The sequence below is a fragment of the Bacteroides sp. DH3716P genome (assembly GCF_025914115.1).
Classification (GTDB): Bacteria; Bacteroidota; Bacteroidia; order Bacteroidales; family Bacteroidaceae; genus Bacteroides; species Bacteroides ovatus.
Genome location: NZ_CP083673.1, coordinates 5019295 through 5134637 on the forward strand (window position 1 = coordinate 5019295; position 115343 = coordinate 5134637).

Below are 115343 nucleotides of genomic sequence, written 5' to 3' on the forward strand. Positions count from 1 at the left end.
TTTTCTTTAAGCGCAATCTCGCTTTTTCACTATGTCAATTCTGCAAGGCTTTCTTCTCTTGGAAAGCGGGTGCAAAAGTACGCCCTTTTAGTATACAATCCAAATATATTAAACTCTTTTTTCTAAGTTTTTTTGAAAGAATCTGCTAAAGTGCTGAAGGATAATGATGTTGTAGAACATGTTTTTTTATCATAAGTGGATTGGGGGCGGAAACGGTACACATGGGATACATTATTATATCACACGCGGGCGCGTAAGCGCACGTAAGAGAGAAAAAGATGCAGAAAAAAGAAATAACAAAATTACAGTCGAATTACAGATGAGAAAAAGACAACAGGAAGAAAGAGACAAGAANAAAAGAAATAACAAAATTACAGTCGAATTACAGATGAGAAAAAGACAACAGGAAGAAAGAGACAAGAAGACAATATAGAAGGAAAGCAAAAAAATGAACCAAATGTAAAAAGAATACTAGGGACATACCACAAAGGGAAATTACAAAAGGAGATTATTAAAGGGGATTATTAAAGAGGATGGATTAATTGGAATGGTTAATTGGGCATGACTAATAGAGTAATAAACAGGATATATAGAAAAATATTATAAAAGCAAGAGAATTTATTGTCAACCGTTAGAATACTTGTTCTAAGCAGTCTAACGGTTGACTATTCCATATAGATATGCCGGATAAATACTGAGTGGATACCGATCAGATTCTATATACAAAATCAGAATATCATTCTTTTTTAGGATTCTCGATCCGCAGGCTGACAAGTTCAACCCACTTCTTTATGCCCAAATCAAAGCCGCCTTTTTCTAATAGATGAAGGGCGCCCGCATAATGAAGGGCAGTTTCCTCCCTACTACAGTTGATCTTACAAGACAACTCACCCAGATAATACTCCAGGCGAGCCATTTGGATATAGTCCAATAAAGTATAATCACCTTCAGTTGACAAATCAATCAATTCTCTTATCAAAGCATAGGCCAGTTCACATTCCGTATAGGTTAAATCCGAGAGAGGTTTGTGCATGACAGGATGCTGAACCAGCTGGACAACAATGCGATTAAAGTCTCCGTACATAGGTTGCGTTATTTACCGCATCAGTTCCCGATGGTGCGAGGGTTTATAAAAAAGAAAGAGCGTGGAAACTATCTGCTCATGCCAATCATAGGTATCCGCTAAGACCCCCAGTGAACACAAGTGATAGTCCCACGCCCAATTGTGTATATAACAAAGTATATATGCAAAGGTGCGCGAGACCTGTCACTCATTGTCATTCACTGGTAAAAAATTAGCGGATTTTTATGATTGAATGCAACAAATAACCGTTCTCAATAAAAATATTAAAAAGTTACCTTCATCGCTCGAAAGTAAACTACGACAAAAGTAGCAATTTATATTTAGCAAACAAACAATTTTGACAAAGAAATAGGTATGAGACATAAAATTATTATAGCTATATATTGGCAACTTTCAAATCCCCACTAATTTGTCCTTACGACTTAAAGCAATGTATTGATGAATTAAACTCAGGCGGACGTTTGCCCTGATTGTATCAAAATAAAAACGCTCAGGGCAGGTTCCTGCAAACGATTTTCAATTTTCATTTCTCATATTCTCATAGTAAATACAATAACTATATATAAATCAAATGCATAACACTATGAGAAATACTATTCAAAACGGCATTTCTCATAGTATTACCAGCGTTTTATCCATAAAACAACGTATTTCTCATAGCTTTTCATCACTTTCAAAAACATTTCTCATAGATTTTCCAAGCGATTCCAAATACTTTTTTACTTGTTTTGCAGAGTATTCAAGTTATTCTTCGACAAAACCGTAATAGTTAGCATGGACTGCAACGAAACCGCAGTAAAAAAAGAGTCTACTACAAGGCAAAGGAAGCATCAGACTATTATGAAGTCAAGCCAAGCTAGAGATGTAATCAGGTAATACTTAAATAATAGATTATAAAATGGACATGCGGAGTATAAAGAGTAGACATTAGCATATTTATGTATAAGCAGCCATATCGTTCCACTAGAGTGGAAAGGTCTGTGCACTAGAGTAGACAGTACCGTTCACTAGAGTGCAATGATCTGCCCACTCCAGTGAAACGATACAAATACTTATAGCAAAACACAACAATGATTAGGATAAAATATAAAGGGATAAGGAGAACTTAATACAGGAAAGCAGTAAAGTAAGGCAAGGTAATTGCTTTATAAAAAGTTACTTATATAAAAAAGGAAGAATAACAATCAGTCCGGAAAAAGACTGGGAGGAACAGAATGACGACCACAAAAAACAAGAAATAGAGAAAATGCATAAAAGGAATATGAGAATAAGAAAAAAGTCTATGAGAAATACACTATTTTCAGCATAAAAAGCTGGTAATATTATGAGAAATGCCGTTTTGAAAAGTATTTCTCATAATATATCTATTTGATTATCTTTCGTTTATCGGAAAACAATGAGAATATGAGAAATGCAAGTGAAAATAGGCGACAGGAGAAAGTGTGCGTAAGTAAACTGAATTCAGCATTTTTTTAAGAAAGAGCAAAAAGGAAAAGAGCAAAAAGAAAGAGATAAATCCAGGAATCCGATTGGATCCATATACCGTATACCTAACGAGCAAAATTCCTCTTCAGTTGTTATTCATACATAAACATATTCTATACAATAAAAATAATATCATGGAGAAAAATATTTTTCAGTTAGATAATGAGCAGCTCAAAGAAATTGCTCGCTCATTTAAAGCGAAAGTAGAAGAAGGTTTGAATACTGAAAATGCAGAGATACAATGCATTCCCACTTTCATCACTCCGAAAGCAAGTGGCATCAATGGCAAATCATTAGTACTCGACTTGGGAGGAACGAATTACCGGGTAGCAATCGTTGACTTCAGCAAAATGCCTCCCACCATTCATCCTAACAATGGTTGGAAAAAAGATATGTCGATTATGAAAACTCCTGGTTATACCCGAGAGGAGTTGTTCAAAGAAATGGCAGATATGATAACCGGAATAAAACGGGAAAAAGAGATGCCAATTGGATATTGTTTTTCTTATCCGACAGAGTCCGTCCCAGGTGGAGATGCTAAACTGCTGCGTTGGACCAAAGGAGTTGATATAAAAGAGATGATCGGAGAAGTTGTTGGAAAACCTTTGCTCGACTATCTGAATGAAAGAAATAAAATCAAGTTTACGAACATAAAAGTGCTCAATGACACTGTTGCCAGTTTATTTGCCGGACTTACCGACAGTAGTTACGATGCGTATATAGGTCTGATTGTAGGAACAGGCACCAATATGGCAACTTTTATTCCGGCTGACAAAATTAAAAAATTAAATCCGTCACATAAAGTAGATGGATTGATTCCCGTCAATCTGGAATCCGGCAATTTTCATCCACCGTTCCTCACTGCAGTGGATAATACAGTAGATGGAATCTCTGGGAATCCGGGAAAACAACGTTTCGAAAAAGCTGTATCCGGTATGTACCTGGGAGATATTCTAAAAGCCACTTTCCCATTGGAGGAGTTCGAAGAAAAGTTTGATGCACAAAAGCTCACCTCTATTATGAACTATCCCGATATTTATAAGGAGGTGTATGTAGAAGTAGCACAGTGGATATATAGTAGATCAGCACAGTTAGTTGCAGCTTCACTGACAGGGCTTATCATGTTGTTGAAGTCATACAACAAGAATATACGAAAAATTTGCCTGGTTGCAGAAGGCAGCCTTTTTTGGAGCAAGAACAGAAAAGACAAGAACTACAACATGATTGTCATGGAAAAATTACGGGAGCTTTTCAGTTTGTTTGGTTTGGAAGATGTAGAGGTTGATATCAAAAGCATGAATAATGCCAATTTGATAGGGACAGGTATTGCGGCTTTATCCTGACACCTCCCTGCCTATCATCGTCATTACAGGGTGATCCTCCCAATCGACTTGCTTATAAGAATCTGACAGGAATGTGCCAGAACTCTCTTTTTAATGTAATAGCCCTCGCTACAGATAGTTGTAACGAGGGTTATTCTTCGTTTATAAAGATTTGCACGCACCCTTATCTAACCTATTGCAGATATATCAAATCTATTTCAAGATTTAATAGACAATGTAGTGTGTAAAGTGGTTGTTTACTTAATCTTCAAAGCAAAACCACCTCCGGGTGCCAAATGAATCTTCAACTTACTGTCATTTTTTATCCGGATGGATTCACATTTATAATCACGCCCGATCCGGTGAGCATTTGCTCCGTCTTTAAACAATGTAGCGTCATACGTCTTACCACCCAGGAAAGAGCAATCCACTTCGATGTCACGTGCCGTCCAATCGGTGATTCCACCTACATACCAGACATTTCCACTCCGGCGTGCTGTTACGATATACTCTCCCATCTTACCATCAAGCACGATACTTTCATCCCACACTGTCGGAACATCAGCAATAAATCCTGTTGATTCCGGTTCGCGCATATAGTTGCTCGGCGTATCACACAACATATTGAAAGGAGATTCAAATACAACATACAGAGCAAGTTGGCGGCAACGAGTTCCCTGACTCATCGGTTCTGAATTGCAAGGATAATAGTTACCTTTCGAAGCATTGCGCATCGCTCCTTGAGTGTAGTCCATCGGACCGGATACTTGACGAGTGAAAGGAATCATCACGTCATACTTCACCTGATCCACCGAAGCTGGGCTCCATTTCATCTGTTCCAGACCATTGACACCTTCAAAGTTCAATACATTCGGGTAAGTACGATTCAAACCGGCCGGTTTGTGCGTTCCGTGCAAGTCGAGGATCAGTTTGTATTTAGCACACATTTCGGCAGCCCGATAATTGAACGCAGTCATAAGCTGATCGTCACGATCCATAAAATCGACCTTAAAACCTTTTACTCCCATGTCGGCATAATGACGGCAAACGTTCTCCATATCACGCTCGAAAGCATAATAACCGGCCCAAAGAATGATGCCTACATTTTTGGAGGCTGCATAATCTACCAATTCTTTCAGATTAATCTCTTTCACCACTTGCATCAAATCCGCTTGCAGATTTACCGCCCAGCCTTCGTCAAGTATCACATATTCAATACCGTTTGCAGAAGCAAAATCAATGTAGGCTTTATAAGTCGGATTATTTACTCCGGTCACAAAATCAACGCCATCCAAATTCCAGGCATTCCACCAGTCCCATGCTACTTTGCCGGGTTTGATCCATGAAAGATCTGTCAGACGGGAAGGGGCAGCCAATAAATAGCTCAAGTTGCTTGCTGCCAAATCCTTATCGGAAGTGGTAACAATGCTCATGCGCCACGGGAAATTCCGGGGTTTATCTACTTTGGCAATGTAAGCTTCATGCTCTTTCACCAACATTTGAAGTTGATTGTGTCCGCCCTGCATCATCTTCTTGGGGTATGGAGCGAAACGTCCCGTCAACCGATTTTCTCCTTCAGCAGCAGACAAATAGAGGCCGGGATAATTCTCCAAATCGGATTCTGTGATACAAACCTTAACGCCTTCTCCGGCATCCACGACTAATGGCAAAAACATCAAACGTTTTTTATTCAACTTCGATAATGGATCGGTAGTATAAGTATTTTCGAAGGAATTGAAATATTGAGAGTCATAATCACCGTCTTTTCCTGTTTTTACATAAGGTACAGAAGCTACCATATCGGATGGGAAATGATAATCTACTGTTTCATCTACCACGTTGAAAGGTTTCTTCGCACGGCTGACAAAGCGGTAAGCAATACCATCATTGTACGCACGAAACTCGACATTCCAGTCTTTTTTAAACCGAAGAGTCAGTTCATTATAGTGGTCTCTCAATTCACTGGCACGATAGAAAGGAGAAGGAATCATCTGATCTACTTTTTTCCCGGAAGTGCCGGACAACTTTGCTTTCTCTCCCCAGACTTCTCCGTTATCCAATGTCATCGAAATCGGAGAAGGAGCAAGAATCTGCCGTCCGTTACAGCGGATGTCATAAGTCAGCTTATCACCTACGGTAATCGTCGTTTGAAGCTTTCCATCCGGAGAGTTCAAAGTAAATTGTTTTTGCGCTTGTACCGTAAGCGTACATGCGACAATACATAAGAATAATAAAATCTTCAGTTTTTTCATGGTTTTAATTATAGTAGTTATCAAATTATAGAAGAACGATACAAAAATAAAATAATATAGTATAGCAACCTATATGAAAACTAAAAAACAGAGATAAAAAAGAATACGTAATTCTATTTTTTTCCTGTCAGGGATTGAATACAATCGACTTCTTCCTGCTGATAAGGTACTCCGGTAGGACGATAGATATCATGAAACCATAATTCCGGTTCTTCACCCGACGGAATGACGTCATCCCAAGCAAAAATAGTATTTGTCTTTCCTGCAACAAATCCCCAATTGATGGCGCCTACCTTTTCTTTTTTCATCAAAGGAAGAACATTACAAAAGCGGCTGTCATTGCGACGGGCCATATATTCGGTACAAATCAACGGACGGTTAAGCATCTTTAAAAATTTGATACATTCGCCATGCCGTTCCTCATTATCGTAATTATGATAAGAGACAGACTACCTAATATCCATATTAATATCTTCAAGAACATCACAATCCAAAAGAATTATAAAAAACTTCTCTCGTTGATTTACGAGATATAGAATAAAAAGTTATTTTTGCACCGTTTTTTAATTTTATCTTAAACTAGTATTATGTACAAGATTTTTCACGGCTTCCATCTAGTGGAAGCTTATCAGGACTTAAAGAAAGCCAAACGGTTGGCAAAAAATCAGACAGTGGCCAGATGTATAAAGCTAACCGTAGCTATTACCCTGTCCCTTATTTTATGGCTCCTCCCTATTGACACATTTGGTATAGAAGGGTTAACAGTTATAGAACAAAGACTTATTTCTATCTTTATTTTTGCCACACTGATGTGGGTATTCGAGGCTGTCCCTGCATGGACCACTTCCGTATTGATTGTCGTTTTATTGTTACTCACCGTTTCCGACAGCAGCTTATGGTTCCTTACTCAAGGAATCTCGACAGAAGAATTGGGACAGACAGTCAAATATAAGTCCATTATGCATTGCTTTGCCGATCCAATCATTATGTTATTTATTGGTGGGTTCATACTTGCCATCGCAGCAACCAAAAGCGGATTGGACGTATTGTTGGCACGCGTCATGCTAAGACCTTTCGGAACCCAATCACGCTATGTACTATTAGGATTCATTCTTGTTACAGCTGCATTTTCAATGTTCCTTAGCAACACGGCTACAGCTGCCATGATGCTCACTTTCCTAACTCCTGTATTAAAAGTACTTCCGGCAGACGGTAAAGGAAAAATAGGTCTGGCTATGGCTATTCCTGTAGCTGCTAATGTGGGTGGCATGGGAACTCCTATCGGCACACCGCCCAACGCAATTGCCTTAAAATACCTGAATGATCCGGAGGGACTGAACCTGAATATCGGTTTCGGAGAATGGATGAGTTTTATGTTACCCTATACTATTATTGTATTGTTTATCGCTTGGTTCATACTTTTACGATTGTTTCCCTTTAAACAAAAAAATATTGAATTACAAATTGAAGGTGAAGCCAAAAAAGACTGGCGTTCCATTGTGGTTTATATCACTTTTGCTATCACAGTCATACTTTGGATGTTTGACAAGGTGACGGGAGTAAACTCTAATGTAGTAGCTATGATTCCGGTAGCCGTTTTCTGTATAACGGGAGTCATCACCAAACGCGATCTGGAAGAAATCAGTTGGAGCGTACTCTGGATGGTAGCCGGCGGCTTCGCCCTGGGCGTTGCTTTACAAGAAACCGGACTAGCGAAACATATGATTGAAGCTATCCCATTCAACACATGGCCTCCTGTATTAATGATTGTCGGCTCCGGACTTATTTGTTATGCTATGGCTAATTTCATCTCACATACAGCTACTGCCGCATTGCTCGTCCCCATCCTAGCCATTGCAGGAAGCAGCATGCGTGAGAACCTATCTTCCCTAGGTGGGGTAGAGACTTTATTGATTGGAGTGGCAATCGGTTCATCATTAGCAATGATATTGCCTATCAGTACTCCTCCCAACGCATTGGCACATGCCACAGGCATGATTCAGCAAAAGGATATGGAAAAAGTCGGAATAATCATGGGAATCATCGGACTGATATTGGGATATACCATGTTGATTATACTTGGTTCCAACAAATTATTATAAAAAATTCTCTTCCCATACAAATAAGCCCTGTGAGAAGCAATCATTCTTACAGGGCTTTTTTGCTAATCAGTCTTACTTGAAAACCTGGAAAGAATCTCTTTTGATATTGCTATCCGTTGTTTCAGATAGTGGCAGACTTCTTCCCACCGATAATATGGGAAAAAGGATGTGACCACCGGAATGGTTACTTCTTGCTCATTCAAAAGTATTTTGACCCAGACTTGACAGTTCTTATCACGATAAAACACCCATTGCACATTAGCTGCCATCGGAGCAATTTCATAATCTTTCCAATAAATGGATACGGAATCAGGTGATGCTATCTGTATATCCGTTTTTCCTATACCCATCAATGCTACAAAAGGAATGACAGTTTCTGCATGCGCAAAACGAAGATCCACCCGATTGTCCGATTGCCCGTTAATTGCCTGCTCTGTCGTTTGAATAAACTCTGAAAGTAACGGCCATGCAATTGCAACCGGCAACATATTTCCAACTGGTGCTGCACTTTTAGTCAGATATTGCCGCAAGTTTTGTGTTTGCCAATAACCATACCATTCTTTATCATTGAGAATACCTTTCATATTAAAAGATAAGCCTGTATCAGGAAGTATAGCTGCTATTGAGAACAAAGCCATGACAAACTCCCGTTTTTCCTGTTCTGTTTCTTGTCCTGAGGTGAGAAAAATCCTTTTCATGACAGGTGTAAAAACTATCTTATCTTGCACAAATGATTCATACAAAGAAATCCAGTCACCTTTCTCTTTATAATAAACATAAGGCTTGTTCAAATCAAAAAAACGAAGAAGTGGGTTATATTGCTTTCCTGCACTTTTCTTTATTACCAATGAGGAATCCTGTTTTTCCATACCAGAAAGAAAAGCATCCATACTACTAATACAACGAGGAATATAGGAAGCTATCGCTTCAATTCGCGCCGAATCTACAAATATTTCAGGATAACGCAATAGCATACGCTCTGCTATTCCCTTTTGTTCCTGCTCTCCTACTGCCGACAATTCTCCCCATCGTCCTTCGAAAGCTTCGGACAGCCGTAATACCGTAGCAAGCAGTTCCTGACCTTTTACAGTCAATCTGTTTTCCTGCTCCGCCAATATAAGCACATTTCTAACCTTCTCTAATGCTTTTCCCGAAGTCGGGAACCGTGCTCCGTGCCTTCCTAAATGATTGATATAAAAAGGAACCATACCATCATGGTTCAAAACAGGCAGATTCTTTATCAAAGGATACGGCATAGCCGTTCCTGCATATTTCTGAATTGCACTTTGCCCGAATAAAAAAGTTATAGGGAAAAGCAGACCAGCTAAAAATATCAATATTGCTCTCATCCGGCAGAATATATATTTGTTTGTCAAACATAACAACCGGACATAGAACAATGTTTATATACGCCACCTACTATTTCTCATTTTTTAAATTGATTGCCGGATAAGATCCTGTCTTTTCCGACTCTCCATACTTGCTCGGACTTACACCATAATATTTTTTAAATACCTCACGGAAATATTTCGCATCCGAGAACCCGACCCTATCGGTAATTTCCGCTATTGTATATTCGCCCTGCTTTAGCAATTGTGCAGCATGTTGCAAACGTATCATCCGGATATAATCAGCCGGAGCATAACCTGTCAAGACCTTTAATTTATTAAAGAAACTCGTACGGCTCATGTGATGGCGACTGCTAAGCATTTCTACATTAAAATCCGGATCCCCCATGTTCTTCTCTATACATTCCTTGACCGAAGCAATAAATTTCCAGTCCAGAGTATTAGTACAATTAACCGGAAAACTCTGTTCTTCCTCTTCGATACTATTATAGACCTGACGGAGCAAAGCACGATTCGCCAGTAAATTCTTAATCGTTGCCTTGAGTATTCCTACACTGAAAGGCTTGGTGATATAAGCATCCGCTCCGATTTCCAACCCTTCGAGCATATTCTTCTCATCTCCCAGTGCTGTCAACAAAACGACCGGAATATGAGACATCTCAATATCCCCTTTTATCGCTGAACAAAGTTCATCTCCGCTCATTTCAGGCATCATTATATCGGATATAACAAGATCCGGATTAAATTCCCTGATTATGATAAGTGCATCCTTTCCATTCGGACAAGCCTGAATATTATAGCTCGTTTTAAGTATATCCACCAGATAATTACGTAAATCATCATTATCCTCCACTATCAGAATACGTTGTAAGGAACTGTTTATCTGGGTTATCTCCATAACCGACAAGTTTGAAATGCTAGCCGGTATGATAGTCTCCGGACGTTCATCCGGCAGCTTGGGAGAAATAAATTTAGCTTTATGAAGATGGCTATTTCCTTTCGGGAAAGTAACTCGTACACAAGTGCCTTGTTGTTCATTGCTCTGAATCTGAATCTTGCCTTTATGTAATTTGACTAGTTTGTATACCAACATCAGCCCTATTCCGCTACCTGTCACTTTTAGATTGACAACATTGCTACCTCTAAAACAGTTCCTGAACAATTTCTTCTGTTCGCACGAAGGAATACCAATTCCCGTATCTTTCACCTCAATGCTCCACGTGTTTCCTTCCTCACAAGCGGAAATGCAGACACTACCTTCTTCAGGTGTATACTTCAATGCATTCGACAAGATATTTTTCAGAATAGATCCCATCTTGTCACTATCAAACCACACATTCAGATAGTCAAAATTGCTTTCATAAACAAACCTGACATGTTTCATTTCAGCATATTTGCGAAAAGCAGCACAAACATCATTCATAAAAGTATTCAGCTCATACTCGGAAACATAAAGAGTGGATGAATAGACATCTATCCGTTCGAAATTTATCAAGTTCGTTGTCAGCTGAAGCAATGTATTTACATTCTTAAGAGCCATATTCATATGGGGTAACGCCTGTTCGGTCACCATACGATTTTCTATGACTTCCTCCAGCGGAGCTTTTATCAACGTAAGCGGCGTACGTATGTCATGAGCCGTATTAATGAAGAACCGTGTCTTCTCATCCGACACTTTCTTCTGCTTTTGCAACATGATGATACGAAAGATGATAATCATAACCAATACCAACAGAATTGCATATCCCACCATAGCCCACAAACTGGCCCATACCGGAGGTGTTATAACAATCTGAATGTTCCTTGTCTCATAAGTCTTATACTTCTCTTCATTGGATACGGCACGAATTTGTAACGTATAACTGCCAGGAGGCAGATTTCTGACAAGAATCCGGTTATCCTGACTCGGACGGCTCCACTCTTTATGATAACCGTCAATCTTCCATGAATAAAGAATGTTGGAAGGATAATCATAATTAATGGAAGCTACATCAAGGGAAAAAGTATTTTGTCCGTAGGCTAGTTCCAGCCGGTCAGTTTCGTCAATGTCCTTTTTCAAAGGAGATCCGTCATCACCCGGGTAAACGGGATGATAAGCTATCATAAAATCGCGCAGCAACAAACGTGAATAATGCGGTTCCGGTATCTGTATGTCTGTCGGAAATTTAACAGCACCATCATTACCACCGAAAACAAGCATGCTTTTATTGCAGGTCGTGGCAGAACCTGCATTAAAACTGACACTCATCAATCCTTGTTCACGTGTCCAGTTACGAAAAGAATGTTTCTGGGGAGAATAGATTGTAATACCGGTCTCCGTACCCATCAGAAGACTCTCGTCCTGACGCGGAAGAATTGTATAAATATTGTCGGAAATCAACGCACAGTTATCAGTACGATATTGATGGATAAACTTTTTCTTATTAATGTCATAAACAAGGAGTCCGGCTCCACGGGTACCGATATACAAGATACCGTCTTCTCTCTGGTATAATGCACATATATAGGGAGATTCAACAGGCAGATCAATATACCGGTAAATTCCGGATTCTTTATCAAGCAGGTAGAGTCCCATTCGCGTACCAATCCACATCAGCCGGTCATCCTTCTCCTGAATGGTAGTAATAGAACTTACTCCCGGATATAAACGCACATTTTTAGTCTCAAGATTGATACGCTTCAGATGATAATATCCACCGGACCAGATATCACCTCCCGAATCTTTTTTAATGTCATAAATATATTGATCGGGACGTACTCCTGCAATGGCAGCAGGAGAAAGATAAGTTACCTTAAACCCTTTCTTCTTCTCTATCTTGTAAATACCCGATGTATAACCACCAGCCCACATTACACCGGGAGAGACTTCACACAGCGCTAAAAAAATGTGATTCTCATCATTCGGTACCGGATCAAAGGAACTAAAGAAGGAACGCCATTCTTTTGTATCAGTCTGATAGAAACTGATACCGTTACTGGTTGCAAACCAGAGGTCACCGTCACTATCCTCCACCACATCATGAACCTGATCGTTCACCAGTGACCGGGTATTACCAAGAGAATGTCTTATCAGGTCATAACTTCCATAACGGTTGTTACGGATTGTAATGCCGGTGGGATAATTTGCGAGCCAGATGCGATCTTCTTCATCCACATAGACATCATTAATATTATTTCCATTCATCCCGTTATAACTGCCATAATCAGCTGTTATATAGGGTTCACTCATGTATGTATTCACATCCAGCTTATATACACCTCTTCCCCCAGTAGCCACTAGAAGTTCATGAGCGTTTAAAGCAGCAATCTGGTTAATCTCTACATGATTGGGGAATTGACAAGAGATGATTTTTCCTGTTCCCCCCATGTCATATATAAGTATTCCCTCTTTATAGTTTCCCACAAATAACTGCTTTGAAACAGCATGGTAATAAAGTTCATGCACTGGAGCGATGCTTTCCAACGCTTCATCAGGAATCACCTTTAACTTCCCTTCTTCTATTCCGGCACGAAATAAACCACTTCCCGTACCTATAAAAAAATGGTTACCATCTGTCTGTTCAATGGTAGTTATTTCACCGTCGACCGGCACCGACATATGTAACACTGTTCCGGTATGGGTATCATACCAGGTAATGCTATCTTTACAGCACAACCATATACGGTCATTCTTGTCCAAATAACCATAATCCAGAAATGCTTGCGACTTATTTCTGATCAGTTCCGGATGCACATAAGCCAGTTCAAACTTGTCATGCTGCGAATCATACCTAAAAATACGACCTTTCTGACCAATTACCCATAATACATTTCCGTTGTCCATATAAAGCCAATTCAAGGCAATCCGTGAATCCAACGTCATGTTATCGTCTGAAAAGTTGTAATGCTTGATATGTTTGCCATCATAACGGTCTATCCCTTCTTGAGTCAGAAACCACATATATCCCCGTCGGTCTTTTTGGATATGGTATATTTTCTGATTATTCAACCCATCTTCCAGTCCTATGTACTTATAAATCTGTCCCCTGCTTACAGTACCATTAATGAGAAGAAGTACAAACAAAAAGAATCTTCTCATTTTTACAAAACTACTCATGTCTTTCACTAATATTCAAAAAAATACTCTGCAAAAATATGAAAAAATTAATTAAAACGAAAGTCGAAAATGTATTTATATTTTAACCATCAATTATTATTAATACTCATACTCCCAGTTTTAAATTTGTTGAATATTGTAAAGAAGAGCTAGAATTTCAGTTACCCCTTAATCTGTAAAATTTCATAAATGCATAAATAAAAAGCTATTCTAATATTATTAAAATAGCTTTTTATTCATATATCATCTATTAAACAATGCGGTAGTTACACTCTCTTTTCCTAGGTAAAAAGCCTTTGCTTTTATCAGTGGAGCATTACATGCTACCGGAGTTTGCCATTCTATGGAACTTTCCGTAGGCTCACTACCATCGGTTGTGTAGCGGATTATCGCATTGGGAATGGCAGTATTAGCCAATAGTAATCCATCCCTTATCATAATACCGGGAGGAGACACCCGGAAATTTATTCCCCGCTTTGCTAAACGTGGCAATTCATAATCTACAATACCGGCATTATATTTCCGTTTGGCATCCATATATACTTTGCCGTCCGGAGATAATGCCCACGATGGTTGAACATTCCAAGCACGTTCTGTCAATCCGAAGACTTTTGGGAAAAGATAATATTCTACCTGTTCAAAACTACGGATTGTTTCCGACCATATTTGTCCGGACAGACCTTTAATATTTTGAGAACCTTCCTTTGTCAAGGGCTGTTTTCCGTTTGAAGCAGCTTTCACATCAACAGGTTCACCTTTCAAATTCCGTCGTAAAGACTTATAAATATCAAAAGGCAACATATCAAACGTCACATATTCATCCACATAACCGCCCCAACGCAATCCCGGTTCCTCCACATGATAGCAATAGGTCATATCCAAATAGAAGTTACCCACATTACAGAGTATAATCGGGTAGCCCGCATTAGCTAGCTTATACGGCACTTCATCCCCACCCTGTTCCGGAATGGTGTTCCAGCAATAATTTAATACCTTACTGTTTCTGAAATGTTCGTTAACGGTATTATCCGGATTCATAACAATGTCCTGCCATCCGACTGCCTGTATGTTACGTTTGTCCAGCATTTCCAATATTTGTTCCAGAAAATAATCCTTCAGTTCCCGTATCTTAGTCAGTCCGTTCTCTTGCATAAAAGTGCGGCAGATAGAAGAACCTTCCCAAATACCTTCTGGTACTTCATCTCCACCCACATGGAAAGCAGTCAGTTCTACTCCTGCATCCTGATACATCTGCACGATTTCGTCAATCACTTTTTCAAGAAAATGATAAGTGGAAGGCATGGCAACATTAATCACATTGTCTGTGAAATTTTGTGCCGACAGATATTGGGAAGTATCTGCAAAGTCAGTCAAAAGATATTCTTCCGCTTTCGGTTGGTCTGTAGCTATGTATTTCTGATAACGGGCATTCATGGCTTTAATCGCTGCCCGGGAATGTCCGGGAATGTCTATTTCGGGAATAACTCTGATATGCCTTTCTTTCGCATATTTCAAAATATCCATGAAGTCACTGCGAGAATAATATCCATTAGCCAATGAAGCAGTATCTGTCTCATTCCATCCCCAGGCATACGCAGGATAAAGACATGTCTGTTCATCTGTGGTATGTCCTCTACGAGAAGCTATTTCTGTCAATTCCTCCAATCCGGGTATTTCCACACGCCAGGCCTCATCGTCACTCAAATGTAAATGCAGTACATTCATCTTATAGAATGATAATATATCGATCAGTTTCAGCAGCTCCGCTTTCTTTGTAAAGTTGCGGGCTACGTCCAACATAATTCCCCGATGCCCCATGTCCGGATAATCGGTTATATGAAGATTAGGTATCGGAGAAGAAGTTAGTTCCATGTTATCTAATAAGGCAAGCAATGTTTGACAAGCATTAAATATGCCATGTGTATCACTAGCTTTCAAAGTCAACCGGTTATTCTTTATCACGATTTCGTAATATTCATCGGGATATTGACAGGTAATAGGAACCTCCATTTTCTTCAATTCAATGATTGTTTCTTCATCCTTATCGGAAACGCTGCATCTTAATAATGAAGTCAATTGACTTTTCAATAAAAGAGCTTCCTCTTTAAACGCATCATCAAACTTCAGACAGACTTTTTGAGAGAAAGAAGAAACACCGCCCGTCTTTTCCACTTTTTTAGGAGCAGGAAAAAGAGAAAGCATATCACAATCTACCGGTTTGCTAAAATCATCATTCTGCTTATAGAAATAATTTCCATCTGCATAGGGAAAGCTGTTCCTCGAGCTAACCCATTGGGTATCGGGCTTAAAAAGCTCGATCTCGATGGGGACATTTTGCGGTTGTAACGGTTTTCCTTTTTCATCGGTAGTTACCATATAAGCCCCTTCAGGAACCGAGGACACATTAATCACATTTCCTTCACTCAATATGGTAAAAGTGATTGTTTCACCCGGTGGCAATGCCTGGTAGTGTTCAGTGGGGTACATTTTATAGTAAGTCGAACCCAAACATTCAATTTCCAGCGGTGCATTAATAGGTTGCTGATAATAAATAGGTGTCTGATTAAAATAGATCACCCAATTATTAGTCAAGGATTTATTCCCATTATTCGTCAGACAGAATGTATTCTTAAAATATCTGGCTTCCACACTATCTTTTTCCAGTTTCCATGTTAAGGATAGCTGTGAGGAAGGGGGCTGTTTACCAGCCCCACAACCAAACAGGCATATCCCCAACATCATTATCCATATATTCCTCATAGTTATCATAAGGGAATTATTTAGTTAATGAACGAATACATTCCACTTCTTCTGTCGAATAAGGGGTTCCATCACTACGGAATATATCGTGGAACCACAATGGAGGTTCAACAACATCAGGCAATGGAGTGTCCCATGCAAAGATCGTATTTGTTTTTCCAGCTACAAGTCCCCAGTTGATTGCACCGATATTTTCTCTCTTCAGCATTGGCATAATATCCTGGAAAGTACTATTTTGAGTACGTGCCATATATTCTGTACAAATCATCGGGCGACCGTATTGCTTCAATGTATCAATGAGTTGCTGATGCGAATTCACGCCTTCATACGTGTGGTATGTTATCACATCCGAATTTTCCAATTGGAACTTATTCAGATTAGTCAGGCTCATATCCCAAACTCCGGCCGACAGAGGTTGTGACGGATTCACCGTTCGTCCCCACGTAAATATCTTCTGCAATAACGGCAAACTTCTTTCACCGTATCTATATCCTCCCGAACCTCCGGGTTCATTATATAAGTCCCATAATACGATTCTCTTATCATCCTTAAAGGTAATCAGGATATCTTTCACATAGCTTTCCAATACCGGAAGTATCACTGCCGTATCGCCTTTATAATACAGATCACCCGGGTCACGTGCCCATCCCGAATTGTGTACTCCCGGCTGTGGTTCCGGCTGTTTGCCAGCCTGATATACAGGATTCCAACAATCATCCAGGAAGACGAAGATGGTAGAGATATGATGCTTGTCGGCAATAGTAAGGTATTCATTGATACGTTTCTTAAAGCCTTCCTTATCTGTTTCCCAAACCAGGTGATGCAAATATACGCGCATACAGTTCATGCCTATTTCTTCCGCCCAACCCAGTTCACGATCAATAGTCACCGGATCAAAAGTATCTGCCTGCCACATCTCCATTTGGTTGATTGCCGTGCTTGGAATAAAATCGCATCCACGAAGCCATCCCCATTGTTTATACCACTCATTAGCCTGCTCTTTCGTCCAGACCTCACGAACAGAGACAGTTTTCTGGTTGCAGGCAATCAACATAACACCAATAAAAAAGGAAAGTAATATCTTTTTCATATAATCGTTTTACTTTATCAAATTAAAAATCTTTTTATTTTCTCCACGTAAATATTACCATATCACCCGGTTCGACTGCTATCGTAGAGCCGTCCGGAGTAGTCGTTGAACCATTTTTCAACACTCTACTAACAGAACTATCCACATCGATAGACAGGTTCATCACATTACGAAAATCTCTATTTACTACCACAAGATATTGATTACCACCTTTCTCCAGAACAGAGACAACAGCACCTGTATCACTCGTAGTCAATGATTTTATAGGAGTCGGCAGACTTCCCAAAGCCTTCGTGCCTTCAGGTATTTCACTTCCGGTGTGAGATACTGAAATAACCTGTGCTCCCAAGAATATACCCGCAAGTTGCTGTACTTCCTGATTAACAGTCTTGACCAAATCATACACTTCAGTCGGATCATCATGTTGAAGTCCGCGATAGGTAAAATACTGGATTGCCTGCGCACCATAAGCCAAATCACTGAAAACTTGTAATCTCAACTCAGGCAATGTCGGTATCTTATAAAAATGAGTTTCATCAAGTTTATGGGAAAGTGCAAGTGCAAATGCCCAGAACGGCTTATTATTCTCTTTAGCAGCAGCCGATATTTCTTCCAGATTCCGATACCAGTCCGGACGGACAATGCTGGGAGCACCATTTATAGATACAATAGGATAATTGTCAAACGAAATAAACGGAACAGGGACTTGTTCTATAAACGACTTTACATTTTCAGAATAAAGTTCTTTCCCCCATGCCCAATTGGGGTACAAATTGATATAACAAGGATGATGGCTGTCGATGGTTTTAATTTTCTTCACCAATTCACCCAAACCCGGCAAATCATTCACTTCCGGTTCATCCTTCAAATGATAGGCATACAAAGCCGGATGATTCATCATCGCTTTTACAACCTCTTCGGCAGTAGCAACAGACAAGAGATCCTTACAAGAAGTTATCATTTTCACTCCGGTCTTCTGTGCGGCGTCAAGCACCTTCAATGTTGTTTCCAAATCATCGTACCATCCCAGATAAATATTAATGCCGGATGCTTTCATCACCGGAAATTTCTCCAGCGACTTGTCTGCTTCCACTCCGGTCCATGCTATAATCGGGAATTCTCCATCAGTTGTAGGGATATAAGAATTACCCTGAATGATCTCAATTTCTTGTGTCTTTACTCCATTAGGTACCACGCGGAATACAGCCGTACGTCCGGTTCCTGTATTTGCATTTGCAGTAATTGTCACAGTTCCGTTTCCACTTCCTTTGGCCGGTGAGACGGTAACCCAAGACTGATCCGTCTCGTTTACAAATTTCCATTCCGTATTAGATTTTATCGAATAGACCTCCGTAAAACCGTCATTACCGATCTGTAACTTCTCCAAATTCCCGGAAATAGAAAAAGAGGCTTTCTCCGGATCCATCGAACAAGACATTAATAACATTGGCAACATCGAGAAAAAGAACGTAACCAGAAATTTCTTACTATATGTTTTCATTGATATATACATAATTCTATTGAATATTAAATTAAAGACTATTAATCATGCCCCCCTCTTAATTGTAAGGAGTCAATCGTATCACTTCACTGGCTTTATCAATATGTATTGTATAAAGTCCGGCTTTAAAATCAGGACCGGGAATCAAATCACCGGGAGCGTTTCTCGTTATCAGGTTAGCAGGCTCAACCGTATATAGATTCTTCGTGTCCTCCTCTTGCGCCCAACCATATCCCCGATAGAACTTAAATCCCATAGTTTGGTCAATGTAAACGACTGCTTCAAAGGCACTTGCACCGACCTTTTTAAAGAAGAACCATTGGTGAGGATATGCGAAGTCCCAAGCAAGCGTAGCCACATAAGGTTCGCGTGGAAATCCGACTCCAGTACCGAGAATATACATCACCTCCGGATAAAAAACATCCCGCGGACGTTCCATATACATGAAACCATTTGATGTATTATATTTCAAGTTATAAAGTACCGACGGACCATCGAATTTTGCTTTGCTCCCTGAAACATCTTTAAAGAATTCCGGCCGGAGCATATTGGTGACATCACTACCAAAACCTATAAAATTAATCTTGGCACTTTCTACCAACTGAACATCCAACTGGACATATCCTCCTCCCACATCAAAGAAGCGGGACTTATCAATATCAATGCTGTATGTCAAAGTCTTATCAGCCAGAAAGCTCAACATATCAAAAGTGATATTCTCCAATGTATAACTCCCTACCTTAGGAGTCGGAATCGAAGTAGCTGCATCATCAGTCACAATCGCGATCTTATTGTCTGAATATCCCCATACCAAACCGGAATAATCAGGTTTATTATTTATTATCTTTTCGGCAACTTTAAAATGGTCGCCAATCCCTGCCAAATCCGCCGCACTCGTCCGGAAACTATAATCCGTTTCATTCTGACTCTCCTTGTCCATTTCATACACATTTCCCAAATCATCAACAAGGTATAATTGGGAAGGTGTTTCCGGACGGGTCACCGCCACACTTGCGGCCTCATCCAAAGTCAGAGTCGATTCATTGCCACCTAAATCGTTTACAGCTTTTATAGTCACCACAGGACGTCCATTCTGGAAACCGGCAACAAAAGGTAAAGTAGCTTCCTCTTCAATAACCGCAGAACGTCCGCTCAATCCTTTAGACAAATTCAAGATTTCGGCTCCATCCATTGTCACTAATAATTGGAATGAAACCAAATCATTATATTCATCACTTACTTGTGCAGTGAACTTCACTTTATCACCAGCCGCCACAACCGTTTCACCATTCACTCCCCGCAATACGGCATTTTCTATTTTAGGTTTTGAAGGTGTAGGCCATTCCGGCCATTCACTTGGCTTACTAACATCATCTTTTGCACACGAAAGGAGCAATAACGACGACATGAATAATACGTATATCTTTTTCATTTTTCTTAAGATCTCTAGTTTAACAATAATGAATGATGACATTAATTGCGAGCTGCCGCAAGATCCGCTTTCCATCCCTCACGTTCAAATGTCTGTACCAACACTTTTCCATAAGATTCCGAAGCTTGTTGAACCGCATAATTAGGAATAGGCACATATTGATGTGTAGGAGCCACTCCTTTGATCTTCGCTGTACGCTGCGCATACTGATTAAAACGGATGAGATCTATTTTACGCATCCCTTCATACAACATTTCATGTCCTCTTTCCGTAAGTAAAGCATCCAGGAAAGCGTCAACATTCGCTGTTGCCGATGACGGAAGATCTCCCAGTCCGGCACGCTTACGCACCTCATTGACCGCAGCAATAGCGTCAGCGGACGGAGCCGCATTGTTTTTACGTACTTCGGCTTCCGCATACATGAGTAATACATCTGCCCAACGAGCTAACGGTATATCAGTCCCCTGAAAAGCCGTAGCTGTTTCCACCGGGAATTTATTAATGATAAAACCGTCCCATGTAGTAGTATTCCGGTCAATCCAGGTTCCTGCAGTCGTATAATATTTGGTCAGAATCACTTCACGACGTTTGTCCGAAGGATCATACGTATCCCAAAATTTCGGAGACACGTTGAAAGTTTGTCCCCATCCCTGCCCTTGCAGATAGAAAGGAGTCGGATTTCCCTGATCGTCCACTCTGGCTGCATTATCGGGAGTAGCAAGCATCATCAGCGGGTTAAAGTTGCCGGACTTATTCGTACCATCCGCCGTTTCATCACAACTGACAGCCATAATCACTTCCGAATTAAAGTTATTGGCATTTTTGAATTGCTCGATATAAGGATTGTCCCCTTTCTTGAAAAGACTATACCGTCCCTTCAACTCGTTATACATATCAATCGCTTTCTGATAATAACCGGACATATAATAGCCTTCATTCAGGCAATGCCGCATGATGCATACACGTGCATAGTCTTTATTGTAACGTCCCTGTTCCGGCTGCGTATCTGCAATATACTGATAAGCATAATCAAAATCAGCCATAATCCACTCCGTCATTTGCTGCAATGTCGGACGCACCAGATTTTCCAGTTTTGAAGGATTAATCAGATCGTTCGGATCGACAATCAAAGGAACAGGACCATATACATGCAATAAATAATACATCATCAATCCACGACAAAGACGGGCTTCAGCAATAAATTCCCTTTTACGCTCTTCGGAAACCACTTCGGTAGAAGCTTTCTCCAGTGTTCCAATCACATTGGTGAAGTAGGAAATCTCACTTACTTTCGGAAAGTGGTTCGGCCTTTCATCACTTAACGTACCGCTTGTATAATAAACACACTGACTAAAATCGGCTTTAGAAAGGAAATAATATCCGCCTCCCCAACCATTATTCCACACAGCCACCTCATCTGTCGGATAATCAAAGAACTTCAGTACACCTCCGGCAGGGATATACCAACCGTGCTGATTGCCACTTGTTCCGGCACCGATCCAATAGGTCCATGTTGTCGTAAAAGGCATATAGCAGGTCATCATAAATGATTCGTATTCGGCTTCAGTCACCGGATAATTAGAAACATTCAACGTGCCATACATCTTGGGATCAAAATTATCCTCACAACTGCACATGATAAATGCAATCATGACAAACACCTTAAATAATTTATTCTTATTCATATTTTCAATCTTTTCTTTCGTTACAGGTTTTCTTAGAAACATATTTTTGCTCCGAAGGAGTATGTTCTCGTCATCGGATACTCCGCTTTGGAGCCGTCGCCACCTGTCTTTATTTCAGGATCGACACCTACAAACTTGGTAAAAGTAAACGGGTTCTGACAGTCGATAAAAACTCTGATAGAACTCACATAATCACCCACTCTTCCCAGCTTCTTTCCTGAAAGGTTGTATCCTAAAGTGATATTCCTGACACGTACGAACGAAGCATTCTGATAATCTTCCTCAAAGCCTACGTTACCAGGTAAAGCGACAGCCTTTGTTGAAGCAATACCACGACGGTTTCCATTCTGATTGGTTTGGGAATTCCAGATAGTATATACATATTTGTTCGAATTCTTGGGACTCGTGTAGTACACATCTCCGACAAGTGCCCAACGATATGCATAGTTATAGCGTGTACGTCCGAATTGTCCATACATAAATACATCCAGATCAAAATCTTTGTATACAAATGTATTTCCAAAGCCTATGTGAATTTTTGGAAGTGTATTCCGCATCTTCACATCATCAATCGTTATTTTGTTATCCCCATTTGCATCCTTAATAATCGGATAACCGGGCTGTTGCGCATCTGCCGGCAAAGATTTCTGCGATTCGGGCATATTGCTTTTATCTATGTTGATAACGCCTTCCGTTTCATAGTAATAATAAGCATTCACCGGTTCGTTCTTGCGGATTCGATATTCTTCATAATAATAGTTGGGCATCCGTTCTTTCCAAACGGCATTATGATGTGATAAGGTCAATTGTGAGGTCCACTTAAACACACGGGGGATTTCAAAGTTTAGTGAGTTAATAGTCGCATCCCATCCGTAACGTACATAATGTCCATAATTCATCGGGACGGAAGATGTCATACTAAGCGGAGAGGCAGAATCATATCCCAGCAAGTTGGTTACATCATTGCGGAACATATCAAAACTTCCCCAGATTCTATCTTTCAGGACTGAAAAGTCTATACCTATATTTTTCATGGTAGTCTTTTCCCAGGTAACATTCGGGTAATCAGGACCGCTAAGCAAATAAGGCACATAAGTCACTGAATTGTTAGAGAACTTGATATATTGGGCTGCCAGACTGAAAGTGCCATAAAGCGAACTACCCAGATTATCATTACCTGTCTGTCCATAACTACTACGAATCTTCAACTGGTCAATCCATGATATATGCTTCATAAACGGCTCGTTAGATAATTTCCAAGCCAATGATACTGAAGGGAAATAGGCATATTTCTTTCCCGGGAAAAACTTATCCGTTCCATCGCGACGAATAGTAGCGGCAACCACATATCTGTCGAGTACATCCACACTTGCCCTGGCAAATTGAGAACGACGTTCGTCGGCTGCCCTGAAAGAAGTCGGGTAGAAAGCGCCTTCCGCAGCTTCCACTTTATCAGCAGCAATGTGATCGTTAATCTGTTCGTAGTCAAGTTCAAGACCATTTGAATCGTTCGTATACCTTCCCATACCGACTACGGCATCGACACGTAACAAATCTCCAAACTGCTTTTTGAAAGTCAACGTGCCTTCCATAGTTTGGTTTCTACGTTCAACATATCCCAAATGCCCTCTTGATTTATACATGTCCATAAAATATATATCAGAAGGAATATACAGATTACGATTAGCATTCTCCTTATTAATACCATACATCAAACGGAAGGACAACATATCCTTGATTATATCCACATCGGCAGCAAAGTTTAGATAATAACCGCTTGTTTTAGTCCGGTCACTAACTTTTATCATTTCAGCCGGGTTAGGGTAATTTGAATATAAAGTAGGCTTTCCGTCCTCACCTCTGATTGGTAAATAAGAAGGATAAGTCAATGCTGATTGTATGGCATCGTACCCATTTCCACCACCTCCGCCACCGGAAGTTGAATTTGTATATTCATTTTCGTTTACATTAACAATTGCTGTCAACTTAAGAAATGGAAGCAATTGTGAAGAAATGTTTGTCCGAAGAGCATAACGTTCCATAGCGGAGTTTTCTACCGTACCTTCCTGTTTGTAATAATTTCCGGACAGATAATATTTCAGCAGTTTAGAACCACCCGTAATTGTGATATTATGATTATTGATGCTACCATCCTTTAATACACAATCCAGCCAGTCTGTTGTTTGAGCGGCAGCTATCTGTTGAGGTGAGAATTGAGGTACCCATTTATTATCAAAAGGTTTATCACCATAAGGATACATACCGTTCGTAAATAAATAGTTTTCTTTATTGAAAATGTTGGCAACATTCATATATTCTTCCCCACTCAAAGGTTCCAGATACGGATAGTTTTTCACGATAGAATAATTTCCTTCATAAGTGATTTGGGGACGAGTTTCAGTACCTTTCTTTGTAGTGATTAAAACGACACCATTGGCTGCACCAATTCCATAAATGGAGGCAGATGCATCCTTTAACACTTCGATAGATTCAATATCGGCAGGATTAAGTCCGGCCAATCCCGAACGATTGATAGAGTTGGGCATAACCTGGTTTCCGTTTCCAACCTCTAAAGAAGTGGAAGGCATCATTACGCCATCCACTATAAAGATAGGAGTACCTGCCCCACGAATTGAAAGGTCAACTGCTCCACCCGGTTGCGGGCTTGTCAACGTAGCTTCCAGTCCGGCAGCCCGCCCAAGCAACATCTGTGACATATTACTTGTTGCGGCTCGCGATATTTTTTCCGTTTTTACCGTTGCAATGGAAGTTGTCAGATTCTTACGGGTGGTCGTCCCATACCCTACCACAACAACTTCATCCAACTGTTTCGAATCTTCTTTCATCGTCACATTCAACGTCATCGGTCGGGTAATTTTCTGCGTATATGTAGTGTAACCTATTGAAGTAAATTTCAGTGTCGAGCCTTCCGGAACTTGCAACTGGTAATTGCCATCTATACCGGTAATGGTTCCTTGAGTAGCCCCTTCTATCATCACAGTCACTCCCGGAAGAACCTCTCCGGATTCGTCCACTACCTTTCCGGTCACTTTGATCGGCTGTTTGTTATCCTGTGGTTGAGATGAAACTTTGTTTAATACAATCTGACGTTTTTCAATCGTATAAGATACTCCTTCGCCTTTAAAAAGTTTATCCAGCACCAGAGTCATCCGTTCATTTTTCACAGTAATGCTTACTATACGGCTTACATCAACAATGTCTTTGTTGTATAAGAAACGATATTCTGTCTGATTTTCGATACTAGTCAAGACCTCCTCTACAGTCACATTCTTCAGTCGCAATGTAATTTGGGCGGATTGTGCCAAGATAGGTATACTGATAGCTTGCAAAGCTATACAAAACAACCATATAGCACAGATTCTCCCCATTTTTACATTCGCAGGTACATTAATTCTCTTTTTCATTTTTCTAATTGAAATAAGTTTCATACCTTTACATGTTTGGTTATTGGTTCTACAAATAAGTTGATTAACGAATAACTGAATCTTTGGAAAGGAAGGTGAGTCAGACCTTCCTTTTTTTATCAGTTGTCGGAAGCTGAATTCACTGATTATGTCTTTCTCATGGCTTGTATTATTTAAAGGTTAATAAATGTGTTTTTCTCTCGTTTCTATCAATAAGACGTTTCTAAAAATAAAAGCCACATTGGATATCGCATTATTTTTTCATCTGCATTATTTTTTCTTCAAACTATCGTTTATCCCAAATAATCTTTCTATTTTTACCCCCGACAATAGAACCTTTACTACAATACTATGCCGAATATCCAACAACAGACTTCCGACGACCGTTTTCTGGTAATAGCACTAAAACAGGATGATAAACAGGCTTTTACCCGACTATTCCATGCTTATTATAAAGATTTGGTATTGTTTGGCGGTACTTACATTCCGGAGAAATCTACCTGTGAAGATATTGTGCAAAATATCTTTCTCAAACTATGGAATGACCGGAAATCATTGGTAATTGAGAACTCACTAAAATCATATTTACTGAAAGCGGTCAGGAATTACTGTCTGGACGAATTACGCCATCGCAGGATTATAGATGAACACATTGCTTACGAACTTAAATCGGATTCTATAGATATAGATACGACAGAAAACTACATACTGTATTCTGATTTATGCCGGCAACTTAAAAATGCATTGGAACAATTACCTCCTCAAGAAAGAGAAGTGTTCGAGATGAGCCGATTAGAAAACATTAAATATCAGGAAATAGCCAATCGCCTGAATATCTCTGTCAGAACGGTAGAAGTACGTATCAGCAAAGCATTGAAGCAGCTCCGCATCTTATTAAAAGATTTTTATTTACTACTTTTTTTATTTCTTTTCCACTAATGAATGTGGGATTTTCTTTCTGAAACGTCTATTATATATAAGGTAAAATGCATATGATAAATAAAGATTCAGACATAGAAATTATAATCTCCAGATATCTCTCGAAAGAGGCTACACCAGAAGAAATAAAGGTACTGGATGATTGGATATCGGCTACTCCCGAAAACTATAGGAGCTTTCTATCACAAAAGAATGTGTGGGAAGTCAGTCACCCGGCTTTTAATCCGGAAGAGATAGATGTGGACAATGCGCACAGAAAAGTAATGGAGAAGATTCTCCATCAAAACCAGCCGGTTTCCGTTCGTCCTAAGTTGTCCTTCCTGCACTATTGGCAGCAAGTGGCAGCTATCTTGCTTCTTCCTTTACTGATATTATCTGCTTATCTTTATTTTAAACCCGCTTCTCAAATTGCAGAGACTTATCAGGAGTTATTCACTCCTTATGGCACTTGGTCGGTAGTTAATCTGCCTGACGGTTCTAAGGTTTGGCTAAATGCCGGAAGTTCTTTAAAGTATCCGACTCAATTCAATGATAAGCAAAGAGTTGTTTCGATGCAGGGTGAAGCCTATTTTGAAGTAGAATCCGATAAAAAGCATCCCTTCATCGTAAAAACCAAACAACTGACTGTAGAAGCTACCGGCACAGCATTCAATGTGAACGCATACGCTCCGGATCATGTAGCAGCAGTGACGTTAGTAAAAGGAAAGGTCGCAGTCACTCTTGACCAGAAAAAGACGATTTCCCTTTCACCGGGAGAGAAAATTGACTATAATCTGGCCACTTCTTTATATAACGTCAATAAAACCAATACTTATAAATGGTGCTCATGGAAAGATGGAATACTCATTTTTAGAGATGACCCGCTGGAATATGTATTCAAGCGTTTGGGACAGACTTATAACGTGGAATTTATTCTGAAAGACGCTGAATTAGGAAAGTATTCCTATAAAGCGACTTTTGAAGGTGAATCTTTAAATGAGATTTTGCGCTTGCTTGAAATGAGTGCACCTATTCGCTGTAAAGAGGTTAGTAATCGCAACACCAATAATGAGAAGTTTGAAAAGCAGCGTATAGAGGTGAGTAGGACTATGCAATAAAGGTAGTTTCAGTCTGTGTAAAACGCCGTTTCCGTATGTTCTGACAAGGGATAATTCTCAATACTATGAGAAAAAATACTCATAGGAATGAGAAAAAATTCTCACTGCGATGAGAAAAAATACTCATCGCAGTGAGAATGCTTGAGAATTTATTACTTCATCTTATACACCAGTGTACCACCTTTTACAATATCTTCATGCGAGATCGTTTTCTTTGTATATGGTTCGCCATTCAATGTAATACTATCTACATATTTATGTTCTTTCGACAAATTCTCCGCAATAATTGTGAAAGTCTTGCCATCGGCCAAATGCAAGGTCATCTTCGGCAACTGTGGAGCACCGAATACATATTCCGCACTTACCGGATCTACCGGATAGAATCCCATCGCACTAAGCATATACCAGGCAGACATCTGTCCGCAATCATCATTTCCGCAAAGTCCGTCGGGTTTGTTTTTGTATTGAGTATCAAATATTTCACGAACCAATTCCTGTGTACGTTCCGGACGACCAGCCAGTGCATACAAATAAGTCACATGATGGCTTGGCTCATTTCCATGAGCATATTGCCCGATTAATCCAGTAACATCTGCCAAACTTTCACCTTCTAGCTTAACCGTAAACAATGAGTCTAATTTATTCAAGAAAGGTTTTTCTCCCCCAAACAACTGGATTAATCCTGGAACATCATGTTGTACATGCCAAGTATATTGCCATGCATTTCCTTCCGTATAATCTCCACCGACACTTTCAGAATGTGCCAACGCACTTGGGTTAAACGGAGCTTTCCAAGTTCCGTCAGCTTTGCGCGGACGCATGAACTTCGTCTCCGAATCGAAAAGATTCTTATAATAGTCAGCACGTTTCGCGAAGTAAGCGGCATCTTCCTCTTTACCCATACGACGTGCCATATCGGCAGCAGCATAATCATCATATACAGATTCTAAAGTGGAAGATACAGATTCTGCTTTTATCAGATCTGTCGGGAAATAACCATATTTCGTATAAACCTCCCAATCAGACTTCAACGGATGAGATACAGTCTGCGTCTTCTTTATTATATTGAAAGCACGTTCAGCGTCAAAGCCACGGAATCCTTTGCGATAAGCCTCGGCAATGACTGATACGCCGTGATTACCAATCATACAGAAATTCTCTTTTCCCCACAATCCCCAAATAGGCAGGAAGCCTTGCACTTCACCCTGTTCGATGAGAGAATTCACAAAACCGTCCACACGTTCGGGAATCACTAATGTATAAAACGGATGAGCGGTACGGTAAGTATCCCACAAAGAGAACGTAGAATAGAAAGCACCAGTTCCGGCTTTTACAATAGAGTCGGCGGCATTACGATACATACCGTCTACGTCCGAAATTTGATTAGGCTGAATCAATGCGTGGTAGAAACAAGTATAGAAATTTGTCTTTTCATCATCGGTACCCTCTATTTCAATACGGCTCAAATAGTTATTCCATTCATTGTGGGCGGTAGCTCTTACTCCTTCAAAATCCCAGGCAGGAATTTCTGCTTCCAAATTCTTTTTAGCCCCGTCTATGCTGGTGGTGGAAAGAGCCACTTTCATCATCAGCTCGTCTCCCGGCTGCATGTCAAAAGAGGCAATGATGCGTTTTCCTTTTTCGGTTTCGCCCATCGGAAGATAAAGTGAATCGACTACCGGACGGTTGAATTTCATCACAAAGAAATAATCTTGATTGACCCATACCGTGTTATTGACATGTCCTGTCAGTGTTTGAGCATCTTCCCAGTTCACTTCACAACTATTGACTTGTGAATGATATTGTTCTTCTCTCCATGCAGGACCATGTTGCAAGTCAATCAATATAGAGGCAGAATCAGCCTTGTGATAAGTATAGCGGTGAAGGGCAGCATGGATAGAGGCAGTCAGTTCCGCTTTTACCTGTGGATCAGAGAGCTCTGCGGTGTAATATCCCGGAGTAGCCGCTTCTTTATCTTTAGGGAAATGACTGCGATAGGCATCCCACGCACGTACACGTGTACCGGTGACCGGCATCACCAAAATATCACCTAAATCCATACATCCCGTTCCATTCAGATGTGTTTGAGTAAATCCCCAAATCAGGGAATCCTCATAAACATATTCAGAACAGTAGCGCCAACCAACTGCTCCCGTCACAGGACTGGTCTGGATCATACCGAAAGGATAACACGCGCCTGGAAATGTATGACCATTATCAGCAGCACCGATAAAGGTATTAACGTATTGAGTATAATCTTTTGTATCCGTCTTTTCAGCCGGAGTACAAGAAGAATAAAAAAACAAGCCTGCTGCCAGAGTTGCAGCCATAAAAGGGGTTTTTCTTCTCATGGTAAATATAATAATGTTAAGTTAATGTCGCATTATATATGCTGATATTTATCTAATTTTTCACGATAGTAGCTTTCTACATCTTTCCAGTGGTAATAAGGAGCTACGTCTGTTTTCACCGGTAGTTTAGCTTCCTTTTCATTAAGTAATACTTTTACCAATACATCGTTACTTCCTTTTTTATGGAAAAAGACGAATTGCACGTTACTAGCCATCGGGAAAATATCATACGCTCTCCATTGTTCGGATAACTTTTCTACGTCAGGGTAAGATTCTCCATAATGATTCAGTTCCAATAAAGCGACTAACGGTAACAGACAAGACTCATGACCAAATCTTAAAGTGGCCTGGTTCTTACCTTCTTTCAAAGCAGCATCTGCCCTATCTAAAATATTACGCAACAAGTCGGCTTCCCGATAGGGCATCAAACCATCCGTTACAGGAGAACAAGCGTGTGTCAGATACCAATATAAGTTGTTACAACTCCATAAATCATAACACTCTTCATCCGTGAAAAGAGAATATAGCTGCATATCTGTATCATGACTCTGCATATTACAAGCCAAATCAAAAAGACGTCTCATCAGGCGCGCTTCATCAACGTTTGCTTTTACATACGCTTCGTCTGTAAACAATGTTTTCATCAACCGTTGCGGACGTACATGGGTAGCTTCAAAATCTTTCTGAACCTTCTTCACTTTATCGGAACTAGCTATTTTACTCAAATCCTTAGCAGGAGGATTCATGTAATACATATCATGGTAACTTGCATCATTCTTGATACATAGATTAGGATTCATCGCCTGCAATTGGAGGCATTCGGATGTCATGGATAATATACACCGGATGACAACTGTGGAACGGACATCCACTTCTGTTCCATCCGCAAATATCTGTGGGAAATTAGTATACATACGCTTTGCAATTCCTCTGTGTTGGCGTGCTCCCACCGAAGTCAGTTCACCAAGACGACCTTCCGCCATATCAGCCATGCGCAAAACAATATCCAGTGTGTTTTTACCTGTTGCAGTAAGTTTGTTTAAAGAGTCGGCTTTTAATAAAGTTTGCTTGGGGAAACGATAATCATTCGGATCAATCAAATACCGTGAACCATGACGCATATATGTGCTGATATAAAAAGGTTCGTACCCCTTAGGAGCAGCTGTCTGCTTGGCAGTAGGCGTGGGATATGCATAATAATTATTAGCGGATAAATACCGGTTTGCACGGATCTCTTCACGAGCAGTTTGTGCTTGTACCGTCCATACAAACAAAAGCAATAAAAGGATAGATGTGAGTTTTTTCATGATAGTATTATTCAATGTATTAATAGTTGTGCCACAAAATTAGAGATTTCTTCTCATTTAAAAGGATTTGATACAGACAAATATACTTAAATCTTAAATGAAGGAAGTTCCTATTTATATGGATTCGCTGTGATAAAACAAAAATTCGTACGACTTATTGAATAAATATCAACTCAATTATTTATCTTTGTTAGCTTAATAACAAGCTGGCGCAAAAAACAATAAGTATAATGAAAGATTTCTTGAAATTTACACTTGCCACGGTGACAGGTATCATTTTGTCAAGTATTGTATTATTTATAATCAGCATGGTAACGTTGTTTGGCATCATGTCTGCTTCGGACACGGAAACAATCGTAAAAAAGAATTCTGTAATGATGCTCGACTTAAACGGAACGTTGGTTGAACGTACGCAAGAAGATCCGCTGGATATTTTATCACAGTTGTTGGGTGACGGTTCTAACACGTACGGACTGGACGATATTCTTTCTTCCATCCAGAAGGCTAAAGAAAACGAAAATATTAAAGGGATTTATCTACAGGCAAACTCATTAGGCACCTCCTATGCTTCTTTGCAGGAAATCCGCAACGCACTGCTCGACTTCAAAGAAAGTGGAAAATTCGTTATTGCTTATGCAGACTCCTATACGCAGGGACTTTATTATCTTTCCAGCGCAGCCGATAAGGTGTTGCTCAATCCCAAAGGAATGATTGAATGGCGGGGTATCGCCTCTGCTCCCCTGTTCTACAAAGATCTGCTGCAAAAAATAGGAGTTGAGATGCAGGTGTTCAAGGTGGGAACTTACAAATCTGCCGTAGAGCCGTTTATTGCTACGGAAATGAGTCCTGCCAACCGCGAACAGGTTACCACATTTATCACTTCTATCTGGGGACAGGTTACGGAAGGGGTATCTACTTCACGTAATATTTCTGTAGACTCACTGAATGTTTATGCAGATCGCATGCTCATGTTCTATCCGGCAGAAGAGAGTGTAAAATGTGGATTGGCTGATACTCTGATTTATCGCAATGATGTGCGTAATTATCTTAAGAAATTGGTAGAGATCAATGAAGATGATAATCTTCCTATATTAGGATTGGGCGACATGATGAACGTAAGGAAAAATGTGCCGAAAGATAAAAGCGGTAATATCGTAGCTGTTTATTATGCATCCGGTGAAATTACAGACTATCCGAGCTCTGCAACTTCCGAAGATGGGATTGTCGGTTCGAAAGTAATTCGTGACCTGCGCAAATTGAAAGATAATGATGATGTGAAAGCTGTTGTACTCCGTGTCAATTCTCCAGGTGGAAGTGCTTTCGCCTCGGAACAAATCTGGCATGCTGTGAAAGAGCTGAAAACAAAGAAACCGGTCATTGTCTCTATGGGTGATTATGCTGCGTCAGGAGGTTACTATATCTCTTGCGTTGCCGATACGATTGTTGCAGAGCCTACTACCCTGACCGGTTCTATCGGAATCTTCGGTATGATTCCTAATGTGAAAGGATTGACTGATAAAATCGGTTTAAGTTATGATGTCGTAAAAACGAATAAATACGCTGATTTCGGAAATATCATGCGTCCGTTTAACGAGGATGAGAAATCATTGCTTCAAATGATGATAACTGAAGGATATGATACCTTTGTAACTCGTTGTGCCGAAGGACGTCACATGACGAAGGAAGCTATCGAGAAGATTGCTGAAGGCCGTGTATGGACTGGGGAAACTGCTAAAGAACTGGGATTAGTAGACGAATTAGGTGGTATTGACAAGGCACTGGACATTGCTGTTGCAAAAGCCGGTATCGAAGGCTATACCGTTGTGTCTTATCCTGAGAAACAAGATTTCCTGTCTTCCCTGCTTGATACGAAACCGACGAATTATGTAGAATCACAATTACTGAAAAGTAAATTAGGCGAGTACTACCAGCAATTCGGCTTACTGAAAAATCTGCAAGAACAATCTATGATTCAGGCACGTATTCCGTTCGAACTGAATATAAAATAAACCGTAATACATGGACGAACACTTTATCAAGATACATAAGTGGCTCTACCCTGCCTCCTGGCTCTACGGAGCAGTGGTAATGATGAGAAATAAACTCTTTGACTGGGAAGTTCTTCAATCAAAGAGTTTTGATATACCTATTATCAGCGTGGGTAATCTCGCTGTAGGAGGGACAGGAAAAACTCCACACACTGAATATCTGATAAAGTTTCTTTGTAATCAATATAAGGTAGCTGTATTAAGCCGGGGATATAAACGGCACACGAAAGGTTATGTATTGGCAACTCCGGAAAGTACGGCAAGAAGCATTGGCGACGAACCTTACCAGATGCATCAAAAATTCCCGTCTGTCACAGTAGCTGTCGATGAAAAGCGTTGTCATGGCATAGAAAAGTTGCTTGCACTGCAAAAGCCTTCAATAGATGTTATCCTATTGGACGATGCTTTCCAGCACCGATACGTCAAACCGGGATTGAGTATTCTGTTAACGGATTATCACCGATTATTCTGTGATGACACTTTGCTCCCCGCAGGACGGCTTCGTGAACCAATTAGCGGCAAGAATCGGGCGCAAATCGTTATTGTCACCAAATGCCCGCAAGACATCAAGCCTATTGATTATAACATTATCACGAAACGGCTGAGCCTTTATCCATATCAACAGTTATTCTTCTCATCGTTCCGGTATGGTAACCTGCAACCAGTGTTCCCTACCATGTCTCCGGACACAAATGCAATTTCGACAAACCATGAGGTTGCTTTGTCCTCACTGACAAACACTGATATATTATTGATGACGGGAATTGCCTCACCTGCCCCTATTCTCGAAAGACTGGAAGGTTGTACCAAACAAATAGATTTACTATCGTTTGACGATCACCACAATTTCACTCATCGGGATATACAGCTTATCAAAGAACGGTTTCATAAACTGAAAGGAGAACACCGGTTGATTATTACCACCGAGAAAGATGCAACACGCCTGATTAACCATCCGGCTTTGGACAAGGAATTGAAACCATTTATCTACGCCTTGCCTATTGAAATTGAAATATTACAAAATCAACAAGATAAATTTAACCAACATATTATTGACTATGTTAGAGAAAATACAAGAAACCGCAGCTTATCTGAAAGGTAAGATGCATACCAGTCCGGAAACTGCCATTATACTAGGCACCGGACTTGGCAGTTTGGCAAACGAAATCACCGAGAAGTATGAAATAAAGTATTCAGATATCCCCAACTTCCCGGTATCTACCGTCGAAGGTCATAGCGGTAAGCTGATTTTCGGCAAACTAGGCAATAAGGATATCATGGCTATGCAGGGACGCTTCCACTATTACGAGGGTTATTCGATGAAAGAAGTAACTTTCCCTGTACGTGTCATGCGTGAATTAGGTATCAAAACCTTGTTCGTATCCAATGCCAGTGGCGGTACAAATGCAGATTTCGAAATCGGTGACCTGATGATTATCACTGACCATATCAACTATTTCCCCGAACATCCGCTTCGCGGAAAAAATATCCCTTACGGACCTCGCTTCCCGGACATGAGCGAAGCATACTGCAAGGAATTGATTAGTAAGGCTGACGAGATTGCCAAAGAAAAAGGAATTAAAGTACAACACGGAGTGTATATTGGTACGCAAGGTCCTACTTTCGAAACTCCTGCCGAATATAAATTATTCCATATCCTTGGTGCTGATGCAGTTGGTATGTCTACCGTTCCGGAAGTTATCGTAGCCAACCATTGTGGTATCAAAGTTTTTGGTATTTCCGTCATTACCGACTTAGGAGTAGAAGGAAAAATCGTAGAAGTAACACACGAAGAAGTTCAGAAAGCCGCTGACGCTGCTCAACCGAAAATGACCACGATCATGCGTGAACTTATCAACCGTGCCTAAACAATCATCCCGATTTATGAGAACTGAAATAGCATCTCTTGGTGAGTTTGGTCTGATTGACCGCCTCACCGAGGGAATCAAACTGGAAAACGAATCCAGCAAATATGGAGTGGGCGACGATGCCGCCGTTCTCTCCTACCCTTCAGAAAAGCAAGTACTGGTAACAACCGACCTGCTTATGGAAGGTGTGCATTTTGACCTGACTTATGTTCCCTTGAAGCATTTGGGATATAAATCAGCAGTAGTTAATTTCTCCGATATTTATGCCATGAACGGTACTCCCCGGCAGATTACGGTATCTCTTGGTCTTTCCAAGCGTTTCAGCGTGGAAGATATGGACGAACTTTATTCCGGTATCCGTCTGGCTTGCCAGCAATACAATGTCGACATTGTGGGAGGCGATACCACTTCTTCTCTGACAGGTCTTGCTATCAGCATTACTTGTATCGGCGATGCCGATAAGGATAAAGTAGTTTACCGTAATGGAGCCAAAGACACTGACCTGATCTGCGTCAGCGGCGACTTGGGAGCAGCCTATATGGGTTTACAACTTTTGGAACGTGAAAAAGTCGTATTGCAAGGTGATAAAGATGTCCAACCGGATTTCTCCGGCAAAGAGTATTTATTAGAACGCCAATTGAAACCGGAAGCGCGCAAAGATATCATTGAGAAATTGGCAGCCGCCAATATAATCCCTACTTCTATGATGGACATTTCTGACGGCCTGTCATCAGAACTGATGCATATCTGCAAACAAAGCAATACTGGTTGCCGCGTTTACGAGGAGCATATCCCAATCGATTATCAGACAGCTGTTATGGCCGAAGAGTTTAACATGAATCTTACGACTTGTGCCTTGAATGGTGGAGAAGATTATGAACTACTCTTTACTGTTTCCATCGCCGATCATGAGAAAATTTCACAAATGGAAGGAGTTCGTCTCATCGGACATATTACCAAACCTGAACTTGGCTGTGCATTGATTACCCGTGATGGACAAGAATTCGAACTAAAAGCACAGGGATGGAATCCATTAAAAGAAGATAAATAATAGATTTCATCACATACCTGAAATATTTTTCATCTTATACAACACTGATAATTAGCCGACTAACTTTTTATCAGTGTTTTTTATTTCCATAAGACTTGCAGAATCCAAAAGTTTCACTACCTTTGCAACCGCAAAAGAGATATTACCGGACCGAACAAGCACGAGGTGCCATAGCTCAGTTGGTAGAGCAAAGGACTGAAAATCCTTGTGTCCCCGGTTCGATTCCTGGTGGCACCACTAACGATTCGGTAATAAAAAATCCCTTGAACTTTTGAAGTTCAAGGGATTTTTTTATTCCTCGTATTGCAATTTGCAACCGCCTATACTTTAGAACTATGCAGTTTTTTATAAATCTCCACACGAGCATCTATTTCTGCTTGAGTCAAATGCGCAGGAAGTTCAATGGTAGTCCGCGGAGTTATTGCTACCAATACCATATCTCCCAAACCCTTTTTATACTCTTTAATAACATTTTCAGTAAACTGACTGGATGAAATAACATCACGCATTATATTACCTTTTTTCATATCTCTAATTATTTTGTTTTTTATTTTACACACAAGCAGAATATACACTTCCCTATACAGGTTTAGATTGAGCTAAATCTTCCGATGTAGATTTGTTTTCCAAAGAGATATTGATCGCATTCATGCCTTTCACTCCACGCTCAAGGTCAAATGTTACGATATTATTTTCTGCAATATTGCCAATGACATTGTTTACATGAAAAAAGTATTTCTCAACACCTGAAAGGTCTTTAATAAAGCCAAATCCTCTTGACTCATTAAAAAACTCAACCCGTCCTCTCAAGATCGTCGGCTCCTCTTCTTCCTTTTTAGGAGTTGCTATAATTATTTCATCCGGATTAATTTCTTCCTTCTTTATATCCTCTGTCGGAGGAGTCGAAGTTATCATTCCGTTCTCATCTACATAGGCAATCATATCCTCAAAGCTATTTGAGCTGCCCGATAATTTCTTGCTTTCTTTCTTTTTCAGTTTTTCTTCTCGTTTAGCGAGTCTTTTCTTTTCATTTTCACGTTTACCAACTGTCATGGATTTTGCCATAGAATTTATATTTAGTTTTATATTAATTTTAAAGAGATTGTTATTTGTTGATTTCAAATAGTATAACTGGCTTTATTCAGCTTCTTACCCGTCAGTTTCTGAATATCATTAACGAGTTTACGCTCTTCCTGCGAGCAGAATGTCAGTGCTGTCCCTGTATTCCCGGCTCTTCCGGTACGTCCGATACGATGCACATACGTTTCCGGCACATCAGGAAGATCATAGTTGATAACTAAAGGAAGTTCGTTAATATCGATACCTCTGGCTGCAATATCAGTAGCCACCATCACACGTGTTTTGCCCGACTTGAAATTGCCCAAAGCCAACTGCCGCGCCGCCTGACTTTTATTTCCATGAATCGCCTGGCTACCAATTCCCGCCTTGCCCAGTATCTTTACGATCTTATCAGCATTATGCTTCGTACGTGAAAATACCAACACCGACTGATCTTCTGATTTTTGCAAAATCGAAACCAATAAAAGACTCTTTTCCTTTTTCTCTACGAAATAAACCATCTGTTCAATAGCATCCACAGTCGATGATTTCGGAGTTATGCTGATTCGTACAGGATTCTTCAACAAAGAATTCGTTAAAGAAATAATTGTATCAGGCATTGTAGCGGAGAAGAATAAAGTCTGTTTTTCTTTCGGAAGTTTCGGTAATATCCGCTTGATATCATGAATAAATCCCATATCAAGCATGCGGTCTGCTTCATCAAGTACAAAATATTGTATCTTATCCAGATGGATATGCCCCTGATTCATCAAGTCAAGCAAACGTCCCGGTGTAGCAACCAGGATATCAATTCCTTTGTGTAACATGTCAACTTGAGGACGTTGATTTACTCCGCCAAAAATAACCCCATGCCGCACTTGGGTATATTTGGCATAATCATTAATGCATTCACTTATTTGCAAGGCAAGCTCACGGGTGGGCGTCAAAATCAACGCTTTAATCCCCCGGCACTTGGCTGCCTCTTTATTCATTTGCAAATGTTGTATAATGGGAATAGCAAACGAAGCAGTTTTACCTGTTCCCGTTTGCGCACAGCCTAATATATCTCTTTTTGCTAATGCAGCCGGAATTGCCTCTCCCTGAATGGGAGTGGGCACTGCATATCCTTTTTCTTCAATAGCTTTTAAAATCGGTTCGGTTATATTTAATTCTTTAAATGTCATAATTGTTATTTTTGCTGTATCAAAACAGCTATTAATTTATATTGTAAAGGGACTGACAAACTCCATCATGGGAATGAAAATCCCGTAGGTTAAGCCAGTTTATGGGTTGCCAAGAAAAACTCGCGCTCCAGTGTACTCATTACTTCTTTTACACTACTGATTTTTTCAGCGAGAAAAGCATTGCTACCGGCAAAAGCATAGCCTTTTTTCATATTTCCTTTGGCTGCATTATATAAAGCCTTAATAATGCAATAAGGGCTTTTTGTATAATCACATGTTTTGATACAATGGAATGAGCAACTCTTAGGCCTCTCCAGTCCACTATTCACATTGTGAATAAATTCCCCGTCAATAGCTCGTCCTGGCATTCCCACAGGACTTTCAATAATAAGAACATCTTCGGACTTGGAGTGAATATATACTTCCTTGAACGTCTCGGAAGCGTCACATTCCTGGGTGGTAACAAATATACTTCCCATTTGTACCCCTGAAGCTCCCAGCTCCATAAAATGTGCAATATCTTCACCCGTCGAAATGCCGCCAGCGGCAATCACCGGAATCTGTTTCTGTTCTTTATAACTGGATGCAATCATTACCACTTCCGGAATCAAAGCTTCCAAAGCATAATGCTGATCCTGTAATTGTTCTTTTTTAAATCCTAAATGTCCACCGGCTTTAGGCCCCTCCACCACGATTGCATCGGGCAGATAATTATAGTTCTTCTGCCATTTATCGCAGATGATTTTGGCTGCTCGTGAAGAAGATACAATAGGCACTAGCTTGGTTGTACTCTCTGGAGTCAGATATGAAGGCAGGTCGAGTGGAAGCCCGGCACCGGAAAATACCACATCAATCTTTTCCTCGATTGCGGTGCGCACCATATCCGCATAATTCGATAAAGCAACCATGACGTTTACGCCAATAATACCTTTTGTTTTCGCACGTGCTTTCCGGATTTCCTCTTTCAGCCCGTTAATACATTTTTCAGGATAAGTACCTTTCCCTTTGGGGTATAACAAACCTAAACCTGCGCATGATATAACGCCTACTCCTCCTTCGTTTGCTACTGCCGAAGCCAAACCCGAGAGCGAGATACCTACTCCCATTCCACCTTGTATTACAGGTGTTTTTATCTCAATATTTCCTATAAAGAATGATTTCATATGTTTTATTTTGCTTTAGAGCAATTGAACAAGATAAACAGTGTGAGCACACTTTATTCAAGCGCTCAAGATTGGCCCTGTCATTGACTATTTGCCTTGTTGGGTGTAATTTATTAAACCTTTACTCCTGACTTCTTCAAGAGTATTGTGTATTACAAAAAAGTCTAATAAATCTATTTTCAGAATGGAAAGTGCAGGAGTAGATATTCCTGATATTGCACAGAAAAAGAGCCAGAATTAGCAGAACTTAAATGTAATATGATTTTTTGTCTTCCCCTGTGTCAATCAGAAGACTCCTCCGTTGAATCATGAAACGGAAATAACTTATTAAATAAAAGCAGAAGATAATATCTTCTGCTTTTATTTGGATATTAATATCTTCTAGAGTTATTATAACCACCACGGCCACCACCGTTAGACGGTCTTTCAGTACGAGGACGTGCCACGCTTACTGAAATAACTTTCTGGTCGTATTCAACTCCATTCAGTTCGTCAATTGCTTTTTGTCCTTCTGTATCATTCGGCATTTCTACGAAAGCAAATCCTCTGGATCTACCAGTTTCTCTGTCAAAAATTACTTTAGCTGAAGAAACTTCTCCAAACTCTGCAAATAAATTTGTTAAGTCAGCATCATTAGTGCCATAGCTTAAACCTGAAATGTAAATGTTCATTTAAAATTTTATTAAAATAAATACTAATTTGGAGTGAGGAGGATAATTAAAGACAAGGACTGCTTGCTAATAAAATATTATAAAGAAGAACTATACGATAATGATTCGTAACTCAAACTCTTGGTACAAAGGTAACACAATAAATCAGAATAATACATTTATACCCGTTCTTTTTCGGAAGAAAGACGATAATTATCATTTATTAGCACACAATTCATCCTAAATCGGCGAGATACACAATTTTGCCTATCATTCTTGATATTCTCTTGTAATATATCTACTTTTGCCATTACATAAATTATCAAGTCCCACTTTATGGATGTCAGAATAGAACCAAGTTGGAAACAACAATTACAAGAAGAATTTGACAAACCATACTTCGAAAAGTTGGTTACATTCGTCAAAGATGAATACAAACGGGCACACGTCCTCCCTCTCGGACATCAGATTTTTCATATATTCAATTCCTGTCCCTTCGAAAAGGTAAAAGTAGTTATCCTTGGACAAGACCCCTATCCCAATCCCGGACAATATTATGGAGTCTGTTTTTCTGTGCCTGATGGAGTAGCTATCCCAGGTTCACTAAGCAACATCTTCAAAGAAATACACCAAGATTTGGGAAAGCCAATTCCAACTTCTGGTAATTTGGATCGTTGGGTAGCTCAAGGTGTATTCCCGCTAAACTCTGTTCTTACTGTACGTGCGCACGAAACCGGTTCTCATCGAAATATGGGTTGGGAAATCTTCACAGACGCAGTTATCAGGAAACTAAGTGAAAAACGGGAGAATTTGATATTTATGCTTTGGGGAAGTTATGCGAAAGAGAAACGATCTTTGATAGATACCAACAAACATCTGGTACTAACCACTGTTCATCCCTCTCCCCGCTCTGCCGAATATGGTTTCTTCGGTTGTAAACACTTCAGTAAAGCCAATGCTTTCTTGCATAGCAAGGGAATAGAAGAAATTGATTGGTAAATAAACGATTTCTCAAAACAGATTATCAGTACCCAAAAACATTCGCTATGAATAAATCAAACAATATCACTCGGGAAGAAATGTGGGCAAAGCAATGCTTGTCTGCTACCGATATTGATTACGCTGTGTGGGAACGGGATAAATCCATACTTCACCAACTTTCAAAAATCTGTCACAACTGCACATTTGTTGTCGATGTTTACAAATGCAATTACACGTATGCATCCTCGAATTTCGTTGATTTACTGGGGTATGACAGTCACAAGATAGAAACTTTGGAAAAGCAGGGAGATTATTTAGAATCACGTATTCATCCGGACGACCGTGCGCAACTGGCAGCATTACAGGTCACGTTAAGCCAGTTCATTTACAGTCTGCCTCTCGAACAGCGAAACGACTATTCCAACATTTACAGTTTCCGTATACTCAATGCCAGGCAGCAATATATACGTGTCACTAGCCGACATCAAGTTTTGGAACAAGACCGTAACGGCAAAGCATGGCTCGTAATAGGCAATATGGATATTTCACCCGACCAAAAACATTCCGAAACAGTAGACTGCACTGTCCTAAATCTGAAGAACGGGGAATTCTTCTCTCCTTCCTCTTTGCTAATGCCTTCTTCGCTCAACCTCACTAATCGGGAAATAGAGATATTACGGCTTATTCAAAAAGGGTTGTTAAGTAAAGAGATTGCAGACAAGCTATGTATCAGTATTCACACTGTCAATATTCACCGGCAGAATCTGTTACGCAAATTAGGTGTGCAAAATTCCATCGAAGCCATTCGCTTGGGACAGGAAACCGGACTACTAAGTTAATTAACCCATACGCACTCTTCCCGAAGCTACCAGTCTGTCTAAGGCATCCATTCCACCACACCCACCGCCGGATGCAATCTTCTCCATTCCTCAAATTCCGGATAACTACGTACACCATCCTGAATCACAGCTTGATAATACTCCACTCCCATAATCTTTTCCGTATCAGGCGTTTCGTATTTTAATTTCAGGATAGCCAGTCTCATTTCATCTGTCAATACCGCAGAAATGCGTTCGGCCGCCCTTTCAAAATAGCCATCATAACGAGAGCCTTCTTGGATATGAATCATATCCATTTGCCAGAGTTCTCCTTCCATATCCTGATACCATGCATGCCACTCTATACACGCTTCTGCTGTATGTAATAAATTCGTATATTCAATCTTCTTTACGGACGTATTTTCCGCCAATTCAGCCATCGCCCGAAAGCTGGCAGACAAATCCCAAGGAGAAGTATAAATATGAAAATCAATATCCCGATGTTTCACCAATAATCCTGTACGCAACGAACCTACCAGATTCACTTTGGCACCAATCCCCTCCCATATCCGAACAATACGGGTATCCTCTATAATCTCCCAAGCTTTCTGCTGGTTACGTTTTGCCAATTCAAGAATATTCATCTTTATCCTTATTAAGTAAGTATGCAAAAATACGAAAAAGGATACATATATAGCTATAAATAACTATTTAATCCCTTGATGGGTTGAGCTAACTTTGTCCGCAAATTCAATTCTTCACCATACAACTAAAAAGAGATTATGATATTCAATCAAACAGAGAAACAGGAAAAAGAGTATTTACAGCAAGTCATAACCACTATCCATGATACGATCAACACCACCAGTACTTCCGTCAAAGAGTATATAGACACCCTGCAGGAGTACAAAGATTATCTATGGTCGAACAAAGATATCGATCCGCACGAAATCCGTTCCATGCGCGAAAGCATATTAAATCATTTTGCATTAGGTGAAAATGTAATTGACAAACGTAGGCGACTAAGCAAAATACTGGATATCCCCTATTTCGGACGAATCGACTTTCAGGAAAAGAAAGACAAAAGCCAAGTTAGTCCGATCTATATAGGAATACATACTTTCTATGACCTCAATCAAAAAAAGAATCTGATTTACGATTGGCGAGCTCCTATTTCAAGCATGTTCTACGATCATGAATTAGGCGAGGCGTTCTACTCCTCCCCGGCAGGCAAAATTAACGGGACGATCTCACTCAAACGCCAATATCGTATTCGCAAAGGAAAAATGGAGTACATGATTGAAAGTTCCGTAACTGTTCATGACGATATTCTGCAAAAAGAACTATGTTCCAATGCCGACAATAAAATGAAAAATATCGTCACGACAATTCAGAGGGAACAGAATCAGATCATCCGTAATGAAAACGCTTCTGTACTTATTATACAAGGTGTTGCCGGTTCAGGAAAAACCTCTATCGCCCTCCATCGTATTGCCTACCTGCTTTATGCACAGAAAGGACAGATTTCTTCCAAAGACATATTAATCATCTCCCCCAATAAAGTATTTGCCGATTACATTTCTAATGTACTTCCGGAACTTGGCGAAGAGACCGTTCCCGAAACCAGCATGGGGCAAATTCTGTCGGACGTAATTGACAACAAATATAAACACCAGAATTTCTTCGAACAGGTGACGGAACTATTAGAAAACCCGACACCCGACTTTATCGAACGGATACAATACAAAGCCTCCTTCGAGTTTATATCACTACTTGACAAATTCATCCTTTACATGGAAAACAACTATTTCAAAGCAACAGACATAAAACTCACCAAATACATCACCATTCCTGCCGAATTTATTAACGAACAATTCAAACGATTCCACCGCTATCCCATACGTCAACGATTTGAGACTATGACAGATTACATCCTGGAAATGATGCAACTACAATATAATCTCACAGTTAGCACTCCGGAGAAAAACCAACTAAAGAAAGAGATAAAAAAGATGTTCGCGGGAAATAACGCTCTCCAAATCTATAAAGACTTTTTTGAGTGGATCGGAAAACCGGAGATGTTCAAGACACGCTAAGTCCGCATACTAGAGTATGCGGACTTAGCCCCTTTGGCTTATCTGCATATCGCATTAAATGGGAATAACGCCCAATCTTACGTCAAACACCTTCTGATAGACGAAATGCAAGACTATTCTCCCATACAATACAAAGTGATTCAAAAACTTTATCCGTGTCGAAAAACAATTCTTGGAGACACTTCCCAATCCGTCAATCCTTATGGTTCTTCCACTGCCGATATGATTCAGAAAGCATTTGCAACAGGAGAAATAATGAAACTTTGCAAAAGCTATCGTTCTACTTTTGAGATCACCAGTTTTGCACAAAAAATTCAACCGAACAATGAATTAGAACCGATTATGAGACATGGGGAACACCCCAAGATTCTTCCATTCAAAAATACAGAAGAAGAGATCCAAGGTATTGCGGATTTAGTAAACTCCTTCAGGAACTCCCATTATACCTCATTAGGGATTATCTGCAAAACAGAATCCCAAGCAAAAGAACTTGTTCAAAAGTTCCAGATATATGCAAACGACATCTCACTTTTGTCCAATCAAAGTTCTGCTTATGTAAAAGGGATTATCATCACTTCCGCCCATATGGCGAAAGGACTGGAATTTGACGAAGTAATCATTCCGCAAACAGATGATAAGAACTATCATTCCAATATTGATAAAAGTATGCTTTATGTGGCAACCACAAGGGCTATGCACAAGTTAACTTTGCCTTATTCTGTTTCTTCACCCAGTTGTCGGTTCCTGTAATAGAATATAACATCGAAAATTAAAAGAACTACCCGCAAAACAAGAGCCGCTTGAACAATCTCAAACGGCTCCGTAACTCCTTTAACAACATGGTTATCGAGCTAATACAACCACCGGTCTATATTCCTTTTTTCTGCACTGAACTCCACTCCAACTTTAACCAACTCACGCCCGTCTACCTGATAAGGTATCAGATAGCCTTTTTCATCAATCTGCTGCAAAGCCTGTTCGGCAGTACCATTCAGTTTAAATTCAAATACATAAATATACTTCGGAGTTTTCACCACTGCATCCGCCCGTCCGCGGGCACTACGAACCTCTGCTCCGGTAAATTGCCCCATCAGTTTGAAAACTAAATAAAATACAACCTGATAGTGTCGTTCGGTCTTTTCATTCAGTTCATAAGGGAAATCTGCGAAGAAAGCCTGTAAGCGGGTAAGAAAAGCATCAACATCACCACTCTCCAATTCACGTACAAATTTACCAAGATAAAAACCCCGTTCATCATCTACCACTGATGTGTAATAAGGAACCAAAAAATCCATAAATCCATATCGTACTTCATCATTGGGAAATTTCAGCAGGTAGTTTCCAAAACGCTTGTCATACCCCTTTATAGTCAAATAGCCACTCTGATAAATCAACGGAATCGGATTATTAGCATCTACCCTATATTCCATAAACGAAGAAGCATTGGCTTCTACCCCATCAATCAACGTACGCAAATCATACTCACTCTTTTTAAGCAGTTCGACTAAAAAAGTAGGAGTACCGGTTTGGAACCAATAATTACTAAACTTATACCCGTCAAAAACGTTAAGCACACTGAATGGATTGAATACTCCTTCCGCAAACTCACAAAAATGATAACCGTCATATAAAGCCGTCATCTTGTTCAATGTTTCTTCATAAGTCAGTTCATTCGTTTCTGCCAATCGATTCAGTTCAGGAATAAAAGTATCCTCCAATTCTTGTCGCGTAATACCACAAATCGTGGCATACTGCGGCTTCATACTGATATCATTCAGTTGATTCAAATCACTGAACACACTGACTTGCGCAAACTTAGTCACACCGGTAAGGAAAACAAAACGAAGATAACGGTCAGAACTTTTCAGTACACCATAGAAGGCCTTCAATGTCTTACGATAGTCATCAAGCAAAGCGTCATCACCCAATGCCTGCAACAAAGGTTTATCATATTCATCCACCAAGACTACGACTCCACGACCAGACTGTTCACAGGCTCGGCGAATTACACCCGCAAAACGTCCGGAGAGAGTTTCCTCATCCTCTCCTTTGCCATATTTCAGTTCCCATTGCGTCAACTGCCTGCTAAGAATTTCGACTAAAGCCTGGGGAGAATCATATTTTTCCGCGTTTAAATCCAAATGAAATAGCGGATATGTCTTCCATTCCTTTTCCATATCAGCTATGGCCAACCCTTCAAATAATTCTTTCTTACCTTCGAAATAAGCTTCAAAAGTAGAAAGAAGAAGACTCTTGCCAAAACGACGAGGACGACTTAAAAAATAAGGAGTCTCCGTTGAAGCAATTCTCCATACAAGAGCAGTCTTATCCACATAAAGATAATCTCCTTCACGAAGTTTCTCAAAAGTCTGTATTCCAATAGGAAGTTTACGTAATATCCCGTCCATGATTTTTCCTCTATTTTGATTATTCAAAGATACGCATTTCCATGGGAATACACATACAAACTCCACAAAAAAGTACACAGTTTCACAGACAGCACTACCATGACTCCATTTTTCATCAAAACTAACTTTGTACCAGACAAACAACATCTCACTTCCTCTTCACTTTGCAAATCCAACACACGATAACTAAAACCAGCAAAATAATTCCATACCAATACCAACCTCCGGTTGTCCTATTAGTAGTTTTCTCAACTCCCGTTTTATGAATCTCTGTCTTAGCACTCATATCCGACAAGCTCACAGACTGTGAATTCACTTCTTGAAGAAGTTGTTTCTCATTAACGTTTTTCCTATCCACCACAGTCTTCACCACCATCCCAACCTTCAATCCAAGCGTATCCACAGGAAACACAAACAACACCTGCTCGATATGCTCCCCCACCACCTCCGAATCCTTTTCTGAAGCAACCTTATTTTTAACAAGACTTTTCCCGGAGCTACTATTTAAACTTAAATCAACCCTAACTTCACTCTCCCTGTTTATCACCTCTTTCTTACTCCTACATCCCGACAGCAATACAGGCACAACCAAAGCCACCAACAACACAAACAGTAACTCCCTCCCACTCCTCAAAAACTCCTTCACATCAAAACAGGGACAAGCCTTCACATATTCATAAGGTTCAATCACTCCGTCACCATTCAAGTCCGGTGAAGTATCCCGATGTCCCAACACTTGGAGAATATTATATTCCCGCTGTAAATCCATAATAATCTGATAAAGCACCCGTTTTTGAGCATTCGTTCGGGTATCTGCCGGACGCCCGTTCTCATCCAATCCGCCGATATAACATATCCCGATACTCTGCTCATTCCAACCTTTACAATGAGCACCGGCCAAAGCGACATCCCGCCCCTTTTCCAATTTCCCATCCAAACGGATCACATAGTGATACCCGATACCGTTGACCCCACGTTCCCGGTGCCAACGGTCAATATCTGTGGCAGTAAAATCCTGTCCGGCTTTCGTAGCCGAACAATGCACTATGATAGAATCTATATTTCTCATGATAATTCATTATTAGTTCAAATGTACCTGTTAATAATCCGAAGGCGGCATACGCTTCACACACCCTCTAATCTCACACTTCTTCACTTCCGACTCCTTCTGTATCAACTCCACTTCATGACATTTATGTATCCAGTTTATCTTTTCTTCCTGCTCCTTGCGAAGTTCAATATAAAGCCCGTCTATCTTCTCGTCACGTTGAGTCAGCCGTTCTTCCAGCCAGTCCACCTTTTTACGGCGATTTTCTTCTTCCATACTGTTCACGGACGCTTCCTCTTTCCGTGCATCCGTCTTGCGGCAAGTGATATACCTCACTAACCATTTCACAGCTTCCAAACCACCCATAGCGGTAATAAAAGCAAGGATTGTAGTTATTTGCATATTTATATTTTTACGTAGTTATAAAGAAAGAATGAGGCCGAAGCCCCATTCCATACAAACCAGACAGTTCTCAACGGCTCATGAATCAAGCAGCCGGATCCGGTGCTTCACTATTACCACCCGAACCACCATCCGGATCCGGAGTTTCACCCCCATCATCCGAACCGTCACCAACACTACCCAAATCATTAATATGATCCAAATCCTTGAACTTCAATCCATCCGAACGGGTAGTCGTCCCGGTAAACAGACGAATGTCCGAGTTAGCACGAAAACAGATACGAAGCCCTGAAATATTAGCGATCGTAAAATCTTCCGCCTTCTCCGTCCCTTTGCTTTGGGCAGAAAGGTAAAAATATCCCAGACCGGCGATATTCACCGAACGGCCACCCAGCAATGTCTTTCTCAATAACGTACGGAAATCCTTCAATACACTAATCGTTTCACCCTCGCTGACACCGGAAGCAGACGCAATCTCCTTTGCAAACTCATCCAACGTTGCACTCGTATCATACTGATAAGAAATCACCGGATACACTTTCTTTCCTGCTTCTTTATTTGTAGGGTCACACAGGCGAGACACCCTTCTAAATCTAATAGCCATACTACTTTTCTTTTTTTAATGAATACTGTTTTAATTATCACTTCGCTAACGTTAACGATGCAAAGATGCAGCATCTTCCACGGAGATGAAACGACACCTAATAGCCTCATCAGAAAAGTACTAAAAAGCATTTCAGACATACGCAACCGACATAAAGGAACTAAATAAACGACAAAAAGCAAGGAAAAAGCGACAAAACCGATAGCCGGGGGAGAATAATAAACAAACAAATATATTCAAACTAATAAATACCATACTAAAAAGCATGGAAAGTTTTAGGCGCTCAAGGCTGTCAATAGCCAGATACCGTATATTGAAAGAGAGCAAACTGCAATTATGCCGGTATATCGAAAGCAATGAAAACCAAGAATTGCCGAGATTGTTGCGAGATGATTCGGGCAAGATTGTCTGATATATGTTAATATTTCATGGTAAATAAGCATTTCCCTGTACAAATGCACTACAATCACGAATAAATGTAGTATATTTGTACTAAAATAAAGAGTATAGGCATGGAAAGCAAGAGATATAATAACAGTTTTACTTCCTCTAGTATTGTAAAGGAAGAAGGTCGGACAGCCTATTATAAGCTGCTGGACAGTGTGCGTGACGGAGACGCGGTACGCATCAAACGGGGCGTATATGCCACAGCCGAGCAGTTGGCGGACACGATGATAGATGTGGAAGCCATCATTCCAGGCGGTGTGCTGTGCCTTTTCTCCGCATGGAATGTGCATGGGCTCACCACCTCATTGCCTCAGGCATACCATGTGGCGGTAAAAAGAGGTCGCAAAATCACGCTTCCAACATTTCCCAAGATAGAGCTCCATCATATCACAGACACGATGTTTGACATAGGTGTCGAGGAACTGGTTGCAAGCGGTTACCACATACATATATATAATAAAGAGCGATGCGTGTGCGATGCAGTGAAGTACCGCAACAAGATAGGCATGGATGTTTGTTCCGAAGTGGTGAATAACTACATTTCCCAGCCAGACAGAAATCTATCCCTGCTGATGGATTATGCCGACAAACTAAGAGTAAAACGAATCCTCGAACAGTATATTGCAATAAAACTATGAGTGAAATCAAAAATCCTGGAAAGTCCATCCGGGCAAAGCTGCTCAATGTAGCCAAGCAGAAGGATGTGTTCTACCAGACCATTCTGACCAGATATTTTCAGGAACGCCTATTGTACCGTGTCTCACAAACTCATTACCGTGAGAACTTCTACCTGAAAGGTGGAGCACTGATGTATGCATACGAACGCTTTGCTGCACGTCCGACATTGGATATTGATTTTCTTGGCACGCATATCAGCAATGATGGCGAACGCATCGCCGAGGCGTTCCGTGAAATATGCGCTGTAGAGTGTGAGGAAGACGGAGTAAGGTTTGCTGCCGACAAGATTGCAGCACAGAACATCACCGAGTTCAAAGACTACCACGGTATCCGTCTAAGTATTCCGGCGACAATGGACACCATTGCCCAAGTGCTGACAATGGACATTGGTTTTGGAGATGTGGTAACACCACATCCTGTATCATTAGATTACCCATTGTTATTGGAAGAACTGCCAGAAGCAAACATTCTTGCCTATTCCACTGAAACCGTAATTGCGGAGAAGATGCACGCCATCATAGACTTAGCTGACCAAAGCAGCCGGATGAAAGACTATTATGACATCTACCACCTGCTCACATCATTCAAATATGACAATACCATATTACAGGATGCTATCAACCGCACTTTCGAGAATCGTCATACTCTTTATAATGCAGATACGATGTTCTTCAGGAAAGACTTTCCCAACCATCCGCAGATGCAGTTACGATGGTCAGCATTTCTAAAAAAGGCAACTATCAAAAATAGCCTTTCATTCTCCGAGGTGGCACATTGGCTGCAAGAGGCTTTAATGCCATATTGGGAAGCCTATGGACGTATGTAATACTTCCGACCATTAATACATTATACAAAAAGAGTGCACCTTCTTCCCCACCGGGAAAAAGATGCACCACACAAACAAAACAAACAATAGAGCGACCTTCACAGGCAGCGTAGAACCCATGATTCCATTTTTCCTATGCTACTATTATAAAAAGAAAAATGGCAGGGGCACGGATTCTCTTGGGGAAATGAGGCGCTTCACAGCGACATAAAGGATATAGGCCATTAAACTCATTTATTATACTATATGGGAAAAACCTACATCTTTTTCTATTCTCACAAAAACATGAAATGAAACAATTAATTTCCTTTTATTATTTTCCAGACTGGCACTGCTACCACCGCACCGACAATCGGAGCCACAATAAACAGCCAGAGCTGGCTGATAGCCTCCATACCTGCAAACAATGCCGGGCCAATGCTACGGGCAGGATTAACCGATGTCCCCGTAACGGGAATACATACAATATGCACCAGGACCAGAGTCAATCCGATAGCCAGCCCGGCAAAATGAGGACTGCTATTATCCCGGTCGGTAGTGCCCAGTACAGTCAATACAAAGATGAACGTAAACACCGCTTCGGCCACAAATGCAGCCAGCAAATACGGCTCTTCAAAACCGTTGGCTCCCGTACCTTCTATCCCCATTGTGCCGGTAATCAACCACAGCAATGCAGAGCCAAGTATTCCGCCCGTCACTTGCGCTACGATATACACACCGGCTTCCATAACCGACAGTCCGCCATTCAGCCAAACACCGATAGTGATGGCCGGATTGATATGACAGCCCGAAACAGGGTCGATTGTGTACGCCATTGCCACCACCGACAAACCGAACGCGAAAGCAATCGTCAACACAGCGGCTACCGATGTCGCACCGCCATTCAATACAGCAGCACCGCATCCCATTAAGACAAGCACCATAGTGCCCACCATTTCAGCTATAAATTTCGTTTTCATAATCTACTTTTTCTACTCGTATAAGATATACTATTCTCTCTAATCATCCTCCCATTCCGAAGGCGGCAACGACTTCTTCCCATACCATTTCATCCAAGCACGAGATTTCCGCTTTCTCAAATAAAGCGCATCGCTACAATGCTCCAACGCTTCCCAGTCAAATGAAGAATGGTGTCCGAACCACCTCTCCAGCCAGTAAAGCAGATGATAACTCATGAACGCAAGCAACATCCACCACCACGAAAGCCAGACGGATAGCACCAATGCAGGCAATAATGCCAAGAAGAAACATTCCGTATACTGCCGCGCATGAATCTGAAGTTCCATCTCCTCCCACCCTTCCAAATATTTGAACCGGGTGAAACAACATCCGAAAATCATAAAATAATGCCTTTTCTTCCTGTTCAGGAAAGTTTTCGCCAACAGACTATTATATATTATCATATCCTCCTCTTCATTCAAAAAAACAACATTGCAAAGGGCCGTCCAACTACCGGCCGACAAGCCCACCTTGTAACGACAAAGCACTTTCAGTCCCGACGTAGAAGAAAACGAGACAGTCCCGCAATGTTGCCTGAAATACCTTGAAATGAAATAAAACTATTATTCGACGATTACGACGCGGTTCAATTCAGGTTCACTGAAACGGTTGTTCGTATCGCCCTCCGCTTTCTTCACGAGACGTTCAGGGGAAATTTTATACTTTTCGACTAATAAATTGTACACATATTCCATACGTTGTTCACTCAAACGCTGGTTCAGTTCCTTGCTGCCCGTAGCGCTGTCTGCCGAACCAATCAGCGTGAAAGTCTTGTTCTTATCCGCCTTGATGGCGTTGTTCACATAAAACTCAAGATTGGTAAGTTCCTTCTTGTCCAGGGTAGCTTTGCCGATATTGAAGAACAGGGCTACCGGCGAAGCAGTCACTTTCGATTCATTCACCACTTCCGGTTTCCGACTTCTGGCAGCTTCCAGTTCGGCGGCAAGGCGCTGTGCTTCGGTGCTCAAATCATGATTTTTGGCGCGAAGCGCGTTGATACGTTCATTATAAGATGAATAATCTGCAGGAGCCACTTTCTCGACACGATTGAAACGGGTCTTGCCCAACTTCACGCTTAGACCCAGTGTCACCGAACTCATACCTTCACCTTTGCTGCCACTTACAGTTCCGTCAAAACACTCTTTCACTAGCATTTGCCGTCCTTCCAGAGTCAGGTCCAGACGCTTGCCCAGGCGGAACGTATTCAAGATACCGATGTTGGCGGCAATTTCATTGTCATGCGTACTGTTTCCCCACGAACGTGCCCAACCGAAACCTACAAACGGAATCACATTCCACACACGTTTCTCATTGAATCCGAGGAAACCGTTCGACCAGTTCCACATAAAGTCCGCATGGAGATTGGAAACATTGAACTCTTCCTTGTAATAACCACGATGCGCCCCTTTGGCATACATCCCGCTTGCGTCCGTCAGCCCCTTGGCTTTCAGACCCGAATATTGCAGACGCACTCCGTAAGAAGGAGTTATCCACTTGCCCAACGAAACATCTAATGCAGGAGCAATACGGTTGCCCACCGATGTCTTGTTATCAAATTCACCTTCATAGATATTGATACCACCGCCTACACCGATATACCAGTTACTCCAGAAACCATTCGTTTCATACGGGCCACGGAGAATATTTCTGTCCGTGTCACGATTTTCCTTTTGCTGTGCCATAACACAGACTGATGATAATACCAATGCAACTGTAATAATTTTCTTTTTCATGTTTCAATTTTTATGTTCAACATTTAGTTTAACCTGTTTCTTTACTCTAATTTCATTTTACTTCCGGGACGGAATTTCACTTGTCGCTTTGCCGGAATCAGCATTGAGCCGCCTGTGGCAGGATTATGCCCGTTGCGTGCTTTCCGTCCCTGAATGACAAAACTTCCGAAACCGACTAAGGTAACACCCTCTCCTTTATGCATTGTTTCCGCAATGGCTTCCATTATTGCATCTACTGCATTCGTAGCTTCGTTAAAGCTCAACTTACGTTTAAGGGCTACTTCTTTGATTAGTTCTGATTTGTTCATAAGTTTATATTAAGAATGATTTTATATGTTTATTCATCACGGACACAGCGGATAGAACCAGCCGTAGCACGATCATCCCAACCATCACCACCTCCGAATCCATAGTCCGCTACTATAGGATTTTTTATAAATAGCGATAATGTCAATACTGAATTATTACCATTCCTCCTACCTTTAGTACCAGTTCCACTTGTATGTCCTGTATAGAAGAATGGCTTTAACCCTTTGAATTCAATTCTTCCATAACGATGTGAACCGGATATAAAATAGACTGAATGATCTCCATTTTTTCCATAATGAAAATAAGCTCCATATTCTGTAGCTAAAAGAGGATAAAAATCTTCTTTTTGAATATAAGCGTTAGTCTGATTATTGTATTCTCCCACATATTCTATAACAGGATTCTTCAAAAACGCCCCATAAACATCTTGCGGGGGAACTTTATATCCAGCAGGGCACGGATCATAAATTGTTTTCATGATTTTTCCTATGTTTACCATATGATGTACGGAATATGGATTTCCCCATAAATACTGATTCCCTGCAGGTTCTGGCTCATTATAATAAAGCCAGTCATTATCACTATTCTCAACATTTTCATTCATCATAATAAACTCTTCCGGATGCTTTATCGCATATTCTATTGTACCTACATTTTCTGTTTTATTTACTTCCTTAAAATTCAAATCAGATCCTCGTATATCATAGATAGGAGCATTTTCAATACTTCCAAGGGAAGCAGGCCCAATAAAAGGATCTTTACGTCCCCATTGATAACCTAAGCCACATGTAGTCAATATATCTGGTATCGTTGTTGTTGCTCCTAAATCCCGATCCATTATTTTATAGTTTTTTCCACTATAAGTTTCTCCATTAGTAGGTAACCCCAGTTCAATAATATCAGGTTTCTCCGTACACCAGACATGCCAACTCCAAAGCACATTTGCATCTTCCGCGTTCGGATCTGATTTATCATAAACTGCAATGACCCCATTTCCTGCACCGTTACTCAAAAATTCAACCCGATTAGTAGTAGCATTAAATGCAACTTGTGAAATCAGATTTTTCACATCTTGCCAAATCAACTTTGCAGAAAGAGGAGTTATTCTAACATTTTTAGAATTTGAAATATCGTTCCCTAAAGCATCCTTAAAATGATACACTTCTGCATCATCACCTATAATCTGCCCCTTATCTAAACGTCCTTGTTCATCATAAATATAACCGAATGTATATATTCTTGTTTCTCCTACTATACCATCCGTCCCGTTTCCTATCACCGTAGCATCAAACGAATAAAGACCATAAGTCACCGGAGTAATAAAGCAATTTGCCGGACCGTCTTCATCCACAGCAATCGCTTCAGAATGAGGTATGATACTAAAAGGGATATACTTCACAATATTACCTATGGTTATCTCCAAATATCCTTCCTTTAGTGAAGAATCTCCTGGTACATTGCAATAAATCCAATATACATTACTACCTTGTGGAAGATTCGCCTCATTTATCGGAAGTCCATCTTCTCCCTTTACCTGCATCAAGTTCTTATTATCTACGCTATAAAACAGACACACATCAGATGAAGAGACCAAAGTTTCCTTGTCAGAATTTAAAATACGAACTTTACGGGTAGTGACATTATTTAAATCAACATTCCCTGTCTCATCAGCCTGCAATTCAAATTTTACCATTGTTACCGGGTCTGTGATGCCATTCTCTATCAACTTAAGGTCTTCCCTATCCGTTTTTACCAAGTACTGGCCGTTAGAAGCATATCCCCGCGACCAATTATCCGAAACCGTCACCGTATACTCGATATTACTTCCCGGATTTTGAATGGCTTCCAGTTCCGTATCATATCCCTTATTCTTTAGCTCGGCAATAGTAAAGCGATAAGAATGATTACGTATTATATCCAGATACTGCCCGGTTTCCTTATCCAGGAAATCCAAACGATAATACTCTTTATTCGAACCGTCCGGATTCCGGACTACAAGAAGCAACATTGCACGATCTTTGGAGAATGTTTTCTTATCAACCTTATTTCCTAAAGCGTAAATGGAGTGTCCATATTCCAAAGGATAGTAACTTGTCACCAATCCTTTCGTTACATCCAAAGGAGTTGTAGCGGAAAGTAAATCATGCTTTTCTGAACTGCCGCTTTCGTTGATACTGCCCTGATAGATTCCTCCCTTATACTCGCTATCTAACGTAAAATCCGAATAATTCAGATTTCTCCATTCCCAATAGACTTGTTTACCGGAAAACAAATCCGTCTCGGCATCTACTGTAACCTTTGCCAAACAACGGGTCAATAGGCAAACATTAGAGCTAGCCTTTTCATTCCATTCTATCCAACCGTACATCGGAATAGTCCGCCCTTCACTTTGCAGACCGGAAAAGCCCTTCATCATTCCTTGACTAGTATAATTCCTCAACTGCTCTTCACTAGCCGTTTTATTTATAAGAAAATCACCTGCTCCTGATGCAGAAGAACGATTAGTCAGGTTACAAACTACATAAATTCGTTCTTTGTCAGCGGGAATGTATTCTTTCAATGTCACAGTCGGCGATGCGGTTCCATTTCCAAACAAAAAGGACAAATCAGCTTTACCCTCCTGATAATATACAGGGGATGAGGCGTGAGAATCATTGTATACGAACACCTGTATGCCACTAATCTTACATTCCGATTCATTCGCCACACTGCGTACCTGTACCAATTCCGCATCCGGGATAGATAAGCTGATGACATTTTTTTGAGAGGAATTAATCATTTCCATTTCAGTGTCATCGTTACAACCACCTAACAACATATTAAAAGCGAAGAAAACCAACAGACATATCCCGAACAAGTATTGTTGTATTGTTATTTTCATTTCATTCATACTTTTTAGATTTCTAATGAATTATTCCTTTACACAGCGTATCGAAGCAGGCGTTGAAGTAACCACCGGATTATATATATTATATTCAAAGTCCATAGCAGTATATGGATGAAAGTTAAACATGAGCCCACTATGTTCTTTGTCAGCAGGATGAGGTGAAGAACACCAGTAAACTCCCCGTTTTCCTAACTTTATACCATCACCATTAGGTCTATAAGTCTCCGGCAAATAAATTAGCTTCGTTTCATCAATCCCTGCATTATCATAATAAAAGGTTGATCCATTCGCAAAATAACTTTTTATGAAATACATATCCCCAAGTGACGCTCCGGCCGGGGGGAATATGGCGATCTCACCTTTACTCAAGATTTTAAAAACGTCATGCGGTGCAACTTTATAACCATACGGACAAGGGTCATACAACGATTTTAATGTTTCTTTAGGGAAAACATCCTGTTCTCCGTCCGGATTTCCCCACAGATATTTCAGTTCTGTTGTTTTCGTACACCAAGATTCACTCCCCAATCCTCTCCTTGGACTATACAAGGAACTCGGAGTACTTATAGCTTGACCGGCAGTCACTCGTTCATCGGAATATTTATATACGACCTGACCACTTCTTACGTCATATAAAATAGTACGTATGCCATCATAAGTCAATGAACCCGAAAACGGGTCTTTACGCCCCCATTGATAATGCAATCCTTGAACAGTGCCTAAATACGCTTTAGTAGCAGTCGCACCAAGATTACGATCCATCACTTTATAGTTATTGCCCGTATATATCGAAGTGACGAATTCCAGTATCTTTGGGGTAGCCGTACACCAAAGGTGCCAACTCCACAACACTTTCGCATCCTCCGCATTAGGATTAGTCTTATCATAAACAGCTATCACTGCATTTCCCCGGCTTCGTCCCATTTTCACCTGAACCCTGCCATTGACTAAAGCAACTTGTTCCACCAGTTCATCCGTGTCCTGCCAAAGCAATTTGGCCGATAAAGGATGAATATTGGCACCACCGGCTTTTGTCAAGATATTGCCACTTGCGTCTTCAAACTTCCCTTCGTCAATAATACCGTCCACTCCGTTTCCCATTATGGTAGCAGTGAAAGAATAAGAACCTGCACCTCTATCTGCTATATAACTATTGGCAGTCCCTTCCGTGTCTAACGGAGTAAAAGTATCCAATGAACTGACAGGAATATATTCCACATGCACATTGTCGGAAGAAATTTCTATAAAACCACCTTCATAATTGGCGGGAACACTACCGGTGGTACAATAGAAATTCATTACTTGTGCGGCAGTGAGGTCATAAATGCCACTGTTATCCGCCAGTTTATCCGTTTCCGTTATTCCATTGCAATATAACTGTAAATCTGTTGTTGATATTAAATCTGTCTTATTAGGCTTCAAAGCTCTGATTTGTAAGCGTCCCGGAGCATGACAGTCCACTTTCAGCAGTTTCACCGGGTCGACAATATCTTTAATCAAAGTTATTTTTGTCCTGTCTATATCAAAGTCAACGCCTCCTACAATATCACCTGTAACGCCTACATCTTCCCAATCGAGCATATTCGTGAATATTTTCACTTTATCAAGACTTAGCACCCTCACGTCCACTGTATAAATATGATTCCTCAATATTCGATAACTATCATTTGTTTTAATGGGAATAACGCGTTCAATCGTGCGATTTTCTCCAGTTTCATTATTCCACAAAGGAATCCTGACTTTCAAAGCTGTAACATTCGTATTTTCATCATAGTCTGATTCATTCTCTAACCAGTTCTCATAAATATAGCGGTCATAAGACGTCTCCGCTACTTTATCAACATTTACCCCGTCATCTATCGGTAACTCAACGGATGATAATAAATGAGAATTTTCCCATCGAAACCACCAATCAACATTTTTTAAAGTACAATCTATATATCTGTGATATACGTCATTCCACCAATCATTTGCAGCAGGATTACGGTGAGTCTCAAAAGGTGCAAATGGACGAATACACAAAGGCATATGAAGTATTTGAGTCTCTACCTGATTTATATTAATATTCCATGACCCTAGAACGGAGCGTTTTGTAGTACGAACCACGGTTCGTAACTTAGCGACTCCACGAAGTAAATGTACATCAGCCTCAAACTCACGACCACCGCCCCACCTATCTCTTATTGTCCCTATCCCGGACATATATAACGGAGTTGTCAATTCCTCCTCTGAAGTGACATCAATCGGATATTCTTGATTTGCCCACACATAAATATTATCTCCATCTCTAAATGTACCAACAGGCACTTCAATACTTGCCCTATATATACTATCCTCATAAACATAGGAATCAAGATATATTGTTCCATTCTGCGTAGAATAGAAATTTCTGTAATGGTCGCCATCATAACAACCTATTTTTACAAACAAGTCTTTTATCTCATTTTCTTTTTCTAAAGCAATGCTGCGTGTATTAGAACCCACAACTTTAGAAAAAGACACTATGACTTTAAAAGTAAGCCTCTCCATTCCTTCCGGTATGCATGAGGTGTCTCCCTTCTCATACACTGAAGTACATGAGAATATAAAACAGCTTACAAAGCATAATATTAGATATACAATGTACTTTTTCATACTATATATTATTTCTGCTATTCTTAGTTTATTCTTTAACACAACGTATAGAACGTCCGTCTGCCCGCCAAAACGGTTGCCATTCTTGTCCCAAGCCATAACCATATCCCCCTAAAGGATAAACTGAATTTACTGAAGCTACAGATGCCCAATGCGACAATCCAGATATAAGACGACCATCTTGAGGCAGACGTTTGTCTGATCTTGGATAATAGCCTGCTTCTGGATGAATAATACCTTGTGTACTCTCAGTTGAACCAGCTTGTAATCCCTTCCAAGGTTGATTGTCTGGGGGAACACGCCAACCTATCGGACATGGATCAAATATTGTTTTATTATTTGGCAACCATAATGAATAATTCATTAATGACACCGAATTTGTATACCAGTCTCCCCAACTTCGCTCATTAGTTATATAAGTTAGAGGTTCACGAACCGACTCTACTAAGTTTTCCACTTCAGCTACTTTAAAACGGACATTGGTTACACTATTTTCCGTATAAAGTGTTTTTTCCTTTTGAGTCCAATTTTCAGCACTAGGAAAAGGATCTTTACGTCCCCATTCATACAGTAAACCTTTTACTCCACCGTCAATTGTATATTCATTAGTCATAGCTCCCAGATTTCTATCCATCCAAACCAAATTATTAAAAAACTTCTGTCCTTCTGTTACATTTGGTTCATAATCTGTACACCAAATATGCCAACTCCAATAAATCTCGCCGTTTACTTTCATCGCAACAACCGCATTTCCCTCTTTTGCCGTCCTTACCTGCAAGTAAGCCCTCTCGCGCTCCAAAGCATTGACCACCGTGATTCCTCCGTCCGCAATAACTCCTTGTTCATCTTGCCATACGAGTTCTGCCATTACGTCTCCATCCGGAATTGGAATATTGCCAAACTCTACTTGTTGAGCCCATATCTTATATACGTTTTCAGTAGGAATATCCACCCTTCCGCCCGGAGCTACCATATAACAATTCGTCATCTTAACTTCTCCCTTCACCTCTTCTGCCTGTGGCGGAAGATATTCCCATGGACACACTGTCAGATTTAGTTTAAACTTAGCTGTTTTTTGAGTAAAACGGCAAAAAAGTTTATATACATGGTTACGTTCTATTTTTTCTAGAATTTCTCCATAGAGATAACCGGTATAAGGATCATATCCGCCCAACTCGACCCAAGCACAACCATCATATCCCGTTTCATATCTATAATGGAAATCTAAGGATAATTTATCATATATACACTCCATTTCCGGAACATAAAAAGAATATAATAATTCTCCTTTATCATCAGAATATACTTCTTCTCTGATTTCTTTTCTGTCCATAAAATAGATATTATCGTAACGGTTATCCGGCACTCGGACAGGCGATATAAATCCAATATCTGATATACGATCCACTCCTAACTCTTCAATATAAAGCCTGTTTTCCCAGTAGTTTTCATCCTGTCCTATTTCCCTCCTCATATAAACATCTACCCTCGCAACAGCTCGGTCTACTTGCAGATTGATTGTTTGTGTCGTCCCTTCCAATGCGTCCACTCCTGTCAGTTCTCCATACATCGGCAAACAATAATCATTATAGTAGCCCATTATATTAGGATTCCAATAATCCATTATATCACGTCTCCTGTATTGTATTTCAGCCAAATCACCCGGATGATCCACTGCTTCCAATAAAGCACGGGAATCCATATCCGTTGGCTCATTTACAATGGCATAAAACGTTTTACCAGTAGCAGCCTTTACTAGAAATATCGGAGTAACGTATACACCATCATTTATATTCAAATCCGACCAATAATACATCTTATCTAAAGTAGAGCCATCAAAAACGTAAAGACGTAACCGGTTGATACGCGTTTCATTTTCGTTCAATACTTCAGGATCATATGTAGCACGTGTACTGATACTCATATTCATTCGCACCTTTCCCGGTTCATCCGACAGAACTGCACGTTGTTCCTCATTCACACATGAGAAACAAAGCAGCACAAGCCACATCATCCATTTATATTTTGTATATCTCATATCATTTGCCGTTATAGTTTACGTTTACTAAAGGTCTTCACCTTTCAACCAGATAGTCCAGCCGTTAATCACAATCTTCGTGGAAAGGAAATTCAATAATTCCGGGTTATAGAAAAAGACAATCGCATACTCGCTCTGACGGTCGAGGTACTCCTGCGCCGGAATATTGTGCCCTTCCATTTTTGTAAGCAGCAGGTAAGGTATTAGGTCAACCTTCATCAGTTCCTTACTGTCCGACATGCGTGTAAGCGTCAGATATACTTTTTTATGTTCGAGCAGGCGCATGGTATTCATTTCCGCCACAATGCCCACATCTTCCACTTTTTCCAAATGATAGGGCTGATAACTAATCACGTCGTCATCCAGCAAGTCATTATTCCAGTCATAATATCCGTTGTCCGCATGGATTTCGAACAGGCAATCACTCATATCCAGTTCTTCTCCCGGACCGGACTTTTGCAAGATAAAGCGGAATTTATTGGTATCCTTTATCAGAGAGACCATTTCCGTCTGTTCCTGTCTGCCGGTAAAGTCGACAGTCTTCACCTCGCCATACCAAAGCGGGTTCAGAGCTTTATTGTGCACCAATGACTCTTTCCGTTTCATTCTTACCATCAAGTCTTCCAATGTTGATTTCCCGGCAACCAGTTCCGGCATTTCAAAGTCATCGCTCACTCCCGCCCAAGCGGCTATCCGGTATTCACCGACCGGAAGCGGCAACGGCATACGGTAGCTACCGCTGCCCAAAGTTTCTCCCTGCTCGCTCTTCTTCATGATAAACGTACCTTCCTTGTCAAATACAAACACGTCGACACGATTCACTTGAGCCGCAAAAGCGTCGGAAAACTCCATGTTATAGTCATACCGGAAACGAACATACAACTGACATTCCGGTAGTGTCTCATCAATGGATGTGCAGGAAAAGAGTACAAGCAATAACAACAGGCAACTTCCATAATTCATCCGTCAGACAGCACCTTTTGTATTCATTATCTTTCTCATAATCTATGGGTCTATTTATTTTTCTAGTTTCATATATAGTGTGGAAAAGCGACTTTTGCCTTTCTCGGAATAATCTGCTTTAGTTGACAAGTCGCGAAACTTGCCTGTATGGTAAGACCTGTTTTTATCAGTTTTTTATATCAAGGTCTTGATTCACGGAAATAAGCCTCCGCCGGCTGAACAAAAACGAAAAGAGGAAAAAAAGAAGGCGTCACAAGACAAGCTGCGCCGTATCATAACGCCTTCTTATTATTTTAATTGTTATTTTAGCCCAATATAGTTATCACTACAAATCCACTCCCTGACTCCAGGTAGTCCATGGATTTATCGTAATACTTACAGAGAGATATGCTTCAGCGTCATCATCATTCTCACCTGGTTTTTCAGGGTCAGTAGGATCTGTGGTATCAGGAATCCAAGGAGTACCCGGTTGTTTCACGCTGTTGATAGTCAATGTGTACCAGTTGTTACGTACAACACCGTATTTGCCAAGTGCCATTGTGGCGGTGATTGCATCGTCATGACGGATGAGGATGTTATAATAGCATACACCTTTCTGGAAGTATTCTACACCTACGGTTTCACCGGCTGTTGCATCAGGCTTGGAGTATTCACCACCGTTCGCAATAGCGTCCAGTTCGGCGAGAGTAATAGCGGCAAAATCAGCACCGACAGTTTTGCCTTGTGCAGTAGCGGCAGCAGACATACGTGCATAGAACTGGTCACAAAGAGTGATTATCTGTGTTTGCAATGCATCCGGTGAAGTAACTGCTTTTGCAGCATTATATACTGCCTGCAAATCAGCCAGTGTCTTATAAGTGACACCCAAAAGGCGGAACCAGCTATCGCCTGCTGTAAATGAATTAGGAGTGTAAACCGCACTTGCTACGGCAGCTGTAGTCTGTGCCTGGGTTTGTGCGTCGGCAGCCATTGTGTTCTCAAGACAGTATTTGCTATCCGTCATAGCTGAAAAATCAGCAGGCAAAGTTCCGTCGTCAGCAACTTTCAGATAGTTGAACTGTGACACATTGAATCCTGCCAGTTCGTAGTTCGGGTCAATTCTATAATCCGCACCTGCAGAACCTCCGGCGGGCATTACGATTTCAGCATACGGGAACATGCTCTTGTTGGTAACATTCAATGCCCAGTTGCCGAATGTACAAGTCACTCCTGCAGGAACCTTGACGCCGTCCGGATTTGTTCCTAAAGAAACCTTGGCTACGACACGGTCTACATGAATAAGTGAACGGTCAGCTTCGGCAGCGGCAATCGCGGCAGTAGCGTCAGCAATAGACGTTCCATCAACCACCTTCACATTAGCTGTCACCAGTGCTCCGTTAGCCGGATTTGCATTGTCGCCGGCATTAATCATCATAAAGTTGTCCTTTGTTGCTCCAATCACTTCGTCAAGTGTCTGCTCTACCGCACCGTTAATGACAGACCAGGAAGCGGAAGCCACACAGGCAGCTTTGAACTTGTCGCTCGGATTGACTACTGCCAGTACTTTGGCGGTAGTAGAAGGAACTTTGAATGCATTTCCGGTCCCTGCTGCAGGATTACCGCCTACATTCAAAATATACTCGGTCGAAGCCAATGTCTTTGTCTCCAAACAAACGTCTGATGCATCAAACAATGCAAGGAGTACTTCGTTTACATTCTGTTCGTCCGCTGTTCCGTGATTTTCTCCAGGAGCGCGTGTTTCCGTACTTTTAGGCATATCTACAACTACGGACATATAAGCCTCCCTGCCGTCTATCGGCAACAGGTCTTGTCCGCCGGTTGCCATCTCTTCATCATTACTACATGCTGCCATCGCCAGTCCGACAAACAGCGTTAAAAAAGATTTGTCCAATTTCATTGTTTTAAAATTTAATGAATACTAAAATGTTAATTACTAAGTATAAGTTTCAGATTATATTATTCAGCTTTTATACCTTCCAAACGTTTCAGGTACACCCGCATCGCGTCGTAATCTCCCATTTCCCAAGCCACGATAGCGGCGTTATTGTTAGCTATCCTGTCACTCGGAAAACGGTCGGCAATCATCCGGATAATCCTGTTGTATTCGTCCGAACCTTTGCCGTAGCTGACTGCGACCTGATACATTTCGTTATGGTTCATCTTATCGGGACGTGTTCTGATGATTTCCCGTCCCTGCTCTACAGAGAACGGAACCACTGTATAGCTGACTGTATATTCCACTAAGCGCAGCTTCGGATATACCTCTTGCAATAAGGCATTATATATTTTTCCGCCATCGATAGCTTTTATCTTCGCATCGCGCGCATCCGGTTCGGGAGTCTGCCCGATAATATCGAGTACTTTCTGCATATAGGAAGGACGGTATTCGCACAACCATGCAGCTAGTCCCTCCCAGTTTTCCGGCACCAAACGGCATTCTATCATACTGTCGTCCAGCTTATAGGCATGTTTCAGGTTTTGTACCAACGCTTTCGCACGTTGTTCGGAAAGGCGGGCATTGCCGTCATAATTGCCTTCCGGCGATGAGTAGCCCACTATCTTAATCCGGGCAATACGATAGTTATCATCTTCACGGATAGAATCAATGGACGAATGGATTTTAGCCAGTTCGGTAGGATTATTCATATAATCGGCAAGCAATGCCGACTGGTTCACTTTAAAATTAAGATATGCACTGCGGGTGAAAGAACGACGTTTCTCCTCTGCCTGTGCCACCATTATTTCCAGATTCGGGCGTTCCACTACCTCTTTGAATAAAGGAAGCTCCGCAACGGGAGCATTACCCAGTGCTTCTCCGCAACCTGCGCATCCCTGTAATTCACGGAATATCTCGACACGTGCTCCGGACATCCACTCCTGTGCCGGAACTGTTTCGTTATATTCTAACAACATATCCCGTTTCCTGTTAAAACGAATCATTTCCTGTCCCTCTCCCGCAGCCGGTTCTTTGCCATACAGACTTTCTTTCCGCTTGTTCATGCGATAACGGTTTCTGCCTGCAATGCAAACTGAAGGCAGGGCGAGTGTATCGCTTTCCGACCGGCTGATTATCAAAGGAGTGATTATCATCTGTCGGCGTGAAGGGAGCCGCAGCGTGCTGCAATCCATATTAAATGAGACTTCCACTTTGTCATCGCTTATTTTCCGGGCAACGGCTTGTCCGATATTTATCTCTTGGGCATGGGCGGAAACTGCGCCTAGCAGTCCCAAGGTCACGTATATACAGATTCTTTTCATCATTAGCCTATTTTATAATGTATATGATACTCACTGCAGCTTTTGTTGGGCCGAAGTAGTTTTTCTTCTCACTTTTCTGAATGGTTCCACATGTGGCACAAGGATATTTGGAATGATCCAACCGCGCATAGCCGACTCCAAGCACAGCCTCCATACTCCAGCGGTTGCCGAGCAGCCACTGGTAGCCGTAGGATATTCCGCCGCCCCACAAATGTCCCTGATAGCGGTGGCGCTCCATGTTATCACTCAAAAATGACATTCCGCCCACATTGTATTTGGCGTAATGTCCGTGCAGAGCCAGAAAATGGCCGTTGAATTTCTCACAAAGCCAGTAGCGAAGTTCCGGCTGCACGCCCCAGTGGCGCAGGCGCGTTTCATCATCAAACTTCCAGGGGTTATAATTTCCGGATAAGTCGAGAGACCATTTCTTGCCCAGGCCTATTTCCAGCCCCAGGTTCATTGTAGTAGTAGCGTCATAAAGCAAATTGGTCTTTACCGCAACCTTTTGGGCATAAGAGTTGGCCGTATTGCAAAGGAGTACTCCCAAGACACCGATTAAACATAGATATTTCTTCATGTCATCTTATTATTTATTGTTGCTTTTCTTGCATCTCTATTCTGTAATAGAGATAAAACAAAAGAATACAAACAATAAAAACCTAATTACCAATGATTTATATCACATAAAGCACCCATATAACGTTTCAGTATCATGATAAAATGAATCATAGCAAACAAAACAGAAAATAATATTCTGATATATAATTCATTAAAAATACAGATACTGAAACAATTGTGAAACAAACAGATAGGTAACAGACCAAACAATCAAAACAGTTATTGCCATGGAAACAAAACTTATGAAAAGCGAATTGCTGTACATCGAAGAACACCTGTCATGCCAAAACTACATGACAACGATTGAAACCGGATTCAAGTATTTGGAGTTCGATAAGAACACAGAATTTGAGGAAGACACTACAAGTAAGAATTATCTTCTATTCTTCCTGAAAGGTGATTTCACCATAACTTGCAACCAGTTCCACAACAGATCGTTTCATGCCGGAGAGATGATACTCATCCCCCGTTCTTCCCGGCTGAAGGGAATTGGAGAAAACGGTTCAAGCCTGCTCTCCATGTTTTTCGATATGCCCGAAGGAAACTGTGACAAGCTCATATTGCAATCTTTATCAGAGCTATGCAACAACATTGAATATGACTTCTCACCGATTAGAATACACTACCCACTGACACCATTCCTCGAAGTGTTAACCCACTGTATCAAGAACGGGATGAGTTGTGCACACCTGCACACCCTGATGCAACGGGAATTCTTCTTTCTCCTGCGCGGATTTTATGAGAAGCGGGAGATTGCAACCCTGCTTCACCCTATCATCGGAAAAGAAATAGACTTCAAGGATTTTGTCATGCGTAACCATACCAAAGTGGATAATATAGAACAGCTCATCTCACTATCGAACCTGGGAAGAAGCCGCTTCTTTTCCAAATTCAACGAGGTGTTCGGAATGACTGCCAAACAATGGATGCTGAAACAAAAGAACCAAAGGATACTCGAAAAAATGACCGAACCGGGAGTATGTATAAAAGACGCCGTTGAAGAATTGGGATTTGATTCGCAAAGTAACTTCAACCGTCACTGCAAACTATATTTCGGATGCACCGCCAAACAGTTAATGGAACGCTGCCAAACCGAAAACAGCCCTATTTATGAGGATAACCACGCAACGTGTACAAAATGAATAAAAAAATGTACTTTATGACAATTTATATTATAAAAAAATAAGCTTACTTTGCAGCGTGAAATAGTTCAAAACAACAAAGAGATTTTAATATAATCTCTATTACAGAATAGATTACAATATCGCAAAGATAAATAAAAATATTATATCTTCTAATTTTCAACGGATTATATTACAAATTTTCATTTCACTTGGATAAATTTGTAACCATGCTGTTCACCTGATTAAGCATGAATACATCGAAATCTTTCAAATAGACGCGTGTCATTTCTTCCGAAGTGTGCCCTAGTCCGGCACTAATCACAGAAATTGGTGCTCCATAGTCACGGGCAAGGGTAGCCCAGGTATGGCGGCCGATATAAGTAATATTTAGAAATGCAATAAAAAACAGAATGGTGCGAATTAAACGTAAATCGTTTATAATTAAGCATTTTACAAGAATTGCATGATAGTCAGACCTGCAAAATAAAACAAAATATTGCAGCGTTTCAGTTACCAGACTGTTAGCCGCCTGTTTCGGAAACAACGGCAGGTAACCGGATTTTTACCGGTAGAGGCAGAACGGATTTTTATTCACTGTTTATCAATGTTTTGCATACCAAAGAACGCTTTTGAAAGGAGTATTTTTACAACCTAAAAAAGAGCGTATGAAAGTGGAAAAATTCAAGGTATTGCTCTACCTGAAAAAGAGCGAGCCGGGCAAGACCGGCAAGGCCCCGATCATGGGACGGATCACCCTCAACCGCACGATGGCGCAGTTCAGCTGCAAGCTCTCCTGCACCCCCGGGCTGTGGAACGCGCGNGCCCCGATCATGGGACGGATCACCCTCAACCGCACGATGGCGCAGTTCAGCTGCAAGCTCTCCTGCACCCCCGGGCTGTGGAACGCGCGTGAGAGCCGGCTGAACGGCAAGAGCCGGGAAGCGGTGGAGACCAATGAAAAAATAGAAAGACTGCTGCTTGCCATACACTCGGCCTTCAATTCCCTCATGGAAAGAAAAAGGGATTTCGATGCCGCTGCGGTCAGGGACATGTTCCAGGGCAATGCGGGCATGCAGATGACCCTGCTCAAACTTCTCGACCGGCATAACGGGGAAATGAAGGCCCGTGTTGGTGTGGACCGTGCGCCCACCACACTCTCGACCTACCTCTTCACCTACCGCACGCTTTCCGAATTCATCAAGGCGAAATTCAAGGTTCCGGACCTTGNCCGTGCGCCCACCACACTCTCGACCTACCTCTTCACCTACCGCACGCTTTCCGAATTCATCAAGGCGAAATTCAAGGTTCCGGACCTTGCCTTCGGGCAGCTCAACGAGCAGTTCATCCGCGACTACCAGGATTTCATCCTTCTGGAAAAGGGATATGCCGTGGACACGCTTCGCGGCTACCTGGCCATCCTGAAAAAGATCTGCCGCATCGCCTACAAGGAGGGCCACTCGGAGAAATACCATTTCTGCCACTTCAAGCTGCCCAAGCAGAAGGAAAGTACGCCGAGGGCATTGAGCCGTGAGAATTTCGAGAAACTGCGTGATCTGGAGATACCGGAAAAACGCAGGTCACATATTATCACCAAAGACCTCTTCCTCTTCGCCTGTTACACCGGCACCGCCTACGCGGATGCGGTAAGCATCACCCGGGAGAACCTTTTCACTGACGACGGGGGCAGCCTCTGGCTGAAGTACCGTAGAAAGAAAACCGACTACCTCGGACGTGTCAAGCTGCTTCCGGAAGCCGTCGCGCTGATTGAGAAATACCGGGACGATACCCGCGAGACTCTTTTCCCACCACAGGACTACCATACCCTCAGAGGAAATATGAAAGCCCTGCGTCTGATGGCGGGACTCAGCCAGGACCTTGTCTACCACATGGGGAGGCACTCTTTCGCCTCGCTGGTCACGCTCGAGGAGGGAGTACCGATCGAGACCATCAGCAAAATGCTGGGACATAGCAATGTCCGGACCACACAAATTTACGCCCGTGTCAGCCCGAAGCGGCTGTTCGAGGACATGGACAGGTTCATCGAGGCAACCCGTGATTTGAAACTCATTCTTTAACCCTAAAAAATATCATTACCATGCGCAGTACATTCAAGCTCTTATTCTACATCAACCGTAACAAAGTGAAATCGGACGGCACGACCGCCGTCCTCTGCCGGATCAGCATTGACGGCAAGAAGTCAGCCGTTGCCACCGGCATCTATTGCAGGCCGGAGGACTGGGACAGCAAGAAGTGTGAGATCAGAACAGTCAGGGAAAACAACCGCCTCGCCGCCTTCCGCAGCCGGTTGGAAGAGGCGTACGGGAACCTGCTGAGGAACCAGGGAGTGGTCACGGCCGAACTGCTCAAGGCCACCGTGTCAGGTGCCAATTCCGTGCCGGAATACCTCCTGCAGGCCGGAGAGGTGGAACGCGAACGTTTGAGAATCCGCTCGGCAGAAATCAACTCCACCTCGACCTACCGCCAGTCGAAGACCACGCAGCTCAATCTCAGACAGTTCATCGAATCCCGCGGAATGAAGGACATCGCCTTTTCGGACATCACCGAGGAGTTCGCCGAATCGTTCAAGGTCTTTCTTAAGAAGGAGCTGGGCTACAGGAACAGCCACGTGAACCACTGTCTGTGCTGGCTCAACCGGCTCATCTACATCGCCGTGGACCGGGAGATATTGAGAGCCAACCCGATAGAGGATGTGGCATATGAAAAGAAAGAACCGTTAAAGCTAAGGCACATCAGCCGGGGTGAGTTGAAGCGGATGATGGAAACCCCGCTGCCCGACCCGATGATGGAGCTTGCACGCAGGACGTTCATCTTCTCCTCGCTGACCGGTCTGGCCTATGCGGACACGAGAGCACTCCATCCCCGGCACATCGGAAAGACCTCGGAAGGAAGAAAATATATCCGCGTCTGCCGGGCCAAGACGGACGTGGAGGCGTTCATCCCGCTGCATCCCATAGCCGAACAGATACTGGAACTTTACAACACCACGGATGACGACAGACCGGTATTCCCGCTGCCGGTCCGCGACGTCCTCTGGTACGAGGTACATGGAATGGGCGTGGCATTGGGCATGAAGGAGAACCTGTCCTACCACATGGCCCGCCATTCGTTCGGAACCCTGATGCTGTCCTCCGGCATCCCGATAGAGAGCATCGCCAAGATGATGGGCCATACGAACATCAACAGTACGCAGGTCTATGCACAGGTTACCGACCGGAAGATATCCGGTGACATGGACCAGCTGATGAAAAGAAGACAGAAAGGGGATACGGTCCTTCTGACGGAAATGTCCGAATAATGAAATGCCGGCCGGAACCATTAAACATTGGTTCCGGCCGGCATTCTTAAATATTGAACGCCCCCGATTATATCAGGGCCTCATGATAATTATCCTCCAGGAGTTTCTCAATGTCGGATACCTTATACAAAATTTTTCCGCCCAGCCGGATATAAGAAATACGCCCCTGGTCCCTATAATCCTGCAGGCATCTGCGGCTGATTCTTAGCAGGTCCGACAACTCCTTGTCAGAGAGAAAACGCTCGCCGTTAAACAGGGGGCGGTTATCCTCCGCAAGCCTTTCCAGCTTCGTCTGGATGTTATCCAGCAGGCCAAAGAACCGGCGGACACTGCCCGTCTCTTTGCTAATAATCCCTTCCATGCTACTTCCGATTAATTATTCATTCTTTCTTTTTTCTCTCACCGCCTTTTCCTTGCGTTTCATGGCGACATAGGCCATCAGCTTTTCTACGTCCTCCGGCCTGTAATAGATTTTCCGCTGGATTTGGGTGAATGCCAGCCGTCCGGTATCCCGGAGAGTCTGCAGGGTACGTGGAGAGATGTCAAGACGCAGGCAGACATCCTGGTTGTCCATTCACTCTTCCGGTTTCTTTTCCCTGTTCTTTTCATACAAGCGGTCCGCCTGTGCGGACAGGCTCTCAGTCCGAGCCAGCATCTCCTCAAAGATTCCGGCTTCAATGTAATATACTTCCATTTTTCTTGTTTTTATTTAAAATTGCTTCCTGTCAGGAACTCAAATTATTGAAATACAGTTCAAAATACTTTCCAAAGGCACTTCCGGCTGGGTGTCGTGGTTTCCGACTCCCCCTCCGGAGCCGTTTTAAGGAGGATTTCCCGTCATATTACGGCTGGAACAGTTTGTAATCCCGTCCTGTGATCTTCCTTATCACGTCGGCGTTTTCCTTAATATGTTCAACCGGTATGCGGCTTATAACACCGGAAACAGTGAAATCCTTACGTCTGACCGCCCAGACAATGTCTGAGATACATTCGTACACCTGTGCGTCAATATGCAGGGGCTTGCGCCGGTTGGATGAAAAGTTGTTCAGGAGGGCTTCAATATATTTTTTACCTCTTCCTCCGTTATCGTCTTTTTACTCTCCGGCCGGGATGAAGATTCCTTGTGGGGTACCACCTCTTCCAGATCCCCGGAAATGCAGCTCAAATATGAGCCTTTGGCGGCAACTATATCCAGTATCTCCTTCTCGTTGATATGATACGGATTTGGTTTTTTCCTTTCAATGCTGTCCATAACTATGATTTATACATTAATTCCATGTGACAATTGGGCGTTTTGTAAGGCGGACGTTCCCGATGACGGATTATCGTCCTACGCCGCAAAGAAAAAAAGAATAAACGTGGGAAAGGGTACCTTGTCAGCTATAGTCATATATAGACATGAATAGTCAATACCGGCAAAAGACATGACAAACGGCTGTCCGGCGGGAGGTCTGGATTCTCCCCGACGTTGCCGGGATTGTGATATATCAGGTCATGGAGATATTGGCAGACTGCATTATCGGGATAATGACATACCAAGTTACGGATATTGTGATAGATTATGTCGTTGGAGTGTGGAAGTTGCCATAGGGAGGCTCTTTCAGCAAACGGAAGTACGGAAGGTACAGATATTATTGCAGCCATCATCAACAAAGACCGGAACATCACATTGGGAGAACGGTGCTTATCTGCGATATGATTATCATTTCCTCCAGTCATTTTGTATTGAAAGACCGGGAAAAAGTGGTGACGGGTTTGTAACTCTTTATATTTGTAGCTTTGCTATCGACCAGGGCAATGAATAGTACCCGACAATCCAGTTCTTTATCATATCCAATAAATGAAGAAATAGGGCGGCATATCAACGAATACCCACACCGGGGAGTGACGATTATCAATACAACCGGCTTTTATACAGGACGAGAAGTAAAGATGATGTTTATATTAGCCGGGAAGAGGGAAGCGCCGGTCAGCTTCCGGCTGATAAAAAATATAGACACGGAGGCTTTTGTTTCACAAAGTGCCGTTATAGGAGTTTATGGAGAAGGATTCGATCATATCAAAGTAGAATAAGAAAGAAATAAAAAATGATAATGATCATCATGAAAAGCGGCATCTGCCGTGCTTTTGTTCCCGACACAGGATGCGGTGTGACGCAATGGTTCGCATTCGGCGGTGAAATGGCCGCAAGCATGTCATGCTACTATGGACAGACCGCATCAACGATAGAGATAGAAGCGGAAACGGACTGTGAGATGTTTATCGTGGACAAACCGACTTTGGAAAACCTATGTTCCACACAAATAATCCTAAGAAACAATTTGTAAAATTCGAAACAGAAAAGTATGAAGACAATCATTGCAGAGAAATTATCATAACTTGTGATAATTTTTCGGCCAAAATACTACCCGCAGGGCTGGAGATTTTTTCCGAAAACAGGAGGCTTGACCTTGCTTTCCCGTCCAATCCCGGAGTTACCTTTGCGCCCAGAACGAAAATGACTGCCTGATGCGGCCCACTGAAAGGCGCGAAAATGGAGGTAAACGGAAGTGGAGGCAGATTAGACAGGAAAACTTCAAAGGAGAAATCCGTGAAAAGAAGAAACCTAAAAGGAAAAGGAACATTGCCGGAAACATGAAACCGGCAAACCACCTGCAAGGAAGTATGGTTTATCTGTCTGTCCAAACTCGTTTGGTCGGGCGGATAAATCATTCTTCCCAGTTTGCCTGCCGTGGGGACGGCTTGTGCCATTCATGGGCAAGCGGTCATATACAGCTTTCCGCTTACGGCTCAAAGGAACCGCAAAAAGAAAAATCCATAGAAAACCCGTAAAAGCACCTCTATGGCATAAGCATAAAAGAAATGGGTCTTGCATCATCAGTCTAAACCATTGGTTAGGCGTGATGCAAAGCCCTTTTCTCCGCTTATGCGGCAGTCGGTACACGTTCGTACAAACCTGTTTGGGCGATGGTGTGCCGACGGATAAAACCGCTTTTACGGAATGTTTTTATGTTTATATTAGAAATATTTCTTATTATAAAAACGCGCTAATCATTTTGTCATTCGGGTTGTTTTTATTAAATTTGCAGATTATAGCAATAGTTATGCAAATGAAGCGGATAAATCGACTGAAAATAGTGCTTGCGGAACAAGGTAAAACAGGGAAATGGTTGGCGCATGCATTAGGTAAAAATGAATCGACAGTCTCTCGTTGGTGTACAAACGAAGTTCAACCTTCGGTAGAAACACTACTGACGATTGCCGAAACGTTAAAGATTGATATTAAAGAATTACTTTGTTCTACGCAAATGTGTAATCAAGATGATGGCATCCAAATATAAAGCAATCGATTTTTTCTGCGGAGGTGGTGGAATGACTTGCGGTTTAAGACAGGCAGGGATTAACGTTATAGCAGGTGTGGACTTTGATCAAGATGCCAAAGAAACGTATGAATACAATAATTCCGGAAGTGTTTTCATTCAAACTAATATAAAGAATTTACGGAGCAATTATTTTGAGCGAAAATTTGGGATACGGAAAAATGATGACTTTTTGATTTTGGTAGGATGCAGTCCCTGCCAATTTTACAGTATAATTAATACGGATAAGAATAAAGCCTTAAAATCTAAGGATTTATTAAAAAACTTTGCTCGGTTCATCGAATATTATAGACCGGGATATGTATTAGTGGAAAATGTTCCGGGCATAATCACAAATAAAGATAGCATCTTACCTTATTTTCTACGAAAATTGGAAGATCTCGGATATAAAAATCCTGTTTATAAGGTTGTAGATATGAGCTATTACGGCGTACCTCAAAGTCGTCGAAGATTTTCTCTTATCGCAACACGATTGGAAAATGTCAATATACATTTACCTAAGGCGGACGATAAAGAGACCGTATTAGCCGATTATTTAGGTGAAAGGAACGGTTTTCCCAAAGTTAGCGCAGGCCATAAAGACAGTAGTGTGTTTAACCATACGGTTGCCGGATTAAGTGATGTATGTCTTAAACGATTGGCAAAGACCAAACACGACGGCGGGAACAGACTTGATTGGGCAAATGATCCGGAATTGCAATTACCTTGCTTTGTAGGAAAAGACGATTGTTTTAAAGATACATTCGGGCGTATGTGGTGGCATCGACCGGCTTCGACTATTACAACTAAATTTTATAGTATCTCAAACGGACGTTTCGGACATCCGGAAGAAGATCGGGCTCTTTCTTTACGGGAAGGTGCTACATTGCAAACATTCCCGAAAACCTATGTGTTTAAAACAAATAGTATTGCCGCAACGGCAAAATTAATCGGCAATGCAGTTCCGTGTGAATATGCTCGGCGATTAGGTGAAACGATAAAAGCACTGGAAAACAATGGCACAATTTAAAACTCGGGCAAGAGCTCTCGACTTATTGGGACGGCAACAAATTGCCGGTATCCCTACAGCTATTAACGAGCTTATAAAAAATGCACATGATGCGTATGCGGATAAATTCGATATCGATTTTCTCCGATGTAATAATCTGCTGGTATTACGTGATGACGGGCTCGGTATGACAAAAGAGGAATTTGAAACTCGTTGGCTTACGCTCGGGACCGAAAGTAAATTGGCAAATAAAAAAAGCAGTTTACCGCCTATTGACATATCAAAGCCAAGACGTCCTATCATGGGAGAAAAAGGCATAGGAAGATTGGCTATTGCATCAATAGGAAGTCAGGTTTTAATCGTATCGAAAGCAAAATTAAGATCTAAAGAATATGATATTGTTGTGGCTTTCATTAATTGGGAGATATTCGAGTTGCCGGGGATTAACTTGGAGGATATTGTTATTCCGGTAAGAGAATACTCTCATATGCCGAATGCAGCCGATATTGACAGTATTAAAAATGAAGTAATACAATCCCTTGATAAATTAAATCAAAAAGAACTTATTGACGACAAGGATTTTGAAAAAATAAAAAGTTCTATCACGTCTTTTAAAGTTGACCCACACCAACTTTCTTTACAACTACAACAAGGATTTGAATTAACCAATGGCTGTGGTGGAACTCAATTTTTCATCTCCCCAGTTTACGATACGATTATTTCCGATATAGAGGGAGACGGCAATTCGGACGAAGCTACAAAAATCGAGAAAATGTTGATGGGATTTCACAATACAATGACCCCCGATCATCCTACTCCCGTCGTTGACATTTCATTTAGAGACTATAGGGCGAATGACGGTAGTTTTGTCAGCATCATAGATAAAGAACACTTTTTTACCACGGAAGAATTTGAATTGGCGGATCACCATTTTCAAGGGCAATTTGATGAGTTCGGACAATTCAAGGGATTAGTAAAAATATATGGAGAAAAAACATTTGATCACATTGTAAATTGGCGGGATAACTATTATAGAGAAACCGAATGTGGTCCGTTTAAAATTAACTTGGCGTATTTACAAGGAGAATTGAAAAGTTCTCGTGTAGATGTCGAAAATTATGCCAGGATTAAAGCCAAAGGAGATAAATTCGGAGGTTTATACATATATAGAGATAATATTCGAGTTCTACCGTATGGTGACTCCGATTATGATTTTCTGGATATTGAAAAAAATCGTTCGAAACGAGCATCAACATATTTCTTTTCTTATCGACGAATGTTCGGTGCTATTGAAATAGCGGACCGAGAACACAGCGGTTTGGTAGAGAAAGCCGGACGCGAAGGTTTTATTGAAAATAAAGCATATCGCCAACTTCAAGCGATTTTAAAAAATTTCTTTGTACAACTTGCCGCTGATTTTTTCAGCGAAAAAAACAAAACGGCACAATCGGAATTCTTCAATCAGAAGAAAGACGAGTTCAATGCGTACCATAACGCACTTGAACGTCGGGATAAATTGGCCAAATCGAAAAAGGAGAGATTTGCTCGTGAGCTCGATATCTTTTTTGCCGGTTTAACGGAACATAAATTCGAAAACGAACTGGAAGAATTACTTACGAATTTTAGGAACGATTTACATTCGGTTTTATACATTAACGATGCGGATGAAGCAAGCCAGAAGATAATAGATCTGGAATTTGCCATGAGACAAAAAGTTTCCGATTACAGAAAAAGAATATCGGTGACAAGTCCTAAAGGATTTGCAATGTCAAAATCAATGAGAACGGATTTTGACACGTACCTTAATGAGTTTAAAATTCTGGAACAAACGGTATTTAAAAATATCAATGAAAATATCGATCAGCTAATCGATGATTATACGGCACAGTTGAATCTGGAAATAAGTAAGCGAAAGCGGTTGGAGCAAGCGGTGGAACTGATTTCAGCCGAAGCTCTGTCACTTAATAAGAAGAAGAAAAGCGAAACCAATGATGTTGTTTCCGATGTTTCTCGCAAAATTAAGGATCTTACGAATGAACTGATAATCGATTTGGATAATCAAATACGAAGCGTAAAGAATCAATTCAAATTATTGGCAACCGATAAAGCCGATAACTTTGATTTGGTAACGGAACGCAAGAGAATGGAAGCAGAAATAGAATCCATAAGCAGTCGAAATACGGATGTTATGGAACGCATAATTCGACAATTTGAAAGTTTCTATGTCGAAAAAAACGAAGACGGTCAAATAATTACAAATGACCAAATAGCGGAAGCCGCTTCGGAAGAGTTAGAGGAATTGCGGGAACGATTGCAATCGGACGTTGAATTAAGCCAATTAGGATTGGCTGTCGGAATATTGCACCATGAATTCAACGGTACGGTTAATTCGATTCGACATAGTCTGAAAGATTTAAAAGCATGGTCGGATGTAGATATCAAATTGGAAGGAATATATAAAAACATCAAGGTAAATTTCGAACATTTGGACGGCTATTTAAATTTGTTTACCCCGTTAAATCGACGATTGAATCGACGTCGGGAAGACATATCTTTATTGGATATTAAAACATTTTTAATAGATTTGTTCAAATCCCGTCTTGAACGACACAATATAGCTTTTAAACATACTAACGGGTTTGCAGGTCGAAAAATACACGGATTTCGTTCTACATTCTATCCTGTATTTGTGAATATCATTGATAATGCCATTTATTGGTTAAAACAAAGTGATGTTCCTGAAAAAGTTATTCGGTTGCATGCGGATGATACGGGAATATACATTTCCAATAACGGTATTGAAATAAAACCCCAAGATAAGGAACGAATCTTTGAATTAAGATTTTCCAGAAAGCCCAATGGAAGAGGATTGGGGTTGAGTATCAGTAAAGAGGTTTTGAATGCAGAGAACTATGATATATTTGTGGCACAACCTAAGGAAGGCTCTACAGTTACTTTTAAAATTCAAAAAATGCAATAAAAATATGGCAGACAGATTTATTGAGCAATCGAAAGAAATTGCAAACAACTTTATACAAAATATTGTTTTTATTGATGACAAAGCATATAAGAATGATATGACTAACAATGCATTTAGCGCATTAGATGTATCGAATGTATTTGCACAATCTGGAAAAATCTGTGCTGTATATGCACCCAAATCCATTTCTGATGTTAATAGTTACAATACTATACTAAATAAAGCAGATGTTGTCATTTTAGATTGGTATTTAGATATAGAAAAGGAGGAGAACCAAGTTGAAGATCCCGATGCAGATGCAGATAATGACGATCCGCGCGGAGAGTTTACATTAAAATTGATATCTGATTTATTATCACAAACTGGGATGTTGAAACTGTTAATTGTGTATACTGGAGAAACGGATTTATTTGAAATTACGAACAGTATATATCAGAAAGTGGATCAGCATTCTTTTCATAAAGGAGATTGCGTTATTCAATCTTTAAATTCTAAGATATTAGTTAGAGCTAAAAAACAAAATTCGGAAACTCAATTTGCACATAATCCGGAATTGAAAGATAAAATAGTATCGTATGAAAGCCTTCCGACTTTGATTGTTGAAGAATTTGCAGACATGACCAACGGTTTGTTATCGAATTTTGCTTTATCTTCAATATCGGCAATAAGGAATAATACATCCAGAATGTTAAGCGTCTTTTCTCCCAAATTAGATCCGGCATATCTCGGGCACAAAATATTATTGGAAAACACATTCGAATCCAAGCAACTATTAATAAAATTATTTGGCGAAGCTATTTCGGAATTATTGGAGACAACAGATATTGATACAAAGGATTGGGTTGATAACTGGATTGAAAACCGTATTACAGACGAAACGATAAGTATAAATGGAGTGTCTATTGGCAAATCGAAAGACCTTTTAAAAAAAATGTTTAGTTCCGAGCAACCTCGACTTAAAGATAAATATACAGAAGCTTCAGGAAAAGATATGTCAAATAAAGACGAGGGGAAATTACAATCGCATACCATAGAGTTATTTGCATATGATGGTATCGATGTGAATAAATCGAATGTAGATTTTGCCATTTTGACGCATCATAAAAATATATTTCAACCTGCTATTGGGGCTCCGATATTAACACTTGGAACAGTTATAAAATCTGTAGACAAGTATTATGTTTGTATTCAACAAAGATGCGATTCGGTGAGAATTAAGGAGGAAAGACGATTCTTATTTTTACCTTTAGAAGAAAAAGGCGAATATCCGTTAATTGTGAATAATGAATTGAAATTATTTCCAAATAAATCTTCATTTGCAATAAAAACAGTGAAATTCAAGCCAAAAGAAGGTGCTACAATTATTCAAGCATCAAAAAAGGAGGACAAATATGTATTCTATTCTTCCTATGGAGAAACTTATGAGTGGGTGGTAGACTTAAAAGAAATGCAAGCACAACGTATTTTAAACAGTTACTGTGCACAACTGTCTCGCGTAGGATTGAATGAATCCGAATGGTTAAGACTTATCGCAAAGCAATAATATAGGCTATGTCAGATATTTTTTCTCAAACTAAAAGATCGGATATAATGTCAAAAATATCAAGTAAAGACACTAAACCGGAAATTTTAGTTCGTAAGTTCTTATTTTCAAAAGGATTCAGATATCGTATTAATGTCAAAACATTGCCGGGTAAACCTGATATAGTTTTGCCTAAATATAAAACAATAATATTTGTGAACGGATGTTTTTGGCATGGGCATAATTGCAAAAAGGGAAAATTACCATCCTCAAATACAGATTTCTGGAAGGAAAAAATATCAAACAACAAATCGCGAGATGCCAAAAATTCCGATTTACTTGTAAAACTCGGCTGGAAAGTTATAATTATATGGCAATGTGAAATTAGTAAGATTGATAATAGGACAAAAATACTTAATAAGCTACTGGAGGATATTAAACAATAATAATCACGAGATATTAAATCTAAAATATAAATGCATTAATCGGGAAAATATAGAAAAACTTATTCTATAATTCCGATTTTTGTCTTATCGTTGCGTTTGAAGAGTTCTTTGAAGGTTACGCAACGTACAGAAAAATAATGCAGCAGATAACTAACTTAATCGTAACCTATTACTATTATGAGTAATAAACTTATGCTCATTTCCAACAAATTACACTCTTTTCGTAACTTCTTACCACGGCTTTTTCATTTAAGAAATATTGTTCATCGCTTGTAATTGTAGTAAAAATGCTTATATTCGTGCACAGCGATGCGGAAGCACCGCCTTAGGTGTTTCTTCTTATCGTTCATTTTTATTTTTTTTATAGGCGGAATTCAATAGAATATGATGTTGATATTGTCTTCCGCCTTTGTTTTTGCAATAGCAAAAATACGATTTATTTCGTTGATATACAACTTTTTATACGCAATATTACTAAAAAAGAAACACCTTGACTGTCTTCGTGGCAGCATCATGACTCATTTGAGAAAATTTGTATCCTCAGTCCCTGAATACCGCAGAACAAGCAGAGGAAACTTCAAACACAAACTTGAAGATATACTCATGCTCGTAATATTGGGCAGACTCAGCAAGTGTATTACCAGAGCTGAAATACTTCAATTTGGCAAACGTCACTTGAAACGCCTGCAGTCGAAAGGGTTATTTCCGTATGGGTTACCCTCAGAAGCTACGCTCTGCCGTGTGTTTCAAAGCATCGACGATGAAAAGATGGCTGATCGAATGTCTGCTTTTGCAGAGGTTTTCCGCAAGGAAATATCCGCTTCGGCAACTGACATCATTTGTATTGTTGGCAAGGCCATGCGAGGTACCTTGTACGACAACGGACGCAACCCTAATATCGTCTCTGCATATTCACTCCGTTCCAGCTTTACTTTGGCTACTGATGTTTGCAAAGAGAAAAGTAATGAAATCAAATCCGTGCCCCGACTATTGGATAAACTAGATGTGTCAGGATGTGTCGTCACAGCAGATGCCATGTCATGCCAAAAGGGGATAATAGACAAGATTAGAGGTAAAGGAGGCGACTTCGTGATCGAACTCAAGGCGAATCAAAGATCTTTGCGCTATGGGCTTGAAGACTCTATAAAAGCCACCACCCCAACTGATATCTACAAGGAAGGTCCATACTTGGAACACGGCAGGATTGAGTCAAGGGTATGCCGTATATTCCGTGGGGAAGAACTGATTGCCGACAGGGAGAAATGGAATGGAAATTTGACAGTTATAGAAATACTCACATCTACGGAGAAAAAGTCTGATGGCAGAAGTACGTCTGAACAGCGACTGTATATTTCAAGCCTGGATAGCAGTGCAGAGCGGCTTAGTCAGATAACCAAACAGCATTGGGCTATTGAAAGCATGCACTGGGATCTTGACCGCAACCTCCGCCAGGACAGCATAAAGCGTAAGGCTGAACGAGCGGCTAGGAACCTGGATACAATTCAAAGGATGGTGTTGGCACTGATTGCCGTTTGGAAGAACAGAAGGAAAAAAATATCAGATAAGCAAAAGGGAACGGCGCAGATAATAAGGGAGCTGGCGGTAAGCTTCACTAACGTGTTGCATTTTCTGGCTCAAAAATGAGAAAAATTCAGATTTGATATATTCGTAACGCATTGATTACCAATAATGGTATTTCCGCCCATGCCGCATTGGCATGGGTATGGGAATGGTACGCCCAATTCAAAGCTTAAATGAAAAAGCCGTGACTTCTTACGACTACAGACAAAAATACAAATAAAAATACAACGGCTTGTCAAATTGGATAAAAAACGTCTATATCGCAAATCTTAATTCCCTGTATCGCAAAGACAACATTAACTTATTCTTCTGATTATCAATCATAATAATATTCAAAATAGATACTCTACATTTTTCTTTTTGGGGATCTTCTTCAAATTTGGCGGTATCCCCCTCCTGATCCGCTTCTCTTTTGGGGATATAATGATACTAGATAACAGGCGGAACACCTTTAAATCCCCTGTCATGTATTATATTATCATGGATAGCCAGTTTTTGTTATCGCGGAGGGGCGGTGAAAAGAAAAAATGATTGCGGAAGGAGGCCGTGAAACCAGTCTCCGGAAAACAGGATACGACGGAGATCAGATACTGTGAAAAAAGAAAAAAATCCCCACCGGAGATGAATGAACCGGCAGGGAACGTAACAATAAAGGAACGGGCTCTCTCAACCCTTGATGTAACCGTACTTTTTCAGGTCGTCCATGAAATGCTCCGGCGTGTCGGTCCTCACCGTCACCCCGTGCAGTTCATGGTAACGGTTGGAGAAATTCACCATGTACTCCTTATCGGTGCACCCGCTGTCAAACCAGCTGCCCTCACGCAGGAGACGTACAAACTCGGAAGGGTCGGAGGCGGTAATCCTGCCGCCATCCGCCAAAATATACATATGCCTGTTCATGCCGATAATTTTTTAGTTCTCAGTTTATAATATAGTTTCTGTTCACCATCCAGGAAGGGGATGTCCTGGAGCGCGGTGGCCGCAGGCACCTGCCCCTTTGTGGCAAAGGTAACCAATTTGTGGAGAAACAGCACCCAGTTACGCATTTTTGTGAAGTTGGTCGTTCCCGAATGCTGGCGGAACTCGACCGTCTTGTGCCGTGAGTAGGCCTCGAGATTCACCTTATGGTAACGGTTGCCGATCCTGCTTTTCAGATCGTCCACCGTCCGGGCGGAACGTATCATCCCGTCAGAGACATGGCCCAGTCCACGGCAATAGTAGTTATCCCTGCGGGATGCCGGCATGAACTTGTCGATGACCGGTTCCAGATGTTTGTAACTCAGGGCCAGGTTACGCCAGGTCTCCATGCTGAAACCGGCGGCATCGATATGCACGTGAAGCCCGCAGCTCCCGTTCACTTTCATGTCACACAGGTCGAGCACCCAGCAGACCTTCTCCAGCTCCCGCAACCCTGCTTCGCCGACAAGGATCGGACTGACCAGCTCGAAGGTGTCGTTTCCGTTTATACTGCTGTCCGTCACGAGTTTCCAATGCGGACGGGTGGTATGGTTGTAACTTTCCACCGTAACCTCGATATCGGCCTCCCTGAGCTCGCGTGCGAGCCGTTCACGGGAGCAGTTGTAAGCCTCGATCTCGATACCGAACTTGCGGTTGAAAGTGTAATCCGGTGCGGCTGCCAACGGTTGAACATTCGGACCGCCCTCACGTTCCCTCATCCGGCGCAGGGCATTCACTACAAAGCCGTAGTTTCCGTTGGTCACCATTCTCGCGATTTCCGCACGGGGAACACCCAGAAGATACAGTTGCCGGATCTTGCTCGTCTTTGTCGTTTCTTGTACTAAAATGTTTCTGATTTGCTCGTTCATTACTTGTTTCCTCCTTTATTTTTCGCTTTACTAAAGTAATGCTTTTACAGGAGAAGTCGTAATTATAAGAACCTTATTATCATGCCATTAGCTTACTTTATCTTAGGCTAAAACTCCTTATTTAAGGTGTCTATACCCTGACATCCGCTACCGGTCGGTATCGGATTCCTCCAGGCCGATGGTACGGCATATCTCCTCCACCAGTTCAGGAAGGCCGGAGCTTTTCTCCTGACGGGGATCGGGTGGAAACAGCGTGGAGCGGAAGACACCCTTGCAGACAGGGGCCGCCTCCCTGTTGTAGCGGAGGGTGTTCGGAATGTGTGAGGACAGCAGCCGCAGCCCCATCTTGTCGATGACCCGGTTCCAGGCGTCATACAAATCCTTCCGCCCCCGCCTGTCCACCATGTTCCAGAACAGCCAGGTCCCTTTCAGGTTGCAGTTCTTCCTGGAGACCAACTCCTCTTCCAGAGCCTTGGTAAACTGCAGGGAACTCTGCATGACGATGTTGTCCGCCTTGATCGGGATGAAAATGTAGTCCATCGCAGCAACAGTATAGACCACCCCCTCGCTGCGGAGCGTTCCGGGAAGGTCGAAAAGCACGATATCGAAAGTTTCCCCCTTTTCGTCCATATAACGACGCAGGTCCTCCACCGCCTTTTCCGGATCGCTTTTGATGACCGGATAGGCAAGCTTCCGGATTCTCTCGTGCTGCCGGTAAAGGCTCACCTTCAGGTCGTCATTTTTCATGACACTCTCCATGTCCCTCTCACGCATCAGGGCGATGCTGTGCTGCGGGTAGTCACAGTCCACAACCGCCACACGCAGGCCTTTGCGGTAATGCAGCACACTGGCCAGCAGTACCGTAAAGACGGATTTTCCCACGCCACCCTTCTGGCTGGCGACGGCAACCAACAACTCTTTTTCTTTTTTCATCATACTTCTTGCATTAAATGTTAAACACTATTATGACCGGCCGGGCAGGGACTCTTCCAGAATCATCTCCACCGTTTCCCTGTATTCTTCCAGATGCCGCGAGACAAGGTGGTTGATGAACCCCTCCAGCGTGACCTTCCCATTTCTCGAGGCTCCCGCCAGGATGGACAGTTTCCGGTGCAGGGCGGCAGGAATATGCAGTGACCGGCGCTGCACGCCCGCAATGCCACGCAGGTATTCCTCCCCATAGACGGACGGCTGCATGGGGCCGCTTTTCCTTGCGGGACGCATTATGTCGTTACCGGACATTCCACGTCCCTTCCGGGGACAGGCAGGTGCTTCCCCCATGATCTCACGGATGCGGTCCGCGTCCATCCCGCCGGGACCAATCCGGTCTTTTACGTTCTTTCCTGTCATGATATATCTTCTTGGACAATGACAACATTTTATCGGCGGGCCGTTCCTCCACGCTGTCCGTCCTCATCCCAGGGACGGTAGACCTCACCGAGCAGGGCGGCGATATCCTCCCTGTGCTCCTCCATATGGAGCTCCAGCAGCCGGATGATAAACCCGGAGATGCTGCCGCAACCGGCGGCCCTGACCAGCATGGCGATCCGGCGGTGCAGCCTCCCGTCAATATACGCGGTCTTCCACTCCACAGACTTGGGAGCGGGAACAAGAAACCTCCTCTTGTATTCTTCCGGGGCTGTCACTTTCCCTGCACGGACCTGCCTTTCATGCCCCGGCATACCCACCGCCGGTTCCGGGGATGGGGAAACGGGAGCTGACAGAAGGTTTCCCGTGAGTCCGACCCTCTCGAGAACGATATCGGAAAGCCGGTTCTTTTCCTTTTCTGAATCCATTGTCTTAAAATCTTAATTTATTAAATTACACAACTGGCATTGTTTCGGAATACAAAATAAAGAAAGAAGAGGACAGGACGGAACCACCTGTCGCTTATAGTCATCCAAAGTCGTTTATTGTCATGATACACATGATGGTGGGGACGAACATATGGTTCCATCCGGATGCTTCTTCCCATGCGGGAGTGACGTCAGAATCCTGCTGTCCGTAGCGGCGTGGAAAAGTGGCGGGATTCCGTTCCTTGTCCACCGCCCCTTTCAAATCCTTATGGGCAGGTGTGGGAGCATGCATCCGTCCTGATACGGATTCTTGGATTATCGGTCTGTGGAAGTGTAAAAATATCAATCCGTTAATGGAGACAAGGAAGAAAAAACATAAGGCGTACACGGCTACCTGCACGTTCTCCATTTGCAGAAGTGTAGAAGTGGCAATCCGTTAATGGAGACGATGAAAAAAAACAATAAGGCATATACGGCTACCTGCCATTCTCCATTTGCAGAAGTGTAGAAGTAGCAATCCGTTAATGGAGACAATGAAGAAAAACCATAAGTCATACACGGCTACCTGCACGTTCTCCATTTGCAGAAGTGTAGAAGTAGCAATCCATCAATGGAGACTAGAAAAAGAAACCATAAGTCATACACGACTATATGCCCATTCTCCATTTGCAGAAGTGTAGAAGTAGCAATCCATCAAAGGAGACAAGGAAGAAAAACAATAAGGTGTATACGGCTACCTGCCCATTCTCCATTTGCAGAAGTGTAGAAGTGGCAATCCATCAATGGAGACTAGGAAAAGAAACCATAAGTCATACACGGCTACCTGCACGTTCTCCATTTGCAGAAGTGTAGAAGTAGCAATCCATCAATGGAGACAAGGAAAAGAAACCATAAGACATACACGGCTACCTGTCATTCTCCATTTGCAGAAGTGTAGAAGTAGCAATCCGTTAATGGAGACGATGAAAAAAACAATGAACTATATACGGCTACATGTCCATTTCTCCATTTGCAGAAGTGTAGAAGTAGCAATCCATTAATGGAGATAATGCAGAAAACCATGAAGCATATACGGCTACATGTCCATTTCTCCATTTGCAGAAGTGTAGAAGTAGCAATCCATTAATGGAGATAATGTAGAAAAACCATGAAGCATATACGGCTCACTGCCGCTCTCCATTTGCAGAAGTGTAGAAGTATCAATCCATCAATGGAGACAAGGAAAAGAAACCATAAGACATACACGGTTACATGCACATTCTTCATTTGCAGAAGTGTAGAAGTAGCAATCCGTTAATGGAGACAATGAAGAAAAACAATAAGGCGTATACGGCTACCTGTCATTCTCCATTTGCAGATGTGTAAAAATAACAATCCATTAATGGAGAATAGGGTATGGAAAGGGCAGATTTCCAGTACATACGTCTCCCTTATTCCTGAATTATGGGCGTAAGTCACATGATTCAGGAGAGATAGCCACCTTTTTATGGGGAGAGCAGCCGGCAAATGCCTGATGGAAATGACCCGAAAATCACAGGAGAATAACCGTACAATAGGCTGATACACAATTCCTATTGGAGAATGTTGTCCCCATTAGGGGACAGCAAGTTGTCTTTTCGTTTAACGAAAACCAAACGGTTTAACAGCGTGTTACGCCGTTAAACCGTTACCCTTCCAAGCTCCGAAGTCGCTTGGAAATTATTTTATATCGAATTAGGTTGAAAGGTAGGTATATCGGACTTTCCCATAATTCATGGACAAAACTTTCTTAATATACAATATTTCTTTTGGACCTTTGTTCCACGAATCAGGCTACTTTTTATCCTTGTTAACTTCAGTTGTTATTTTGAGCTTGCTCCTTACATTCCTCAGTAAAGTTATATGTTCATTTGCAGAATTTATCCCACCCAATTACTTGTAAACCAACTTACCATTGGAGTATATCGAATCTTTGAAATTCTCTAGGAAGCTCTGAATGTAACGCAAGTTACGTCTGTCGTTCTTTCATTATCTAAATAGCAAAACATTTCCGTCTTTCGATAAAATATCCAAATCTATTTTTGATAGTGAATAACACCACCTTTGACATGGATTCCATATCAATGTCCACTGGAGAATAGGCTTTCTGATAGGGTAAACAGAGGAAAAATACCCAACGAGAAGGAGCTACTTTACATTTATTTTGTTTGCAATTTTTTATATAACACAACTGCCTTTATCAGACGCAGATTCTCCTTGCAGAACCATGGAAAATCAATACATCTGAAATCAACGTAGCTCTCCTCCAACATATTGAGAAAACGAATATCATTTACCATCTCTTTTACAGATACGAACAAAAGCGGAATCCTCTTTCTTTTACAAAAAAATAACGCCTTTTGCAGTTCCGCATATGCGATAGTCTGTTCGTCCTTGCAAGTGAAGTCATTCTTGTTGTCAAAAAAAGACAACTGGACTTTCAATGAATCATGCTTTTGAAGATATTCCGTCAACTTTTCTTGTGTTTTGGGAGAGGTTTCATCGCCATATAGTATTATCTCTTTGTATTGTTCCATACTAGGTATTTGTTCCGGTTGAATACACTTCATTGCTAAAGGCAGTTTAGCGTATTCTTTCAATAGATATTGTTTCGTGGCCTTACGGGGATTTTCGACGGAGTAAAATGTGTATTTGAATATTAAACGGCTCCCTTTCTTCTGTACGGATTCCTGCTCTGAGAAAAAAGAGTTTAAACGTATCATGTTTTCTTGGAGGAGCTGTTTCGGAATATCTTCCTGATAGGTATCGGTCGTATATTCAAGAACGGTCTTTTTCATACTAAAACATTATGAGCTATTTACTACACATTTTATCTCATAGTGATATATATTGCTATGAAAATATTTTAACATAATATCTCCGCATGATGTTTACTATTTTTATTGGATTCATATATTTTTAAGGTGCTCGATCGCTTTCCTTATATATGAAAATACTAATATAGAGAGTAATACTGCCGGGATATATATTGCCACGTATACTCCTCCTCTGCAATACGTTTCATCGCAGTTCCTTCTAAATCGGAACGACATATGATTGATATTAACATTTCAGTATTAGAGAAATAATACGCTTTATTTTGAGTCGTTTCTCGATTGTAGACCACATCATAAGCAACAATCGGACAACCGAAGAACATTGCTTCCACCAACGATGGGTTTGTACCTCCTGCACTATGTCCGTGTATATATATTCCGGCGTTAGCTCGCAATGAATAAAGGATATCTAAGTCATAAATTGCATCAAGTAGGACGATGTTGGGATAACCACAATATTTGTTTTTTAGACTGAGACCATAGGGACTATGTTTCCAATTGCCGATGAAAATCAGTTTTTTCTCACTATGAGTAAAAGCCTCTAGTATCATATGACAGTTGTTTTCGGGTTCGATGCGACAGACAGTAATGGCATATTCTCCAGATGTTAGACCATAGCTCATAAGAACCTGGATTTGGATTTCTGTCGGAATTTTACGATAGACATGATTCCCACCATAGGCGATCAACGCCGCTTTCTTATGATAAGTCTCATACACATAATCCTGTATGCCCTTGTTATCGGCAATAACCACATCGGCAAAGCGAACAGCCATCGCTTCTGAAAACCGCAGAATCCAACGTGCCATACGTCCCCATTTGGCACGTCGGTGTTCCAGCCCATCAATATTGACAATTAGCCGTGTCCGACATAATAACCGAAATATGGGAAGGCAACTACACCCGGATGTACCCAATACGAGGATCGTATCATAGCCTTGTATGACTTTACACAACGACCAAATATCGTAAGGGATACTTTGGATTCCGTTGGCGTGCAGTGGAATGTATTTCAACCTGCATCCTTTGTATCGCTTCTTCCCATTGGGAATATCCTTGCTGCTGCAAAAGACCGTATACTGTATATCAGGAGGGCAGTTATCTCCGATAATATTCTCTACTAAGGTTTCAAACCCTCCATAACTTGCGGGAACACCTTGGGTACCCACGATTGCCACTTGTTTCATGGATTATATGAATTAAATAAAAATTTCCCGCTATTATAGATCAAGCGGTGAAAAAATAGATTGAGGTTGTTGGTAATATTACAAAGCTTCTATGCACAATATGATATTACTTATCATCAAATTGATATCATAATGCTTTGAACAAGCTAAGGCATTGTTTGATAAGCGTATATACAAGTTTTTATCTTCCAATATAGATTCAATGGTTTGCTCAATTTTAGCAAGCTGTGTCACGTCTATTTTATATCCATTTACTCCGTTTTCTACCATCTCAGCAATACCACCTTCTGTCGGTACAATTACTGGCAAACCGACACTCATAGCTTCTAGTGCCGTCAGGCCAAATGTCTCCACCACCTTTTCCTTGTTCGACAAATTCAATACGAGTGAAGCACGATTATAAAACGGCGCTACATCGTTCTGTTGGGGATAGATAAGTAAATTTTTAGAGATATGTAGTTTATACGTTTCAATGAATAAATCTATGTTCTCTTGTGTGTCGTTCACCACTAGATCAAAGAAATATTGAGGTAAGTTTTCTGCCAATTTGCAAAACTCTAATGGACTTTTATATAGTTTTAACGAACCTAGCATCAATACTTGTTTCCTTTTAAAAGCTGTTTCTGGTGAGAAAACCAATCTGCTGATGAAATCTTGTGGCAAAGCATTGGGAACAACAGTTACACATTCTTTTCGTTGTAAGAAAGAAGCCTGATAAGCTGACACACAAATGATTTCGTTTGCCAGCTTCTGCATGGCTTTTGCCAAGAGCTTATAAAATGTACCCTTGGCAAAAGCGTTCTCGTGATAGTGATACACTATCCGTTTTCCCATCAGCTTTCCCGCTAATGCAGGACCAATTGGAAGCAATGTGTTGATATAAAATACAACTCCCTTGCAAAACAGCCATCGGAATGCCAGAAGGAAGGTATAAAATTGTACCCCACAATACCGTAACATGGTAACAGCAGGATTGTTTGAAAAACGATAAGGATAAGAATGTCTGTGTAAGTTTTGATAATGTAGTTCATCGAATATCCCACCTTTAGAAGAAACCAAATCTATCCGGTATCCTTTTTTAAGCAATCCTTCCAATACCATTTTCATTACTTTGGGACTGCCGCTATAGTCATTGAAGAGATGAAAGCAAATCACACGTTCCATTAAAAATTAGCCTAAAAGAATTGAAATCTTTTTTATCAGATACTTTATAGTTTTATCAATATACTTTCTTTTTGGACAGAAGTGATTCGTAAAGACTATTTAGGAAACGTTCTCGTTCAGACCATTTATAATGATATGCACATTCTATAGTACCTTCTGCCAATTGTTGGAATCGTTCGGGATGTTCAAGTAGCTTATTAATTTCTATCGCAACGGCCGAAACACATTCCTCATAATGTTTTGCAATTGGTATGCGTATTCCACATCGGTCACATATAGTATCATGCATTCCGCAATGGTCGAAGCTCATCGTTGGCACTCCGTAGCTCATCGCCTCCCAAATAGTGGTGGGATTGCCCTCACTCACGCTTGTAATCACATGCAAGTGTGCTGAATTAAAGACCTTCACGGCTTCAACACGAGGCAACTGCCCATGCCATGTAATCATATTGTTTATGTCATGCTCAATTGCGTATTGTTGCAATTTTTCCTTTAACATTCCATCTCCTACTATATCAAGGTGCAATAACTCCCTATGTTTGACATGCGTCAGAGCTTCGAGTAAAATGCCAACATTTTTATTGGAATCCAATCGACCTATGACAATAAGATTGAATTTCCCATTATTAATAAATTTACTCTTATTGAGAACTATATTACCTGTTATGCAATTTTCTGGAATCCATATACTGTCTTTATGATGAACATTCTTGAAATTGCGCTGATTTTCTGATGTTGCAGTAAGCAATATGTCTGTTGCCTTTAATGCTTTTTTTAAACGTCGTTTGGTATGGAATTGAAACGTATTTACAATGCTACGGAATGTTAATTTCATTCGCCCGATTAATGGCATACGTTCCATCAATTGTTGAGGGGCATTATTGGTTCCCCCTACGGGACCCCATACGTAGGGCAATCCCAATTTCCATAAATATCCCGGTTCACGGTAACCTATCATTCCAACATAATGAATCAAATCAAAATGTTTTGTCTCCATTAACTCACTGGCTACTTTATACACTTGCAAATGCCATACTCGATAAGCATAATAAAACGTATATTCTAAGACATGATGGCGGTTAGGCCAATTGAGTATATTTGCCAGCTTATTGGGATAAATTGGTATCAGACAGACATTTGGAATAGGATTCTGTTTTATGTAATCCTCCATTTCATCGCAATCTCCCATTTGATTACCAGAAGCACCGTATAGTACAGTCAAATTATTTTTTTTCGACATGTGGGTAACATAATTCCATGCTACAGAATATTCGCTGCCCTTACTTGGAGAAAGCAGATATGCTAGTATCAGTATATTCATTATCAGTTTTTATTTGTTGTGATATCTTCACTATATAAAGTAATGTTATTGTAGACCATGCAAGTTGAGAATTTACGCCAGTAAATAGTATGGAGAATATCCAAAAAAGTATTGTTGGTATCTTGTTCCCTTTGTCATAGCATAAATGGAATGTGATGATTGCAAGGACGATGAATGGCAAAAAACCGTATTCCACTGCATATAAAAGTAATCCACCTCCAGTATATCCTTTGGGGACACCAGCTAAATAATTTGACATAAAATCTGATACATAATCAATACCATACCCAAACCATCCATCAACAGTAAACAAATCTATTTTTTGTAAACAGATGAAAGAAGGAATAACTCTTAAAGCTGCACTTTGATCCGCACTATAAATCTTATGAATATCGAAAGTTGATATCGCAGAACCGAATTTCATGAATCTTTTTAATGCTATAGGTTCTAAGAAGAGATTCACTATAATAAAAATGCTTACTATAAGAATTATAATACGAAATGCACTTTTTATAGTCATAAATCTTGTCAAGACAATTAAGAGGAATAAATAAGCGCCCGCACTCATACTTGTCAGCATGCACCAAAAAAATGCCATCCATAACAGTTTGTCATTTTTCCAAGATTCGATAAAATTCTCTTTGCCATTGTTAGCCGATTTGATAGACAAATATGAATACATTAACAGTGCAACCATACGGCCACTATGCTCTGGTTCAGACATTAAAGAGTTCAGTTTCCATGGTTGTCGTATGTCATAGTTGCTAAGATTAATGATCGGAATACCCAATAATACACATATTTGTTGAATGAACAGCACGATTGCATAAGCGATCAGTATATATTTTAAAAGTTTGAGAATCCCGGATTGTGAAATGTTCGAGAATGAAAATAAATGAGAAAGTGAAATGAAATATAGACAAAACATACAGCTGTAAAGAACTGTACTCCATCTCATTGTTTCCGGATGGTTAAGTAAAGGGCATAGTATGGTTAGAATAATAATGGCATAAATTTTAATATCAGTTCTTGTAATAATGGGGGTTAAGATAAGCAGTAAAGGTGATATTCCCATTACTGCTATTAACAACAGATTTCTGTTTCCATCACCTAAGGTAAAAGATAGCGAAATCATTAATGCACATATTCCGACGCAAAATATGTATTTTGATGTATTAGGGGAAAGTAGTGAGTTCACAAGGCTCTTCAAGATTTTAATGCATCTTTTATCGCTTCAAGTAGAGCATATCCATTTCTTTCGTCTGGCTCTAGATATCCACCTTCTGCCCATTCATTCCATGCAAATACGAAAATCATATCTGTATGATATTCTCTTTTTACTTTAGTGACCAGTTCCTTAAAGTAACGTTTGAATTTTGAGGCTGTCATGCCGTCATACAAATATCCGTTCATTCGGTGTCTTGGTGTATTATCCCAATCAGTGAATGCACATGGGATTAGGTTTTCGGCAACAGGTTTATGTTTTAGGATGTTTTTCCAGCATAAATCATAGTCCAATCTTCGGACTGACTTCCGGTTATACATAAATGGCGCAAGACTTCTATTTATGTGAAACAACTGTTTTATGAATCTTATCGTTTTAACAAGTCCAAAAGGTACCTTTTGTGGTTCGTTGTCATACAGTAGGTTAATATATTGAGGGTTCATTTCCACTCCATAGGCAAACTTAGACTTGTCCCAGGAATTATCGTATGCTGATGCAGCACTTTGATATATGTATGTAAGACCTTCAAATCCTGCATCTTTAGCCATTTGTGTCCATATATCAAGCATTTTGTTAAGTTTTCGGATTAGATTAGGCACATATATAACCATTATGGGTTTATTATTTTCGCACATGTAGCGTGAATCTTTAAAAAATGGAAGCATATAATTAAAGTGATTTACCCAATCTTGTTCATCATCGAAATCGTGGGATATTAGAGTCTGTGGTGCACCATCTTTGGCTTTCCAGGAATCATTCCAATCGTGGTTTGCCCACGAAATGCAATAGTTGATATCAATCTCCGGATGAGCGAGGAGCATCTCCATAGGTTTTTCGAGCAACAAGTGACCGTTAAACCAGTAGTGATACATACAAAATCCGTAAATACCATATTTACGCGCTAATTGACATTGCCATTTTAAAGTTTCAATATCACTCAAATCGTAATAATTATGGTTTAACGGTATGCGTGGCTGGTTATGCCCATCAAAAAGGGGGGGTGCATTACGTACATTTACCCATTCTGTGAAGCCTTCTCCCCACCAATTGTCATTCTCTGGAATTTGGTGGAATTGAGGAAGATATACTGGAATTACTTTTATATTCATAATTGCATTTATTGTTTTTTTAACGAATTATAGATAGTCATAAAGCTTGATTTGTCAATTACGTAGGCTATACCTACATATAGTAAGGTATATAAGCAACCACCTAACATAATTTTTAACCACATATTAGTAATATAGTTATAAGCAATAAAAGAAATTGTTCCCGCAACTATAGCCGATAATATATGCGGGAGCATGATTTTTATCTGCCCTCCCCATGATACATTTATGCTTTTTTTCGTGAAATGAGCATAGATGAATGAGTTCAAAAATGCAGTGAGTGATAATGTTATACATACTGCCTCTATACTGATTAGGGATGCCATGAAAATAGCAAATATGTTGATGGATGCTTTGATACACTCTATTATCAGAACTTGTTTTGATTGGCCTACCACCTGTAAAATATTAACATTTAATGCAAAAAAAGGCCACCACATAATACTGGTAATCAATATCTGCAATAATTTGATAGAAGAAGACCATTTGGAAGTAAGTAATGCAATAATCAAAGGTTCTGCCAATATAAAGAGTGATCCCATTATAAAAAACGTCAGCAATGAAGTAACTTGGATCGTTTTCAAGTAACTATTACGTAACGTAATAGGACTATCTTGCATTTGACTAAACACAGGGAATGTGACGCGTTGCAAAATAGCCGTAAGATTCGTAGCTGGGAAATATCCTATTTGTTCTGCTCTGTTATAGAATCCTAATTGTTTCTGTGCGAATTTTTTTCCAATAATCAGAGTTGTTATATTGTTTCCTACAGTCACAACAATGTTTGCCAACAACAATTTGGAACCGAATGAGAACAATTCCTCAAATGATCTTTTTGAGAATGACTTTGTAGGTAACCATTTTATGTACCACCATAGTAAGAGCATTCTAAAAAAAGCAGCAGAAATCATCTGTATTGACAAACTCCATACACCTGCTTCATTATATGCCAATATTACTCCAATCACTCCTGATAAAAATGCGGAAATTACTGAGATTTTCGCTTGTGATTTAAAATCTATGTTAATTGTAAGGATAGCTTGCTGAACGATGGAGAGAGAATAGAAAGGGATAGTGAGTGCTGTCACTTTCATTACTTTGTCCAGAAGCGGCATATTATAGAAATTAGCAATATATGGCGCCAACATCCAAACTATTGCATAAACTATAATTCCAATTACAATATTAAAGTAGAATACCGTGGAGTTGTCTGTCTCCGTTCTGTCGTTCTTCCTTATTAACGCATTTGCAAAACCACTGTCTACAAATGTGTTTGACAAAGTTAGAAATAATGAAATCATAGCAATGATTCCATAATCGGACGGCTCCAGTAACCGGGCGATAATTAAGCTCAGAATAAAGTTTATTCCTTGAACAGAAAAACGATCTATGGCACTCCAAAAAGTTCCAATTATCGTCTTTTTCTTTAAGACAGAATCCATTCAGAATTTTGTTTTAATAAGAATTATTTGTTTTGCTTCAATAGAGACTTAATTAAATGATGGACTCCCCCCCAACGATTCCAATTTAATCTGTTTCGTCTCCATTTGTTCTTTTTAGTCCCATTATCTAAAGTGTAGAAACGAGTGTTCTATGTATAAGTTGGTCATCAATAGATTTACATAGTTTAAATACAGCATTCATTGAAGCGTTGGCTAAATCATAGGTCATATTTAATTTCTTACCAGTTATATGGATTTTATTATCCTTATCCATTCTTTTAAACTTTTCATCAACATTTGAATTGTTGTGAATAATCAAATACCGTATTTCCAAATATAATAAAGCATCTTGTTTTATTTCATTGGATATACTAACTTTAGTAGTCGAAATTATCTTTTCTAATAGTTTTGGAGTACTACGCTGTTTCTCAAAAGAACGGTAAATACGTTTCGAAATTTCTTCTATAATAGCATCATAACTACTTAATTGGATAATTTCATGATAAAATAATGCTCTCTCATTTTTATCAGTAATTGCACCAAATAATTGATATGGATTATTTTTAAATAGTTCGCTAACTATATTAGATATATAATCAGAGAACAACCTATATAGTTCTATTATCGCCTGCTCATTTAATTTTCGTCTGCTATATGCAAATGTTCGCTTTATGTCGGTTGTTTTATTTGGTATATTGAGTTGTAAATGAGTTCCACTAACAGCATGGAGAGTCGTTGCAATATTTTTCCCATTATCTTTCTCTTTGTTACAACATTTGCATGCCAAAGTCAATGATAAATCTATTAACTGAAGATGCTGCTTTAGGGATCTGATTTTCCCATCAAATATCTGAAATGATTTTGTCATATTTTTACAGTTTTAATATGAATGGTAATGTTCTATTCTATTTCATTCTCGTTTGCATATACTGTACGACATGGAATAACTTCCAAGCCAATAAAGAGAACACAATCCCTACAATACTATATAACCCACATATAGGTATTTGCATCTTGTATGACAGGAAACTGCGTTAAATAATCGATTGGTAGGTTATTGGCAAAAATATATGAGAAACTCACCAACTTGAATGCAAGGAAATGAAAGACCAAGATATACAAGGTCTTATCTCCGATATATGCAAATACAGGAGCGATGCAATGTCTTGACAACTCTCTCGATAGCAACACTACGCCCATCATTCCTGTCATAGCAATCACATAATCAATCAACACAAGCCATCCTTGCACCGTTACCATATTTAATTTGATGAAGCATGCTGCAATAGCCGGAACTAACAATAAAAGCAAACCTGTCATAAGCGGATGGGCAAAGTGCATATTCTTCTTACGACAAAGATAACCGCTCATGTAAAACGCTGTTGCCAATAAAGTCTGCTCCCCGAACATTTGCGGCAATGTCACAGGTATGTAATGCCAAAATACTGAAACTAAGAGGATTAAAATCCCCGAAATGTTTTTTCTGTTAATACTTCCGCTTTTGAGAGCGTATTAAAGAAAAACAGGGAGATAATCAAGGCCCAAAACAATGAAATCAAAAACCAAAAGCCTCCCAAAAGAGATTCACTACCGGTCATAGTGAAAGTTCTAATGACACGCTCAATGAATGTTTGCCATGAATAGCTGTTCTCATAAATGTGCATCGAAGCAAATACGTTATGGAAAAGCAGGAAAATCAACGTCCACTTGACAAAAGGATAATAAGAACCTTTTGCCTTTTGAATCAATCCAGTTTTCAAGTCCGTCACGTATTTTTCGTTTAGCAGCCAACCACTTACAAAAAAGAAACAAGGCATGTGGAACATATAAACAAAATCATACAGATAAGTCGGGCATCCGCTATGACCTACAACCATAAGAATAATGCAAATGGCTTTCGCTATATCTAAAGATTTGTCTCTGTTGTTCCTCATTTTACGTATTATTGCAGCATTTGTAAGAATGTTATCTTCCTCGGTACATTTCCTCGTAATACTTCTCGTATTCCCCGGAAGTGATATTATCCATCCACTCCTGATTATCCAAGTACCAGCGGACGGTCTTTTCAATGCCTTCCTCAAACTGGAGGCTGGGTTCCCAGCCCAGTTCCTTTTGCAGTTTGGACGAGTCAATGGCATAGCGCATGTCGTGCCCCTTACGGTCGGTCACAAAAGTAATCAAATCGAGGGAAGTTCCTTCGGGATTGCCCAACAGTCTGTCAACCGTCTTTATAATGACTTTGATAATGTCGATGTTCTTCCATTCGTTAAAGCCACCGATATTGTAGGTATCGGTAACCTTTCCCTGATGGAATATAAGGTCGATGGCACGTACATGATCTTCCACAAAGAGCCAGTCGCGCACGTTCTCACCTTTGCCATAAACGGGGAGTGGCTTACAATGACGGATATTGTTGATGAAAAGCGGTATCAGTTTTTCCGGAAACTGATAAGGGCCGTAGTTGTTGGAGCAGTTGGTCACGATGGTAGGCATTCCATACGTGTCATGAAAGGCACGGACAAAATGGTCGCTCGATGCCTTGCTTGCCGAATAGGGTGAATGCGGATTGTATTTCGTATCTTCATAGAAGAAATCCTCACCGTATGCCAAATGGTGTTCTGAAGAAGATGCCGTAGTGGTGAAAGGTGGCTTTACCCCTTCGGGATGTGTCAATTCCAACGCACCATAGACCTCATCGGTCGAAATGTGATAGAACCGCTTCCCTTCGTAGCCTTCCGGAAGGCCCTCCCAATAAATCTTGGCTGCTTGCAACAAGGAAAGAGTTCCCATCACGTTGGTACGGGCAAAGGTGAATGGATCTTTAATGCTCCGGTCCACATGGCTTTCTGCTGCCAAATGGATAATACCGTCGATATGGTATTGCCGCATCAACTCCAGCATCTTCTCGAAATCGCAGATGTCTGCCCTTACAAACGTGTAATTCGGTTTATCCTCAATATCTTTCAGGTTTGCCAGATTACCAGCGTATGTCAATTTGTCAAGATTGACAATGTGATAATCCGCATATTTATTCACAAACAGACGCACCACGTGGCTTCCGATGAAGCCTGCACCACCCGTAATAAGTATATTCCGTTTAAATTCCATTGCTCTGTGCTTTTATTTGGTTGATACATTTTTCCAAAGAGTCCATCCAATGCGGAATCTTGTAACCGAAAGTCTCGCGGAACTTCGCCTTGTCCAAAACCGAATAATGCGGGCGTTTCACCTTGCTTGGATATTCAAAGGTATGAATCGGACGAACATCACATTCGTTTCCTGCCAACCGGGCTATAACCACTGCAAAATCGTACCAGGAGCATACGCCTTCGTTACTGAAATGATAAATGTCCTGCTTACCGGTCAATCTCCTGTCAAGTATCCAGCCTATGGCATCTGCCAAATCTCCGGCAAAAGTAGGAGTACCTATTTGGTCAAAAATGACAGGCAACGCGTCTTTCTCTTTCGTCAGCTTCAACATGGTCTTCACGAAGTTCTTGCCCCATGCTGAGTAGAGCCATGCGGTGCGCAGGATAATGTAATTACAACCGGAGTTGACAACGGCTTCTTCCCCGGCAAGTTTTGTCTTGCCATATACGCCGGTCGGTTCCGTGGTGTCCTTTTCCGTAAAAGGAAGGTAGTTTATCCCCTTAAAAACGTAATCAGTGGATATGTGAATAAGCGTGGCGTTGACAGACTTTGCCGCCGCAGCCAAATAACTGACAGCAACATGATTGATCAAGTCTGCCGCCTTTTCGTCTTCCTCTGCCTTGTCCACGTTGGTATAGGCAGCGCAATTGACAATGACATCTATCCGCTCTTTCTGCACAAGCGCAAGAACGTCATCCAAATTCGTTATATCTAATTCCGCAATGTCCGTAAAGACATAGCGGTCTTTGCTGTTGCCGGAAACCCGGACCATTTCATTGCCTAACTGTCCGTTGCTTCCTGTTACTAAAATATTCATATCAGTTTCCTTATTTATACAAATCCTCACCGTATTTGAAATCTAATACGGAATCTTTTAAGCATGTTCTGTGCAGGTCTTTTTCCGAAAGAATGGCATTCCCCACCGGGATTTTCCAGTCAATGCTCAAAGTCTCGTCTATCAGCTGTATGCCGCCTTCGCTTTCCGGGGCATAAAATTCATCGCATTTATATTGGAAAACGGCTTCTTCACTCAATACGGCAAAGCCATGTGCGAACCCTTTCGGGATGAAGAACTGTCGGTGGTTTTCCTCCGTCAGTTCCACTGCCACGTGCTGCCCGAATGTAGGAGAGCCTTCGCGGATGTCAACCGCCACATCCAATACAGAACCTTTCACGCAGCGTACCAGTTTACTCTGCGTATAAGGCATCTTCTGATAATGCAGCCCACGCATGACACCGTAGCTTGACTTGCTTTCATTGTCCTGCACGAAACGGATGGGGCGCACTTTCTCGTCAAATTCCTTTTGGGAGAAACTTTCAAAGAAATAGCCTCTGGCATCCGTAAAAATGCGTGGTTCGATAATGACCACGCCCTCTATTGCTGTCTTTATTACTTCCATTGTCAATCCAAATTTTCTTTCCCGGTGTGTGCCACCTCGTCAATCACTTTCAGTAGGTACTTTCCGTATTGATTCTTCAACATGGGTTGTGCCAGTTTTTCCATTTTTTCCTTGCTAATCCATCCTTTACGATAGGCAATTCCTTCCAAGCAGGCGACCTTTAAACCTTGCCTTTTCTCAATCACTTCCACAAAAATGGATGCCTCGGCAAGTGAATCATGCGTGCCTGTATCGAGCCAAGCAAAGCCACGTCCCAACGTCTGCACTTTCAATTTGCGCTCCTGCAAAAAGACTTGGTTGACCGTGGTGATTTCCAACTCGCCACGGGCGGAAGGGCGGATCTGTTTGGCTACATCCACCACCTTGTTGGGATAAAAGTAAAGACCCACAACAGCATAGTTGGATTTAGGATTAGCAGGCTTCTCTTCTATCGAAAGGCAATTTCCGTTACCGTCAAATTCAGCCACGCCATAACGTTCCGGGTCATCTACCCAATAGCCGAACACGGTGGCTTGATTCGAATCTTCGGCATTTTTTACCGCTTCTCTCAATAGCTTGGAAAAACCTGTTCCATGGAAGATATTATCCCCCAATACAAGGCAGACCGAATCATTGCCGATAAATTTTTCTCCAATAAGAAATGCTTGTGCAAGTCCATCGGGAGAGGGCTGCTCGGCATATTCAAAATGTACGCCATAGTCAGAACCATCACCCAGCAGCCGTTTGAAACCTGGCAAGTCGTATGGGGTAGAGATAATCAATATCTCACGAATTCTGGCAAGCATCAATACCGAAATGGGATAATAAATCATGGGTTTGTCATAAATGGGCAAAAGTTGCTTGCTCACGCCCTTTGTAATTGGATATAACCGGGTGCCGGAACCTCCGGCAAGTACAATTCCTTTCATTTTCTATTTGATTTGAGAGTTATTGCAATAGATTGTTTTAACTGTTTTTCCATAACAAGTTGGGATATTGCATGAAAGTGATGCGTATCAGTTCCCCACATATCTATCAGATGTTCGCGAATCATCCACTCTACTTTCCGACGAGCATCAGTGCCGTATGTATTGAGTAAAGATGGTAAATTGGCTTGCAATCGGACACCGATGCTTTTCAAATGTTTGTAATCGTCCTCATCCATATACACATACCGTTCGGGATGCGCCAGGATGGGGACATATCCTTTCGATTTGATGCGGAGCAGGATGTTATTCAGCCCCATCGGGGGATTGAAATAGGAGGTTTCCACTAACAGGTGTTTTCCATCTTTTCCTAAAGGGAGCAGGTCGTTCTTTGCCAAACGTTCTTCAAACAGGTTGTCAAGCATATTCTCGGCAGCAAGGAGGAGAGTGATGTTCCCTTGATAAGCGGCATTCAATTTCGCAAACCGTTCTTTCAAACCCTCCGTCGTGTTCGGAATATCCTCCATGATGTGAGGAGTCAGCCAAACCTCGCTGACCCCCAACTGTTCATAAAAGGAGAGGATTTGCAGGGATTCCTCCATCGTCTGCACACCGTCGTCCACGCCGGGAAGTAAGTGACAATGCCAGTCTATAAAGCCTTGGAAGAATCCGCTATCCTTCAATCTTATTTTTTTCTTAAAGAGCCACACGAAGTAGACAATGAATTAAGAATGAATTTTTATGATTCTTCATTGGTATATCCGACATATCCGTAATGGTAACCATACTTGTACCCATATTTATATCCGTACTTGTAGCCGTAATGCCCGCTACCTCCGTCCGTACCGTTCAGGATAAGTGACAGGTTCCTGTATTTCTTGTCGGTGTAGAATTTCTCTATCTCCGGAAGCATACTGCGGTCGAGCAGCCCGGCGCGGACGATGAACAGGGTCATGTCAGCCAGCTTGTTGATGATGGCAGCATCAGCCACGATCTCTACCGGCGGACAGTCGATAAAAATGTAGTCGTATTCCTTGCGCAGATTGTCTACCAATTGCTCTAGCCGTTCTGCAAACAGCAGTTCCGTGGGGTTGGGAGGAATGGTACCCACGGGAATAATGTCCAAATTGGCATTGTCGGAGCGGATGACGACCTCATCAATGCGGTTTACCTGTCCGACAAGATAATCAGAGATGCCGGCCTTTGGCCTGCCCGCGTACTCGCTTAACGAGCCTTTGCGTAGGTCGAGGTCGATGGCAATAACCCGTTTGCCCTTGATGGCAAGGCTGGTGGCGAGGTTAAACGTGATGAAGGTCTTGCCGCTGCCCGGATTGGCTGAGGTAAGCATGATGACGTTCGATGCACGTTCCTTTCCGACCACGAACTCGAGGTTGGTGCGCACCACGCGGAAAGCCTCGTTGATCACGTTGCGGCTCTTATCCTTTACTACTACGGCGCACTTCTCTTCTTTCGGTTGACGCGAGAAACGGTTTCCTTTTTTGCGGAATGCGAGCGGTATTTCTCCCACGAATGGAATGGTCATGCTCTCCAGGTCCTTGCGTCCGCGCACCACAGTGTTCATCTTCTCACGGATGAAGATGATGACCATCGGTATGAGCAGGCCCAAGGCGAAAGCCACCAGCAGGATGTTCTTCTTCACCGGGGCGGTAGGGATCATACTGCCGCCCGGCATGGTGATGACACGGGTATTATAGGCCGTGAATGCCTGCGAGAGTTCGTTCTCCTCGCGTTTCTGCAACAGATAAAGGTAGAGCGATTCCTTCACTTTTTGCTGGCGTTCCACCGAGAGCAGGTATTTGGACTGCTGCGGGTTGGAGGCGATGCGTGAGGTGGCCTGTCCACCCAGTGACTGCTGACTCCGGATTTGTGCGTTCAATGCGACCAGCTGGTTGTCGATGGAGGTGAGCAACGCACTGCGCAGGGATGAGAGCGAGGCATCCATTTCCACAACCAACGGATTCTTCGTGCTGCTGTGTGCCACGAGGCTGTTGCGCTCCAAAAGTTTATTGTTGTACTCGGTAATCTGCGTGGCAATGCTTGGATTATCTATGCCCGAGTTGGCGGGAAGTAGTTGGTACTTGTTGCTTTCATTGGCCAAGTGTCCCCGGATGTAGCGGGCCATGTATGCCTGGTCGTTCAATTCCTTGATGGAAGCATCTGCTTGACTGGCCTGTGCCATGTACATGCTGGCCGCTGCCTGCACGTCGGGTAACAGGTGCTCACTCTTGTAGGAGGATATGTCATCATCCACATTCCCCAGCTCGCCTTCTATCACGCCAAGACGCTCGTTGATGAACATCGAGGTACTGACGGCTATCTGGTTCTTGGCCTTTACCCAGTTCTCGTTATAGACAGCAATGAGGGTGCTCAGTACGTCTTCTGCCCGTTGGCTGGAGACATCCCTGAATGACAGGGTGATGATGTTGGACTTCTCGTCGGTCTGAGAAATGGTCAGGCTGGAGGAATAGGAACTTACGACTGTCTGTAACGGAGAATGTGACACTTGTACAAGCAGTTCCTCCCCTTCCGTATAGGATGCGGCAGGCATCACGACGATTTTCCCTATAGGGCTTTGTATCGTGTCGTTAAGACCTCCATGCACAGGAACTTCCAAATCCACATCCTCCCCATTTCTTTCAAGGTCGGATAGTGTAATAATACCGTCCTTTTCCAGTCTCAGGGTAAATGAGGCGGATTCGTTTCCCGGAAGGTCTATGACTGATACGTCAACCGGCAGCTGGTCGCCGTAAACGGTTTGTCTATGAAAGCCTCCGGGTACATAATAATTCATCTGCAAATGCAGCCTCGTTACCACCTCACGCATCAAGTCCGGAGATTGCAAAGTCCCCATCTCATTGTTCACGTTGGTATTCGATGTGAACATGCCGAAATCGGCGAAGCTTTCCATCGCGTCGGAGGTGGATTTGCCCTTGGAATCGTCCTTGACAAGTATGGAGGCCGTACGGATATAGACCGGGGGCGTGATGAGCAGATACCATACCGCTATACCGAGGCATGCGGTCAATGAAATGACAAACCAGTGCCACTTGCCGAGACAGAGGTAAAACAGGTCTTGTATACGGATGAAATCCTGCTGGTTTTGTGCAGGGATGTTATTTTGTATAGTTGCCATGTCGGGTCAGTTTACAATTAATATGGCGATGGAGGTCAGCAGGGAAGCCAATGAAATCCAGAAAGAAGTGGAGCGGACATTGTTGCCGTTCACTGTGGACTGGCGGGCCTTCGTGTCGTTCGGCTCCACATAGACTACATCGTTCTGCTGCAGGTAATAGGCAGGAGAGGAATAGATATGATCTCCGGAGCAGAGATTCACGCCATACACACGTTGTTTACCGTCCTCGTTGCGGAGTATCAGTACCTTCTCACGCTTGCCATAGACAGTCAGATCCCCCGCCTGACTCAGTGCGTCCAATATAGTGATATTGTCCTTGTCAATGTTATACCGTCCGGGATTGTTCACTTCTCCCAAGACCGAGACGGCCAGATTCATGAACTCCACCGTGACCACGGGATCTTTAACCAAATCGTGTGATTGTAACTCCTGTTTGATATGCGAAGCCACTTCCTCGCGGGTCATGCCCTGTATATGGATTCTTCCCAATACGGGGAAGTCTATATTCCCGTTGGAATCCACCGTGTAACCGGACATTCCCCGGTTGGTACCGGTAGATATTTCCTGCCCCACCTGTTGCGAAATGATGGGCAGGTTGAAAAGGTTGGTCAGTCTCAAGTCCTGGCTGTTGACCAGGATGGACACTTTGTCTTTCGGCTGAATCTTTATTTCAACGGGAGCCGTAAGTTCCAATTCGCTCTCTCCGGGACGTAAGTCCTGGAAATAAGAGATTTGTTTGGGCGTGGAGCATGAGCCTAACGCAAGGACAAATGTCGCCGCCATCAGAATTTTGCAAAATTTCATATTCGGTTATAACTATAGTTTCTTGTTAATTGAGCTTATTCTGCGTGTCAGCCAGATATTGGCCGCCGTCCATACCGTAATGTCCGCCAACAATAGTACGGTCACGTCAACATGGCACGACAGCAGGATGTTGCATAGGGTGAACAACACGGATACCGACACGATGGTAATCATGGCCGCACGCTGCCTCATGCCGACGGCAAGCAGCTTGTGGTGGATGTGGTTCTTGTCGGGCAGGAAAGGGTTCTTTCCGTTGCGCATCCGGTGCAAGTAGACACGAACCACGTCGAAGCAGGGAATGATAAGCGGCGAATAGGCCAATATCAGGATATTGGGATGGTCCGATGGAAATCCGTCCGGAAAACTGTGCAGCAATTTCAGGCTGAGGATGCACAACATCATGCCGATGGTCAGGCTTCCCGTGTCACCCATGAATATCTTCTTTCCCCGCTTTACATCGCCGAACACATTATAATAGAAGAACGGTACGAGCACACCAAGGGTGGCGAAGGCAAGCACGGCGTAGATGTACTGGTGTGCCGTGAGGAAGATTATTCCGTAGAAAAGCATCGCCACCCCACACAGACCGGAAGCCAGTCCATCGATGCCGTCAATCAGGTTGATGGCATTGATGATGAACACCACTGCCAGGACCGTAAGCGGCCAGCCTATCCAGCAGGGCAGTCCGTGGATGAAAAACAGTCCGTGCAGATCATTCATCCACAAGCCGCCCGCGATAACCATCAGTCCGCAAGCTATCTGTACTACAAACTTGGCACTGTAGCGGATGCCTATCAGATCATCGGCTATGCCGACAAGGTAAAGCACCATGATGCAGCAGAAGCCGAAGGAGAGGGCACGTCCTTCCGAAATAAGTTCCCCAAGCATGTCCCCGTAACCAAGCAAAAGGCTGACACCGATCAACAGGGCGACCGAGAGGAACACCACGGGCTTGAAGGCTATCCCGCCGAGGCGTGGGACAACACCTTGATGTATCTTGCGCTCGTCCGGCACGTCGAAAAGTTTCCTTTGGAAAGAGATCAGCAGGATTTGGGGGATCAGAACACCAGCGGAAAGCACGCAGAAAAGGAACACAAAGATGGAGCTGATTGTCCAAAAAATAACGGGAACATCGAGCCCGTCAATAAATGTCATAAAGTCGTTCATGTCAGACGAATTGTATATATTCGGGGGTTACCTCCACGCCCACGGAAAGGAAACCTTTCAATTCTACCAGCAGGCGTTTTACCTTTGAGCCGCGCATGGTGAGCAGATTGCCCTCGTAACCGTCAAGAGGTCCACCCACAATGTGTATTGGGCGTCCGTACATCTGCGGGGTTATTTCCTCCGGCAAGTAATATTGGGGGAATTCCGAGTTACTGACAGCACGGATGAAGCGATCCATATCCGCATCGGGGACGGTCATCGGTTCGCGCCAGGTGTTGCGCAGCCAGCGGTACTGCAGGGTGGGAGTTTTTTTCACTATGGGGTCAAGGTTCAGGCGAGTTTCATGTACGAAAAGCAGATCCTGTATGAAGGGCACTTCCTCGCGGACGCGCTTTCCCTGTCTGGTACACAGTTTGTACACTTTCGGGACAAAAACTTCCATTTTCTTTCCTTCCAACAGTTTATAGGCAGGTTCTTTGGCATTGATCCGTTTCAAGTCACGCATCACGTACCACTGTTTCGTTTCTTCATTCCCTTGGGGTGTCCTCATTTCGATTCAAGACAATTCTATCAATCCTGCATGATGGTGGAACTTTCCATAAATCAAGCAGTTACAACTATTCTTCTCAAAAGTTCGGGGTTTTACCCCTGCATAACAATGTCGATCTGTCTTCATCAACAATGAATATTGTCTGCCTTATAGCAGATTCTTACGCGCTATTTACGCCTCTTTGGTCGTACCTCTCTCCCTAAGAGAGGTACAATGAAGCATAGTATGAATAAAACAATCAGATAATAAAGCTTTTACCTTCTTCCTGAAAACTGTCTGCTCAACAATTTGCTTTGCGGTTTTAAGAAGCAGTCCATGTTTTATTATCATTTTTTGCTTGTTTTTGTGGTCATTCTCAATATTTTTCGTAAATTTGCACCCGCTTATACCTCTCTTAGGGAGAGACAATAATTTTAACTCAACACCATTTTTTTTCTATCCTTGTGACATTTTTACAGTGTGTCTCCGGGGCTTCCCCAAACAAATCCGCTTCAATGGAAGATTTGTTTTTCTTATACTCTCTTGAAAAGAGAGCATTCTTCCGCCCAACATTTTATACATCCTGCAAAGATTTTAGAATCAACCTGTTTGCCTTGTCAATAGTGGCGGTATCCAACGAGGCCAGATAGATCCTTGTTGTGGCCTCCGAATCATGCCCCATACCCTCACTGATCACTGAAATCGGAATGTTCTTGCTCCTGGCCGCACTGGCCCAGGAATGCCTCGCCACGTAATGGGTCAAAGGGACAGAAAGGCCCAGTTCCTTCCCGATGGTTTTCAAGTGCCTGTTGACCAAATGGGAGGCGTTAATGTACTGTTTTCTCTCGTCCGTCCCCGGCCTGCCGATAACGGGAAGAAGGTACGGGGATTCGGGAATAGTGTGGCGATCCACGATCTCCTGCATGCACGGCTCCCATTTTATAAAGAGCTGCTGCCCGGTTTTCTTACGCCGGTATGAGAGGATGCCGTTATTAAGATCCTTCTTTTTCAGGAATGCCATATCGACCATGGACATCCCCCTTGTATAGAAGCTAAAGAGCAGCATGTCCCTCGCATAGGCCTTTGCGGGCTCAAGTGACAGGTCCAATGACTTGAGCTGCTTTATCACATGTAGGGGTACCGCCCGTTTCGTTGTCTTCTCAACCCCAGTATAGACATGTCTGAATGGAAAACGCTGCACGGTCAGTCCCTTCTCCACGGCACGGTTATAGCCGGCACGCAGAATACGCATGTAAAAGGAGACCGTGTTCATGGAAATTCCTCTGGACTTCAACCATGCCTCGTATGCGATCATCAGGTCGGAGTCCATATCCCCGAGTGGCATGTCCTTTCCATTCATGAACCGCATGAAGCTGTTGAGTGTGGAGCCGTAGGTCTCGACGAGCCGTATCTTCCCCAGACGTTCCAGACCGTCGATAACCTCCCGCATGAAAACAAAAAAGAAAAGACCGCAATGATTGCCGTGAAAAGCGGAGGTCACGTCATCGGCGGTGAAAGCACCTCCCTTACGTCCCAGAGCTGTGATGACATTCTCCAGCCTGTCGGTATCCTCGGAAATCTTCTTGTCCAGTGACAATAGATATTGCCGCCTGCCCTCATCGGATAGCGTGATGATGATACGGGAATGTTGTTTGCTCCACTCGGCGGGAAACAGTTTGTAGGGAGTGTTGATCTGTCTTGCCACACGTTTGTGGATTACTTGGTAATAGACCGTACCCTCCCTGCCATCTACGGAAGATGATCGGAACTTAATTTTTACAGTAGCCATAAATTCTCTGATTTTAAATTTTACAGGATGCAAAATTATCAGATACAACCACTTATTGAAGTATGCAAAATATTGTATTTCAGAGAATAAGAATCTTTGAGCTGTTGATAATAAGGAAAGAGGAGAATGCCATGTGCCTTTTGCAGGAAAAGTGTATTGGCCTCGGAAGAGAAGGATATCGTGAAACGAGGGCACTGAAAAAGGAGGGCACTGAAAAAGGAGGGCACTGAAAAAGTTTCCTTGCAGCTTTTTAAAGAATTAAATCTGCACATAGCCTGTATATTATTTGGCTATGTGCAGATTTTTTGTACCTTAATGCCATAATATTTAAGGTCCATGCTATCACAACAACAAGAACTTCCGCTCAGTGAATATAGTTCACTCTACGATATAGTTGTCCCCCAAGACAATCTTCTTCGCCGCATTAATGATCTTGTAGATTTCACTTTTGTCTATCAGGAACTTGCCAATAAGTATTGCAAGGATAATGGTCGAACAGCAGAATCCCCTATTCGCATGTTCAAGTATCTTCTGCTGAAGACCATATACGATATTTCCGACGTAGATGTCGTAGAGCGTTCCCGTTATGATATGTCCTTTAAGTATTTCCTTGGTATGGCTCCAGAGGAAGACGTTATTAATGCCAGCAGTCTTTGTAAGTTCCGCAAGTTACGGCTGGAAGACATGGATCTTATGAACCTGCTAATCCAGAAGAGCGTAGAAATAGCGATAGAGAAAGGCATCATAAAATCAAGGACTATTATTGTAGATGCTACTCATACAGAAGCCAGGTCTAACCCGTACTCCCCGATAGAGATTCTGCGACTCCGTTCAAAGCAACTCCGTAAGGTACTTTATGCCATGGATGATAATATCACGCAAACCCTGCCGTCTAAGAATAAAGAGGATGATCTTGCGCATGAGTTGGATTATACCAAAGACCTTCTGAAACTTATCACTTCAGATGCCAGTCTTTCAGAAGTGCCTGCAGTAAAGCAGCGACTTAACATGCTCAAGGAAACGCTTTCAGATATAGAGGATCACTATACGACCTCAAAGGATGCAGATGCCCGCATTGGTCATAAAACAGAGGACAGTTCGTTTTTCGGATATAAGACTCACATTGCAATGAGTGATGAGCGTATCATAACAGCCGCAACTGTTACTTCTGGCGAAAAGGGCGATGGGCCTCAGTTGAAAGAGCTTGTGGAGCAAAGCAGAAAAAACGGAATGGAAGTGAACACTGTCATTGGTGATACCGCATACTCCGGATCGGAAAACCTTAGACTGGCAGAAGATGAAGAGAAGGGATTTACTTTGGTATCAAAATTACATCCGGCCATAAGTCATGGACTCAGGAAAGATGAAGACAAGTTTGATTATAACAAGGATGCAGGCATGTTTGTTTGTCCTGCCGGTCATATGGCAATCAGAAAAGCAAGGCAGGGGAAAAGGGATGGGAAATGGAATCAATCCATGACTTATTTCTTTGATATAGAGAAATGCAAGACTTGTTCACGAAGAGAAGGATGCTACAAGGAGGGGGCTAAAAGCAAGACCTATAGTATACCTATCAGGAATGAAGAACAGAAAAGGCAGCTTGGATTCCAGAAATCACAAGAATTTAAAGATATAGCTCGTCAAAGATACAAGATTGAGGCAAAGAATGCAGAATTAAAGCAGGTATACGGTTATGATAAGGCACTGTCGTATGGGCTGGATGGTATGCAGATGCAAGGTGCTATGACCATCTTTGCCGCAAATATCAAGAGAATATTGAAACTAAGCTAAAAACACTTATAAAAATTACCCACGTATAATATGATGGCCTTACTGACTATACAAGGCCGAATATAAACTCCTATCAAGATATATAAAAGCAGATTGCAAAACCGATATAAAGGCTAATACAATCTGCTTTCGTCTTTTTAAAGATTGGGATTAAATCTTAAGAGGATACCTTTTTCAGTGCCCTCCTGAAAAAGAGTCCCCACTTTTTCGACCTTTGAAAGAAAAAAGTTATAGTTTGTAACTTCAATTGACAAATTGATGGCGTTTTACGACACTTTTTACGTTATTATGCCTTGAAATGGCGTTTTTTATCATCATCCACTTACAGTTTGAAGTCGAAAAACACTTTTTCAGTGCCCTCGAAACCAGCCCCCCTTTGCCATAGTTGATTTTAGTTTCTTAGTCCATTATTAAGTACCTGTTTTTTTCACAAATAAAATATGTATTTGTACTTAAGGAATCGTCCTTCGACTGATGCAGAAGAAAACAGAATGTTGTAATTCGCTCGTTTCTGAATCGTTACGTGTTGTTAACGGAACAGAGGGTAACTATCTTATTTTGTTTTACAAAAATATACAGTGTTTCAGGTTTTGCAGACGTACATCAGAATGAGATAGTATCCCTTCGTGTATCGGCAGCATTACATATTATATATAAATGCTTGTTGGATGTTGGACAATCGGAGTTCGTTCCCTCTCTTGTCAAGGAATAGAGGAATATCCCAATCATCAGATATCCCCATCCCTCAACGCCAAGAAAGAAATGACGAGAACATGGCAGATACCTTTTATGTACCCCTTCGTTCTCAAAGAGTCACGGCATTACTGTGATGTTATATCAGCTGTATCGGAATTATCCCCGTAGAAAAAACAAGGAAATGTAGAGATATTTTCGGTAAATTGCCGTTTCAGCTATCATTGAAATTCTCTCTATGCTTTCCTACACAACAACTCTCAAATTTATCATTTTTTCAGTTCAAATCCCAGTCTGAGTCCGTCATACGAATCAGCGATACAGCTAATTGTGCCCGCTGTAGAGTTAACACTCGATACCACCCCTGTGATGGTTTTCAGTATGGCGTCAATTTTCCGCATTGCTTTCAATTTCATACTCATGTCAATTTAAGTTTTATTATTTCAGGAAATGAAGTTGTGATGTGTATAATCTTGAAATGATAGTCTCCGTTGTCTTCAAGTTTCGGTGCAGGGAATGTATGGCTTTCAGGCGGTTTATCATGAGCAAGCTGAAAGCAAGTCACGATAAGAGACCTATCAACCTTATATTCACCAGATAGGCTTTATGCGTAAGCTTGTCGACCATTGCTACACCAAGACTTTGTCCCTATGATCTCGTTTCACCTGCTGAATGCGAGGTTCGTGGTGATAATGTTCGCTTTCTTTCCAATCCTGAGCGGGAGATGGTTGAAGAGCATTTCCACACAATTTACATATCCGAACTCTTCACAGACAACTTGGTCGTATTTCTTGGACCTGTTCTGCTAGGCACTCAGGCTCTTGGCTGACCTTGACTCCCGGAACTGCACGAGCTGCTTGGAAACGGATACGATTCAAAATCCACCTCTTTTCACATGGTGGGGATGATGCATTGTAGTATCTGCTCCTGTGACTTATAGAAGTGGATTCTTATACATTTGCTATCTGGGGAAGGGCACCAAGCTTGTTGTTTAAGTATGCTCGTTGAAGTGACCGCATTTTATTGACACCATTTTTGGAAATGAGAGGATATAACTCAGAATGTCCATCATCTCTTTTATCCATCAACCAGAAACTATCCTTGCGAAGATAATCATCAACAGCTGTAAACAACGGATCGTAATGTGTTGTCAGGAGCAACTGGCTTCTTGATTGTACTTTCAAAAAACTCTGTATCATAAACTTTAATAACAATGGGTGCATAGATGTCTCTATCTCGTCAATAGGAAGCAATTTGTTGTTTTGTTCTGCCACGTAGAGAGCAGTTTCGATACCCATAGCTCTTAGCGTTCCTTCACTTTGACTGGCTTTTGGCAAAGTGTATATTTCCTTTCCTCTTTTATTAATAACTGACACAATGAAATCAGTTTTGAACCCATTAGGCATTTTGGGGTCTTTGCTCAGTTTGCTTGCGTTCTCATCCGAGAGCTGCCCTGACGATTTTATGAACTGTATCATTTCTGGTGTCAAAGACATGTAATCTTTCTCCACAGCCATATCCTCGATGTTGAATCCAATATTATGACAGAAGTCCAAAAGGTGTTTTTTTGCATCGGGATTTTCAAGCATATTTCTTTCTGCATAATTAAACATCTTCTGACCTAAGTCGATAACTGGCAACGTATGGTTAATCATCCAATCCCTTACATCATCAATTTCACCTAAATTACAGTTGACAGCCTTGCGGGCAGCAAATAGTGACATGTTTTTAAGGCATTTTGCGGTCAATTCATCTTTTACTGCAGCGGACACCTTGATGAGTGATTGGTTGAACTTTAGTGCAGTGTTACTGTCAACCAATTCGCGATGCATGAGGAGTGATGGTTGGTTACTGTTGTAGACATGTAATTTCTCTGAAAGGATGTCCTTTGGTGACAAAATAAGTTGATAAATGTATTTTTTGCCGTTGATATAAAGTTTGAGTTCAAACTCGGTGGGTTGCGATGGTGTGTCACTGTCAAGGATGAAGGGTTCTACACCAGTTGGGGCATCCTGATCATCGGTTTTACGTTTCCAAAACCAAAAGAGATACTCGAATGCTTCAAGGAGGTTGGACTTACCACTGGCGTTGGCACCATATATAATAGCGATGCGAGAGAGACGGGTACCGTCTGCCATAGTGACCAGCAAAGAATCCTCCTTGAATGTGTCTTTTGAGGCCTCAAAACTTATAGTAGTTTCCTCCTTGAAAGAAAGGAAGTTCTTGATTCGTAGTTCAATAACCATAACATGTATTTATTTTATTTGAGAGCAAAGATACGCAAAAAATATCCGAATTAGAGACTATCTTATATATATATTTAGATTTCATAGCCTTGATTCGGACAATTTGTGTCAAATTAACAGTTAGAATGTTTATTCTGTCAGTTGGCAGTAGTGTGGCCTGTCAGCAGTTTTTCAAAACGTTGACAGGTAGTACTGTTTTATTGCTTATTGGGTTAAATGGCGCATTGTGTGCTAAAACAAGAAATGAATTCGCGAGCTTAAAGTTCCCTTTTACTGATTTTGGCATATTTTTTGTCAATATGAAAGAGAAATTATTTATAATTTAATTATATAAAATATGTATATAGTAGTATTTGATGTTGGCAACGCGTCTTGCAATTACATTTGCTCGCCCAATAAGTACGCGATGATGATTGATTGCGGTTCTTCAGCTGAGAAGCAGAACCCTGTCGAGTCTATTAAAAACTTTAGCATAGGCAATAGTGAATTGTTAAAGTCAAAACCTTATGTAACTTCTAAAGGAAAGTCATATCCATTAGCACTACTCCATATTACTCATCCAGATGACGATCACGTTAGAAATTCAGAAAGGGTATATAATGAGTTAACGCCATATTTGTTATGCCGCAACTATACAGAGCTGTATGATGATTCGGCTTTGATTAATAAAGATTATGTAAAGAACCTGGATAAGAAGTATCGAGGTGACAATCCTGAAATAATTGACTGGGGCTTTGAAGAAAGTAAAACATTTTCAATTCCGATAGATACTGTAAAGTCGGATCCTAAGCTTAAAAGCAAGGTTAGAAACAACAGCAGTATTATACGCTATATAAAGTATAATAATGTTAGGATACTGTTTGCCGGTGATTTGGAAACGGTAGGTTGGGAATGGCTTGCTAATAACAACATGAACTTTCGAACTCTGATGAAGAATGGGTTGGATGTGCTTGTTGCACCACACCATGGTCATGATTCTGGATTTCCCAAGGCATTGTTTGACCTGACAGGCAATGTGAGGACCATCATATTGTCGAAGGATTCAGAGGCAACAAAGGAGGGGACAGATGTGTATACGGGATACTCGAACTATGCTGATGGTGTTAAATATTATAATATAGGGGATAAACATTCATATTTTGGTAAAGTCCTAACAACACGCAGCAATGGTAACATCTATTTGTTTATAGATCCAAGCAACGGACTATATGTTGTGACAGAAACTGCATCTCCCAATCATAAAAAACTTTAAGGTATATGATGGATAAATACATTAGAGAAGCAAGGGTATATCCGGCTGTCTTGGGAATGCTCCCTACATGTATATTGATCGCCATGTGCATGAGGGAGTGGTTCCCTCAATATCAGGCACTATTGGGTAATGTTAAGTGGGTACTGTGTCTGATTGGTGGAACAGCATTGGCAAGTATGGCCGTAGGTTATCTAGTAAGAGAATTATTTAAGGAGACATCGAAGTGGCTCTTCCAATACCCGCTATTCAAAAAGGACGAGACGGAGATGCCTACTACAAAGCTGTTGCTTTGGCAGAATTCGGTCATCTCACCTGCGTATCATAATGAGATCTCTACAAAAGTGAAAGATACGTTCGGTATCGAGCTGCCTACTCGTGAAGAAGAGCTAGCAGACCTCGATATGGCCAAGAAAACAATTGTGGATGCAGTCTACCAGATTAGGCAAAATTGCCGTGGTGATAAGATCTTGAGACAGTATAACATTGAGTTCGGCTTCTGCCGCAACTACCTTGGTGCAAGCGTATGGAGTATTTTGTTAATAATAGGTATAGCCGTTGCTAACATCTTCCGCAGTTGGTTGCCGTGGTGGACTTTAGCGATAGCATTGATAATTCAAGTGCTGTTGATGGTGGGCTGCTATCTGTTATTGGAAACAAGAGGGTGGTCTTATGCCAAGTACCTATTTGCAACATTCACAGGAAAAAAATAAAGAGAAAGCTTATGAAGATAGTAATTTTTAATGTCGGGCCTGCTTTGAGTGCCTATATTGAGATGGGAAGTAATAAAATTGTTGTTGACCTTGGTAAGGGCAATGACTTCTCAATGGTAAATGATTTCCTGCTTCCTCTTTTTAAGAAGCGAGGCAAATTGAAGTATTTAAGAGACAAATATTATCTAAGTCAAGTCTTTATCTCACATCCCCATCTGGATCATATTTCCGATTTAGATGATTTGGAAAAACATTTTTACATAAATTTGTTTACTACACCAAATGATCTGTCGAAAGGATCGGAAAGTTATAAAAATGTTAACTGGAACTTGGTAGACGATCCTGGTAGTAATGAGGTTAAAAAGGTTAAGGAGGTATATAAGGGAAGATACCTTCCCCTAAGGGTGTGTGACCCTTCTCGAATGACCATTGGTTATCTTTATC

The 115343-nt window shown here is 41.4% G+C and carries 91 protein-coding genes, 1 tRNA gene and 3 pseudogenes (1 of these 95 running past the window's edge); 30 read left to right on the top strand and 65 right to left on the bottom strand.

All coding sequences use genetic code 11. The features are described 5' to 3' along the window. Positions 1–736: 736 nt before the first annotated feature. The gene (locus tag KQP79_RS18875; RefSeq protein ID WP_008645116.1) at positions 737–1084 is read right to left on the bottom strand and encodes a hypothetical protein; all 348 of its coding nucleotides are present in this window, start codon (positions 1082–1084) and stop codon (positions 737–739) included. Positions 1085–2703: 1619 nt separating this feature from the next. Between KQP79_RS18875 and KQP79_RS18880 the strand changes: the two genes are divergently transcribed. Further along, positions 2704–3912, top strand: a complete 1209-nt coding sequence (locus KQP79_RS18880; protein WP_008026640.1) for a hexokinase — start codon at positions 2704–2706, stop codon at positions 3910–3912. Between the two features lie 236 nt (positions 3913–4148). Here the strand turns inward: KQP79_RS18880 and KQP79_RS18885 are convergent, their stop codons facing one another. Together KQP79_RS18885 and KQP79_RS18890 are read right to left on the bottom strand one after the other, a co-directional pair. Next, a complete protein-coding gene (locus tag KQP79_RS18885) occupies positions 4149–6143 on the bottom strand; it encodes a glycoside hydrolase family 97 protein (RefSeq protein WP_234120869.1) in 1995 nt (664 codons plus the stop codon). Positions 6144–6256: 113 nt separating this feature from the next. Beyond that, positions 6257–6589, bottom strand: a pseudogene (locus tag KQP79_RS18890) (1,4-beta-xylanase); the annotation flags it as partial. 141 nt (positions 6590–6730) lie between these two features. On the opposite strand from KQP79_RS18890, the gene KQP79_RS18895 reads away from it, so the two are divergent. Next, positions 6731–8245 (top strand): SLC13 family permease, encoded by a 1515-nt coding sequence (locus tag KQP79_RS18895; protein WP_120145223.1) that lies wholly within the window; start codon positions 6731–6733, stop codon positions 8243–8245. A 62-nt stretch (positions 8246–8307) separates the two neighbouring features. Here the strand turns inward: KQP79_RS18895 and KQP79_RS18900 are convergent, their stop codons facing one another. The 8 genes from KQP79_RS18900 to KQP79_RS18935 all read right to left on the bottom strand — a co-directional run bounded on the left by KQP79_RS18900 (position 8308) and on the right by KQP79_RS18935 (position 25607). Then, a complete protein-coding gene (locus KQP79_RS18900; RefSeq protein ID WP_008026659.1) occupies positions 8308–9594 on the bottom strand; it encodes a histidine-type phosphatase in 1287 nt (428 codons plus the stop codon). A 70-nt stretch (positions 9595–9664) separates the two neighbouring features. After that, entirely contained in the window at positions 9665–13690 is a 4026-nt protein-coding gene (locus KQP79_RS18905) for a hybrid sensor histidine kinase/response regulator transcription factor (RefSeq protein ID WP_234120872.1), read from the bottom strand. Between the two features lie 243 nt (positions 13691–13933). After that, positions 13934–16459 carry a family 20 glycosylhydrolase gene (locus tag KQP79_RS18910; protein WP_234120875.1) on the bottom strand — a complete coding sequence of 842 codons (2526 nt, stop codon included), beginning with the start codon at positions 16457–16459 and terminating at the stop codon, positions 13934–13936. A 7-nt stretch (positions 16460–16466) separates the two neighbouring features. Then, positions 16467–17540 carry a cellulase family glycosylhydrolase gene (locus tag KQP79_RS18915; RefSeq protein WP_008774543.1) on the bottom strand — a complete coding sequence of 358 codons (1074 nt, stop codon included), beginning with the start codon at positions 17538–17540 and terminating at the stop codon, positions 16467–16469. A 34-nt stretch (positions 17541–17574) separates the two neighbouring features. Next, positions 17575–19053: a BACON domain-containing protein gene (locus KQP79_RS18920; protein WP_032849253.1), complete on the bottom strand. Its 1479-nt coding sequence runs from the start codon at positions 19051–19053 to the stop codon at positions 17575–17577. 46 nt (positions 19054–19099) lie between these two features. Beyond that, positions 19100–20515: a DUF5125 domain-containing protein gene (locus tag KQP79_RS18925; RefSeq protein WP_008774545.1), complete on the bottom strand. Its 1416-nt coding sequence runs from the start codon at positions 20513–20515 to the stop codon at positions 19100–19102. Then, positions 20515–22158, bottom strand: coding sequence for a RagB/SusD family nutrient uptake outer membrane protein (locus KQP79_RS18930; RefSeq protein WP_008774546.1), 1644 nt, complete (start codon positions 22156–22158; stop codon positions 20515–20517). Before KQP79_RS18930 ends, KQP79_RS18925 begins: the two co-directional genes overlap by 1 nt. A gap of 32 nt (positions 22159–22190) precedes the next feature. Continuing rightward, entirely contained in the window at positions 22191–25607 is a 3417-nt protein-coding gene (locus KQP79_RS18935) for a SusC/RagA family TonB-linked outer membrane protein (RefSeq protein WP_008774547.1), read from the bottom strand. A 327-nt stretch (positions 25608–25934) separates the two neighbouring features. Here KQP79_RS18935 and KQP79_RS18940 point away from each other — a divergent pair, with 327 nt between their 5' ends. Together KQP79_RS18940 and KQP79_RS18945 are read left to right on the top strand one after the other, a co-directional pair. Further along, positions 25935–26522, top strand: a complete 588-nt coding sequence (locus KQP79_RS18940) for an RNA polymerase sigma-70 factor (RefSeq protein ID WP_004310625.1) — start codon at positions 25935–25937, stop codon at positions 26520–26522. A gap of 53 nt (positions 26523–26575) precedes the next feature. Next, a complete protein-coding gene (locus KQP79_RS18945; RefSeq protein WP_234120881.1) occupies positions 26576–27619 on the top strand; it encodes a FecR family protein in 1044 nt (347 codons plus the stop codon). A gap of 152 nt (positions 27620–27771) precedes the next feature. Here the strand turns inward: KQP79_RS18945 and KQP79_RS18950 are convergent, their stop codons facing one another. Both KQP79_RS18950 and KQP79_RS18955 read right to left on the bottom strand, forming a co-directional pair. Beyond that, a complete protein-coding gene (locus tag KQP79_RS18950; RefSeq protein ID WP_234120884.1) occupies positions 27772–29970 on the bottom strand; it encodes a GH92 family glycosyl hydrolase in 2199 nt (732 codons plus the stop codon). A gap of 32 nt (positions 29971–30002) precedes the next feature. Next, on the bottom strand, positions 30003–31277 hold the full coding sequence (locus tag KQP79_RS18955) for a histidine-type phosphatase (RefSeq protein ID WP_004310622.1): 1275 nt from the start codon (positions 31275–31277) through the stop codon (positions 30003–30005). Positions 31278–31507: 230 nt separating this feature from the next. Between KQP79_RS18955 and sppA the strand changes: the two genes are divergently transcribed. The 5 genes from sppA (at position 31508) to KQP79_RS18980 (ending at position 36481) form a co-directional block, all read left to right on the top strand. Beyond that, entirely contained in the window at positions 31508–33286 is a 1779-nt protein-coding gene (gene sppA, locus KQP79_RS18960) for a signal peptide peptidase SppA (RefSeq protein WP_004310621.1), read from the top strand. Between the two features lie 10 nt (positions 33287–33296). After that, complete coding sequence (gene lpxK / locus KQP79_RS18965) at positions 33297–34427, top strand: tetraacyldisaccharide 4'-kinase (RefSeq protein WP_004310620.1); 1131 nt, start codon at positions 33297–33299, stop codon at positions 34425–34427. Continuing rightward, positions 34384–35193 carry a purine-nucleoside phosphorylase gene (locus KQP79_RS18970; RefSeq protein WP_004298940.1) on the top strand — a complete coding sequence of 270 codons (810 nt, stop codon included), beginning with the start codon at positions 34384–34386 and terminating at the stop codon, positions 35191–35193. Before lpxK ends, KQP79_RS18970 begins: the two co-directional genes overlap by 44 nt. Before the next feature lie 16 nt (positions 35194–35209). Continuing rightward, the gene (thiL, locus tag KQP79_RS18975; RefSeq protein WP_004310619.1) at positions 35210–36244 is read left to right on the top strand and encodes a thiamine-phosphate kinase; all 1035 of its coding nucleotides are present in this window, start codon (positions 35210–35212) and stop codon (positions 36242–36244) included. Between the two features lie 164 nt (positions 36245–36408). Then, positions 36409–36481 (top strand) — tRNA-Phe (locus KQP79_RS18980). An 83-nt stretch (positions 36482–36564) separates the two neighbouring features. On the opposite strand, the gene KQP79_RS18985 is transcribed toward KQP79_RS18980, so the two are convergent. The 5 genes from KQP79_RS18985 to KQP79_RS19005 all read right to left on the bottom strand — a co-directional run bounded on the left by KQP79_RS18985 (position 36565) and on the right by KQP79_RS19005 (position 40321). Further along, on the bottom strand, positions 36565–36771 hold the full coding sequence (locus KQP79_RS18985; RefSeq protein ID WP_004307025.1) for a hypothetical protein: 207 nt from the start codon (positions 36769–36771) through the stop codon (positions 36565–36567). 52 nt (positions 36772–36823) lie between these two features. Next, positions 36824–37309, bottom strand: coding sequence for a cold shock domain-containing protein (locus tag KQP79_RS18990; RefSeq protein WP_004307024.1), 486 nt, complete (start codon positions 37307–37309; stop codon positions 36824–36826). Positions 37310–37362: 53 nt separating this feature from the next. Further along, positions 37363–38487: a DEAD/DEAH box helicase gene (locus KQP79_RS18995; protein ID WP_004296138.1), complete on the bottom strand. Its 1125-nt coding sequence runs from the start codon at positions 38485–38487 to the stop codon at positions 37363–37365. Positions 38488–38576: 89 nt separating this feature from the next. After that, positions 38577–39650: an NAD(P)H-dependent flavin oxidoreductase gene (locus KQP79_RS19000; RefSeq protein ID WP_004307023.1), complete on the bottom strand. Its 1074-nt coding sequence runs from the start codon at positions 39648–39650 to the stop codon at positions 38577–38579. A 371-nt stretch (positions 39651–40021) separates the two neighbouring features. Continuing rightward, positions 40022–40321: an RNA recognition motif domain-containing protein gene (locus KQP79_RS19005; protein WP_004296140.1), complete on the bottom strand. Its 300-nt coding sequence runs from the start codon at positions 40319–40321 to the stop codon at positions 40022–40024. Positions 40322–40636: 315 nt separating this feature from the next. Here KQP79_RS19005 and ung point away from each other — a divergent pair, with 315 nt between their 5' ends. Together ung and KQP79_RS19015 are read left to right on the top strand one after the other, a co-directional pair. Then, the gene (gene ung / locus KQP79_RS19010) at positions 40637–41299 is read left to right on the top strand and encodes a uracil-DNA glycosylase (RefSeq protein WP_004310617.1); all 663 of its coding nucleotides are present in this window, start codon (positions 40637–40639) and stop codon (positions 41297–41299) included. Positions 41300–41346: 47 nt separating this feature from the next. Further along, complete coding sequence (locus KQP79_RS19015; RefSeq protein ID WP_004310616.1) at positions 41347–42120, top strand: LuxR C-terminal-related transcriptional regulator; 774 nt, start codon at positions 41347–41349, stop codon at positions 42118–42120. Positions 42121–42158: 38 nt separating this feature from the next. Here the strand turns inward: KQP79_RS19015 and KQP79_RS19020 are convergent, their stop codons facing one another. Further along, entirely contained in the window at positions 42159–42743 is a 585-nt protein-coding gene (locus tag KQP79_RS19020; RefSeq protein ID WP_061448178.1) for a nucleotidyltransferase domain-containing protein, read from the bottom strand. A gap of 138 nt (positions 42744–42881) precedes the next feature. On the opposite strand from KQP79_RS19020, the pseudogene KQP79_RS19025 reads away from it, so the two are divergent. Continuing rightward, positions 42882–44945 (top strand): annotated as a pseudogene (locus KQP79_RS19025) (HelD family protein). Between the two features lie 101 nt (positions 44946–45046). Here KQP79_RS19025 and KQP79_RS19030 read toward each other — a convergent pair. From KQP79_RS19030 to KQP79_RS19045, 4 genes are all read right to left on the bottom strand, one after another. Beyond that, positions 45047–46603: an ATP-binding protein gene (locus tag KQP79_RS19030; protein WP_061448187.1), complete on the bottom strand. Its 1557-nt coding sequence runs from the start codon at positions 46601–46603 to the stop codon at positions 45047–45049. Positions 46604–46751: 148 nt separating this feature from the next. After that, entirely contained in the window at positions 46752–47672 is a 921-nt protein-coding gene (locus KQP79_RS19035; RefSeq protein ID WP_234120887.1) for an N-acetylmuramoyl-L-alanine amidase, read from the bottom strand. Positions 47673–47702: 30 nt separating this feature from the next. Next, complete coding sequence (locus KQP79_RS19040; RefSeq protein WP_008774560.1) at positions 47703–48053, bottom strand: hypothetical protein; 351 nt, start codon at positions 48051–48053, stop codon at positions 47703–47705. An 85-nt stretch (positions 48054–48138) separates the two neighbouring features. After that, positions 48139–48657 (bottom strand): HU family DNA-binding protein, encoded by a 519-nt coding sequence (locus KQP79_RS19045; RefSeq protein ID WP_008019164.1) that lies wholly within the window; start codon positions 48655–48657, stop codon positions 48139–48141. A 512-nt stretch (positions 48658–49169) separates the two neighbouring features. Here KQP79_RS19045 and KQP79_RS19050 point away from each other — a divergent pair. Together KQP79_RS19050 and KQP79_RS19055 are read left to right on the top strand one after the other, a co-directional pair. Continuing rightward, complete coding sequence (locus tag KQP79_RS19050) at positions 49170–49742, top strand: type IV toxin-antitoxin system AbiEi family antitoxin domain-containing protein (protein WP_004310609.1); 573 nt, start codon at positions 49170–49172, stop codon at positions 49740–49742. Further along, a complete protein-coding gene (locus tag KQP79_RS19055) occupies positions 49739–50608 on the top strand; it encodes a nucleotidyl transferase AbiEii/AbiGii toxin family protein (protein WP_004310608.1) in 870 nt (289 codons plus the stop codon). The genes KQP79_RS19050 and KQP79_RS19055 overlap by 4 nt, the downstream gene beginning before the upstream one ends. 299 nt (positions 50609–50907) lie before the next feature. Here the strand turns inward: KQP79_RS19055 and KQP79_RS19060 are convergent, their stop codons facing one another. The 11 genes from KQP79_RS19060 to KQP79_RS19110 form a co-directional block, all read right to left on the bottom strand. Continuing rightward, positions 50908–51567: an MIP family channel protein gene (locus tag KQP79_RS19060; RefSeq protein WP_004310607.1), complete on the bottom strand. Its 660-nt coding sequence runs from the start codon at positions 51565–51567 to the stop codon at positions 50908–50910. Between the two features lie 39 nt (positions 51568–51606). Further along, positions 51607–52011, bottom strand: a complete 405-nt coding sequence (locus KQP79_RS19065) for a hypothetical protein (RefSeq protein ID WP_008649874.1) — start codon at positions 52009–52011, stop codon at positions 51607–51609. A gap of 159 nt (positions 52012–52170) precedes the next feature. Next, positions 52171–53340, bottom strand: coding sequence for an OmpA family protein (locus tag KQP79_RS19070; RefSeq protein ID WP_004310605.1), 1170 nt, complete (start codon positions 53338–53340; stop codon positions 52171–52173). Positions 53341–53381: 41 nt separating this feature from the next. Next, positions 53382–53648, bottom strand: coding sequence for an HU family DNA-binding protein (locus KQP79_RS19075; protein ID WP_004310604.1), 267 nt, complete (start codon positions 53646–53648; stop codon positions 53382–53384). 29 nt (positions 53649–53677) lie between these two features. After that, positions 53678–56530, bottom strand: a complete 2853-nt coding sequence (locus KQP79_RS19080; RefSeq protein ID WP_022200222.1) for a hypothetical protein — start codon at positions 56528–56530, stop codon at positions 53678–53680. A gap of 30 nt (positions 56531–56560) precedes the next feature. After that, on the bottom strand, positions 56561–59170 hold the full coding sequence (locus tag KQP79_RS19085) for a hypothetical protein (protein ID WP_231106119.1): 2610 nt from the start codon (positions 59168–59170) through the stop codon (positions 56561–56563). Between the two features lie 28 nt (positions 59171–59198). Next, positions 59199–61208: a hypothetical protein gene (locus KQP79_RS19090; RefSeq protein ID WP_004310601.1), complete on the bottom strand. Its 2010-nt coding sequence runs from the start codon at positions 61206–61208 to the stop codon at positions 59199–59201. 27 nt (positions 61209–61235) lie between these two features. Further along, positions 61236–62171: a FimB/Mfa2 family fimbrial subunit gene (locus KQP79_RS19095; RefSeq protein WP_234120893.1), complete on the bottom strand. Its 936-nt coding sequence runs from the start codon at positions 62169–62171 to the stop codon at positions 61236–61238. Positions 62172–62496: 325 nt separating this feature from the next. After that, entirely contained in the window at positions 62497–64068 is a 1572-nt protein-coding gene (locus tag KQP79_RS19100) for an Mfa1 family fimbria major subunit (RefSeq protein WP_022200224.1), read from the bottom strand. Between the two features lie 59 nt (positions 64069–64127). Next, positions 64128–65432, bottom strand: coding sequence for a DUF3868 domain-containing protein (locus KQP79_RS19105; RefSeq protein ID WP_004310598.1), 1305 nt, complete (start codon positions 65430–65432; stop codon positions 64128–64130). 4 nt (positions 65433–65436) lie between these two features. After that, positions 65437–66006 carry a DUF3575 domain-containing protein gene (locus tag KQP79_RS19110; RefSeq protein ID WP_004310597.1) on the bottom strand — a complete coding sequence of 190 codons (570 nt, stop codon included), beginning with the start codon at positions 66004–66006 and terminating at the stop codon, positions 65437–65439. A gap of 268 nt (positions 66007–66274) precedes the next feature. On the opposite strand from KQP79_RS19110, the gene KQP79_RS19115 reads away from it, so the two are divergent. The 3 genes from KQP79_RS19115 to KQP79_RS19125 all read left to right on the top strand — a co-directional run bounded on the left by KQP79_RS19115 (position 66275) and on the right by KQP79_RS19125 (position 70487). Continuing rightward, positions 66275–67189 carry a helix-turn-helix domain-containing protein gene (locus tag KQP79_RS19115; protein WP_004310595.1) on the top strand — a complete coding sequence of 305 codons (915 nt, stop codon included), beginning with the start codon at positions 66275–66277 and terminating at the stop codon, positions 67187–67189. A 647-nt stretch (positions 67190–67836) separates the two neighbouring features. Then, entirely contained in the window at positions 67837–69246 is a 1410-nt protein-coding gene (locus KQP79_RS19120) for a site-specific integrase (protein ID WP_264386544.1), read from the top strand. A gap of 20 nt (positions 69247–69266) precedes the next feature. Beyond that, positions 69267–70487 (top strand): site-specific integrase, encoded by a 1221-nt coding sequence (locus KQP79_RS19125; protein WP_118236330.1) that lies wholly within the window; start codon positions 69267–69269, stop codon positions 70485–70487. A gap of 67 nt (positions 70488–70554) precedes the next feature. Here KQP79_RS19125 and KQP79_RS19130 read toward each other — a convergent pair whose 3' ends face one another. The 3 genes from KQP79_RS19130 to KQP79_RS19140 all read right to left on the bottom strand — a co-directional run bounded on the left by KQP79_RS19130 (position 70555) and on the right by KQP79_RS19140 (position 71739). Next, positions 70555–70848, bottom strand: coding sequence for a helix-turn-helix domain-containing protein (locus KQP79_RS19130; protein WP_007570616.1), 294 nt, complete (start codon positions 70846–70848; stop codon positions 70555–70557). Between the two features lie 15 nt (positions 70849–70863). Further along, a complete protein-coding gene (locus tag KQP79_RS19135) occupies positions 70864–71061 on the bottom strand; it encodes a helix-turn-helix domain-containing protein (RefSeq protein ID WP_007570618.1) in 198 nt (65 codons plus the stop codon). Between the two features lie 471 nt (positions 71062–71532). Continuing rightward, positions 71533–71739, bottom strand: a complete 207-nt coding sequence (locus KQP79_RS19140) for a hypothetical protein (protein WP_007568520.1) — start codon at positions 71737–71739, stop codon at positions 71533–71535. Between the two features lie 342 nt (positions 71740–72081). Between KQP79_RS19140 and KQP79_RS19145 the strand changes: the two are divergent. The 9 genes and pseudogenes from KQP79_RS19145 to KQP79_RS19185 form a co-directional block, all read left to right on the top strand. After that, positions 72082–72560 (top strand): annotated as a pseudogene (locus tag KQP79_RS19145) (YitT family protein); the annotation flags it as partial. Positions 72561–72574: 14 nt separating this feature from the next. After that, complete coding sequence (locus KQP79_RS19150) at positions 72575–72814, top strand: hypothetical protein (protein WP_007568512.1); 240 nt, start codon at positions 72575–72577, stop codon at positions 72812–72814. Between the two features lie 181 nt (positions 72815–72995). After that, positions 72996–73319 carry a hypothetical protein gene (locus KQP79_RS19155; protein WP_032839982.1) on the top strand — a complete coding sequence of 108 codons (324 nt, stop codon included), beginning with the start codon at positions 72996–72998 and terminating at the stop codon, positions 73317–73319. A gap of 128 nt (positions 73320–73447) precedes the next feature. Next, the gene (locus KQP79_RS25920; protein WP_306439187.1) at positions 73448–73828 is read left to right on the top strand and encodes a helix-turn-helix transcriptional regulator; all 381 of its coding nucleotides are present in this window, start codon (positions 73448–73450) and stop codon (positions 73826–73828) included. Further along, positions 73809–74876: a DNA cytosine methyltransferase gene (locus KQP79_RS19165; RefSeq protein WP_007568506.1), complete on the top strand. Its 1068-nt coding sequence runs from the start codon at positions 73809–73811 to the stop codon at positions 74874–74876. Before KQP79_RS25920 ends, KQP79_RS19165 begins: the two co-directional genes overlap by 20 nt. Then, complete coding sequence (locus KQP79_RS19170) at positions 74863–77835, top strand: ATP-binding protein (RefSeq protein WP_007568504.1); 2973 nt, start codon at positions 74863–74865, stop codon at positions 77833–77835. The genes KQP79_RS19165 and KQP79_RS19170 overlap by 14 nt, the downstream gene beginning before the upstream one ends. Before the next feature lie 4 nt (positions 77836–77839). Beyond that, positions 77840–79378 (top strand): response regulator receiver domain, encoded by a 1539-nt coding sequence (locus KQP79_RS19175; protein WP_070737918.1) that lies wholly within the window; start codon positions 77840–77842, stop codon positions 79376–79378. A gap of 8 nt (positions 79379–79386) precedes the next feature. After that, positions 79387–79803, top strand: a complete 417-nt coding sequence (locus tag KQP79_RS19180) for a very short patch repair endonuclease (RefSeq protein WP_007758072.1) — start codon at positions 79387–79389, stop codon at positions 79801–79803. A gap of 513 nt (positions 79804–80316) precedes the next feature. Further along, positions 80317–81447: an ISAs1 family transposase gene (locus KQP79_RS19185; RefSeq protein WP_042986827.1), complete on the top strand. Its 1131-nt coding sequence runs from the start codon at positions 80317–80319 to the stop codon at positions 81445–81447. Positions 81448–82050: 603 nt separating this feature from the next. Here KQP79_RS19185 and KQP79_RS19190 read toward each other — a convergent pair. The 26 genes from KQP79_RS19190 to KQP79_RS19315 all read right to left on the bottom strand — a co-directional run bounded on the left by KQP79_RS19190 (position 82051) and on the right by KQP79_RS19315 (position 108207). Then, positions 82051–82284: a hypothetical protein gene (locus KQP79_RS19190; protein ID WP_007567639.1), complete on the bottom strand. Its 234-nt coding sequence runs from the start codon at positions 82282–82284 to the stop codon at positions 82051–82053. Then, the gene (locus KQP79_RS19195; RefSeq protein ID WP_007748012.1) at positions 82281–83210 is read right to left on the bottom strand and encodes an amidoligase family protein; all 930 of its coding nucleotides are present in this window, start codon (positions 83208–83210) and stop codon (positions 82281–82283) included. Before KQP79_RS19195 ends, KQP79_RS19190 begins: the two co-directional genes overlap by 4 nt. A gap of 147 nt (positions 83211–83357) precedes the next feature. Next, positions 83358–84146, bottom strand: coding sequence for a ParA family protein (locus tag KQP79_RS19200; RefSeq protein ID WP_007748011.1), 789 nt, complete (start codon positions 84144–84146; stop codon positions 83358–83360). A gap of 27 nt (positions 84147–84173) precedes the next feature. After that, the gene (locus tag KQP79_RS19205; RefSeq protein ID WP_007567629.1) at positions 84174–84560 is read right to left on the bottom strand and encodes a DUF3408 domain-containing protein; all 387 of its coding nucleotides are present in this window, start codon (positions 84558–84560) and stop codon (positions 84174–84176) included. 29 nt (positions 84561–84589) lie between these two features. After that, positions 84590–85006, bottom strand: coding sequence for a DUF3408 domain-containing protein (locus KQP79_RS19210; RefSeq protein WP_007567627.1), 417 nt, complete (start codon positions 85004–85006; stop codon positions 84590–84592). A gap of 100 nt (positions 85007–85106) precedes the next feature. Then, positions 85107–85415 (bottom strand): hypothetical protein, encoded by a 309-nt coding sequence (locus KQP79_RS19215; protein WP_007748010.1) that lies wholly within the window; start codon positions 85413–85415, stop codon positions 85107–85109. Between the two features lie 1768 nt (positions 85416–87183). Next, positions 87184–87822, bottom strand: coding sequence for a hypothetical protein (locus tag KQP79_RS19220; protein WP_118236329.1), 639 nt, complete (start codon positions 87820–87822; stop codon positions 87184–87186). A gap of 158 nt (positions 87823–87980) precedes the next feature. Beyond that, on the bottom strand, positions 87981–89048 hold the full coding sequence (locus KQP79_RS19225; protein WP_118236328.1) for a DUF1972 domain-containing protein: 1068 nt from the start codon (positions 89046–89048) through the stop codon (positions 87981–87983). A 78-nt stretch (positions 89049–89126) separates the two neighbouring features. Next, positions 89127–90212, bottom strand: a complete 1086-nt coding sequence (locus KQP79_RS19230; protein WP_118236327.1) for a glycosyltransferase family 4 protein — start codon at positions 90210–90212, stop codon at positions 89127–89129. 55 nt (positions 90213–90267) lie between these two features. Next, positions 90268–91533 carry a glycosyltransferase family 4 protein gene (locus KQP79_RS19235; RefSeq protein ID WP_118236326.1) on the bottom strand — a complete coding sequence of 422 codons (1266 nt, stop codon included), beginning with the start codon at positions 91531–91533 and terminating at the stop codon, positions 90268–90270. Beyond that, complete coding sequence (locus KQP79_RS19240; protein WP_229035947.1) at positions 91493–92257, bottom strand: hypothetical protein; 765 nt, start codon at positions 92255–92257, stop codon at positions 91493–91495. The genes KQP79_RS19235 and KQP79_RS19240 overlap by 41 nt, the downstream gene beginning before the upstream one ends. 482 nt (positions 92258–92739) lie before the next feature. Then, positions 92740–93867 (bottom strand): glycoside hydrolase family 99-like domain-containing protein, encoded by a 1128-nt coding sequence (locus KQP79_RS19245; RefSeq protein WP_118236324.1) that lies wholly within the window; start codon positions 93865–93867, stop codon positions 92740–92742. A gap of 8 nt (positions 93868–93875) precedes the next feature. After that, the gene (locus KQP79_RS19250) at positions 93876–95309 is read right to left on the bottom strand and encodes a lipopolysaccharide biosynthesis protein (protein WP_118236323.1); all 1434 of its coding nucleotides are present in this window, start codon (positions 95307–95309) and stop codon (positions 93876–93878) included. Between the two features lie 127 nt (positions 95310–95436). After that, positions 95437–96177 (bottom strand): hypothetical protein, encoded by a 741-nt coding sequence (locus KQP79_RS19255; protein WP_118236322.1) that lies wholly within the window; start codon positions 96175–96177, stop codon positions 95437–95439. Positions 96178–96293: 116 nt separating this feature from the next. After that, on the bottom strand, positions 96294–96680 hold the full coding sequence (locus tag KQP79_RS19260; protein ID WP_118261660.1) for a hypothetical protein: 387 nt from the start codon (positions 96678–96680) through the stop codon (positions 96294–96296). Positions 96681–96769: 89 nt separating this feature from the next. Then, positions 96770–97243 carry an acyltransferase family protein gene (locus tag KQP79_RS19265; protein WP_118236320.1) on the bottom strand — a complete coding sequence of 158 codons (474 nt, stop codon included), beginning with the start codon at positions 97241–97243 and terminating at the stop codon, positions 96770–96772. Positions 97244–97274: 31 nt separating this feature from the next. Beyond that, a complete protein-coding gene (locus tag KQP79_RS19270; RefSeq protein WP_118236319.1) occupies positions 97275–98417 on the bottom strand; it encodes a dTDP-glucose 4,6-dehydratase in 1143 nt (380 codons plus the stop codon). After that, the gene (rfbD, locus tag KQP79_RS19275) at positions 98407–99276 is read right to left on the bottom strand and encodes a dTDP-4-dehydrorhamnose reductase (RefSeq protein ID WP_118236318.1); all 870 of its coding nucleotides are present in this window, start codon (positions 99274–99276) and stop codon (positions 98407–98409) included. Before rfbD ends, KQP79_RS19270 begins: the two co-directional genes overlap by 11 nt. Positions 99277–99286: 10 nt before the next feature. Next, on the bottom strand, positions 99287–99859 hold the full coding sequence (gene rfbC, locus KQP79_RS19280; RefSeq protein WP_234120910.1) for a dTDP-4-dehydrorhamnose 3,5-epimerase: 573 nt from the start codon (positions 99857–99859) through the stop codon (positions 99287–99289). Positions 99860–99861: 2 nt separating this feature from the next. Next, positions 99862–100767: a glucose-1-phosphate thymidylyltransferase RfbA gene (gene rfbA, locus KQP79_RS19285; RefSeq protein WP_118236316.1), complete on the bottom strand. Its 906-nt coding sequence runs from the start codon at positions 100765–100767 to the stop codon at positions 99862–99864. Next, positions 100764–101474 carry a tyrosine-protein phosphatase gene (locus KQP79_RS19290; protein ID WP_118236315.1) on the bottom strand — a complete coding sequence of 237 codons (711 nt, stop codon included), beginning with the start codon at positions 101472–101474 and terminating at the stop codon, positions 100764–100766. Before KQP79_RS19290 ends, rfbA begins: the two co-directional genes overlap by 4 nt. A 29-nt stretch (positions 101475–101503) precedes the next feature. Beyond that, the gene (locus tag KQP79_RS19295; protein ID WP_118236314.1) at positions 101504–103918 is read right to left on the bottom strand and encodes a GumC family protein; all 2415 of its coding nucleotides are present in this window, start codon (positions 103916–103918) and stop codon (positions 101504–101506) included. Between the two features lie 6 nt (positions 103919–103924). Beyond that, the gene (locus KQP79_RS19300) at positions 103925–104722 is read right to left on the bottom strand and encodes a polysaccharide biosynthesis/export family protein (RefSeq protein ID WP_118236313.1); all 798 of its coding nucleotides are present in this window, start codon (positions 104720–104722) and stop codon (positions 103925–103927) included. Positions 104723–104734: 12 nt separating this feature from the next. Then, positions 104735–105889: an MraY family glycosyltransferase gene (locus KQP79_RS19305; protein ID WP_229035949.1), complete on the bottom strand. Its 1155-nt coding sequence runs from the start codon at positions 105887–105889 to the stop codon at positions 104735–104737. Position 105890: 1 nt separating this feature from the next. After that, a complete protein-coding gene (locus KQP79_RS19310; RefSeq protein WP_118236312.1) occupies positions 105891–106439 on the bottom strand; it encodes a UpxY family transcription antiterminator in 549 nt (182 codons plus the stop codon). A gap of 553 nt (positions 106440–106992) precedes the next feature. Then, positions 106993–108207, bottom strand: coding sequence for a tyrosine-type recombinase/integrase (locus tag KQP79_RS19315; protein ID WP_264386545.1), 1215 nt, complete (start codon positions 108205–108207; stop codon positions 106993–106995). A 336-nt stretch (positions 108208–108543) separates the two neighbouring features. Between KQP79_RS19315 and KQP79_RS19320 the strand changes: the two genes are divergently transcribed. Beyond that, entirely contained in the window at positions 108544–109998 is a 1455-nt protein-coding gene (locus KQP79_RS19320) for an IS1182-like element ISBas1 family transposase (protein ID WP_118236309.1), read from the top strand. Positions 109999–110960: 962 nt separating this feature from the next. Here KQP79_RS19320 and KQP79_RS19325 read toward each other — a convergent pair. Both KQP79_RS19325 and KQP79_RS19330 read right to left on the bottom strand, forming a co-directional pair. Continuing rightward, entirely contained in the window at positions 110961–111107 is a 147-nt protein-coding gene (locus KQP79_RS19325; RefSeq protein ID WP_229093724.1) for a lipocalin-like domain-containing protein, read from the bottom strand. Positions 111108–111641: 534 nt separating this feature from the next. Next, on the bottom strand, positions 111642–112937 hold the full coding sequence (locus KQP79_RS19330) for an AAA family ATPase (RefSeq protein ID WP_118236307.1): 1296 nt from the start codon (positions 112935–112937) through the stop codon (positions 111642–111644). 406 nt (positions 112938–113343) lie between these two features. Between KQP79_RS19330 and KQP79_RS19335 the strand changes: the two genes are divergently transcribed. The 3 genes in view from KQP79_RS19335 to KQP79_RS19345 are tightly spaced (at most 11 nt apart) and all read left to right on the top strand, a layout consistent with a single transcriptional unit that may run on beyond the window. Continuing rightward, a complete protein-coding gene (locus KQP79_RS19335; RefSeq protein ID WP_118236306.1) occupies positions 113344–114189 on the top strand; it encodes a hypothetical protein in 846 nt (281 codons plus the stop codon). 5 nt (positions 114190–114194) lie between these two features. Further along, positions 114195–114899: a hypothetical protein gene (locus KQP79_RS19340; protein WP_118236305.1), complete on the top strand. Its 705-nt coding sequence runs from the start codon at positions 114195–114197 to the stop codon at positions 114897–114899. Between the two features lie 11 nt (positions 114900–114910). Continuing rightward, on the top strand, positions 114911–115343 hold the 5' end (the start) of the coding sequence (locus KQP79_RS19345) for a ComEC/Rec2 family competence protein (protein ID WP_118236304.1). It continues 479 nt past the right edge of the window; 433 of the gene's 912 nt are visible here — the first part of the coding sequence; the start codon lies at positions 114911–114913; the stop codon falls past the right edge of the window.

Excerpts from the sequence above, each read along its gene's own strand:
- KQP79_RS18875 (WP_008645116.1), bottom strand. The coding sequence starts at position 1,084 with ATGTACGGAGACTTTAATCGCATTGTTGTCCAGCTGGTTCAGCATCCT.
- KQP79_RS18880 (WP_008026640.1), top strand. The coding sequence starts at position 2,704 with ATGGAGAAAAATATTTTTCAGTTAGATAATGAGCAGCTCAAAGAAATT.
- KQP79_RS18885 (WP_234120869.1), bottom strand. The coding sequence starts at position 6,143 with ATGAAAAAACTGAAGATTTTATTATTCTTATGTATTGTCGCATGTACG.
- KQP79_RS18895 (WP_120145223.1), top strand. The coding sequence starts at position 6,731 with ATGTACAAGATTTTTCACGGCTTCCATCTAGTGGAAGCTTATCAGGAC.
- KQP79_RS18900 (WP_008026659.1), bottom strand. The coding sequence starts at position 9,594 with ATGAGAGCAATATTGATATTTTTAGCTGGTCTGCTTTTCCCTATAACT.
- KQP79_RS18905 (WP_234120872.1), bottom strand. The coding sequence starts at position 13,690 with ATGAGTAGTTTTGTAAAAATGAGAAGATTCTTTTTGTTTGTACTTCTT.
- KQP79_RS18910 (WP_234120875.1), bottom strand. The coding sequence starts at position 16,459 with ATGATAACTATGAGGAATATATGGATAATGATGTTGGGGATATGCCTG.
- KQP79_RS18915 (WP_008774543.1), bottom strand. The coding sequence starts at position 17,540 with ATGAAAAAGATATTACTTTCCTTTTTTATTGGTGTTATGTTGATTGCC.
- KQP79_RS18920 (WP_032849253.1), bottom strand. The coding sequence starts at position 19,053 with ATGTATATATCAATGAAAACATATAGTAAGAAATTTCTGGTTACGTTC.
- KQP79_RS18925 (WP_008774545.1), bottom strand. The coding sequence starts at position 20,515 with ATGTCATCATTCATTATTGTTAAACTAGAGATCTTAAGAAAAATGAAA.
- KQP79_RS18930 (WP_008774546.1), bottom strand. The coding sequence starts at position 22,158 with ATGAATAAGAATAAATTATTTAAGGTGTTTGTCATGATTGCATTTATC.
- KQP79_RS18935 (WP_008774547.1), bottom strand. The coding sequence starts at position 25,607 with ATGAAACTTATTTCAATTAGAAAAATGAAAAAGAGAATTAATGTACCT.
- KQP79_RS18940 (WP_004310625.1), top strand. The coding sequence starts at position 25,935 with ATGCCGAATATCCAACAACAGACTTCCGACGACCGTTTTCTGGTAATA.
- KQP79_RS18945 (WP_234120881.1), top strand. The coding sequence starts at position 26,576 with ATGATAAATAAAGATTCAGACATAGAAATTATAATCTCCAGATATCTC.
- KQP79_RS18950 (WP_234120884.1), bottom strand. The coding sequence starts at position 29,970 with ATGAGAAGAAAAACCCCTTTTATGGCTGCAACTCTGGCAGCAGGCTTG.
- KQP79_RS18955 (WP_004310622.1), bottom strand. The coding sequence starts at position 31,277 with ATGAAAAAACTCACATCTATCCTTTTATTGCTTTTGTTTGTATGGACG.
- sppA (WP_004310621.1), top strand. The coding sequence starts at position 31,508 with ATGAAAGATTTCTTGAAATTTACACTTGCCACGGTGACAGGTATCATT.
- lpxK (WP_004310620.1), top strand. The coding sequence starts at position 33,297 with ATGGACGAACACTTTATCAAGATACATAAGTGGCTCTACCCTGCCTCC.
- KQP79_RS18970 (WP_004298940.1), top strand. The coding sequence starts at position 34,384 with ATGTTAGAGAAAATACAAGAAACCGCAGCTTATCTGAAAGGTAAGATG.
- thiL (WP_004310619.1), top strand. The coding sequence starts at position 35,210 with ATGAGAACTGAAATAGCATCTCTTGGTGAGTTTGGTCTGATTGACCGC.
- KQP79_RS18985 (WP_004307025.1), bottom strand. The coding sequence starts at position 36,771 with ATGAAAAAAGGTAATATAATGCGTGATGTTATTTCATCCAGTCAGTTT.
- KQP79_RS18990 (WP_004307024.1), bottom strand. The coding sequence starts at position 37,309 with ATGGCAAAATCCATGACAGTTGGTAAACGTGAAAATGAAAAGAAAAGA.
- KQP79_RS18995 (WP_004296138.1), bottom strand. The coding sequence starts at position 38,487 with ATGACATTTAAAGAATTAAATATAACCGAACCGATTTTAAAAGCTATT.
- KQP79_RS19000 (WP_004307023.1), bottom strand. The coding sequence starts at position 39,650 with ATGAAATCATTCTTTATAGGAAATATTGAGATAAAAACACCTGTAATA.
- KQP79_RS19005 (WP_004296140.1), bottom strand. The coding sequence starts at position 40,321 with ATGAACATTTACATTTCAGGTTTAAGCTATGGCACTAATGATGCTGAC.
- ung (WP_004310617.1), top strand. The coding sequence starts at position 40,637 with ATGGATGTCAGAATAGAACCAAGTTGGAAACAACAATTACAAGAAGAA.
- KQP79_RS19015 (WP_004310616.1), top strand. The coding sequence starts at position 41,347 with ATGAATAAATCAAACAATATCACTCGGGAAGAAATGTGGGCAAAGCAA.
- KQP79_RS19020 (WP_061448178.1), bottom strand. The coding sequence starts at position 42,743 with ATGAATATTCTTGAATTGGCAAAACGTAACCAGCAGAAAGCTTGGGAG.
- KQP79_RS19030 (WP_061448187.1), bottom strand. The coding sequence starts at position 46,603 with ATGGACGGGATATTACGTAAACTTCCTATTGGAATACAGACTTTTGAG.
- KQP79_RS19035 (WP_234120887.1), bottom strand. The coding sequence starts at position 47,672 with ATGAGAAATATAGATTCTATCATAGTGCATTGTTCGGCTACGAAAGCC.
- KQP79_RS19040 (WP_008774560.1), bottom strand. The coding sequence starts at position 48,053 with ATGCAAATAACTACAATCCTTGCTTTTATTACCGCTATGGGTGGTTTG.
- KQP79_RS19045 (WP_008019164.1), bottom strand. The coding sequence starts at position 48,657 with ATGGCTATTAGATTTAGAAGGGTGTCTCGCCTGTGTGACCCTACAAAT.
- KQP79_RS19050 (WP_004310609.1), top strand. The coding sequence starts at position 49,170 with ATGGAAAGCAAGAGATATAATAACAGTTTTACTTCCTCTAGTATTGTA.
- KQP79_RS19055 (WP_004310608.1), top strand. The coding sequence starts at position 49,739 with ATGAGTGAAATCAAAAATCCTGGAAAGTCCATCCGGGCAAAGCTGCTC.
- KQP79_RS19060 (WP_004310607.1), bottom strand. The coding sequence starts at position 51,567 with ATGAAAACGAAATTTATAGCTGAAATGGTGGGCACTATGGTGCTTGTC.
- KQP79_RS19065 (WP_008649874.1), bottom strand. The coding sequence starts at position 52,011 with ATGATAATATATAATAGTCTGTTGGCGAAAACTTTCCTGAACAGGAAG.
- KQP79_RS19070 (WP_004310605.1), bottom strand. The coding sequence starts at position 53,340 with ATGAAAAAGAAAATTATTACAGTTGCATTGGTATTATCATCAGTCTGT.
- KQP79_RS19075 (WP_004310604.1), bottom strand. The coding sequence starts at position 53,648 with ATGAACAAATCAGAACTAATCAAAGAAGTAGCCCTTAAACGTAAGTTG.
- KQP79_RS19080 (WP_022200222.1), bottom strand. The coding sequence starts at position 56,530 with ATGAAAATAACAATACAACAATACTTGTTCGGGATATGTCTGTTGGTT.
- KQP79_RS19085 (WP_231106119.1), bottom strand. The coding sequence starts at position 59,170 with ATGAAAAAGTACATTGTATATCTAATATTATGCTTTGTAAGCTGTTTT.
- KQP79_RS19090 (WP_004310601.1), bottom strand. The coding sequence starts at position 61,208 with ATGAGATATACAAAATATAAATGGATGATGTGGCTTGTGCTGCTTTGT.
- KQP79_RS19095 (WP_234120893.1), bottom strand. The coding sequence starts at position 62,171 with ATGAATTATGGAAGTTGCCTGTTGTTATTGCTTGTACTCTTTTCCTGC.
- KQP79_RS19100 (WP_022200224.1), bottom strand. The coding sequence starts at position 64,068 with ATGAAATTGGACAAATCTTTTTTAACGCTGTTTGTCGGACTGGCGATG.
- KQP79_RS19105 (WP_004310598.1), bottom strand. The coding sequence starts at position 65,432 with ATGATGAAAAGAATCTGTATATACGTGACCTTGGGACTGCTAGGCGCA.
- KQP79_RS19110 (WP_004310597.1), bottom strand. The coding sequence starts at position 66,006 with ATGAAGAAATATCTATGTTTAATCGGTGTCTTGGGAGTACTCCTTTGC.
- KQP79_RS19115 (WP_004310595.1), top strand. The coding sequence starts at position 66,275 with ATGGAAACAAAACTTATGAAAAGCGAATTGCTGTACATCGAAGAACAC.
- KQP79_RS19125 (WP_118236330.1), top strand. The coding sequence starts at position 69,267 with ATGCGCAGTACATTCAAGCTCTTATTCTACATCAACCGTAACAAAGTG.
- KQP79_RS19130 (WP_007570616.1), bottom strand. The coding sequence starts at position 70,848 with ATGGAAGGGATTATTAGCAAAGAGACGGGCAGTGTCCGCCGGTTCTTT.
- KQP79_RS19135 (WP_007570618.1), bottom strand. The coding sequence starts at position 71,061 with ATGGACAACCAGGATGTCTGCCTGCGTCTTGACATCTCTCCACGTACC.
- KQP79_RS19140 (WP_007568520.1), bottom strand. The coding sequence starts at position 71,739 with ATGGACAGCATTGAAAGGAAAAAACCAAATCCGTATCATATCAACGAG.
- KQP79_RS19150 (WP_007568512.1), top strand. The coding sequence starts at position 72,575 with ATGATAATGATCATCATGAAAAGCGGCATCTGCCGTGCTTTTGTTCCC.
- KQP79_RS19155 (WP_032839982.1), top strand. The coding sequence starts at position 72,996 with ATGCGGCCCACTGAAAGGCGCGAAAATGGAGGTAAACGGAAGTGGAGG.
- KQP79_RS19165 (WP_007568506.1), top strand. The coding sequence starts at position 73,809 with ATGATGGCATCCAAATATAAAGCAATCGATTTTTTCTGCGGAGGTGGT.
- KQP79_RS19170 (WP_007568504.1), top strand. The coding sequence starts at position 74,863 with ATGGCACAATTTAAAACTCGGGCAAGAGCTCTCGACTTATTGGGACGG.
- KQP79_RS19175 (WP_070737918.1), top strand. The coding sequence starts at position 77,840 with ATGGCAGACAGATTTATTGAGCAATCGAAAGAAATTGCAAACAACTTT.
- KQP79_RS19180 (WP_007758072.1), top strand. The coding sequence starts at position 79,387 with ATGTCAGATATTTTTTCTCAAACTAAAAGATCGGATATAATGTCAAAA.
- KQP79_RS19185 (WP_042986827.1), top strand. The coding sequence starts at position 80,317 with ATGACTCATTTGAGAAAATTTGTATCCTCAGTCCCTGAATACCGCAGA.
- KQP79_RS19190 (WP_007567639.1), bottom strand. The coding sequence starts at position 82,284 with ATGAACAGGCATATGTATATTTTGGCGGATGGCGGCAGGATTACCGCC.
- KQP79_RS19195 (WP_007748012.1), bottom strand. The coding sequence starts at position 83,210 with ATGAACGAGCAAATCAGAAACATTTTAGTACAAGAAACGACAAAGACG.
- KQP79_RS19200 (WP_007748011.1), bottom strand. The coding sequence starts at position 84,146 with ATGATGAAAAAAGAAAAAGAGTTGTTGGTTGCCGTCGCCAGCCAGAAG.
- KQP79_RS19205 (WP_007567629.1), bottom strand. The coding sequence starts at position 84,560 with ATGACAGGAAAGAACGTAAAAGACCGGATTGGTCCCGGCGGGATGGAC.
- KQP79_RS19210 (WP_007567627.1), bottom strand. The coding sequence starts at position 85,006 with ATGGATTCAGAAAAGGAAAAGAACCGGCTTTCCGATATCGTTCTCGAG.
- KQP79_RS19215 (WP_007748010.1), bottom strand. The coding sequence starts at position 85,415 with ATGGAGAACGTGCAGGTAGCCGTGTACGCCTTATGTTTTTTCTTCCTT.
- KQP79_RS19220 (WP_118236329.1), bottom strand. The coding sequence starts at position 87,822 with ATGAAAAAGACCGTTCTTGAATATACGACCGATACCTATCAGGAAGAT.
- KQP79_RS19225 (WP_118236328.1), bottom strand. The coding sequence starts at position 89,048 with ATGAAACAAGTGGCAATCGTGGGTACCCAAGGTGTTCCCGCAAGTTAT.
- KQP79_RS19230 (WP_118236327.1), bottom strand. The coding sequence starts at position 90,212 with ATGGAACGTGTGATTTGCTTTCATCTCTTCAATGACTATAGCGGCAGT.
- KQP79_RS19235 (WP_118236326.1), bottom strand. The coding sequence starts at position 91,533 with ATGAATATACTGATACTAGCATATCTGCTTTCTCCAAGTAAGGGCAGC.
- KQP79_RS19240 (WP_229035947.1), bottom strand. The coding sequence starts at position 92,257 with ATGTCTGAACCAGAGCATAGTGGCCGTATGGTTGCACTGTTAATGTAT.
- KQP79_RS19245 (WP_118236324.1), bottom strand. The coding sequence starts at position 93,867 with ATGAATATAAAAGTAATTCCAGTATATCTTCCTCAATTCCACCAAATT.
- KQP79_RS19250 (WP_118236323.1), bottom strand. The coding sequence starts at position 95,309 with ATGGATTCTGTCTTAAAGAAAAAGACGATAATTGGAACTTTTTGGAGT.
- KQP79_RS19255 (WP_118236322.1), bottom strand. The coding sequence starts at position 96,177 with ATGACAAAATCATTTCAGATATTTGATGGGAAAATCAGATCCCTAAAG.
- KQP79_RS19260 (WP_118261660.1), bottom strand. The coding sequence starts at position 96,680 with ATGAGCGGTTATCTTTGTCGTAAGAAGAATATGCACTTTGCCCATCCG.
- KQP79_RS19265 (WP_118236320.1), bottom strand. The coding sequence starts at position 97,243 with ATGAGGAACAACAGAGACAAATCTTTAGATATAGCGAAAGCCATTTGC.
- KQP79_RS19270 (WP_118236319.1), bottom strand. The coding sequence starts at position 98,417 with ATGGAATTTAAACGGAATATACTTATTACGGGTGGTGCAGGCTTCATC.
- rfbD (WP_118236318.1), bottom strand. The coding sequence starts at position 99,276 with ATGAATATTTTAGTAACAGGAAGCAACGGACAGTTAGGCAATGAAATG.
- rfbC (WP_234120910.1), bottom strand. The coding sequence starts at position 99,859 with ATGGAAGTAATAAAGACAGCAATAGAGGGCGTGGTCATTATCGAACCA.
- rfbA (WP_118236316.1), bottom strand. The coding sequence starts at position 100,767 with ATGAAAGGAATTGTACTTGCCGGAGGTTCCGGCACCCGGTTATATCCA.
- KQP79_RS19295 (WP_118236314.1), bottom strand. The coding sequence starts at position 103,918 with ATGGCAACTATACAAAATAACATCCCTGCACAAAACCAGCAGGATTTC.
- KQP79_RS19300 (WP_118236313.1), bottom strand. The coding sequence starts at position 104,722 with ATGAAATTTTGCAAAATTCTGATGGCGGCGACATTTGTCCTTGCGTTA.
- KQP79_RS19305 (WP_229035949.1), bottom strand. The coding sequence starts at position 105,889 with ATGAACGACTTTATGACATTTATTGACGGGCTCGATGTTCCCGTTATT.
- KQP79_RS19310 (WP_118236312.1), bottom strand. The coding sequence starts at position 106,439 with ATGAGGACACCCCAAGGGAATGAAGAAACGAAACAGTGGTACGTGATG.
- KQP79_RS19315 (WP_264386545.1), bottom strand. The coding sequence starts at position 108,207 with ATGGCTACTGTAAAAATTAAGTTCCGATCATCTTCCGTAGATGGCAGG.
- KQP79_RS19320 (WP_118236309.1), top strand. The coding sequence starts at position 108,544 with ATGCTATCACAACAACAAGAACTTCCGCTCAGTGAATATAGTTCACTC.
- KQP79_RS19325 (WP_229093724.1), bottom strand. The coding sequence starts at position 111,107 with ATGAAATTGAAAGCAATGCGGAAAATTGACGCCATACTGAAAACCATC.
- KQP79_RS19330 (WP_118236307.1), bottom strand. The coding sequence starts at position 112,937 with ATGGTTATTGAACTACGAATCAAGAACTTCCTTTCTTTCAAGGAGGAA.
- KQP79_RS19335 (WP_118236306.1), top strand. The coding sequence starts at position 113,344 with ATGATGATTGATTGCGGTTCTTCAGCTGAGAAGCAGAACCCTGTCGAG.
- KQP79_RS19340 (WP_118236305.1), top strand. The coding sequence starts at position 114,195 with ATGATGGATAAATACATTAGAGAAGCAAGGGTATATCCGGCTGTCTTG.